Genomic DNA, 96,520 nt, shown 5'->3' on the forward strand with positions numbered 1-96,520 from the left:
AAATCTTCGAAAATCGTTTCACGCAATTTACGTTTCCATTCGCTTTGTGAGGCTATAAGTGCTTGGTGCACCATCATTTCAGTTGTTAACTGAACAAGCGGGGCCCATTCTGCAATATCATCTGGGTTACCAGTAATACCAATTACACCTACAAGCTCATTTTGAAAGAAGATGGGTAAGTTAATACCAGGCTTTGCATTTTGGAAAAGATGATTGTTTTCTTCCGTAATAATGAGCGGTTTTTCTGTTTCTGAAACAATTCTAGCCCCTCCATGTATACTTTCTACACGTAACCGATCTCCTGAAGCCAAAATTCTTCCATTTGTATGTACAACGTTTATATTGCGGTGCAAACGAAGCATGGTCTGTTCTACTATTTGGTTTGCTAACTGTTTTGATATCATAATTTTCCTCCGGAGTGTATAAAAACTAGTTGTTATAATACAGGGGATTTATACGTTAAGTATAATGTAAAAAAATGAATTTATCACTATAATAATTGTAAGCGCTTTAATTTAGGGGGGATTGTTTTGAAAATCGTTGTTAGTCCGGACTCTTTTAAGGGGTCACTTACGGCTAAAGAAGCCGCAAAAGAAATGATAGCTGCTATTCATGAGATAAATCCAAAAATTAAAACTGTACTATTACCTGTAGCAGATGGGGGTGAGGGGACACTAGAGCCACTAGTGGAAGCTACAAATGGTCAAATTGTTAGTGTGAGGGTACAAGATCCAATAGGTCGACTGATTGAAGCTGAATACGGCATTTTAGGTAATAGGGAGACGTGTGTCATTGAAATGGCAAAGGCGTCTGGTTTAACGCTTTTGTCGAATGACGAAAGAAATCCACTTATCGCTTCAACTTATGGAACTGGACAGTTAATACGTGAGGCATTAGATGCTGGGTTCCGAAAATTCATTATAGGTATTGGGGGAAGTGCTACGAACGATGGAGGTACTGGTATGCTCAATGCACTTGGTATGAAGTTTTTAAATACTGATGGAAAGGAATTAGAACTTGGTGCAGAAGCACTTAGTACTCTATATAAAATTGATGATTCGTTTTTCGATGAACGCATAAAGGTATCTGAGTTTGTTATCGCATGTGACGTTGATAATCCATTTGTTGGGACGAATGGGACGACTACTATTTTCGGCCCACAAAAAGGAGTAACACCAGAAATGGTGCAACGAATTGATCATAATTTAACGATATTAGCAGATGCAATTGAAGCTTTGACAGGTGTTGCATTGCATAATGAACCCGGTGCAGGCGCTGCAGGCGGACTAGGTGGAGCATTTTTAGCTTTTTTTCCAGTAGTATTAAAACCAGGGATAGAAGTCGTTATGAGAGCAATTGATTTTCATGGTCAAATTCATGGAGCATCATTGATTATTACAGGGGAGGGAAAATCAGATGCTCAAACACTTTCGGGGAAAGCACCCATCGGCATCGCAAATGCAGCAAAAAAATTGCAAATCCCAGTTGTCTTAATTTCAGGTTATGTAGATGGGGATAGTTACTCATCACTATCTGAACATTTCTTGGCAATCGCAAGCGTAGCAAATGAATCGGTTACACAGCAAGAATCAATTCAAAATGCAGCGATACATTTAAGAAGGAGGACATTTGAAACGGTACAAAAAATCATAAAAGAAGTATAGAGGCGTAATACAAATTATTTCTAGTGATATTCTTAGGCGTTCTCTTTATCTTACTAAATGGTATAGGTTGAGATTTGTAGTATGTTTGAATGTGCTAATGAAGTAATAATTAATAATGGTTCTTAAGTAAATGCCGATTTATTTTCAATAGGTATAGCTTAAGTGCTTTTTCTGTCTAATTAAAATTTTATTGTATCTAAATATTGGAATAATAAAGATTAATCATGAATAACGTCGCCAGTGAATATGTTAACTAAAGAGAACTATCACTAAAGGTGGTGTAGCTATGAATGAGAAAGAGGTAAAGAGTCTACTTTTAGAGTTACAAAGTGGCCAAAGGAGTTTGGCAAATGTAGCTGAGTATCATTTTGTCTTTTCTATGATGGAGCATATTGGATCAAATGATGCTGAACTTCGAGATGAATTGATTTATCAAGTATTTTGGAAACTTATTCACAATAGGCACCTATCAAATGAACTAATGATAGATATGCTAAATACGGCTCTTAGTGACATTTATTTATTTGATGAAATTGGTGAAAATGGCGTGGATAGCGTCTTCAAACGCTCTTATACAGCTTTATTAATTGCTTTACTATTAAATCAAGACTTACAGCATCCATTTTTGACTGAAGAAATGATTGGAAAAGTGAAGGACAAGTTAGTTACATATTTAGATTTGGAAGAAGATATAAGGGGCTATGTGACAAATAAGGGATGGGCTCATAGTGTTACAAATACTGCGTATGCAGTTGATGAACTAGTAAAGAACCCAAAATTAAAAGTAGCTGATTATGATGAAATCTTTCAGTCATTAGTGAATAAAATTTTCACTTCGAAAGCAGTGTATCTTTCGGATGAGGATGAGAGAGTAATCATGCCCATACTTACGATGCTTGAAAATGGATTATCTATTGATATAGCAAAAGGACTTTTCGAACGAATTCCGCCTTTTTTAGCCAAACAAAAAGAGAAAGCATCTACTAAGAAGTTTGTTATTCTACAAGCGAACTGCAAGATGTTTTTAAAAAGCTTCTATTATATAGCATCTACGGATAAAAAGTATGCTTTTATTGAAAGAAAAATTGAACGCTGTTTGACAGAAATTAGTTGAGTAATTTTTCATGGAGTGGTTTGTATCGCATTTTAAGTAGAATAAAAATGAAGAAATAGATTCAACAGGAAACTACTGCCTTGCATTAGCATTTTTCTTATTTGAGATAAAATGCCCATAAGTAAGCGAATTCTATCGAAATTAATATAATTAACCTAAAATGCCTACCTGTAATATGATACAATATTGAGAAGTATGTGTTCGGAAGGTAGGGAGTTATGGAGTTCAAAGTTTTACTAGCAGGCGGAATAATCGCTAGTACATTAGTGATTTCAGGCTGCTCATCTGGTGAGATAGCAGAGAATAAACAGCAAGATAAAAGTGACGTTGCAGTAAATCGAGACTTAATGAATATCGAAATAAAAGTCCCAGCTTCATTTTATGAAGGTGAAGATATAGATTCAATTATTGCAGATGCCAAGGAAAAAAAGAAATATATAAAAGTTGAAAAGAACAGTGATGGTTCTGTGACCTACATTATGTCACGTGAGCATCATGATACTCTGATGAAGGAAATGAAGGAGAGTACAGCTTCGAATGTAAATGAAATTGAAAGCGATTCAGAAATACCTTCAGTTCTTAAGGTTAGCTATAACAGTAATTTCTCTGAGTTTATAATGACAGTAGATAAAAAAGAGTTTGAAAATAGCTTCGATAGTTTTGTGGTATTCTCTTTAGGTATTGCAGGTATGTTCTATCAAGTCTTTGACGGAACAGCCGAGGAAGATTTGAAGGTTACTATCAAAATGAAAGATTCCAAGAATGGTAAAATATATAATGAAATAATTTATCCTGATGCATTGGATGATATGGGTGAAGAAAATTGAAACCCTTTATAGTAGGTCATTAGCAAAGAATCTTATGCTAATGATCTTTTTGTATTATTGGAATGGCAATGTCGACTTATTTTAAAGAATTCTTAATATATGTAGCTTGAAATATGCTAGGATAGTGATAATACATAAATTTTTATTGTGATGAGGGAGACGATTATTTTGACGATTCGAACGGTAATATTTGACTTAGATGATACTTTACTTTGGGATAAGAAAAGTATTGCGACTGCATTTGAACTTACTTGTAAAAAGGCAACAGAGCAGGTGACAGTAAACCCTTTTGAGCTTGAAGAAACAGTCAGAGAAGCAGCACGCAATTTCTATGCATCGTACCCTACATATGAATATACACAAATGATTGGCATTAACCCATTTGAAGGCCTTTGGGGGACATTTGATGATCCAACAGATGAATTTCAACAATTAAAAAGAGTAGTTCCAACTTATCGTAAAGATTCTTGGACAGTAGGTTTGGCTAAATTAGGAATAGATAATGAGGAACTTGGTGCAAAACTAGGGAATTATTTTATCGAGGCGCGTAAGCAAAGTCCTTTTGTTTATGAAGAAACATTTGAAGTACTGGATACATTAAAAGGGAACTTTAAATTAATTTTATTAACAAACGGTTCACCAAGTTTACAGCACACAAAATTGGAAATTACACCTGAAATCGCTCCTTACTTTGATCATATCGTTATTTCTGGTAATTTTGGTCGTGGTAAACCGGATGCTTCTATTTTCGAACACGTCTTAAAAGTTGCTGACATTCAAGCGGAAGAAGCTATTATGGTTGGCGATAATTTGATGACCGACATTTTAGGCTCATCGCGTGTTAACATGCGTTCAGCTTGGATTAATCGTGAAGAAAAAACACCAAATAAAGATGTTACACCAACCTATGAGATTAAATCATTACGTGAATTAATACCTCTACTTAAAACAATCTAATACTTTGAAAAGCTGTCTATATTTTATATTAGAAGATTTTTTGAAGTTTCTTTTAAATAAACGAGTTAAAACAACCCGATCCTTTAAAGGATCGGGTTGTTTTGTGAGATACATGTGAAGTGATTAAATAAGATATAGGCGCTAGCGGCTCGGGTCGTTTCAGTCGTGCGCTCAAAGTCAAAGAGCGACTTTGGCTTCCGCCTTCCAACGACCTCGCAGCTGGACGAGCGCCATCAGCATTAAGATAGATATCCAGCTTCATCGGCCAGCCCCTCGAGGTCACTTTAGTCTCTCGGTCAAAGGCGAAAAGCGCCTTTGATTCGAGCCTTCCAGTGTTTGTCGGGGCTGAGCGGGCCGCTTCAGCATTTATTATAAATCAATAGTTTTCGCATCAAAGATGTTGTCTTGTGCTTTTAGGAAGTCAACGTTTTCGATATGGTTATCTACTGATAACATCATGATGGCATCTCCGCCTTGGTTTGAACGGCCAACTTGCATTGTTGCGATGTTGATATCTTTCTCTGCTAATAGTGTTCCAACACGGCCGATTGCACCTGGTTTATCAGTATGTTTGATAAATAATAAGTGGCCTTCTGGTACAACATCGATTACATAGTCATCTACTTTAACGATACGAGCACCAAGACCGTTTAATAGAGTTCCCGTTACTTTATGCGTTTCAGTAGCTGTGACTAATTCAACAGCGATTGAGTTTAAGAAACCTTTTGCTGTAGTAGTTTTATGTTCGTTAATTTTAATTGTGTTACGTTCGGCTAAATAACGTGCATTTACGTTATTTACGTGGTTACCTAAATTACGTTTTAATAATCCTTTAACAGTGTTGTTTGTTAATGGACGAACATCGAAGTTAGCCAACTCACCAGCGAAGTATAGATTGATTTCTTCGACCGCCGCATCTGATAGGCGAGAGACAAAAGCACCTAATTTTTCACCAAGATCGAAGAAAGGTTCAATTTTTGCAATAATGTCTTTAGGGACAGATGGCATGTTTACTGGATTTCGAACCGTACCAATGTTGAAGTAGCTTAGGATATCATGGCTTACGTCAACAGCAACTGATTCTTGTGCTTCAATAGTAGAAGCACCTAAGTGTGGTGTCGCAATGACTTGAGGTAATTCTAATAGGTGGTTTCCTACAAATGGTTCTTCCTCCATTACGTCAAGAGCAGCACCAGCGACTTTACCTTCAACAATTGCATCATAGAGTGCTTCTTCATCAATGATTCCACCACGAGCACAGTTGATGATACGAACACCGTCTTTCATCAATGCAAAGATTTCTTTGTTGATCATATGTTTTGTTTCTTTTAATAGAGGTGTATGGACTGTGATAAAGTCAGCTACTTTAACTACATCTTCAACTGAACCGAAGTCTACGCCTAGTTTTCCAGCTTTTTCAGCAGTTAAGAATGGATCGTATGCAATAACGTCCATGCGATTACCTTTTGCACGGTGTGCCACTTCTTGTCCGATACGCCCGAAACCGATAACACCTAGTGTTTTATTTTTTAATTCAACACCGACGAATTTTTTACGATCCCAGCGCCCTTCTTGTAATGACATATGTGCATGTGGAATATGACGAGCAAGAGCCATAATCATTGCAGTTGTATGTTCAGCAGCAGAGTTAGTATTACCATCTGGTGCATTTACTACGATAATCCCTTTTTCAGTAGCGGCATCTAGGTCGATGTTATCAACACCAACACCAGCGCGACCGATTAATTTTAAATTATCGGCAGCTTCAATGATGTCACGAGTAACCTTTGTTTGGCTACGAACTAATAAAACATCAAAATCTTTAATTTTAGCCTTTAATTCATCTGGAGTTAAGCCTGTATCGATTACGATATTTAAATCTAATTTTTTTTCTTGGCGAAGAGGGTAAATACCATCTTCGCTTAATGGGTCACTGATTAAAATGTTAATTGCCATAATTAGTTGTTCGCTCCTTCAAGATAAATTTTTTGCGCTGCTGCTAAACCTCTGCCAAGTTCAATCTCTTTACCAATTTTGACAAGTGCAATTTCGATTGCTGCCAATGTTTGTAGCACATCAGTTGGAGCACAGTAGCCCATATGACCAACACGGAAGATTTGTCCTTTTAGGTGTTGTTGACCACCTGCTACAGATAGGTTGAAATCAGATTTTAGTACTTTACGGAATGCTTCAGCATCAAAATCAACTGGTTTTACAGCGGTTACTGTAGGAGAAGCATCCGCATCTGTTGTAAATAATGGGATATCTAGCGCTTTAAATGCTGCACGTGTCATATCACGCATTAATGCATGGCGTTTATATACTTCTTCAAACCCTTCAGCTTCCAGGTTTTTGAGTACTTGTTCAAGACCAAATAGTAAAGATAAAGCAGGTGTGAACGGCGTTGTATCTTTTTCTAAGTTGTCGCGGTATTTTGTTAAGTCTAAGTAAAAGCCTTTTTTAGGGTTAGTTTCGATGACTTTCCAAGCGCGATCACTCACACCGATAAAGTTTAAGCCTGCAGGAAGCATAAATGCTTTTTGAGAACCGGTTACTAGAACATCGATACCCCATTCGTCCATTTTTGTTTCAATGCCGCCCATGCAAGATACACCATCAACGATTACTAGTGCTTCAGATACTTCATGAACTGCTTTTGCTAATTCGCCAACTGGATTGATAACACCTGTTGATGTTTCGCAATAAGTAGAGAATACAGCAGTAATATCTTGGTGTTCTTTTAAGTAATCTTTTACCGCTGTTGGATTTAACGATGTACCCCATTCAACTGCAAATTCTTCAACGTCAATTTGATAAGCTTGGCAAATTTTTGTGAAACGTTGACCGAATACACCAGTTGCTACAACTAAGACTTTATCGCCAGGTTTTACAACATTAACGATTGCAGCTTCTAAACCAGATGTACCACTACCTGTAATCATAAGAACATCTTGTTCTGTACCGAACACTTTTTTCAAACCTGGTTTAATGTTTTGGATCATTTTAGTTGTTTCCGAACCTCGGTGACCAATCATTGGCTGTGCCATAGCGCGCTCTACGCTTGGTGGAATTGGAGTTGGACCTGGAATTCTTAATAATTGATAATCTTGTAACATGTTAAATCTCCTCTCTTATTTGAAAAACAATTTAAGTATTTGAAAATATAAAAAGCCTTCCGTCCCTTACATAAGATTATGTAAGGGGCGAAAGGCTAAATTAACAGACGCGGTACCACCCTTGGATTACTGTCCGCTCTAAAAGGACAGTCTTTGCTATATGCGTAACGTGCATGATTCGTATAGGCATACTTTGGAATGTTCAACCTATCTATTCGGGAGTGGAACTTGCCGCTGAAACCGCTAATTTTCACCAACCATTAGCTCTCTAAAGATTTCAAAATCGGGAAGCATGTCTCCGTCATCATATTTTTGCTGTGTTTTAAATTTAAATCAATATTAATGCTATATTCGGTTAATGTCAACATTGTTTTGGAAAATTAATATAAATTCGGTTTAAACGAGGTGTAAATCAACTTAAAACCGAATAAATTATTTATAAATCATGGATATAGTTCGTGTTATTGGAGAGGACAGATAGGGGTGGGGATTTGGGTTTTTGGAACTGGTTATAATGGGAAATGTATTTTAATATGGCGAAGATATTTTTTAATAAGTCCATACAGAATGCATATTCTAGAAGATTTATGATATTAGCATAATAAAGTGAAGCGTTTTCATAAAAAGACATGTCTTTTCAAATTATTGTTCTAAAATAGTAAACTTTAGTTTGAAATTTTATTGTTATAACAGTCAATCGTTCGGGATATAGGTGGAAAATAAAATTTTAAAATTTATTGATAGAATCAGCTTATTGATAAAAACACACAAATGGTTTTGAATTTCCAATTCATATAGAATGTAAAATAAGCAAGTTGTTAATAAAATACGGGAAAGTTTAGGGAGGGAAGTTGATGTATCCAATAGCAAAGTCAATTGGAATAATTATCAAGGACGATAAGATTCTATTAGAAGAACAAGATGGAAAACATTCAAAAGGAATAGGGCTGTATTATCGTCCGATTGGTGGAACTATTGAATTTGGTGAAAAATCTAGTGAAACTATCATTAGAGAATATAAAGAAGAAATAGCCGTGGATATCTTATTGAAAGGATATATTTCATGTTTAGAAAACATCTTTAGAATTGACGGGAGTATAGGTCATGAGGTAATTCAGATTTACTTAGTGGAATTTAAAAATGTAGCCCAATATCAAAAAGAAAGTTTTAAAGTTGTTGAGGGCAGTAAAATTACATATGCAAAATGGATTTCAAAAAAAGATATCATTGAGGGGAAAAAAATAATTTATCCTAATGGTTTACATGAATTATTACTGAAGAAAAAAGGCTTATTTTCTTGAGTAGCTACTTACAACTAATATAAAAGAAGTCATTCTGAATAAAAATCTGTTCAAAATGGCTTCTTTTTTCGTGGGAATTTAGGTATTCATTACTCATTTTTTAAAAAATCCAAATTTCTAATCTGCATTTATTGTAAATAGAGGTGTTTAAACATGGGGTGAAGAAATACTAGGGAACGAATTATTATTTACTTTATCAGTAGGGGAGGGTGAGAGTGATGGATTATGATGTAATAGTCATAGGAGCAGGATTGACTGGACTCGTAGCTACAGCAGAATTATCGGATCAGGGCAAGAAAGTATTATTACTTGATCAAGAGCCAGAAGCTTCTCTTGGCGGACAAGCTTGGTGGTCTTTTGGTGGATTATTTCTTGTTGATTCACCGGAACAAAGGCGTCTTGGTGTAAAGGATTCAAAAGACTTAGCCTGGAGAGATTGGCTAGGCTTTGCAAAGTTTGATAGAGAGAAAGACGAAGATTACTGGGCTATAAAATGGGCACAAGCGTATGTGGAGTTTGCATCAGGGGAGAAACGCGAATGGTTGCATAGTTTAGGTATTAGATTCTTTCCTGTTGTAGGGTGGGCAGAACGTCAAGGTAATTCAGTTCCTCGCTTTCATATAACATGGGGAACTGGCCCCGGATTAGTGAAGCCATTTGAAGTGAAATTATGGGCCGCTATTAAAACTGGGCTCGTAGACTATAAACCGCGTCATCAAGTAGATGAATTGATAACTTCCATAAATGCTATAACGGGAGTAAGGGGGAAAATTTTAGTGCCTAGTAGTGCTAAACGTGGAGAAGAAAGTGAACGCGATACCATAGGCGATTTTGAATACAAAGCGAAGGCAATTATTGTCACGAGTGGTGGAATAGGGGCTAATATCGAATTGGTGCGCAAAAATTGGCCACAAAGTTTAGGAAAGGCTCCAGAACGAATGATTTCTGGAGTACCTGCACATGTAGATGGGCGAATGCTAATCATTTCTGAACGTGTGGGAGGTCGTATCGTCAACAAAGATAGAATGTGGCATTATACAGAAGGGATTCAAAATTGGAATCCCGTTTGGCAAAATCATGGTATTCGCATTTTACCTGGACCCTCTTCACTTTGGTTAGATGCTGAAGGAAATCGTTTGAAAGCTCCTAATTTTCCTGGTTTTGATACCCTGGGTACGTTGGAGGCTATTCAAAAAACTGGTTATGATTATTCTTGGTTTATATTGACAGAGAAGATTATTGAAAAGGAATTCGCATTGTCAGGTTCAGAACAAAATCCAGATTTAACTGAGAAAAATGTTAGGAAAGTGCTCCAACGTATTTTACCTGGGCCGACAAAACCTGTTAAAGCATTTATGGAAAATGGAGCAGATTTTGTGGTGGCTAATAATTTAAGAGAATTAGTGAATGGTATGAACAAAATTGCAGGAAATGAACTAATTCATATTGAACATATTGAAGAACAAATGAAAGAACGAGACGACGAGATAAATAAGAAATTTACGATGGATTTGCAAGCAAAAGCAATTCACGGAGCTAGAAACTATATAGGGGATAAAGTCATTCGTGTTGCTAAACCACATAAACTATTAGATGCCAGTAAGGGGCCGTTGATTGCTGTTCGACTAAATATTCTAACACGTAAAACATTAGGTGGTTTACAGACAGATTTAGATGGCCGAGTGTTAGATGGATCGATGAAGCCGATTGAAGGATTGTATGCCGCTGGGGAAGTTGCTGGATTCGGAGGCGGAGGTGTTCATGGCTATAGAGCATTAGAAGGAACTTTTTTAGGAGGCTGTTTATTTAGCGGCAGGCAGGCAGGGCGTGGCGTTTTGACAGATATAAAAAATAATAATTTTTCTGAAAAAAAAGGTGTTCTGCAGAAAATAGAGAATATTAATATATGAATAACTGTTCATTTTTAAACAAAGGGGTGTTTTTAATGACATTTGAAACATTGAAACTAGAGAAGAATGGTAGATTGGCAACGTTGACTTTGAACAGGCCAGCTGCGATGAATTCTATGAATGAAGTGATGATGAGAGAATTAGCTGATTGCTTTGAAGCGTTAAATGATGATGGGGATATACAAGTACTCATTATTAAAGGGGAAGGGAAAGTATTTTCAGCTGGTGGAGATATTAAAGCGATGCTGAATGAGGACAGCCCGATGGATATTGACGAAGTAATGGTTGATATTACACGCTTTGTTAAGGCTATATATATGTTGCCAATGATAACAATTGCGGCAGTTCACGGGGCATCAGCAGGTTTAGGCTTTAGTTTAACGCTAGCTAGTGACATAATTATTGCTGAAGAAACTAGTAAACTAGCGATGAATTTCATTGGAATTGGTCTTATACCAGATGGTGCAGGTCATTTCTTCATGAAGGAACGTTTAGGCACACCGCTTGCAAAACAGATGATTTGGTCAGGTGACGTATTGCAGGGGCCTGAAGCAAAAAAACTAGGCTTGGTAGATGAAGTAGTACCTGAAGGGAAAGCTTCTGAACAGGCAGATTTATTAGCTCAAAAATTGTTACAATCACCAGTTGCTGCAATGATTGCTTCAAAGGAAATCTTGCATACTCAAAAGTGTGCAGAGCTATCGAATGTTCTCAAAATGGAAGCAGTTACGCAATCAAAAATGCGTAAATCGGTTGATCATTTAGAAGGTATTCAAGCATTCGTACAGAAACGTACACCGGTTTTCAACGGACAGTAAAAAAATGCCTTTCACAATGTAACTTTTGTGAAAGGCATTTTCATTATGAATGGAACAATATTAATTTGCCGGCAGAGTTTACTAAGCGATGTGTTTGATCCGCCAAACCTTTTTCTTCAACTTGTTGTTGCCCTTGAGTTTTGGCAGTTACATCATCAGCAAACTCCCAAGCTTCGTCAAAAAGTGTTTTACCTGATTTTTCGAACGCTGTAAATCGATACGTTTTCATATTCATCACCCTTTTTTATGAATGTTTATTCATTATACTAGAAAAGTCAGAAAAAACATACAAATCAGTAAGGGGATATTAATAGTAGTCTATTAGTTATGCTAGAGCTTTTGCTATAAATTACCGGAATTTTGTGATAAAATAAGAACAAATATTCGTATCTTTTAGAGGAGGAAATCATGTCTACTATTCGATTTTTTCATACTGCCGATTTACATCTAGATAGCCCATTTAAAGGGATGTCGTCACTCCCAAAGGAGCGTTTACAGGAACTTCGTAATAGCACATTTGCAGCATTTGACCGATTCATCCAATATGCAGTAAAAGAAAGGCCAGATTTTATTGTCATTGTTGGCGATATATATGATGGAGAAGATCGTAGTTTACGTGCACAAGCTAAATTCCAAAAAGGTATGGAGCAACTTTGTGACAAGAATATACCAGTCATTTTGAGTTATGGAAATCACGATCATCTGAATGGGAAATGGACTCGCTTCGAATTGCCTCCAAATGTCCATGTACTACCAAAGCAAACAAAGCAAGTGACCTTGCAAATACGCGAAATTGCTGTTCATATATATGGCTTTAGTTATCCTGATCGGCATGTGACGGAGCCTATGATAAATACATATCCAGTTGCTACAAATAAGGAAGCATTTCATATTGGTATGCTCCATGGAAGCTTAATGGGAAATACAACGCATGATGTCTATGCACCGTTTACAAAAGAAGCTTTACTTTCGAAACAATATGATTATTGGGCACTAGGGCATATTCACTTACGTCAAATAATAAATGAACATCCACCGATTGTTTATTCGGGTAATATTCAAAGTCGGCATCGAAAAGAGCAGGGTATAAAAGGGTTTTATGATGTAGAGATGGACCAGCATCGCACAAACTTGAATTTTGTACCGACATCAGTGATTGTTTACGATGAATTTGAAGTTAATTGTGATGGCCTTATTCACGCCAATGAAATTTTACAAGCATGTGAAAAGTCGTTGCAACAGTTTCGTGATATTAACGGTGCAGGTGTTGTAGAACTAAAATTTGTGCAATTAGAATCTAGCGCTAAGATGTTATTTGAAGAGAGTACTATAGAAGAATGGCTTGAATTGATTAGGGAGAGAGAGGAGTTGAAATCTCCTGCTATCTGGGTACAGTCTGTTCAGGTCAATTGGCAAGAATTCATAGAATATGATCCCACTGTTGCAACAGAAGCAGTACTTCATGTTATTGATAGTTGGGACGAAATGCAATGGAAGGAAAAGCTGAAAGATCTCTATCAGCATCCTAGAGGAGGTCGTTATTTAGAACCTCTATCTGGAGTAGATTTAGAGCAAATCTCAGCGCAAACTAAAGACTTATTTAAAAATTTAGTATCAAAGAAACTTTAACTTTGAAGTAAAGAAGGGAGTGAACATTATGTATATCCGCAAATTAGTTATTTTTGGATTCGGGCAACATGAGAATGTAACGATTAATTTAAAACAAGGTATCAATGTATTCTATGGGCTCAATGAAGCGGGGAAAACGACGATTCAGCAATTTATACTTCATATATTATTTGGTTTTCCTCAAAAAAATGCGCATCAGCTTCGCTACGAACCGAAAGCCGGCGGTAAATATGGAGGACAAGTGCATGTAATAGACGATGAATTCGGAAATTGTATCATTGAACGTGTGAAGGGGAAAGCAACAGGGGATGTTACGGTCTATTTTGAAGATGGTACAAGAGGGCACGAAGAGGCGTTAGCCAAAATAGTACATGGCTATAATCGCGAAGGATTTGAAGCCATTTTTTCATTTTCTGTTCACCAATTGCAACAGCTAGAGCATATGTCTGAGGATGAACTGAGTAAAGTATTATTAGCTTCAGGTACAACAGGTGTTGATCAGTTAACTAAACTTGAAAAGGATCTTGATAAGAAAATTGGAGAACTCTTTAAGAAATCTGGTAAAAACCCAACGATAAATAAGCAGATTGAAGAGCTTCGTGAAAGTGATCAGATTCTAAAAGAAGAGCGTAAAAAACTTGAGGAATATGATCCTACTATTTTAAGATTACAGCAAATTACAGCAGAATTAGATGATATTAAATCAACTGAATCTATGCAATTGCAAGAACAGCAGAAGTTACATATATTCCGTCAACTCTATCCGCTTTTACAAAAGAAGGAACAGATAGAACAAGAGCTCCGATCAATTCTACAAAGGGGATTTCCTACAAATGGAGTGCATCGTTATGAGCTGTACAAAGACAAAAAACTCGAAGTACAAGCTACATTAAACCAAGTTCAGCAAGAAAAAGAAGTAATCGAAAAACAGCTCCAAGCAGATTTTAATGATGAAAGATACCAACTATTAAAGAATCTCAATGACCAAGATAGTGAGTGGCGCGAATGGAACTCTAAGGTGAAAAGTTTAGAGAATGATATTGAATTACTACAACAAGAAAAAATCGCTCAATTTCGTTTGCTGGGCATTACAGATTATGAACAGCAACAAGCTTTAGAACAAACGGAAGTTTCTCTTGAACAGGAAGAATATTTTCGTCAATTAGTAAAGCAATTGGAAGAAAATGAAGAGCAATATCGATTTGGTCAACGTACTGTAGATCAGCTTCAACAGGAGTTAGCAACGGTCGAACAAAAACTAGACAATTTTTTTGAACAGCAACCGTCTGACTATGAGATAGAACGAGCCGCCAATTGGTCAGCAAAAATACAAAAAGTAGCTGAAGCGAAGGCGACCTTAAATCAAGATATTAAAGCATCTAAAAGTACAAAATCAGTAAAACTCTTAAGTATAACTATTGCGATAATAGCTATTCTAATTGGCATTAGTCAATCTAATGGGCTTGTAATCGCAATAGGTATTATTGTAGCTGCTGTTCTATGGTTTATTTTGGACAATGGTACAGGGCCAAATGAAAATAATTCTGTAAATGCAGAAGCTCTTCAACGTGAAATTCGCGATTTTGAATCACAGCAATCTGAAATGGAACAAATACTGACAAAAATTCGCCAATTTGAAGATCGTATTACTCTGTTACAAGAACAGTATGATGATAAAAAAGTACAAATGAAAGAAGCCCAACAAGCCGTATCTAAATTCAATATGTATATCGAACAAAGTGAAGAACAACTTCAACTTTTTTTAAAACGTTTTCAAATAAGCGGCTCATTACAACCCGAACTTCTAACAGAGCTATTCAGACAAGTACGTGAGCTGCAGCAAAAAAGCACAAGTATAATGATGAAAGAACATCAAATAGAGCGACTTACTGCGCTAGTAAATGAGCGTATAAAGGATGCCTCAGCAGCTTGCGAAATTATTTGTACGAGAGAAAATTTATCCGCTACCGTCCAATCTATCTTTTTCAAAATGACTGAGCAACAGCAAATTGTTGTAACGGCCAAAGAAAAACTACAACAATTAGAAAATATTATTGATGAGAAGACGAATTTGCATAAATCTTATACAACTGAAATCTTAAATTTATTTGAAGAAGCTGATGTTGAAATAGCCGAGGATTTCTATAAGGCTAACGAGCAATTTCAACTTTATAAAGACAATTTCCTATCATTAAAACAAGTAGAGGAACAGTTGGCAATGTTCGATGAGTCCTCTGTCAACGTTCAATTAAACGATATAGAATCCAAAAGTCTACTTGAGCAAATATCAGCCACTCTGCTATCTTTACAAGAGAAAAAAGATAAGTTAGTCAGTGAACATGCAGAGCTACAAGCGAAAACAATAGGTCTATTATCAGATGAGAAATATGGTGTTCAGATACAAAGGTTTGAAGAGCAAAAAGCCGCTTTAGCAGAGCAAGCACGTGAATGGGCTATTAATCAAGCAATTACAACAGCAATACAGGAAACTATGCGTAACTTGAAAGAAAAAAGACTGCCAGCAGTTTTGCAAGGTGCGGAGCGATATTTTAAACAGTTAACAGGTGGCCACTATGATACATTAGAGATAAACTCAGAAAGTATTTTCGAAGCAGTTACTGAGGATGGTATGCGCTATACAATAGCTGAATTGAGCCAAGCGACGAAAGAGCAAGCCTATATAGCATTACGATTTGCATTGGCGGATTCATTACAACAATCTGCACCATTTCCGATTATTATGGATGATCCTTTTGTCCATTTTGATCGTTTGCGCATTGGGAACATGGTACAATTAGTTAATAGTATTCAAACGAAACACCAGATACTCTATTTTACATGTCATGAAAATATGATAGATCAATGGTCAAAATCATTCGTCATTCATGTTTCAAATTTAAAAGGTGAAAGGAGATTGACTTCCATATGAATGGTATAGCATCACTTCAAGTCGGAGAGCCAGTCGATCATTATTTATTAATTAAGCAAGCTACAAAAGGCGTTACAACAATGGGGAAGCCATTTATGACGCTTATTTTACAAGACAAGAGCGGTAGTATTGAAGCGAAATTATGGGATACAGGCGAAGAGCATGAAAAACTATATCAATCTGAGGGCATTGTACGTGTAGGTGGAGAAATCCATGATTATCGTGGTAAAGCTCAACTACGTATAAAAGCAATCCGTCCAGTAGCGAATGATGAGGGAGTTTCCGTAGTGGATTTAGTACCATCTGCAGAAACGCCAAAAGAGGAATTATTTGAGCAATTGATGCAGTTCTTCTTCGAAATTAAAAACCCACAAATTTCTCGCATTACTAGACATATATTAAAAGAAAATCAAGATGAGGTTATGACGTTCCCAGCAGCGACAAAAAATCACCATGATTATGCATCTGGTTTACTCGATCACGTTGTATCGATGTTGAAATTAGGCCGGGCTATTGCTGATTTATATCCGACTTTAAATAAGGACTTATTATATGCAGGTATTATTTTACATGATATCGGTAAGGTAGTTGAATTATCTGGACCAGTTGCAACATCATATACCGTCACAGGTAATATGTTAGGGCATATTTCGATTATGGTGACAGAAATTGCGAAAGCCGCAGATACACTTCAAATCGAAGGTGAAGAAGTCATGTTATTGCAACATATGGTGTTATCTCATCACGGTAAGGAAGAATGGGGAAGCCCTAAAAAGCCAATGTTGCAAGAAGCGGAGATGCTTCACTACATCGATAATATCGATGCCAAAATGAATATGCTAAAACGTGCACTAGGTAAAACTGTTCCAGGAGAATTTACAGAAAGACTTTTCCCATTGGATAATCGTTCATTCTATAAGCCAACAATAGACTAATAAAATATAAAAGGGCCTTTCAGCGATGCTGAGAGGTCCTTTTTACGTACTAAAAGAGTATTACTGTTAACAGTTACGGAACAGTCCATGGAATGGTTTATGACATGGTCTATTCTTATTGCAGTGAACTGGGTTTCCTGGATCAACTACTACGTTTTCAGTTGATTGTGTGTAGTAATGACGCGGTACATTAACAATGTGCTTTCTGTTTACAGTAACTACTGGGTGAATAACTGGAACTTCTCTTTCAACATAGCAATCATTGAACTGATATTGTGTAGGGCATACGATCGGATGTTGACCGTGATGGCAATGACCGTGGCCGTGACCGCGGCCGTGACCGAAACCATGGCAGTGGTGATGGTTGTGACGTTTCAAAGGAATCACCTCCGTTCTAACTTGTTAACTCTATAACATGCGATAAAGTAAAACATTAAGAGGACAGAGGCCCGTAAAAATAAAAAAATACCTGATCCATCGAAATGGATCAAGCACTTTTATGAGGCTAATTATTTTTCAGTAGTAGTATCTTCTTTTAAAAATTGGCTTAGTGCGTCTTTTAGATCTTCGTCTTTAATCTTCACGTCAGCTTCTTTAATTAATTTAGTAGTTGTTTCAATGAATTTAGTTTGAGCTTTTTCAGTTGCAGCAACTTTTTGTTTAATTTCATCTTTGCTATCTTCTAATGAAGGAAGGTCTTTAACTTCACGCTTGTCCTCTAATTTAATGATGTGATAGCCGTGAGCAGATTTAACTGGCTCACTAATCTCACCCTTTTTAAGAGCGTATGAAGCGTCTGTAAATTCAGCAACCATTTTATCTGGGCCGAACCAACCTAGTTCACCGCCAGCTTCTTTAGAACCTGGATCTGTAGAGTACTTTTTAGCAAGTTTAGCGAAATCTTCACCTTTATCTAGTTTAGATTTTACTTCTTTAGCTGTTTCTTCATCAGCAACTAAGATATGGCTAGCTTTCACTTCTGTTTTCATACGTTCGTAGTATGCTTCGATATCTTTTTCAGAAATATCCATAGCTTTTTCTTGTAATAACAGAATACGGATGTAATCTTCTTTGAAATCTTTTTCCGTTAAACCTTGAGCAGCTAGAGTTTGTTCGAAGGTGTCACCCATTGCTTCTTTTTGCTTCTTGAATTCTGCATCTACTTCTTTATCAGTTATTTTGTATTTATCTTCTAAAACATTTTTGATAACTAATGTTTGAAGCGTTTGTGTACCAGCCACGTTCTTCATTTCTTGGTACATTTGTTCTTTTGTAATATTACCTGCTTTTGATTCTGCTACTACTTCGTCACTTGGATTATTTCCACATGCAGCAAGAGCAAGAACAGATGCTGCTAGTGTAAGTGATAATACTGTTTTCTTCATCTTTAAAATCTCTCCCAACTTTAGTCACTTCTAACTAATGTATTTGTAACTATAACACAAAACGAAATAAAAAGAAAAAGGTTGCATATTCATTTAGCCTAAAACCATCAAACATATTTGCATAAGATAGCAAAGAGAGGGGAGGTGCGGGTAATGAGTAATGGTGGTGGACATTCTAATAGTTCAGGCTTTGCTTTAATTGTTGTGTTATTTATTTTGTTAATTATTGTTGGCACAGCATTTATGTGCTGATTTTTAGGCAATAAGAAAGTCCACTTGCAGAGATGCGAATGGACTTTTTTATTTATTCTGTTCACTAATTTGAGGACGGAAGAACTAACTTAATGTTGATAGAACTTATCCAATAAGCTATTTTCAATGCTATAAAATGAATATTGTTTACACAGTAAACAGAATCTCCAAGTAAAAGGAGATTAACAAAATAGTAATCAATACATTTATAGTTCGGTATATTTTTGGTTGTTTTTCTTCAGGAATTTCTTTTTGCGCACAAAGTGCATACGTCATCCGGTTGATTTGAAATAAATAAAACACCGAGAATAGGACGACAATGGCAATCATCAAGTCTTTTCCTCCCCTCTATCTACATCATAAGCATAACAAACAAAGAACAGAAATGACAAGTTAATCATCATTGGTTGGATGATGGAACTAAAATTTCAAACCCCTTATCTGTTTCTTCAATCAATGCCGTTTTAGGCGAATGTCTAAGATGTTTGACATACAATAGATCAATTAAGCAAAGTCCACAGTGATAAGCCAACAAAATCGAAAAGTAATGTCTAAAGGGTGGAAACATTATCGCGCCAATTATTAAAACTAAGTTCAGTAGAATAAATGGTACGAGTAATGCAAAAACATAACGACTTTTTAATATAGGCTCATGAATACGCATCGACAATACAGGTAAAAAACTATATTGTTTCTCGATGGAAAAGCGCAAACTTTTACGATAATTAAATAATGGAATAAAATGTAGCAGCTTATGAGCAGGGTAAATCATAAAAAAGACCATTAAAAAGAGCGGGAATAAGTGATCAGATAACGGATCTTCTTTAAATATATTTAAAACTATATAAAAGATAGAAAATACGCTAATGACGATTATAGTAGACAATAAAAAAATACGATCGTGGCCGTATTGTTTCTGTACATTAATTGTTTTCCAGCAATGCAAGGTTTAGCATCTCCAATTTCAATATATGATAATCTTCGAAACCTAACATTAATGGTTTTCATAAGGAAAATCAAGTCATTTTATATTAAAAAAAAGATAGCGTTTTCATACCTGAGTATTGAACGATTGGAGCAATACTCAGGTTGAACTCGTTTTAAATATTATTCAATATTGCGTAAGGAACCTTCAAAAATATCCATGAAATCATCCCCGTAGATATTACGAATAATAGCCATAAGGTCTAATAATTCAGGGAATTTACCATACATTTCTTTTAAAGGAAGTGAGCCTTCAAGAACACTTTGTTTAGATCTCTTGTAATTTTCTGTCAATTCAACAAGTAATGACTTACCTTTTTCGGTGAGCTCAACATATGTATTTCGCTTATCGTCATTACGTTTAGAAAATGCAAGCAATCCACGCTCCTCTAAATTTTTAGAGAAATTAAATGCGGTCGATACGTGCATTACACCAAATTTTGCTATATCAGAAATCGATGCGCCTTGAAGATTAGAAGCAATCCATAATACATGGTGCTCATTGATATTCAAATCATATGGTTTAATCCATGCTTGCCAATCTTTTTCAGCAGCTTTCCAAAGGGCCTTCGATAGCTGGGCGATTCTTTGGCTGTAAAGCATAGCTTCACGAACCGTATACAAGTCTTCAGACATAGCTATCACCAACTTTCGCAATTTTCTAACATTATAACATTATTTGTAAATAATAAACAATCGTTTTCCAATATAAAATAGTACAAAAAATATATTTTTATATTAGTTTAATTATTTTTCTCAAAAAATATACTTTTATCGTATAATTTTATTCATTATTTTTTTGGTTTTTACGATTTTGGAATTCTGCTAGATGTTTTTCGATTTCTTCCACAGAGCTTTGTAAGGAAGCAATTTCTTGTTGTAGATTTTCTTGAATAGGCGCTGTCTCAGCTTGCCAAGAAGCAAAAGATTCTTTTGATTCTTCAATCACCTTAGGAATGGTTTGTTGAGCTTCATTTTTTATGTTCTCAATAGAACCTTTTATATCAGCAAGTCTATTTTGAAGATCCTCTTTAGTAGTTTGCAATGATGTTCTAAATTCTTTACCTGATTGTGGTGTAGATAAAAGAACAGCTACCATACCACCGATTGCTCCAGTTGTTAAGCCGAGTAAAAATGTAGATGTTTTCATTTTTTCGTTTCTCCTTCCTACTTTAAACTATGTATATCCTTCTTTTACTATAATAAAACATGATATTCAATAAAAGAAATTAAAACAAAAATTATTTATTATTTGTAGCTATTAAAAAGAAGGTCATTATCTATAGTATTGTAGATAGTGACCTTCAGAATTATATTATCTTTTTATTTTTAGTATTTAGGCATGTGTTAAAGATGTATTAAATTTCGAACGTTTAACCAAATTAATGATGATTGGGTAAATAATAATAAATGCTACGACGTTAATGGCAACAGCAGGTAGTACAACTGTTATAAATAATGCTGTAAATGGAATTTTCGCGCCAACAACTAGTATTGCAGAACCTAAGAAAACACTTCCTGAAATAATCGTACCTACACCGGCAAGAACAGCCGATACTGCAATTTTCTGAGCAAACTTTTGTAATAATACAACTGCTGCATAGAAAATAAATGCTGTTACTAATTTGTCGATAATATTCGGTACAAATCCAGCTGGGAATGTTGAAAATAAGCCTGAAATCACGCCTGTTGTTATCGCTAGTAAGAAAACTTCCTTAATACCAGGGAATAATAAGATTCCGATAAACATCATCGTTAGCATGAAGTCTGGCTTCATACCACCATTAATTCCTGGAATTACGACATATAATGCCGCACCTACACCAACTAAAAGTGCCATTAAAACTAAATTCTTCGTATTCATTTCTCATCTCTCCTAAAGCTACACTGAGCTCAACTTTTGTTATTTCCTTCCGTATCCTCGTGATCGGAAGCGAAACTTATACATGATAATACAGGTAAATTATCGGGAAATCAATACTATTATATAATAGTAATAAAAAGGGAGTTAGTCCTATTTATTTAGGTTGGTAATGATTTGTTCAGCTAAATTAGCTAAAATTACTGGCGTATATTCATCTGGTTTTGTAATCCAAGTAGGTTTAAATCCATCTGTTTCATCATATCTTGGTATGAAGTGTAAATGAAAGTGGAATACAGTTTGTCCTGCCGCTTCACCGTTATTATTTACTAAGTTCATGCCAGCTGGGTTGAAGGTATCTTTTATAGCATTAGCTATTTTAGGTGCAACGGCAAAGAGATTCGAAGCTACTTCAGAAGACATTTCAAAAATGTTTGCCACGTGCTCTTTAGGAATTAATAATGTATGACCTTTTGATAAGGGCCCAATATCCATAAAGGCATAGACAAATTCGTCTTCGTAAACTTTCATACTAGGAATTGAACCGTCGATAATTTTACAAAATAAACAATCGCTCATAGAAAAAAACACACCTTTCATCATTTTGCTTTTTATTTTACCATATTGGTAACTGCTAGATTGCGAAAATTTTGATAAACTGTAAGAAGAATAGGAGTGACGAGGAATGACAGTATTAGAATTACAATCCGTAACAGGTGGTTATACGAGAAAACCTGTTATTCATGATTTATCCTTTACAATTCAACCTGGAGAACTAGTCGGACTAATTGGACTGAATGGGGCAGGGAAAAGTACTACAATTAAACACATCATCGGATTAATGACTCAAAAAAGTGGAGACATTCTTCTAAATGGGATCACAATAAAGGAAAATATGGATCAATATCGTTCCTCATTTTCATATATTCCAGAAACACCTGTATTATATGATGAATTAACTTTGAAAGAACATTTAGAATTAACTGCAATGGCATATGGTTTGGATGAACAAACATTAAAAGAACGCTCTGAGCCATTATTAAAAGAATTCCGTATGGAAAAGCGTTTAAACTGGTTCCCGTCTCATTTCTCAAAAGGGATGCGTCAAAAAGTGATGATTATGTGTGCATTCTTAGTTAATCCATCATTATATATTATTGATGAGCCATTTTTAGGGCTAGATCCTCTAGGTATTCAATCATTATTAGATCATATGGATGAAAAGAAAAAAGACGGGGCATCTATATTGATGTCTACACATATATTATCGACGGCTGAAAAACATTGTGACCGTATTTTATTGTTACATAATGGCCGACTTCGCGCACAAGGGACGATGAATGACTTACGCCAAGCATTCAATATGCCTGGTGCAACTTTGGACGACTTATACATCGCAATGACGAAGGAGCAAGAACATGAATAGCTTGCATGATGTGTGGCGTACACGCTTCTTTCATTATATAAATGAAGTGCAAAAGTATATGAAGTATGTCTTTACTGGGCATATGGCAATCGTACTTGTATTCATCATCGGTGCTGGTGGTTATCAATACAGTGAGTGGCTGAAAACCAATCCAATCGATTTTCCTTCTATATTAGTAACTGCAATAGTATTAGGTTTTCTATTAGCATTTAGTAGTCCTACCACATTAATCCGTGAGCCAGACCAAGTTTACTTATTGCCACTTGAGACGAAGCTTCCAATTTATTTAAAGAAGGCTTTGAATTGGACTTTTTGGTCACAGATTCTTGTCGTTGTTATACCGTTTATCATAGCTCTACCTATGTTAAAGCAAATAGGACAAGTATCTACTGAAACAATCGGATTAGCATTTGTAGTTGTTGTGTTCATGAAATGGTGGAATGTACAAGTTGACTTTGCATTTCGTTGGGCTAATAGAGGACAAGCAGTATGGGGAGATCGCATTGTAAGAGTACTGATTTCCATTACTGTTCTAGCATCAGTGTTATTAATGAATGTATGGATGATGATTATTGTTGCTACTCCAGTAATCTATTATGGTTATACTTGGATGAAACAAAAGACTAGGCATCCCTTTCCCTATGAGCATTTCGTAAAGCTTGAGCAAAATCGTATGTTGCGTCTTTATCGCTTTGCTAATTATTTTACGGATGTACCGCACATACATGGTAGCATTAAAAGACGTCAGTGGTTGGATGCGCTATATAAAATGGTGCCGTTTAAAAAAGAAAATACACAAGCCTATTTGGTGTTCCGCACTTTCGTTCGTACAGATGACCATTTCTATTTATGGGTACGCTTAACGGCGATAGCGGGAATAGGCGCTTTTATCATTAATATGCCTGTTGCGGTTGGCGTCTTTTTAGCAGCGCTTGCATTTGCGACGACAATTCAGTTGAAGCAAGCATTAATTTCTTCAACAGACTTCAGTATGTATATGTTATATCCATTACCTGCAGTTTATCGTAAACTAGCAGTTCATAAAATTGTTCGAGTAGTAAATATTGTACAAGTGGTTATCGTATTAATTTGTGGCATAGGTAACCCATTATTTTATGTTGGACCTGTGATAATGTTAATCGTTGGCGAGCTTACATTACGAATGACAAAATAAAGAAAATCCTGGGACAGTGAAAATGTCTCAGGATTTTTTTGTTATATATTTTGATAATCAAGTACTGCTGCACCTAACGTTTTAGCAGCAATCAACATTGCTTCTTCACGGAAATCAAATTTTGAATGATGATGAGCATACGCAGTTCCTTCAGGCATTGCACCTGTAAAGAAGAATACACCAGGTACCTTTTCTAGATAGTACGAAAAATCTTCCCCAACCATAAGTGGAGCACATTCAACTACTTCAATTACGCCAGGAATATCCTTCGCGATGTCAAAAAGGAAAGCAGACTCTTTTTCATGATTGACAACAGCTGGATAGCCCCTAATGTATTCGAATGTGTAGGCACAATCAGCTGCAAGGCATGTACCTTTAATAATACGTTCAATTTCAGTTTCCACTAGATCACGGACTTCAGGTAAAAATGTTCGTACAGTACCTGACATTTTAGCTTCTCCTGCAATCACATTAAAAGTATCTCCAGCATGGAAGGAACCGATTGTTACTACTGCCGATTTAATAGGGTCTACTCGACGAGAAACAATTTGCTGTAAATTTGTAACAAGCTGAGCCCCAACTGTTACTGTATCAATCGTATCTTGTGGCATTGCGCCATGTCCACCGCGACCGTGTATAGAAATTTCGAAGCGATCTGCTGAAGCCATCATAGGGCCAGAACGATGTTCAATAGTGCCAAATGGTGTTTGTGACCATAAATGTGTACCAAATACAGCATCGACTCCATCCAAGCATCCCGCTTCTACCATAGGCTTTGCTCCACCAGGCGCTATTTCTTCAGCATGTTGATGAATGATGACATATTCACCAGCTAGTTGATCGCGCATTTCATGAAGTGCTTTTGCCAGTTGTAGTAATGTGGCTGTATGACCATCATGACCACAAGCATGCATAACACCAGCGACAGTTGATTTATAGGGAACATCGTTTAATTCTTGAATAGGAAGTGCATCAAAATCTGCTCGTAATGCAATCGTTTTACCAGGTTTTGCCCCTTTAATGCGAGCAACAACCCCGTTGCCACCAACATTCGCTTCATAAACAACGCCGAGCTGATCGTAAAATTTTTGTATATACTTAGCTGTTTCAGTCTCATTAAAAGAAACTTCAGGATACATATGTAAATGGCGGCGAATTTGCACCATGTCTTTATAAGAAGCATCTAGTTTATCAAAAAGCTGTAGTTTCATCTGCTATACCCCACTCATAATTAGTATTCTTGAATTGCTTTATTATATCAAAAAAGCCGAGCGCTTGACTCGACTTTAGAAATTAATCTTCAGTTTCTTCATTTTTTGCAGTGGTATAAGTTTGTACATACGCTTTACTTGTGAAAATGTTGCGATTTTCAATACCTGCTGCAGCAACTTGCTTTTCAAAAGCGTCTTTATATGCTTTTGATACTTTCCAAGCTTCAAAGGAAGTTGGACCTGACCATTCCGTTAAGACAATATAAGTTTCGGAATTGAGAGGTTTAAGTAGACGGTATGCTTTGAAACCAGGATCTGATTCAATTACATGCGAACGACTTAAAAAGCGATGTTCAAATAGAGGACGGCCTTCATCAGAAACAGGTAGATGATTCATTACAAAGAAACCTTTGTCTTCTAATTCATTAATTGAATCGATTACTTCGTAGCTTCTAGGGGTTTGGAATACAGATTTTCTCTCTGACTCATGTAGCAACATAGAGTTGCCAGTGCCATGTAATACAATCATTTTTTCATTAGAGTATTTTTTTCGTAAGTTCTCCATAAATTCTGGAGTTCCAGATGTTAAATAAATATTCAATAATAACGCCTCCTATTTAATTTGAGTGTTCTTAAATATAATCAGTTTCAGTGGCTAGTTGCTCGAGCCGGGTGCTTTTAGCATGCATTTGTATATAATATTTAGCCATAGTTTATATTAAGTAAACATTATAATGCGCACAATTAATAATTATATGTTTGATATATCGATAATAAGTAAAATATATTAAAAGAATTTGAGGGTTATGAGATTGTCAGACATCTTTGTCGAAAAGATGTCAACATTACAAACATTTTCATGACAATTCGGGCGGAAAACTATACAATAACATGGGAAACGACTATAGTGAAAACGGATACGAAAGTCGAAAAGAATAACTTTTATATATGAAGGGAATGAATCTATTCATGAGAAAGATTAATGATACGCTTTTACGCGCAGCACGTGGAGAGAGGACAGCCTATACTCCTGTTTGGTATATGCGTCAAGCAGGGCGTTCACAGCCTGAATACCGTAAGATTAAAGAAAAATACTCATTAGAGGAAATTACTCATCAACCAGAATTGTGTGCTTATGTGACACATTTACCGGTACAAAATTATAATGTTGATGCAGCTATTTTATATAAAGATATCGTAACGCCACTACCAGGTATGGGTGTTGATGTAAAGATTAAAGCAGGTATTGGTCCAGTAATTTCAAACCCAATTCGCTCTGTAAAGGATGTAGAAGCTTTACGCGAATTTAATCCTGAAGAACATGTACCATTCGTGCTTGATACAATAAAACTTTTAACTGAAGAACAATTAGATGTACCGTTAATCGGTTTTGCGGGCGCTCCATTTACACTTGCAAGCTATATGATTGAAGGCGGTCCTTCTAAAAGCTACAGCTTAACAAAATCATTCATGGTCTCTGAGCCACAAGCTTGGTTCATGTTAATGGACAAGTTAGCGGATATGATTATTGTGGATATTAAAGCGCAAGTTGGAGCAGGGGCTAAGGCATTCCAAATTTTCGATTCATGGGTTGGAGCACTAAGTAAAGAAGATTACCGTATCTTCATTAAACCAGTTATGACAAGAATATTTAGTGAGCTAAAAGAGTTAGATGTTCCGATGATCACATTCGGTGTAGGCGCAAGCCACTTAGCAATGGAGTGGCATGATTTACCGGTAGATGTTGTTGGCTTAGATTGGCGTTTGCCGATTAAAGAAGCGCGTGCTATGGGTATGACTAAACCAGTTCAAGGTAACTTAGATCCAACACTATTATTAGCTGATTGGTCTATTATTGAAGAACGCACAAAAGCAATTATTGACCAAGGCTTAGAAGTACCAGGTCATATTTTCAACCTAGGACACGGCGTGTTCCCTTCAGTAGATCCAGATGTTTTAAAACGTTTAACAACACTTATTCATGAGTACAGTGCAGAGCAAGTTAAAGTACGTTTTTAATAAGTAGTAAATAATTTTTTGAGGTGAAATTACGATGAAAAAAACAATGGGCTTATTAGTTATGGCTTATGGTACACCAAACAACGAAGATGAAATTGAAACATACTATACACATATTCGCCATGGTCGCAAACCTAGCGAAGAGTTAATCGAAGACTTACGTAGTCGTTATCAAGCTATCGGTGGTATTTCTCCGCTTGCTGAAACAACTCGTAAACAAGCAGCAGCATTATGTGCTCGTTTAAATGAAGTTCAAGATGAAGTAGAGTACAAATTATATATTGGTCTAAAACATATTGCGCCATTCGTAGAAGATGCAGTTGAAGCAATGCATAAAGACGGTATTACTGAAGCAGTTTCCATCGTACTTGCACCTCACTTCTCAACATTCTCTATTAAATCGTACAATGGCCGTGCGAAAGAAAAAGCTGAAGAATTAGGTGGTTTAACAATCACTTCAGTTGAGAGCTGGTACAAAGAGCCGAAATTCATCCAATATTGGACAGAAAAAATCAATGAAGCGTTTGCTGATATGTCAGAAGAAGAACGTAAAACAGCTTGCCTAATTGTTTCTAACCACTCATTACCTGAAAAGATTGTTAAATTAGGTGACCCGTATGCGGACCAACTTCATGAGACAGCTGAAATTCTTCAAAATGAAACAGGAGTAGAACATATGGAAGTAGGCTGGCAAAGTGCTGGTCAAACACCAGAGCCTTGGCTAGGGCCAGATGTTCAAGATTTAACTCGTGAACTATACAATGAAAAAGGCTTCCGTTCATTTGTTTATACACCAGTAGGCTTTACTGCGGAACATTTAGAAGTTTTGTATGACAATGACTATGAATGTCGTGTTGTTTGTGAAGAATTAGGCGCTAACTATCGTCGTCCAGCTATGCCAAACGATGATCCATTATTCATCGATGCTATGGTTGATGTTATTAATAAAACGTTATCTCAAGCCTAATAGAAAGTGATGATTGATGTGACTGAACAAAAGCAAAGAGTAGCTGTTATCGGTGGTGGGATTACAGGCTTAGCTGCTGCGTTCTATTTGCAAAAAGAGGCTAAAGAGAAAAAACTTCCATTAGAAATAGTACTGATTGAATCTTCTCATCGTTTAGGTGGCAAGATTCAAACTGTGCGCAAGGAAAATTTTATCATTGAACGCGGTCCAAACTCATTTATTGATAACAATAATAGTATGGCCAAATTAGTAAAAGACTTAGGTATCGAAGACCAGCTCATTCGAAGTGAAGCAGGTCAAAGGTACATTACTGTCAATGATAAACTATATCCAGTACCAGTAGGTTCGATTTTAGGGATTCCCACAAAGTTTTCTTCATTTTTAGCTTCTGATATTGTGTCATGGAGTGGTAAAATACGTGCTACATGTGACCTATGGTTTCCTCGTTCTCGAATACAAGAAGATCAGCCATTAGGAAAATTTATACGTAGAAGATTCGGTAAGGAAACAGTCGAGAATATTATAGAGCCACTTTTATTAGGTGTTTCTTCTGGAGATATAGAACAGCTTAGTTTACAAGCGACTTTTCCAGAACTAATTGAAATGGAAAAAGAATATAGAAGTTTAATGACAGGTATGAAAAAGGCACTTACTGTGATCTCTCATGACTCGAAGGGCATTGAAGATCGTCCATACCAAACTTTTATAAATGGTCTTGAAACGTTGATAGAGGCATTAGAGGGACGACTTATAGATACGACTATTTTAAAAAGTGTCAAAGTTGAATCGATTGCAAAAACAGCGCATCAAGTCACATTATCATTGAATAATAAGTCCTCAATTGCCGCAGATGCAGTAATTTTAGCTACACCACATCTTATAACTCAAAAAATGTTTGCCAAACAAGGTTTGTTACAAGGATTGCAAGATATTCCACTAACAACTATTGCTACCGTATCGATGGCATTTCCCATTGAAGCAATGGATGATAGTTTTACTGGCTCTGGATTCAATGTTGCGCGTAATAGTGATTTTTCAATTACATCTTGTTCGTGGGTACATCGAAAATGGCCGTCATCTGTTCCAGAGGGCTATGCTTTATTGGAAGTCTATATAGGACGCTCAGGCGATGAAGCGATTGTTGATTTATCGGATGGTGAAATTGAAAAGATTGTCTTACAAGATTTAAATAGAGTTACCCCGCTAAAAGGGAGTCCATTATTTACGGTTGTTTCAAGATGGAAAGAAGCTATGCCTCAGTATAAAGTTGGTCACGCTCAGCGTGTAAAATTAGCTAAACAAGAATTAAATGAACATTATCCTGCAATGAAGTTGGTAGGGAGTTCGTATGAAGGAACAAGCTTACCTAATTGTGTTGACCAGGCTCGAAACGCAGTGGATGAGTTATTAATAAAGTTATTTGAATAATGGAGTCGTTCTTTTCGTTGGTTTACATATAGCCTACAGAAGAGCGATTTTTTTGTAACTTTTTATATTAATCGTTCTATGTAATTCTTGTGGCCAACAGGATGTGGGTCACATAACCGTTGCGGCAGGACGCCGTGAATTTAGGTTATGTTCCTTTAGATGGGCGTCCTCAGCATTTCATAGTGTCCAGCTTCGGACGCCAGCTGCTCGGGTCACTTCGGTCTCTCGGACAAAAGCTGGAAAGATGCTTTTGTTTCAAGTCCTCCAGTGCCTGTCGCAGCTTGACTGGCGTCCTCAGCATTTCATTGTGTCCAGCTTCGGACGCCAGCTGCTCGGGTCACTTCGGTCTCTCGGACAAAAGCTGGAAAGATGCTTTTGTTTCAAGTCCTCCAGTGCTTGTCGCAGCTTGACTGGAGTCTTTAGCATTTCAATTTGTTCACAATTTGCTCTGCTTTCTTTCATTATTATTTCACATTTATACAGTATGATGAAAAGGGGAGGGGGATAGAGTTGAAAAAGCGTGTTACGGTCATCATATTATTTGTCTTATTACTCCTTGTTGGATGTGGAAAGGATGCGTACCCAGCGATTCCAGCAGATACTTCCTTTATCGCAGCAGTCAATATACAGCAGCCTTCAGTAACTTTTGTAAATAAAGATCTTAAGGTTTTTGCTACTTGGCAATTAGAGAAAGCGTACACAGGTGCTACTTTGATTGGCCAGCAATATTTACTGCTTTATGGTAATCAACTAGAGAGTGCGGACGTTTATAATTTAAGTACCGGTGAAGTGGCGTATTCCATTGCAACTGGTGCTGGAGTAACGAATGCCATCTATGCACCAAATAAGAAAATACTCTACATATCAAATGGCAAAACGAATCGTGTTACGTCTTATACTAGTCAAGGCGAGCAAATCGCTGAGCAGAAGGTAGGTAATTATCCGATGTCGATGGTTACCAACGGACAAAATTTATATGTAGTTAATTATAAAGACACAAAACTTTCTGTTCTTGATGCAGAGTCTCTTGAAGTGAAAGAAAAGTGGCAAATTCCAAAATCCTCTCACGGGATGATTATTTTAGAAAAAAGAAAAGAACTATGGCTAGGCGGACACGGTGCAGGTATGAAACCGAATACGACTGTCGATATTTTTGATATAAATAAGGGGCAGAAGAAGCGTGAACTTTCACTACCTATGATGCCAATCGGTTTTGCGAATGACGATGACCGAATATATGTTGTCAGCCATGGGCAAAGTCAATTATATGAAGTAAATGAGGAAGGTCATGTATTGAGTGCACAAGAAATTGGTGCTAATCCATTTGCGGTACAACTTTTTGAACAATATGTCGTAGTGGCAGGGTACGATGATGACACATTATACTTTATGAAAAAGAATAATGTTACAAAGAAAGTGAAAGTTGATAAAGGACCATTTCAACTGATTGTAAGGGAGATGAGCGAATGACATCCATTCTAATTGTAGATGATGAACAAGATATGAGGAATTTAATCCACATGATGTTAAAAAAGTCAGGATTTCAAACACTACAAGCTGAAAATGGCAACGTTGCTATAACAACCCTCGCTCAAGCGAAAGTAGATTTAATATTGCTCGATGTTATGATGCCAGGTATAAATGGCTTTCAAGTATGCGAAGAAATTCGTAAAACATCGAATGTACCAATCATTTTCCTAACTGCAAAGGACGCAAATGAGGACAAGGTAAAAGGTTTAACGATTGGTGCGGATGATTACATTGTAAAACCATTTACATCAACAGAACTTGTGGCTCGAATAATAGCCGTGTTACGTCGCACGGGAAATGCTCCAGTGGAGGTACAAGTAAAGCATTTATGTAAAGGGACAATTGATTTGGACGAGGTATCTAGAAAAGTATTTGTAGCAGGAAATGTAATTCCCCTAACGTTAAAAGAATTTGACTTATTACATTTATTTATGACAAATGAAAATACGGTTCATACACGTGAACAATTATTAGAGAAATTATGGGGTCTAGATTATGCAGGGGGAACCAGAACGGTAGATACGCATATAAAAACACTTCGATTAAAACTAGGGAAAGAAGCTGGTCAATTTATTCACACAGTATGGGGGCTAGGCTATCGTTTCGAGGTAAGAATATGAAAAAACTGTCCACGCGTATTTGGGCAATGATTTTAATCTTCTTAACACTAACTGTTCTTTTTATGTACATACTAACCGATTTTTTATATGAACGATTGTATGTTAAGGATACGGAACAGTCGATGATTGAAGTTGGGGAGAAATTGGCAACGATTTATGAAGGCGGTAAAGTAACCGATGATTTGATCGCGCAAATTGATAATTACACTAATTACTCAGATGTCTCCGTATTTGCAGTTAAGAATCCACGTGAACTAAGTGCTTGTGTACCATTTGATATTGATTACAAAACATTGATTGGTGCAGAAGAGCGGCAGCGACTTTTACAAGAACAAACTGTCACCAAAATGGGATATGAGGAGCGCTTCGATCGCCAAATTATTTCTGTTATTATTCCGCTAACAGATCAAAACCGTTTAGAAGGTATTATTTATATATATTTCCCGTTAGCAAAAATATCGGAATTGGCATCTAAAGAAGTTATTTTTTTATTAGGAAGTGCAGCAGTATTTTTAATAATTGTAGGTTTGGGTATTTATAAAGGAATAGGTCATATTATGAAACCTCTTAATGCATTACAAAATGCTGCAGAGAAAATGGCTGAAGGAAATTATGAAATGAGAGTCCAAGTTACATCAAAGGACGAAATAGGCCAGTTATCAAAAACCTTTAACAAAATGGCAACTGCTATTCAACAAAATGATGAGAAGCAAAAGAGTTTTTTAGCTACTGTATCACATGAATTACGAACTCCTATTAGTTATGTGAAAGGATACGGAGAAGCTATTCAAGAAGGGTTAATTCCCGAACAAGAACAGCATGAAACGATTTCCTTAATCGTCCGAGAAGCTAATCGTATGGAAAAACTGACAAATGAATTGTTACAATTATCACGAGCAACTAACTTATCTGAACCGATTGCGTTATTTCCTTTACCACTCGCAGAAACAATTCGTGAGGTAGTGTTATTAACAGAGCAACAAGCGCTTAAAAAGGACATGAAAGTGAATATAGATGTCAGTGAGGATATCATAGTTAATGCAGATGAAGAGAAATTAAAGCAAATTTTCATAAACTTAATAGAAAATGCAATACGTTATTCTAATGAAAAGACATCAATAGAAATAACTGCAAAAACAAATGGACAATTTGTAAGCATTCAAATAGAAGATCATGGTATCGGGATTCCAGCTGAGGATCTACCTCATGTAACAGAGAGATTTTATAGAGTAAATAAAGCGAGAAGTCGTAGTGATGGCGGAAGTGGATTAGGTCTTTCAATAGTTGATCAGCTTGTTAAATTGCATGAAGGTACTTGGCAAATTGATAGTGAGTTTGGAAAAGGAACAACAATTACAATACAAATACCAATGGTAGAGGAGTTTTAATAATGAAGAAATGGATGATGGGTTTATTAGTGATTGTAGGTTTACTTGCAGGATGTAATAATGATGAAAAGAAAGAAGAACATGTGTCAAATAATGAAGGAACAACTGTCGAAGTAAAAGTTGATATTTTAACTCCAGAAAAAGTGGAGGCAAATAAAGAGATTGAATTAGCTGCACATGTAACACAAGGTGGAGAAGATGTGAACGATGCAGATGACGTGAAATTTGAAGTATGGGAATCTGGTCTGCGTGAAGATGGGCAAATGATTGAAGGTAAACTGGATGAAAAGGGTCAGTACAAAGCGGCTATCACTTTTGATCATGATGGAGTTTACTACATGCATGCTCACACAAATGCAAGAGGTCTACATGTCATGCCCAAACAAAAAATAGTTGTGGGAAATCCAGATATGAATAAAGTGAAAGAAGAATCAAATAACAGTTCAAAAGGTATGGATCACATGAAAATGGATGATAATAAAGATGAAGAATCATCTGATCATTCATCAAAATAAAATAGCTTGTTACTATGTATGGAAAACACTTGCAACTTTCCATTGTTGCGTGTAGAATAAATGACCAGATGACTGAAACGGTTTTCTGGTCATTTTTATTCAAAACGAAAGTTGGTGAGAAACAAAATGGACCGCAGACAAGAAATACTTGAAGCGGCTTCGAAGTCATTTTCTCTTTTTGGATATAAAGCTACAACGATGGATCAAGTAGCGAAAATCGCGAACGTAGGGAAAGGAACAATTTATACTTTTTTTAGTAATAAAGAAATCCTTTTTCAAGAAATTGTCGTGAAAATGATCCAAGAAATGAAAACGGCAGCGGACGAAGTAATCTCAGCAGAGCAACCATTCCAGCAAAATGCACACGCGGTGTTAATGAAAATATTAGAGTTTCGAGAAGTACATCTTCTGTATGCAAAATTGATAGAAGAAGAAAAGGAACTTAGAACACCTGCTGTGAAACATGTGCTCATTCGAATTGAACAAGAAATTGTTGATTTTGTGGGTGACAAAATTAAAACAGCGATTAGCAAAGGTGAAATTCGGGAATGTGAACCAGATCTAGTTGCATACTTATTATTAAAAATGTATTTTGGTTTTGTTGCTGACTGGGGAGAAACGCATGATTTTGAACTGTCAGAAGAGAAAATAGCTTCAATGTTTCGAGATACCATTTTTCGAGGTCTCTTACCGTGAGACTCTTTTTTTGAATGAAAATGACTGATTGAGATATTTAGTCACATAGTTTTGTAGGAGGAATGAAGAATGATTAAGGCTGAGTTTGCGAAAATTCTCCGCACGAAAAAAATGCTGATTGCTATTATTGCAGTTCTTTTCGTTCCTGTACTATATGCAGGTATGTTCCTATGGGCTTTCTGGGATCCGTACTCACACTTACAGGATTTACCTGTTGCTCTTGTCAACAATGATAAAGGCGCTGAAATAGAAGGAATAGAAATGCAAATAGGTAAGGATTTAGCAGAAAATTTACGAGATAGTAAAGAATTTAAATTTGTTGAAGTATCTAAGGAAAAAGGGGAGGAAGGATTAAAGAATCGCGATTATTATATTTTAATTGAAATTCCCGAAAACTTCTCAGAAAATGCTGGTACTTTATTAGAAGATAATCCTGAACAAATGAAAATTATTTATCGACCAAATGAAGGATACAACTTCTTAGGTGGACAAATTGGTAATTCAGCAATGGAGCTTGTGCGTGCAGAAGTAAATAAAAATGTTTCTGCTACTTATGCTGAAACGCTATTTAAAACTATTGCAAAATTAGGAGACGGTTTCGGTGAGGCAGCAGATGGTGCTTCAAAACTTGAAAAGGGCTCTAACAAATTAAAAGACGGTGCTAGTCAATTAAAAGACGGTATTGGCAGTGCAGCAGATGGTGCTACTCAATTAAATGGTGGTGCTATAACAGCAGCAAAAGGATCAACAGATTTAAAAAATGGTATTAATTCAGCAGCAGATGGTGCAGGTGCGTTAAACCAAGGTGCTTTATCTTTAGCAAAAGGATCTGCAGATTTGAATGCAGGTATTCTATCTGCTAAAGACGGTTCAAGCCAATTACAATCTGGTTCAACAGAATTGAAAAAAGGTACCGAAACTTTAGTGCAAGGTTTAGAAGGAAATACAGCAAATATTAATGCACTAAACGACGGTGCACAAAAAGTAAATACAGGTGTTGGCACGTTAAGTACAGGATTAGGTCAATTAGCACCAGGTGCACAAAATGTTTCTGCAGGAGTTACGCAACTTGTAGACAGTCTAGGTGCTATGACTGCAAAAGTTCCAGCCTTGCAACAGGGCGTTAAGGATACAAATGATGGAGCTGCTGGTTTAAGTGCAGGATCACAAGGTTTAGCAGCGGATACAAAAGAGCTAGTTAAGCAAATTAAGGCTATGAATATTTCTGAAGAACAAAAAAGTGCTTTACTTCAATCAGCAGGAAAGATTGATGCAACTGCTACTAAAGTCAGTGCAACTGCTGCTGCGTTAAGTGAGGGAACAGCACAACTAAACAATCAAGTTTCAACTATGGAAATACCTACGTCTGATAAGGCAGTAGAATTAAAACAAGGTGCAGCAACAGTTGCAGCTGGTTTAGATAAAATGAATAAAACAGTGAGTGGAGAATTGACTCCTGGTACAAAACAATTAGCAGCAGGTACTGATCAATTGGCTTCTAATTGGAGTACATCAATTGCTGGCGCTAAAAAACTAGATGCTGGAGCAGGTCAATTACAAGTTGGCTTAACTGATCTATCTGGTGGTTTCAATAAATTGCAATCAGGTTCATCACAATTAGCTGATGGTTCATCACAACTTGCAAATGGTACACAATCCTTAACAAGTGGTATGGGTCAATTACAAGATGGTTCTAGTAAACTATCAACAGGTTTAGTTACATTAAGCGGTGGTACTACATCACTTATAACTGGCCTAGAAAAACTACAAGATGGTTCAAGTCAATTAAAAGACGGAACATCTGGACTAAAAGATGGTTCAAACACATTACAAGGAAAATTGAAAGAAGCGAATGAACAAGCCGCTGAAGTAAAAACAACGCAAAAAACTTATGACATGGTCGGTGAACCAGTAGCGGTTGAGAAACAAGAAATTAACGCAGTACCGAACTACGGTACAGGTTTTGCGCCATACTTCTTAGCACTTGGTCTATTTGTAGGTGCACTATTAATCACAATCGTCTTCCCATTAGTTGAACCAGCGATAAAACCGATTAACGGTATTTCATGGTTTACTAGTAAAGTAGCTGTTTTGGCAGTGGTTGGATTAATTCAATCATTGGCTGCAGTGGCGATAGTCGTTTGGGGTCTAAAACTTGAACCTGTTAATATGGGTGCTTTCATTTTAATGGCGATAGTTACAAGTTATACATTCCTATCATTAACTCAAATGTTAGTATCAATTTTCTCAGATCCAGGTCGTTTTGTAGCTATTCTAATCTTGATACTACAATTGACAACTAGTGCAGGTACATTCCCATTAGAATTAGTACCAAAACCATTACACATTTTTAATACGTTATTACCAATGACATACTCTGTCCAAGGATTTAAAGCTGCGATTTCTACTGGAGATATGAGCTTCTTCTGGACAAATGGAGGTATTCTATTAGGATTCATGGTTGTTTGTTTAGCCATTACTTTTGGATACTTTGCATTAATGTTTAAAAAACGTCATTCAAATACTGACGCAGTAACTGAATAATATTGAAAAAGGTTAAAGGGTGAAATATGCCCTTTAACCTTTTTTTGTGAAGCATTTTATGTAAAAAGAAAAAGCGAAGAGAGTGGTTCAGGCTCTCTTCGCTTTTTCAAAAGTAAGCGATTTAATATAGGTTCATCTCTAAGGTTCAATTAGTGATGAATGTGAGCTATCAATCGAATGGGGAATTCGGTTGATCAATAATTAACGATTAAAGAGAATTGCAATGTTCACAAGTGTTTGAATAGCACTCGCTTTGTTCTTCTATTTTTTCGCCGCATACAGTGCATTGTTTTGCGGGTAAATTTTTGAAAAATTCAACGACATTTTCTAACATTGTGTTTCGCCTCCTAAGTAATCTGTTATATTACTGTTTCGTTATTATGTATTGTATTATAACACAGACATTTATGTCAATACAAAAACCTAATTTTAAGTTAAAATAATTGTTGAGACACTAAAGAGGAGTGAAATGAATGTTTTTTATAGATAATAAAGGTATTACAGATCCACGCATTAACTTAGCAATTGAGGAGTATGCGTTAAAAACGATGGATGTAGAGAAAGATTCTTTTTTACTGTTCTATATCAATCAACCCTCAATCATTATTGGTCGAAATCAAAATACAATAGAAGAGATAAATACTGATTATGTTGCAGATAATGGTATCATCGTTGTACGTCGATTATCTGGTGGTGGTGCTGTGTATCATGATTTAGGAAATTTAAACTTCAGTTTCTTAACAAAAGATGATGGAGATAGCTTCCGAAACTTTAAAAAGTTCACACAACCGGTAGTGGATGCGTTACAAAAAATGGGTATTAACTCTGAATTATCAGGTCGTAATGATATTATGGCTGAAGGTCGTAAAATATCAGGTAACGCTCAATTCTCAACAAAAGGTCGTATGTTCAGCCATGGTACATTATTGTTTGATACAGAAATTGATGCCGTTGTATCAGCATTAAAAGTGAAAAAAGAGAAAATCCAATCAAAAGGAATCAAATCGATTCGATCGCGTGTAGCGAATATTACAGAATTTATGAATGAACCAATGACAGTAGAAGAATTCCGTTTGGAAATCTTAAAATCAATTTTCGATGGCGAAGAGAATATACAATATTATGAGCTAACTGATGAAGACTGGGTTAATATCTACAAATTATCTGAAGAACGTTATCAAAAATGGGATTGGAATTATGGACAATCTCCAAAATTTAACGTACAACGTTCTCAACGTTTCCCTTCAGGAAGTATTGATGTGCGTTTGGAAGTGAAAAAAGGTGTTATGGAGGAAGTACATATTTTCGGCGATTTCTTTGGCGTTGGTGATATGGCAGATGTAGAACAAGCATTAGTAGGGAAAAATTACGAACGCAATGTTATTGAGGAAGCACTAAATGCTATCGATGTACCAACATACTTTGGCGGTGTTACGAAAGAACAATTTATACAATTGATTTATTAATTAAATTTGACAGCATAATGTTTGAAATTGCGGTCAAGATGAAGGGGAGAGTGGAATGAATACTCATCGTATATTAATCGTAGAGGATGATTTGAAAATTGCTTCGTTACTTGCTGATACTTTGCGCAAATATCATTATGAAGTAAAAACTGTAGAATCTTTTGATAGTATCCTTGAAGAGTTTACGGCGTTCAATCCTCATCTTGTTTTGCTTGATATTAATTTACCTTCTTATGATGGATATTATTGGTGTCGTCAGCTTAGACAGTTAACGACTTGTCCAATTATTTTTATATCAGCTCGTTCAGGCGAAATGGATCAAATTTTTGCACTTGAAAATGGTGGAGATGATTTCATTACGAAACCGTTCCATTACGAAATCGTCCTAGCAAAAATAAAGAGTCATTTACGTCGGTCATTTGGAGAATATGCTACTAAGCAAGAAGAGAGAACTGTAAAACAAGGTCAGCTGCATTTGTTTTTGGAACGTATGGAATTGCATACTAAACAAGTTCAAATTCCGTTGCAAAAAAAAGAATGTGTAATATTAGAAATGTTGATGGGACAAGCTCCTAAAGTTGTTTCTCGAGAGCAATTACTAGAAGAGTTGTGGGACGATCAAGCATTTGTAGATGAGAATACGTTAAATGTGAACATGACTCGTGTACGAAAGAAGCTGTCAGATTATGAAGTTCAGTCGACGATTGAAACAGTTAGAGGCGCGGGTTATCGGTTTGTATTACACTCAGAGGAGTCTTAATAATGCCGAATGTCAGATTATTTCTGAAGGATAATATTACATTAGTCTTTTTTGAAGTGTTATTAGTGTTATTTATTTTAGTGTTATATTGGCTAGACGGTTTCCGAAATGTAGATACTGCAGTGTACTCCATAGTGATTACATTAATATTAACGTTCACATATTTAGCCACTCGTTATATTATGCGCCAATCTTTTTATAAAAAGATATCTGTTAAGCCTAGAGCAATGGAAGATGCATTACAAAAAAATGCAAAAACACCAGAGCATTTGCAAACAGAGGTGTTCATCCACACGCTTTATAAAATATATCAACTTGAAGTACAGGCTTTATATGCGAAGCAAAATCGACATTTACAATTCATGAATCAATGGGTACATCAAATGAAAACACCTCTTGCTGTATTAGAATTACTATTACAAGAAGAGGGTGAATTAGATAAGAAGAGTGTGCAAGAAGAAGTTGACCGTATGAAGTGTAGTCTTGAGACCGTATTGATGAATGCAAGAATCGATACATTTGAAGAGGACATGAAAATTGAACAAGTTGAACTTCGTCAAATGGTTGTTGAGGCAGTTAATGAGCATAAACGCTTATTTATTGCTCATCGTGTTTATCCTGATATTGCGATAGATGAAAGTCTTAGGGTTCCAACTGATTCAAAATGGATGAAATTTATTATTGGTCAATTTATTACAAATGCAATTAAATATACGTTTGAAGAGGGTAAAAAAATATATTTATCCACGGACATTATGGAAAACCATATTGAACTGACAATTAGAGATGAAGGTATAGGTATACCTTCATCAGATTTGAAGCGTGTAACACGTCCCTTTTTCACAGGTGAGAATGGACGTAAAACGGGTGAATCGACGGGGATGGGTTTATATTTAGCACAAGAGGTTTGTGATAAATTAGGGCACCAGTTATTAATTGAATCTGAGGTTGGGAAAGGGACGGAGATGAAGGTTTTGTTTAATCGTTCGTAGAGCGTCCTCAGTATTTCATAGTCTCCGGCTTCGGACGCCAGTTGCTCGAGTCACTTCGGTCTCTCGGATAAAAGATGAAGAGATGCTTTTGTTTCGAGCCTCGAGTGCTTGTAGAGGGCCACAGGATGTGGGTCATGTAACCGTTGTGTCAGGACGACACGAGTTTAGGATACGTTCCTTGAGAAGTGCGCCTTCCACATTTCATAGAAAGTGAGGTGGATTTGTGTCTATCTTGAAAATTGATGAAGTTACAAAAGTTTATGAAGGAAAAGTTACACATCGAGCGCTTAATCAGCTGAGTTTTGAAGTAGAGAAGGGCGAATTTTTGGCTGTCATGGGTCCTTCGGGTAGTGGCAAAACAACGTTATTAAATGTTGTCTCAACGATAGATACACCTACTTCTGGTGAAATCACCGTAGACGGCATTAAGCCTCATGAGTTGAAAAAGAACGAACTGGCTTATTTTCGACGTCGTCAACTTGGGTTCGTATTTCAAGATTTCAACTTATTGCAGATGCTAACGGTTGAGGAGAATATGGTATTACCTTTGACTTTGGATAATATGGATGTTGAGCTAATGGAAGAGCGGGTGCAGAATGTATCCAAGCAGCTAGGCATTCAGTCTATTTTAGAAAAACGTCCAAATGAAATCTCGGGTGGGCAAGCCCAAAAGACGGCAATTGGACGAGCTCTTATTCATAAACCATCTCTAATTTTAGCAGATGAACCAACTGGAAATTTAGATTCCAATTCCTCAAAAGATGTGTTAGAGCTGTTAGGACGCATTAATAAAAAAGAGGGTACGACAATCGTAATGGTGACGCATGATCCGATTGCGGCAAGCTATTGTGACCGTGTGTTATTTATCAAAGATGGTGAGTATTTCAATGAAATCTATAAAGATGATCACCGTCAGACATTTTTCCAAGGAATTTTGAATGTGCTCAGTCTTTTGGGAGGTCATGTCGGTGACTTTTCGACAGTTCGCCTACCGTAATGTTATAAGAAATTACCGAGTTTATGCAGCATTTTTTATGTCGAGCGTATCATCCGTGATGGTGTTTTTTATTTACTCGATGCTCATGTTTCATCCTAAGGTAGAAGATGAGTTTCTAAGGGAAATTGCGTTCCAAGGAATGTTTGTCGCAGAAGTCATATTAGTGTTATTTATGATGTTCTTCTTATTCTACTCCATGCGTGCGTTTCTTCAGGCCCGTTCCAAGGAATTTGGTTTGCTCATGCATCTTGGAATGGAAAAACGTCAGTTAAATAAGCTGGTATTACTAGAGACGATAATTATTGGAGTAACTTCAATTATTCTGGGGATTGTATTCGGTTATGCCTTTGCGAAATTCTTTTTTATGATTGTTCGTGAAATTTTACAAATTGATAGTTTACCTTTGTATTTTTCTTGGGAGCCATTTGCATTAACAATTGGGACATTTACAAGTTTATTTGTAATTATTTCATTTGTTAGTGTGATGTTCATACGAGATCGTGATGTTATTGATTTGTTAAAGGGTTACTGGCGCAATGAACAGACGGCCTCGTATTCGAAATGGCGAGCTATTTTAGGTGTGTTGATATTAATACTTTCTTATGTGCTAGCCTCATTTACGACACAAGAACGTTTAATGGTTTTATCTGCAATATTACCCCCTTTAGCAAGTTTTGGGACATATTTGTTTTTCACGGATACACTACAGTGGCTGATGTCTTTTGTACGTGCTCGAAAGAAAATGTATTGGCATAAGTATCGTTTAATAACTGTTTCGGAAGTGTCTATTATTATGCGAGAAAATGCGCGTATGTTTTTTATCTCTTGCATGATTTCCACCTTGGCTTTTTTAGCTATGGGTACACTTATCTCTATGTCGACATTTACTCATCAGTTTCATCGTCTAAATCCATTGGGCCTCGTCTATTCGAGTAAAATAGACAATCCTTATGAAGAAGCACATATTAATAGTTTGACGAAAGAATTAGAAGCAAAGGGACTGTCTTATCATTTAAATAAGTTTACGGTTAAACGTCAAACATCTTCTAATACTCAACAGCCGGTAAAAATTATTCGACAATCAGATATAAATCGACTTGCCCTAGTATTTGGGTATCCTGTTGTCAATTTGGATCAAGGGGAGGCCATTTTTTTAGCCTACTCCGAGAAGTCTTTGGAGGAATTAAGGAACAAGAAGGTCAGGACCGTTTTACAAGAAAATAGTATTCCACTTTACATCAATTCAGTTTATCCACGTGTTCTTTTTTCTCCTACTGAGCTTGGAACTAATGTCATTGTCATAAATGACGATGATTTCGATTTAATCGATGAGCCAATGGTTGGAGCAAATGCCGAACAGTCCACGAATCACTTGTATGTATTTCATGTACCACAGTGGACAGAAACTAAGAATATTGGAGTAGAGTTAGATGCGATGGTGACAGATGCTTATCTGAATAATCATCAAGGTGAATTGCCATTTTACTTTGAGAATTCCGGCTTAGATTATTCATTTATACGTTCGACTTTTGCATTGTTGCTATTTATTGGATTATTAGCAGCTTCTGTGTTTTTCTTAGCATCTGGTAGTTTTATTTACTTTAAATTATATACGGGTCTAGAGCGAGATAAGCAGCAATTTAATGCACTCAGGAGAATGGGGATTACTGAAAGGGAACTACGAAAAATTGTGAATAGACAGTTGATACCACAGTTCTTTTTACCTTGGGGTCTAGCAATGTTGCACAGTACATTTGCATTTATGTCATTACAGGCATTTTGGACAGGTATTGCAGAGCTTTCGATATTGAAGGAAATATTAATCGTTTTAGCAGCTATTACTTGTGTTCAATTTCTCTATTTCTATTTAATTCGCTGGCGTTATTTATCCCATATTAGCTAATGCTAATTACCTCTAATGTTATAGAATTAAGCAAGTCTATCAATTACCTCTGGTGATTGATAGGCTTTTTTGATGGAAAAAGCTCTAATTATTACTCTCTCCTAACAAATAAGTAATTGAGCTATGAAAATAATTAAGTAGTAGAACTAAACAAAATATAGTGGAACTACTTAACGCTATAAATAGCTGTCTGTTGTTTTATTTTGTAAATTTTTATATAATAAAGTCAGAAATGAATGAACATTCATTCTGTTTTGACAAAGGGGAGATGAATATATGAATTTAGTTTCGGCAGTTCATAAAACATCAATAGAGCAACCGGAAAAAATTGCATATCATTTTATGGGGAAAGATACGAATTATGGTGAATTTGAAGAATCGGTTGCACGCTTTGCTTCAGCTTTAAAGGGATTAGGGGTAGGAAATGGGGATCATGTTGCACTTTTACTTGGCAATACACCTCATTTTTTAATTTCTTTATATGCAACAATGCGCGTAGGAGCAACTGTAATTCCGATTAATCCAATTTACACAACAGATGAGATTACGTATATTGTACGTAATGGAGATGCTAAAGTAGTTATTGCATTAGATGCTTTATTACCATTAGTGAAAGTAGGAGTAACTGCCTTTCCGAATGTAGAAGCGTTCATTGTATGTGAAACAGCTCCTGAAACAGCAGCCAAGTTGGCAGAGTTAGAAAGTCCTGTGAAAGAAAAAGTAAGATCATTTTCAATGTTGCTAGCTTCATCTTCAGCGAATTTTGAACCAATAGAATTAGATTCAGAAGATACAGCTATTATTTTGTATACTTCGGGAACGACAGGACAACCCAAGGGTGCAATGTTAACGCATAAAAACCTTTTTTCAAATGCGCGTGATGTAGCGGAGTATTTGACTATTTCTCCTGAAGATCGTGTGGTAACGACTTTACCGGTCTTTCATGTGTTTGCCCTTACCGTAGTAGTAAATGCACCACTATTAAATGCGGCAACATTATTAATTGTACCTAGATTCAGTCCGAAAGATGTATTTGAAATTGCAAGAGAGCAAAAGGCTACAGTTTTTGCGGGAGTACCTACAATGTACAATTTCTTATATCAATTCCCTGATGGTAATCCAGAAGATTTCTCATCAATTCGTTTAGCTATTTCGGGTGGTTCTTCTTTACCCGTAGCATTGCTACATAATTTTGAAGACAAGTTTAACGTACGTATTTCCGAAGGCTATGGCTTATCTGAAGCTTCACCAGTAACAAGCTTTAACCCACTAGATCGTGAGCGAAAGCCTGGTTCAATTGGTACGAACATTGTTAATGTAGAAAATAAAGTATTCAACCAATCAGGAGAGGAATTACCTGTTGGTGAAGTAGGCGAACTTGTTGTTAAAGGTCCTAATGTGATGAAAGGCTATTATAAAATGCCTGAAGAAACAGCAGTAACTATTCGTGATGGTTGGTTATATACAGGAGACCTTGCGAAAATGGACGAGGAAGGTTACTTCTATATTGTTGATCGAAAGAAAGATATGATCATAGTAGGTGGCTATAATGTCTATCCGCGTGAGGTGGAAGAAGTACTGTATACACACCCAGGAATCGTAGAAGCTGCAGTAATAGGTTTACCGGATCTCAATTTTGGTGAAGAGGTCTTTGCATATGTGGTGTTGAAAGATCCGAATCTAACTACTGAAGAAATCTATGAATATTGTCAAGAAAAGCTAGTGAAATATAAAATACCTAAGCAAATTGAAATTATAGAAGAGCTACCTAAAAACACGACGGGGAAAATTTTGCGTCGTTCTTTGAAAGAACATGCTCTAAATAAATAATAAAAAGGAGATGCCTAAACGGCATCTCCTTTTTTTCACTTTTTATAAATTAACTGATACATAATATAGACAAATAAAATCCATATCGGACCGACAATAAGCGCGATTCGAGTATCTGGGAAGTATGCCATTAAAATCATGACGAGTGATAAAAAGGCAAGAGCTAAATATGGTCCGACTGGATACATAAATGCTTTATATTTTAGTTTAGATACTTGTGCTTTTGATAATGATTTCCGGAATTTTAATTGAGTAATTAAAATAATTGCCCATGTCCAGATTGCTCCGAAAGTAGATATACTAGTCACCCATACGAATACTTTTTCAGCGACAAAATAGTTCAGTGCCACACCGATTAGTAATACGAATGCAGATGCCATAATGGCTGTAGCTGGTACGCCGCCTTTACTAATTTTCGCAAATACTTTTGGTGCTTGTTTTTGTTCAGCTAAGTTAAATAGCATACGGCCGGTACTGAAAATACCACCATTACAGCTGGATAATGCGGCTGTTAAAACAACAAAATTAATAATCCCTGCAGCATAACGTAAACCAATTTTATCAAACATTAAAACGAACGGACTACCTGTAGAGCCTACTTCGTTCCAAGGATAAATCGACATGATTACAAGTAATGCACCTACGTAGAATAATAAAATACGCCAAAGTACAGTATCAATTGCTTTAGGAATAACTTTTTCAGGGTTTTTAGCTTCACCAGCAGTAATCCCGATCATTTCGATACCTAGATATGCGAACATTACTATTGGTAAGGACATGAAAACACCTTGTATACCATTCGGGAAAAATCCACCATGGCTCCATAAATTACTAAAGCCAACAGCAATACCGCCATTGCCAATACCAAATAAAATAACACCTAAGCCAAGTACAATCATCGAAATAATGGCAAGGATTTTAATAAGTGCGAACCAAAATTCAAATTCACCATAAGCTTTTACAGCAATTAAATTTACCATAACCATGACAATTAACGCTGCTAAAGCCCATAACCATTTCGGAGAATCTGGGAACCAAAGTTGCATATACACGCCAACTGCTGTAATTTCTGCCATACAAGTAACAATCCACAAGAACCAATAGTTCCAGCCTGTTATAAATCCAGCTAGAGGACCTAAATAATCTCTAGCATAGCGACTAAATGAACCGGCAACTGGATTGTTTACGGCCATTTCGCCAAGCGAACGCATAATAATGAAAATAACAGCGCCACCAAGTGCATAAGCAACTAAAATAGCTGGTCCAGCTAATTTTATTGCTCCTGCAGAACCTAAAAATAGACCGACTCCTATGGCGGCACCGAGCGACATCAACGTAATATGTCGTTGCTCCAACCCACGTTGGAGCTCTGGTTTCTTGTTCATAATGTAAGACTCCTTCGATGCTAATGATAACTCCACTATATTATCATAAAATTTAATGAATAAAAATCTACATGCCAGAGTAAAAAGAAAAAATATTTAAACTCTTTGTCTTTATAAGTAATTTATGGTTACAATACATATATATGTTTGATTAATGCAAATATATTGAAAATTAAAGAGATTTTCATATAAAGGGAAGGGGAGTTTTTTTTGTCAAAGCGTTTATTGAAAGCAGAGGATTTATATGAATTGCACTCTATCACAAATCCTCAATTATCTCCAAGTGGTGAAGAGGCAGTCTTTGTTCGTACAAGTATTGATGAAGAAAAAAACAAATATATAGCGCACTTATTTCATTTAGATATTAAAAGTGGAGCAGTAACGCAGTGGTCGTATGGGGAAGATCGTATTTCATCTCCAACTTGGTCAGTGGATGGGCGAAATGTTGCATTTTTATCGAATCGCAATGAAAAAAATCAAATTTACATTATTTCTAAATATGGTGGAGAGGCACGTCAGCTTACAACATTAGAAAATGGTGTTTCACAATTCAAATGGTCACCGTGTGGTCAGAGTATTTGGTTTAGTGGCCGACTTAAGGAAGGTAAAAACTTTTCGGATGTAGCTGAAAAAGAAGAAAAGAAAAGACCAACTGCTTACATAGTAGAAGGTATGAAATATAAAGCTGATAGTATAGGGTTATTACCTCAAGATAGTTATAATCATATTGGTAAAATTGAAGTAGCATCTACTGATATTGAATTGTTTTCAGAAGGCAATCATAATTACAGTTTAGAAGCAGTATCACATGATGGTAAAAAGTTAGTTTTATCAGTGAATCGTGCAGAAAATAAAGATTTTGATTTCAGTCGGCACCTGCTATTAGTTGATATTGAAACAAAGGAAGAGACGACCATTCTAAATGAAGAAGGTTCTTATGGGGATGCATATTTTTCATATGATGATCGTTACATAGCATTTTATGGTGGAAATCATTCATATAGAAACGCGACACACGGTGCAGTTTATATTTACGATACAGAAGAGCAAAATTACAGAAATCTAACCGAGGGTTTTGATGCACCAGTAGGAGATCTTGCTGTAGCAGATCATCAGCAAGGAGCTACTGCACCAACTGTTGTATGGACGAAAGCGAACGACTTGTATTTCCAAGTGTCTACAATGGGAGATATACGATTATATTATGCAACATTGGACGGGGCAATTTACCCAGCAAGTCCAGAAAATGAACATGTCTATGGCTACGATGTTGAGCGTAATGGTTTGTTCGCGCTGTTAGCGATTAGTAATCCTATAATGCCAGGTGAACTTTTTAAATACGATGTAACAACAGGTGAAAGACAACAAATGACTCATTTCAATGATGCCTTTGTAAACGAGGTTGAACTTGTTCAACCTGAAGCAATTACTTATAAAAGTTCAGATGGATTTGATGTGTATGGTTGGTTGATGAAGCCATCTCAGTATGAAGAAGGTAGAAAGTATCCACTAATCGTTGAAATTCATGGTGGACCGCATGCAATGTATGCAAATTCATTTTTCCATGAGATGCAGTTGATTGCAGCGCAAGGTTATGGTGTCCTTTATGTCAATCCAAGAGGAAGCCATGGATATAGCCAAGAATTTGTAGATGCAGTACGTGGTGATTATGGTGGTGGTGATTATGCAGACATCATGGCAGGATTAGATGCGGTGATTGCAGATCAGAATTGGATAGATACAGATCGACTTGGAGTGACTGGCGGGAGCTACGGTGGTTTTATGACAAACTGGATTGTAGGTCATACAAATCGCTTTAAGGCAGCTGTAACGCAACGCTCAATCTCTAACTGGATTAGTTTCTTTGGCGTATCAGATATTGGTTACTATTTCAGCGATTGGCAAATCGGTACGGATATGAAAGATGTAGAAAAGTTATGGCAACATTCACCTCTTAAATATGCAGAAAATGTGGAAACGCCATTATTAATCTTGCATAGTGAAAAGGATTTCCGCTGTCCAATAGAACAAGCGGAGCAACTGTATATTACGTTGAAATCGATGGGCAAGGAAACTCAATTTGTGAGATTCCCTGATGCAGATCATAACTTATCTCGAACAGGCTTACCAAATTTACGTATCGAAAGACTTAACCAAATTACAGGTTGGTTTGAGAAATATTTATAAGCTAAAAGTTCTAAGGTTTTATTCTATTTGGTGAAAAGTCTACATTGCAAGAATTGGGATGTAGTAAATTCTCTAAACTAAGTTGTTATGAGTACAATATTTAAAGTATATAAAAAACTCATAATAAATATAAAAAGTTCCGCATGATTAGCGGAACTTTTTATATTTCACAACGTTTATAGAAAGCGTACATATTTATAAATCCGTGACAGTATAGTGAGAAAACAGTATGATGAACAAGTGAAAAAAAAAGATTGCGAGTGAATTGAATGATTGAACTAATACAGAACTTATTTAGCTTTATAATGCATATTGATCAACATCTCGTTGAAATAATTCAACAATTTGGTGTTTGGTCATATGGTATTATCTTTTCCATTGTTTTTGTAGAAACGGGTATTGTTATATTCCCGTTCTTACCAGGTGATTCATTACTTTTTGCCAGTGGAGCATTTGCGGCACTTGGAGCATTTAATTTACCGATACTTCTTTTAGTATTTTTCATAGCAGCTGTGTTTGGAGATTCAGTAAACTATGAAATTGGACGAAAAGTTGGAACGGCTATTTCACCGAAGAGCTTTTTAGGACGTATTATTAATCAAGAGCGTATGCAAAAAGCACAGGACTTCTTTAATAAGCACGGTGGGAAAACGATAATCTTCGCCCGCTTTATGCCATTTATTCGAACGTTTATCCCATTTGTAGCCGGTGCTAGTAGAATGCATTATCGTCAATTTATAATGTATAACATTATAGGTGCATTCTTGTGGGTTTCTATTTGTACATTAACAGGGTACTTCTTTGGTAATATCCCAATAATTAAAGACAACTTCTCAAAAGTAATATTAATTATTATTTTCGTTTCAGTTTTGCCAGCAATCATTGGTTTTTTGAAATCGAGAGTAAAGAAATAAATATTAGCAGTACAACACTTTAGTTAATTGGCTAAAGTGTTTTTTTTATGAAAACCAATTATAATAGTAAGAATTGTTGGAATATTTAGTGAAAAACTATATAGAAAATGGTAATATTGATTTTATATAGAATACTAATAGTAAAAGGAGTTTGATATCATGGGGAAAATGAATGTTGAAAGCTTTAATTTAGACCATACAAAAGTCGTCGCACCATTTGTTCGATTAGCGGGTCTTAAAAAAGGTGTAAATGGTGATGAAGTTTATAAATATGATATTCGATTTAAACAACCTAACAAAGAGCATATGGAAATGCCTGCGTTACATTCAATAGAGCATTTAATGGCTGAGAACATTCGTAATCATTCGGACCATGTTGTCGACCTTAGTCCAATGGGATGCCAAACGGGTTTCTATTTATCAATGATTAATCATGATAACTTTGATGAGGTACTAGATATTTTAGATAAAACTTTTAATGATGTCTTGGCAGCAACAGAAGTACCAGCATGCAACGAAGTACAATGCGGTTGGGCTGCGAGTCATAGTTTAGAAGGTGCGAAGAAGCTTGCAAAAGAAATGCTAGCGAAACGTGATGAGTGGACACAAATTTTCATAGAAGAATAAATAGAAAGAGGCTGCGTATACTAGCAGCCTCTTTATTATTATTTTCCTGTAAAATTAGGTTTTCGTTTTTCAGAGAATGCATTGAGTGCTTCAATACGATCTTCAGTAGGAATGGTAATTTCATATGCTTTTCGCTCAATATGAAGACCAGTTTGTAAGTCAGTATTCATACCATGCTTGATAGCAAATTTTGCTTGTTGTAATGCAATTGGACCGTTAGCTAGCATTAACTCCGCGAAGGTGATTGTTTTTGCAAGAAGTTCTTCACGCTTTTCGACTTTAGTCAGAAGTCCGTATGCTAGAGCTTCTTTAGCCTGTAATCTTTTTGCAGTTAAAATCAGTTCTAATGCTTTTGCTTCTCCTATGAGTCTAGGCAGTCGTTGAGTTCCACCAGCCCCTGGGATTATACCAAGGCTCGTTTCTGTTAGGCCGAGTGAAACATCATCTGCGGCAAAACGGAAGTCACATGCTAATGCTAATTCGGTACCCCCACCGAAAGCATAGCCATTAATCATTGCTATTGTCGGTTGAGGTAAATTTTCAATAGCTGAAAAAACCTCACCTATCTTATAAAGGTTACGTTTTACGCGTTGTTCAGTTAAAGTTTTTCGTTCTTTCAAGTCAGCACCAACACTAAAAGCTTTATCACCCGCGCCTGTAAAGATGACTACACGAATATCGGGATTAATACGAATAGATTCAACAACTTGTCCTAATTCAGCTAGTAAATCATAATTGAACGCATTCATCGCTAGTGGTCTATTCAATGTTACAAATGCCAAATGCTCCTGTTGTTTATAAATAAGTGTTTCCAATACAATTTCCCCCTTATTGTAAAAAATTACTCCCAACTAAACGATAGCATGTCTCTGATTTTTCGTCATCTTTGAATAAATATTTCCAGTTATTAAGCTTTGATTATTATCTTTATATTTCTAATTAGAAGAATTATATTTTTGTGGAATGTGTATTTTATTGAAATTATAGGTAAAATGAAAGGTTTAAAGTAACAGAGTAAACTAAATACTTTAAGTAAAATTGCTGATATAATGAAATGGAAATAGATTTTAAAGGAGAAACCATATGGAAGTATTTATTGGTCGTCAACCTATATTTAATAAACAAAAGCAAGTTTTCGCATATGAATTATTATATAGAAACGGAGCTGTCATGAACGAGTTTCCAGCTATCGATTCGGATAAGGCAACTGTTGAAGTTTTGATCAATTCATTATTTTCAATTGGTTTTGATGAGCTTACAAATGGTAAACCATGCTTTATAAACTTTACTGAAAACCTTTTAATGAGTAACATATTTGATCATTTACAACCCGATCAAGTAGTAATTGAAATTTTAGAAGATGTCCCCATCACAGCAAAACTGGTTAAAAGAATTAAAAAATTAAAAAAACAAGGTTATAAAATTGCTCTTGATGATTTTGAGTTGCAAAAAGATGTGACACTTTATAATGAATTATTTACATATACAGATTTTATTAAAGTAGATTTTCTTCTTACTTCAGAAGAGGAACGAAAAGCGATTGAGAATCGTGTCAGAAAAGACTTTCCTAAAATTGTTTTGTTAGCTGAAAAGGTAGAGACGCGCTCACAATGTCACATAGCAAATGAAAATGGATATCAACTTTTTCAAGGTTATTTCTTCAAGCAACCTCAAATTATCCGAGGTAATGATATCCCAACCAATGTACTACAATATTATCGTGTAATTTCTTTATTACGAGGGAAAGATCCCGATATTGATGAAATTACTAAGCAAATTGAACATGACGTTGCGATGTCATTTAAATTGTTAAAATTGATCAATTCATCTTCGAAACGTAGAAAATCTAAAATTCGTTCAATTAAACAAGCTATATTATTATTGGGCTTAGCAGATTTACGTAAATGGATATATATTTTAGCGTATCGTGAATCGCAAAAGGATGCACAAGCTGATATGTATGATGAGCTGATGAAGGCATCCTTATGTAGAGCTAAAATTTGTGAAATGTTAGCACGTTATAAATATAAAGAAAATTCTTCCGAATACTTTTTAGTAGGAATGTTTTCATTAATCGATGCAATTTTACAGAGATCTATGAACAGTATATTATCACAACTTCCTTTATCAGATATTATTATAGAAACCATTTTAGAAGGAGAGACAGAGATGACGCCATATCTACAAATGGCTATTGCTTTAGATAAGTTAAATTGGGATAAAGTTGCAGAGTTAGCTGTTGAAATAGGGATTAATGGAAAAAATTTATATGCAATATACCAAGAAGCAAATAAATGGTCAGATAATATTATTTAATGTCTACTACTGATAGTGTGTTAAAAGAGGTTGCAATGGTAAAAAAGAAAACTAAAACAGTTGAATAAGCTTTTTATTCTGGGGAATGCTGAAATAGTGAAATTCACAAAGATGAAACAACTTGTTAGATATATTGATGTAAGTGTGTTTACAGAGCTTTTTAGTGGGTATACCTGTTAGTGGAAGGTTTTAAAAACGTTTATATACGGTATAATTATTCTGTAATCAATACAATGAATGAGGAGGTCTTCAAATGAAAAAAACTTTACTTGCTATGCTAATCGGTTCTGCTCTTATGCTTGGTGCATGTGGTGGTGGTAATAAAGCAAAAGAAGAAACTACAAAAGAAAAAACTGGTTCAGAAACAGCAACTGTTGACGCACAACAAATTATCCAACAAAATTGTATCACTTGTCACGGTGAAAATCTTGAAGGACAAGGTAACTTCCCTAACATTTCAAAAATTGGTGCCAAACTTTCCAAAAAAGAAATTTTAGATGTTATTAATAACGGTAAGAATGGAATGCCTGCTGGACTCATTTCTGGTGACGATGCCGAGGCAGTAGCTAAATGGTTATCTGAACAAAAATAAGCTCCTTATTAAAACTAGCTTTCTTTTCAGGAAAGCTGGTTTTTTGTAGGTAGATAATACAGCAAGGATAAGAGCAACCCATAGGGCATATGGATTGCTTTTTTCTATTTATAAATTTGATTTATAGAAGAGGCGTTTTCTTCAACTTTATATTCAAAGGTGAAAATAACCTATTCTACAATTCATACAGGGACAGTCGTAGCTGGACGAACGCGCTTAGCAATTAATTTTATGTTAAAATATATTCCAAGTGCTGTTATTTTGAAGGGTAGTTTTATGGGAGGAAGTGTTAGTTTTGGATCAAGTATGTACGAAAGATGTTATTAAAATGTTTGACTTGAAGGTTATCAGTGGTCATGAGGGAATTGGTCGACATATATTAACAAGTGATATTTCTAGACCAGGCCTTGAGATGGCAGGCTATTTTACCCATTATCCAGCTCAACGTATTCAGCTATTAGGAAAAACAGAGCTGTCATTTTTTGATATGTTGCCAAGGGATGTGCAGTTTGATCGAATGAACAAACTTTGTTCACAAGATACACCTGCTATTATTATTTCGCATGATATGGAAGTACCTGAAGCGTTATTTGTTGCTTCTAATGAGCACCATGTACCGATATTATCAACAAAAATGGCAACCACTCGTTTCTCTAGTATGTTAACGAATTATCTTGAAAGTCAATTAGCTCCTACGACAGCTGTTCATGGTGTATTGGCGGATATATATGGTATTGGAGTTTTGATTACTGGGAAAAGCGGTGTAGGTAAAAGTGAGACTGCACTTGAACTTGTGAAAAAAGGACACCGTCTTGTTGCCGATGACTGTGTAGAAATTCGTCAAGAAGGTGAAAATACATTAATAGGGAATGCACCTGCTTTAATCCAGCATTTACTTGAAATTCGTGGCATAGGTATTATTGATATTATGACATTATTTGGAGCTAGTGCTGTTAGAAGTCATAAACGCATTTCACTTGTTATTGACTTAGAAGTATGGGATTCTGATAAAACCTATGATCGACTAGGTTTAGAAGAAGAGACGATGAAAATTATTGATACGGAATTGACGAAGTTAACAATCCCAGTTAAACCAGGACGAAATTTATCTGTTATCATCGAAGTAGCAGCAATGAATTATCGATTGAAAAAACTTGGTGTCAACGCAGCAGAAGAGTTTTCTAAAAGACTTGATAGTGTGATTGAGTCTAAAGAAAATTGATGTAGGCAAACTTCGTAATTTGGAAGGAGAAAAGTATGGATTCAATATTATTACAAATTAACCCAGTAGCACTTGAGTTAGGGCCAATTTCAGTTAGATGGTACGGGGTTATTATTGCGATGGGTATTATTATTGCCTTTTTGATTGGGCAAAGAGAAATGGTGAAACGTGGATTCCATGAGGAATTTTTAACAGATTTATTGATTTGGGCAGTACCAATTTCTATTATTTGCGCCCGAATCTACTACGTAATATTTAAATGGGATTTCTATAGTGCAAATCCAGGTGAGATTATTCAGATTTGGCATGGTGGGATTGCTATACACGGTGCACTTATTGGTGCATTTATTACTACATATATTTTTACTAAAAAGCGTGGGGTTAGTTTTTGGAAGGTTGCAGATGTATTAGCGCCAAGCTTATTAGTAGGTCAAATTATTGGCCGATGGGGTAATTTTATGAACCAAGAGGCTTATGGTGGTGCTGTAACACGCGATTTCTTAGAAGGATTGCATTTGCCAAATTGGATCATTGAGCAGATGAATGTAAACGGTATTTACCATCATCCTACTTTCTTATATGAATCACTATGGAATGTTGTTGGTCTCGTATTGTTACTAGTTTTACGAAAAGTGAACTTACGACGTGGTGAAATATTCTTAACTTATATTATTTGGTATTCATTTGGTCGTTTCTTCGTAGAAGGATTACGTACTGATAGTTTATTAATAGGTGATTTGCGCATGGCACAAATTGTGTCATTAATCGGTTTAGTAATAGGTGTTGCACTTTTCATCTATAGAAGAATGAACGTAAAACCAGTTGTAAAGTATTTAGATAAGTAATATTGAAGAGTAGCGAAGGGAAAGCTAAAAGAGTGTTAATGACCAGGGTTAAATCAGCTTGGTCATTAATGCTTGTCATGCAGTTGACGAAGCTATATCCATTTTTGTGACGTTAGAACCCCTATAATGTCGTTATTTTTAATCGCATTACGACAGCGTTCTTTTTTTCCATAGTTGTAACAACACTTTGACGAAGAATTGAAGAAAAGAAAGAAAAAGGAGTCGTATTCGTATGACAAATAGAAAAATTAAAGCACTATTATTCGACTTTGACGGTACTTTATTAGATACAAATGAGCTTATCATACAAACTTTTTTACATGTATTAGAGACTAAATTCCCCGGGAAATATAGCAGAGAAGATGTTTTCCCGTTTTTAGGGCCTTCTTTAAAAGAAACATTTTCAACTGTCGATTTAGAGAGTGTAGATGAGCTAGTACAAGATTATCGAAAATGGAATATTGCACATCATGATGAGCTTGTAACAGAATTTGACGGTGTTTTAGAAACATTACTAGCACTGAAAGAAGCGGGAATTCGACTTGCGATTGTTTCAACAAAACGACAAGATATGCTAGCGAGAGGACTTCGTGTTTTAAAAGCAGAAGGATTATTTGAAGTCATCATTGGTTTAGATGATGTTAAAAATGTGAAGCCTGATCCAGAGCCAATTTTATTAGCACTTGAGAAGATGGGTCTTCAAAAAGATGAAGTTATAATGATAGGCGATAATTCTCACGATATTGAAGGTGGTAAAAACGCTGGAGTAAAAACAGCGGGCGTTGCATGGTCATTGAAAGGTGAAGCATTCTTAGCGCAATTCAAACCTGATTATATGTTACATCATTTGAGTGACTTACTAGAGATTGTTGGAGAAGTTACCTATGAGGAGAACTGAAAGATATCGTGTTGAAGGCGCAAGTTCTCTTTGGCAAATTTATGAAACAGTTTCCTTTTGGAAAGTAGCAAAAACATTTATCGTTATACAAGTGGCGCGTTATACGCCGTTTTTAACGATGAAAAACTGGTTGTATCGCACATTTTTGAAAATGAAAATAGGAGATAAGACGGCTTTTGCTTTGATGGTAATGCCCGATACGATGTTTCCTGAACGCATTCAAGTAGGAAGTAATACGATCATTGGCTATAATACGACGATTTTAGCGCATGAATATTTAATAGAAGAATATAGATTAGGCGATGTCATTATTGGAGATCGTGTAATGATTGGTGCAAATTCAACAATATTGCCTGGCGTGAGCATTGGAGATGATGCAATTGTCTCTGCTGCAACATTAGTGAATAGAGATGTTCCAGCTGGCGCTTTTGTTGGAGGAAATCCTATGCAAATCATTTACACGAAGGAACAAATGGATATTAAAAAGTCAGTCAATTCTAAAAACTCTTAAAGTTTGTATGCTTTATGAGTTTTTTTTATTGACGGTATGTAAGAATTGAGATAAAATACTTTCATGAATCATCACTCTACCACTCTAGCGAACTAAAGTTTATAGATTAGGAAGTGTCACTATGTCATCAATTCGAAAGTTTGAAAAACCACTTGGAATGCGCGATACATTTCCAAAGATTTTTGAAAAAAAAGAAGTTGTCAGACAGACCGGTCGAGACTTTCTACAACTGAGAGGTTTTGACTTTATAAAAACACCAACGCTTGAATATTACGATACAGTTGGTAAAGCCTCTGCAATCGTTGAGTCTTCTTTATTTAAGCTAGTAGATAGTCAAGGTAATACATTAGTGCTTCGTCCAGATATGACAACACCAATTGCACGTGTTGCATCATCGAAGTTATTAAAAGAAAAGATTCCATTACGTTTAGCTTATTTTGCAAATGTATTCCGCGCTCAAGAAACAGAAGGTGGACGCCCAGCAGAATTTGAACAAATGGGTGTTGAAATTATTGGAGATCCTTCTGTATATGCTGACGCTGAAGTTTTATTGACTGTGATTGAACTACTAAAAGCATTAGAAGTAAAACAATTTAAGTTAACAATCGGAAATGTAGGTATTCTAAATGCTATTCTAACTCAAAATGTCAGAACAGAAGTGCAATTCAAAGAATTACATAAACTACTTGTAGAAAAGAATATTGTAGGTTTTGAAGAAGCGGTTAAGCTTTTTGAGTTGCCTCAGAAAAACAAACAAACATTATTAACTTTTATAGAAGAAGCGACAGATCTAAATAACATTAACCAAATTGATAAATATTTAATAGAAAAAGATGATTTTATATATATGGAAAGATTGCAAAAGATTTTAGCTATTTCCGAAGTGGAAAAGTACATTTATTTTGATTTCACATTAGCGAGTCATATGAATTACTACAGTGGCATGCTATTTGAAGTATTTGCTACTGGAGCAGGTTTTCCGTTAGGAAATGGTGGCCGCTACGATGGATTACTTGATGAATTTGGATCACAGGTTGGAGCAATTGGTTTTGGGTTACGTGTCGATCAACTGTTGGAAGTCATGCCTTCATTTCAAAAGGATCAAGAAGAGGTGCTCGTATTATTTGCACAGAATGAGTTTCCAAGAGCAGTAGCAAAGGCAGCTACTCTTCGTAAAGAAGGTAAACGCACCACATTGCAATCGATTGAAGGTATAGAGAATATAGCAGTTTTTGAGCAACTCTTTTCAAAAGTTGTACGTATTGGGTAAGGAGGAATCGAACATGACTGAATTGACAATCGCAATGCCTAAAGGGCGCATTTTCGAAGAAGCATATGAAATGCTCATTCAAGCAGGTTTTGACTTGCCAGAAGATGTTGAAATATCACGTAAATTAGTGATTGAAATTCCATCTGAAAAAATTCGCTTCATACTAGCAAAGCCAATGGACGTACCTACATATGTTGAACATGGTGTAGCTGATATTGGTATAGCAGGAAAAGATGTTTTGCTAGAACAAGGAAGAGCGGTACATGAATTACTCGATTTGAAAATTAGTAAATGTTATATCGCTTCTGCGGGATTACCAAATACAAAGTTAAATGATATTGCGCCACGTATAGCGACGAAATATCCAACAGTTGCCTCCCACTATTACCGTGAAAAAGGAGAACAAGTTGAAATTATTGGACTAAACGGTTCGATTGAATTAGCTCCAATGATAGGACTTGCTGACCGCATTGTGGATATTGTTTCAACTGGTCAAACATTAAAAGAAAATGGGCTAGTTGAATATGAACACATTACAGATGTGTCCTCTCGATTGATCGCCAATCCTGTGAGCTATCGCATGAAGAATGAGCGTATTCAAGATCTCGTCAAACGTTTAAAAAAATGTGTGAAATGAGAGAAGGTTTAAACGATGAAGATTCAAGACTTAACAAAAAATATATCCTTACAACGCCCATTGGCGAGCGGCAACGAGGAGCAATTACAAACAGTTAGGGAAGTACTTGCCAATGTTCGTCAAAATGGTGATGCTGCTGTCAAAGGATATGGTGCTAAATGGGACGGTGTTTTTCTTAATGAATTGCGTGTGTCACCAGAGGAAATGGCAGAAGCAGTTAGCAGTATGGATGCACAATTAATAAAAGATTTAAAAGAAGCTTCATTGAATATACGCGCATACCATGACAAACAAAAGCGCCAAGGTTATCGACTAAATCTAGAAAATGATTCTTGGTTAGGGCAACGTATTACAGCGTTATCGGCTGTTGGTCTTTATGTGCCAGGAGGCTCAGCTGCTTACCCATCATCTGTTTTAATGAATGTTATTCCAGCACAAGTAGCTGGTGTTGAGCGCATCGTTTTAGTGTCACCTCCAGGAAAAGACGGTAAGCTACCAGCAGCTGTTTTAACTGCTGCATCCATATTAGGGATTACAGAGATTTATAAAATGGGTGGTGCACAGGCAATTGGTGCTCTAGCTTATGGTACAGAATCGATTCAAGCAGTTGATAAAATTACAGGACCAGGTAATATTTTTGTTGCATTAGCAAAACGTGAAGTGTTTGGTGAAGTAGCCATTGATATGATTGCTGGACCAAGCGAAATTGCTATTATTGCAGATGAGAATGCATATGCTGATGAGATTGCAGCAGACTTATTATCTCAAGCCGAACATGACCCTTTGGCATGTGCGATTTTAGTTACAACGAGTGAAAGACTAGCTGAAGAAGTAGCGGAGGAAGTTGAAAATCAACTAACATCATTACCACGAGAAGCAATTGCACGTAAGGCGATCGAAAACTTTGGCAGTATTTATATAGCTGAAACGCTCGCTGAAGCAGTGCAAGCGATCAATCGATTAGCACCAGAGCATTTAGAAATTGTTACTGACAATGCAGAAGTTGTTGCTGAACAAATTCGTAATGCGGGTGCTATATTTATCGGACGCTATAGTTCAGAGCCAGTAGGAGATTATTTTGCAGGCACAAATCACGTGTTACCAACAAATAGTACAGCTCGTTTTGCTAGTGGCTTGAATGTTGATGACTTTATTAAAAAAACAAGCGTTGTTTATTATACAAAAGAAACTTGGGCACAAAATTCACCGAAAATAGCTAGACTTGCCAGATTAGAAGGATTAGAAGCACATGCTAGAGCCGTGGAGTCTAGAGGGTGGGATAAAGGAGTCGAATCAAGTGGAAGCAACTAAAAAGCGTTATGCCATTATCGAACGAAAAACAAATGAAACTCAGATTGCAGTAGAAATTAATTTAGATGGTGAAGGGAAGTCTACTATTTCAACGGGTGTTCCTTTTATGGACCATATGCTAGACCTATTTATGAAACATGGTTTATTTGACGGTTCTATTACTGCAAAAGGTGATACATATATTGATGATCACCATACTACAGAGGATTTAGGGATTGTGTTAGGTCAAGCAATTAAAGAAGCGTTAGGTGATAAAAAAGGTATTAAGCGCTATGGTAACGCATTTGTGCCAATGGATGATGCATTAGCACAAGTCGTTATTGATTGTTCAAATCGTCCACACTTAGAATTCAGAGTAGATATCCCAACAGACAAAGTTGGTACATTTGATACGGAGCTAGTGCATGAATTTTTATGGAAATTTGCATTAGAGGCTCGTATGAATGTTCATGTCATTGTTCCTTATGGTCACAATGCTCATCATATTATCGAAGCAATCTTTAAAGCATTGGCTAGAGCGATTGATGATGCGGTATCGATTGATCCACGTGTGAAAGGTATACCTTCAACTAAGGGGCTGCTAACATGAAAATAGGCATAATCGATTATGGTATGGGGAATTTATTTAGCGTTGAACAGGCTATTAAACGTCTAGGCTATGAAGTCTTAGTATCTGCTGATAAAGAAGAGCTATTAGCAACAGATGCCCTTATTTTACCTGGGGTCGGTGCTTTTAAAGATGCTATGAAACGACTACAAGAAACGAATTTAGATTCATTAATAAATGAGGTAGAAAAAAGCAATAAACCCTTACTAGGTATTTGCTTAGGTATGCAGTTATTATTTCAAGAAAGCGCAGAGAATGGCAGTGGCAAAGGACTAGGTATTTTCAAAGGGAAAATTGAGCGCTTTGCTGGGATTCATGATGATGGTAGTACCTATCGAGTACCACATATGGGATGGAACGAACTGCAATTTTCTCAACGTCCAGAATGGTTACAAGAAAATGAAATGACTGGTGATCATTTCGTTTATTTTGTTCATTCATACTTCGCAACTAATATGAAGCAAGCAGAATTAGTTGCTTTTGCTCATTATGGCAATAAACAAGTGCCAGGTATTGTACAAAGAGGTTCTATTACAGGTATGCAATTTCACCCTGAAAAATCAAGTGATTTCGGTGTTCTTCTATTGAGACAGTGGTTAGATGGTGTAAAAAAAGGAGTTGTCGTGTAGTGAGTTCATTTCAAGTTTTCCCAGCAATCGATATGAGAGGTGGCAAATGTGTACGCTTATTTAAAGGTGATTACGCACAAGAAACAGTGTACGCAGACTCTCCTTTTGAGATGGCAAAAAGCTTTGCAGAAGCAGGTGCAAGCTTTATACATATGGTCGATTTAGATGGTGCTAAAGACGGTGAACGTACACATGCAGCTGAAGTTATACGCGTTGCAAAAGAATTAACGGTAAAAGTGCAAATAGGTGGCGGTATTCGTTCTGAGGAGGATGTACGCTTCTACCTTGAAAATGGGGTTCATCGTGTGATTATTGGCAGTCTAGCCATTCGTGAACCAAAGCTTGTTGCGAGCTTTATAGAGGAATTTGGTGCAGAACGCATAGTAATTGGACTAGATGCAAAGGATGGCATGGTAGCGACACATGGTTGGCTTGAGACGTCTAATAAGTCCGCTATTGAAGTAGGGAAATATTTTGCTAAGTCAGGCGCAAAATATTTTGTTTTCACTGATATTGCAACTGATGGTACTTTAGCTGGTCCGAATATTCCAGCAAACGTGAAATTAGCTGAAGCAACAAATACCGAGATTATCGTATCTGGTGGTATCAGCTCACTTGTAGATATTCAACGAGTAAAAGCAGCTGCACAAAACTCATCAATTGCAGGTGTGATTATTGGGAAAGCTCTTTACGCAGGTCGATTTACATTGCCAGAGGCACTTGAGGAGGCAGAATAATGCTTACGAAACGAATTATTCCATGTCTTGATGTGAAGGAAGGACGCGTTGTAAAAGGTGTTCAATTCGTCTCATTACGAGATGCTGGTGATCCTGTAGAGCTTGCTAAGTTCTATAATGAACAAGGCGCAGATGAGCTTGTTTTTTTAGATATTTCTGCTTCGCATGAAGGCCGTGAAACAATGGTTGATGTCGTACGAAAAACAGCTTCTACTTTAGCGATTCCTTTTACTGTTGGGGGAGGCATTCGAACACTAGAGGATATGAAACGATTACTCCGTGCTGGTGCAGATAAAGTATCAGTCAATTCTTCTGCTTTGCAACGGCCAGAACTTATTAAAGAAGGTTCTGATTACTTCGGAGCACAATGTATCGTTGTGGCGATCGATGCTAAGTGGAGTGAAGAAGACGGTACGTGGATGATATATACGCACGGTGGTCGCAACAAAACGAATTGGCAAGCAGTGGCTTGGGCGAAAGAAGCAGTGAGACTTGGAGCTGGTGAATTATTAGTCACAAGTATGGATCAAGACGGAGAGAAAAGTGGCTTTGATTTACCTTTAACAAAAGCAATCCGTAAAGCTGTCAACGTACCAATTATTGCTAGTGGTGGGGCTGGAAACGCGGATCACTTTTATGATGTTTTACAACATGTAGATGCTGATGCTGCACTAGCGGCTTCTATATTTCACTATAAAGAAACAAGTGTCGCAGAAGTGAAAAATGAATTGCGACAAAAGGGAGTGTTCGTGAGATGATAGAAAATCTTCAATTTGACGAAAAAGGTTTGATTACTACAGTGGTACAAGATGCACAAACGAAAGAAGTATTAACTGTTGCATTCATGAACAAGGATTCTTTAGACAAAACATTAGCAACAGGTGAAACGTGGTTTTATAGCCGTTCTCGTCAAGAACTTTGGCATAAAGGGGCCACAAGTGGTAATACACAAAAAGTGATAGCTATTCGTGCTGACTGTGACAAAGATGCACTAATTGTAGAAGTTTTACCAGCAGGACCTGCGTGTCATAGTGGTACGACAAGTTGCTTTACTGAAACCATAAAAGAAAAATCAGAAATTGTGGGTTCTGTAGATATTATTACGGAGCTTCGTAGTGTTATTCAAAACCGCGAAAAGGAAATGCCAGAGGGTGCATATACAACTTATCTATTTAACGAAGGTATCGATAAAATTTGTAAAAAAGTCGGTGAGGAAGCAACAGAGGTTGTTATAGCTTCAAAAAACCGCGATGCTGATGAATTGAAATGGGAAACAGCAGATTTAATTTATCACGTATTGGTACTATTACAAGAACAAAAGTTGGATGTATTTGATGTTTTAGCAGTGCTTCAAAAGCGCCATGAGCAACATTAAATATGTTATAATGAAGGATACTAGAGTATAAGGGACGTTTCTATACGTTCCTTATTTTTTTCGGAGGAATTTTTTTGGAGAAAAAACGTAAACTAAAACCGCGAGAAAATGTCGTATCTTTTATTCCGAATGGGGATTTTTATTATAATAAAGCATTACAAGCGTTAGATCGAGAGCAGTTTGATAAGGCGCATAAATACTTACAAAGAGCAGTAGAACTTAGCCCTGAAGATTCACTTATACTTATGCAATATGGTGTTATTAAAATGGAGCTTGAACAGCATGATCATGCTTTAGAGCTGTTAAGAAAAGCGCATTCAATTGACCCTGATGAACCAGAAATAGTATTGTTTTTAGCTGAAGTCTCTGCTCATCTTGGCATGTCAGATGAAGCAGGAAAATACGCAAAGCTTTATCTAGAGTTAGATCAACAAGGTGTTTATGCGGAAGAAGCGCTTGAAATTATTGATTTTTCTGAGCAAATGAAAGAGCAACCAACATCCGATGAACCGCAAGATTCAGAAGCTGTGTATTTACAAGAAAAAGCTCGCCGTATGATGGAAGAAGGAAATTTTAAAGAAGCCATTGAGCAATTTGAAGAAATTATTCAAGATAATCCAGATTTTTGGGCAGCCTATAATAATCTATCTCTTGCTTATTTTTATCTAGGAGAAGCTGAACAAGCAAGAGCGTTGTTGCATCAAGTGTTAAAAGGGAATTTTGGTAATTTACATGCCCTTTGTAATTTAACGGTCATGGCTTACTATGAAAAAAACAAAGAAGAGTTGGACGAGCTACTTGAGTTATTAGTGAAAATCCAACCATATTCATTTGACCATCGTTATAAATTAGGAGCTACATTAGCTCTCGTTGGCCGTTATGAAGAAGCTTATAAATGGTTACGTAGTTTGCAAAAACGTGGGTTTGAAGGCGATCCTGGATTTTACTTTTGGCTATCCCATGCAGCTTATTTCTCAGGTAGAAAAGTTGTTGGGAAAAGTGCTTGGAAAAAATTACTGGAAATCGATCCCGATAAGGAAGGCTTTGAGCCATGGGCACACGAGAGTCGTGTGACAAATCCAAATGCTATCGAGCAAAATCGCGAATTTATCGTTGAAAAGCTTGAAAGTAAATACCGTAGTGATCGATTATTTGGTTTGTACTTATTAGGTAAAACAATTCACAAACAGGAAATTATTGCACATCCAAGTTGGATAGATGTCGATGAATATTCTTCGATGGAAAAGCTATTTTTAGCATATGCACTTGAGCATGAATTTGATGCGCAGGATAAAAGTATTTTACCGTTTTTAAGGGCAATGGAAGCTTCAGATATTTTATACATGCAATCGATGCCTATTTCAATGCCTACCACATTTCTATTTCAAATGTGGTTCGTATTGTGTGAAAGAGCATTAGATGAAAATTATCAATTCAAGAATCCAAAGGCTCTTGTAGCAGCAGCAGATTATATGTATAAATCCTCACGTATGAAAAGTATTACTAAAAAATCAATTGCTGAAGCATATGGGGTTACAACAACTACTTTAACGAAATATGTGAACGATTTAATACATTTTTTACCCGGATTCGACGCTTAAATGTTGAAATGGTAAGCAGAAATATTGAACGTACACCAGTTATCCTCTACCATGGATATTGAATATAATGAAATGTTTTATACAGATCTAGGAGGAACAGATATGTCAGAAGAGAAAATTTATGATGTAGTTATTATCGGTGCAGGTCCGGCAGGGATGACAGCTGCCGTTTATACTTCACGTGCCAATCTATCAACATTAATGTTAGAACGCGGTATTCCAGGTGGACAAATGGCTAATACAGAAGAGGTTGAAAACTATCCAGGTTTCGATTCTATTTTAGGACCTGAATTATCTACTAAAATGTTTGACCACGCGAAAAAATTTGGTGCTGAATATGCTTATGGCGATGTTACTGAAATTATCGATGGCGAAGAATATAAAACAATTAAAGCAGGTTCAAAAGAATTTAAAACGCGTGCAATCATCATTACTACAGGTGCAGAATACAAAAAAATGGGCGTACCTGGTGAAAAAGAACTTGGTGGCCGTGGTGTAAGTTATTGTGCAGTATGTGATGGGGCATTCTTCAAAAATAAAAACTTAGTTGTTGTTGGCGGAGGAGACTCTGCTGTTGAAGAAGGTATTTACTTAACTCGCTTTGCTGAAAAAGTAACAATTGTTCACCGTCGTGATAAATTACGTGCCCAAAAAATCATTCAAGATCGTGCATTTGCTAACGATAAAATTGATTTTATTTGGAACAACACTGTTAAACAAGTGAATGAAGAAAATGGCAAAGTAGGAAGTGTAACGCTCGTTTCTACTGAGGATGGTACTGAGCAAGAATTTACTGCTGATGGTGTATTCGTTTATATTGGCATGTTACCATTAACAAAACCATTTGAGGGTCTAGGAATCTTAAATGAAGCTGGATATATCCCAACAAATGAAGAGATGGAAACAGCGATTCCTGGTATCTTCGCTGCTGGTGACGTACGTGAAAAAACATTACGTCAAATCGTAACTGCAACTGGTGATGGTAGTATCGCAGCTCAAGCAGTTCAACATTATGTTGAAATGTTAAAAGAAAAAATTAGTAATTAATTGCTGATTTTAACGTCTTCTTAACATAGCTGTAACTCATTTGCAATATAATAAGGGTATAGTTGTAAGTGCAATAACCCCCTATTAAGATAGATATATTGGTAAGGCTGTTTCGCGGTAATTTGCCGTTAGAAGCAGCCTCTTTTTTATATGGAGGTTACATAGTTTTTGATAATGGACTAGATTGGTGAAAACATATGAAATTACTGTCCTTGCGAACATATTTTTGTACGCTAATGGTGTAACAATGTATAATAATGAATATAAGTTTACAATGATTTGGAGTGTCGTGCGTGCAAAGAATAGCAAATTTGATTGTTAGAAAAGATAACAAAGTTCTTTTACTGAAAAAACCACGACGAGGCTGGTATGTTGCGCCGGGTGGTAAAATTGAGAGTGGGGAGTCTGTTTTTACAGCTGCTAACCGAGAATTCCGGGAAGAAACGGGGACAATCCCTTTAAACCAGCACTTAAAAGGGATATATACAATGGTGATAAAAAATGATCAAGATATTGTAAATGAGTGGATGCTCTTTACATTTGTTGCAGATGGCTTAGAAGGTACTCCGTATGAAGATACAATTGAGGGTGTCCTGGAATGGCATCCAATTGAAAGCTTGCACCATTTACCAATGGCTGAAGGAGATCGTACTAATTTATTGTTTGCCGTAAACGAAAAAGGCATGCAATACGGTACATTTACTTATACAGAAGATTTTGAACTATTAAATGAAGCAATTCAAATTTCAACTGAAGGAGATGGCATCAATGCCTAGCACTCAACCGGTTAACGAATTGATCATTATTACGGGGATGTCTGGAGCAGGGAAAACGGTGGTAATCCAAAGTTTTGAAGACTTAGGTTTTTACTGCATCGATAATTTACCACCTGCATTACTACCAACTTTCTTAACTCTAATGAAAGAGTCGAAAAAAGAATTTTCTCGTATCGCAGCTGTGATGGATTTACGAGGTGGTGATTTCTTTTCATCACTAATTGATGCATTAGAACAAATCGAGAAACAAGATTTAGTTGCAACAAAAATTTTGTTCTTAGATGCAGATAATGAAACATTAGTGAGACGTTATAAAGAAACACGCCGTTCACACCCACTTGCTCCTGCTGGTGGATTGCCATTAGAAGGGATCCATCATGAAAGAGAATTACTTGCTGAAGTGAAACAAAAAGCACAATTTATATATAATACATCAAGTATGAAACCTCGAGAGTTACGAGAACGAATTATTGCGCAATTTTCAGGTGTAAATTCTCGAAGATTTACAGTCAATGTTATGTCATTCGGCTTTAAGCATGGTCTTCCAATTGACGCAGACTTAGTATTTGATGTGCGTTTTTTACCGAATCCTTATTATGTGGAGAGTTTACGCCCTAAAACAGGATTAGAGAAGGACGTATCATCATATGTTCTAAAATATGATGAAGCACAGACATTAATAAAAAAACTAACGGATTTATTTGAATTTATGGTGCCTCTTTATAAAAAAGAGGGTAAAACACAACTCGTTATTGCATTTGGTTGTACGGGGGGCCAGCATCGCTCTGTTACATTAGCCGAATATTTTGGTGATTATTTGAATAAAGATGTGCCAACGGTTATTACACATCGCGATATTGCGAAAAGAAAGGGCTAATTCTATGGGGAAACGAAATACTCGTATCGTCATTCTCGGTGGAGGAACTGGATTATCAACTCTTTTACGAGGATTGAAAAAGTTCCCGATTGATATAACTGCCATTGTGACGGTAGCGGATGATGGGGGAAGCTCGGGTAGATTAAGGGATGACTACGAAATACCGCCACCAGGCGATGTGCGAAATGTCATCGCTGCACTATCTGAAGTCGAACCTCTGGTAGAAGAAATGTTCCAATATCGATTTTTAGCATCTGAAGATTTAAGGGGTCATTCACTAGGCAACTTGATGTTAACCGCATTAACTGAAATTACTGGCGATTTTTCGCATGCTATTCGAGAAATGAGTCGTGTCTTAAATGTGCACGGTAAAGTATTACCAGCAGCAAATCAAAGAATTACCCTTTTTGCTGAGCTAATTGATGGTACAATTGTTAAAGGCGAATCTAAAATTCCAACATTCAATACAGGTATTAAAAGGATTTTTTTATCGCCTGAGGATGTGAAACCGCTACCGGAATCTGTAAGCGCAATCAAAAAAGCGGATATTATTATTATAGGACCTGGAAGTTTATATACAAGTATTTTACCGAATCTGTTAGTGGATGATATTCAAGAGGCCATTATTAGTGCTAAAGGAAAGAAAGTGTATATATGTAATCTCATGACGCAAGCAGGAGAAACACAAAACTTTGCAGCATCAGACCATGTCAAAGCATTAAACGATCATTTAGGGCAACCTTTTATCGAAACGATATTAATTAATAAAGAAGAGGTACCAGCATCTGTAAGAGCGGCTTATAAAGAAGAGGAAGCAGAGCCAGTTTTTTTTGATGTTGGAGCATTAGAAAAAATGGGTATCCAAGTAGTGAAAAAAGAAATTGCTACAACTCATGATGGCGTTGTACGACATGAAGCCTCAAAGGTTGCTGAATGGTTAGTAGAGTATGCTCATTCTTTTAACAGTGACATAAAAATGATATAAAATCCGTTGTTTTATATAAATCATGATAGAGAGGGGGGTTATTATGTCATTTGCTTCAGAAACAAAAAAAGAATTAACGCAAGTTGAAGCAGGCGATACAAGCTTAAAAGCAGAATTATCTGCCCTCATCAGAATGAATGGCTCTCTGTCATTTGCAAACCGTCAACTTAGTCTTGATATTCAAACTGAAAATGCAGCAATCGCAAGAAGAATTTATACAGTAATGAAGAGGTTCTATAGTTATAGAGTGGAGCTTCTTGTGCGAAAGAAAATGCGTTTAAAGAAGAATAATGTTTATATCTGCCGTGTGAGAGAAGGGGCAAAAGAAATTTTGGAGGATTTAGAAATTGTCTCTGGAAACTTTTTGTTCAATCATACAATTGCAGAAGATTTAGTCGATACAACTAGTAGTAAGCGTTCATATTTAAGAGGCGCATTTTTAGCTGGTGGCTCTGTCAATAATCCGGAAACTTCCGCGTATCATTTAGAAGTGTATTCGTTATATAAAGAGCATGGTGAGGCACTGGCCGATTTAATGAATAAATTCGATTTAAATGCAAAAACAATCGAAAGAAAAAAAGGATTTGTCACATACTTAAAAGAAGCTGAGAAAATTTCAGACTTTTTAAGTTTAGTAGGTGCACATCAAGCCATGATGAAATTTGAAGATGTGCGAATTGTACGTGATATGAGAAATAGTGTGAATCGACTTGTGAACTGTGAGACGGCTAATTTAAACAAAACGATTGGAGCAGCTGTTCGCCAAGTAGAAAATATCCGATATATCGATCATAGTATTGGGATTGATCAACTACCTGAGAAGCTTAGAGAGATTGCTCGATTACGTGTGGAATATCAAGAAGTGACATTAAAAGAACTTGGTGAAATGGTATCAGCAGGTACTGTTAGTAAATCAGGTGTCAATCATCGCCTACGTAAAATTGATGATATTGCTGAATCATTGCGTAGAGGCGATGCGGTTAAACTTTAATGGAATGATGACACACGATAATGAATATATAAGTAATTATAGGAGGAGTAAAACGAATGGCAGAACAACAAGTAGAAGTAAAACTTAAATCAGGACTACAAGCAAGACAGGCTGCTTTGTTCGTACAAGAAGCAAATCGCTACTCTGCGGATGTATTTTTGACGAAAGAAAATAAAAAAGTAAATGCTAAAAGTATTATGGGTATTATGAGTTTGGCTGTTGCAAAAGGATCTAACGTTATTTTAACTGCAGATGGTGCCGATGAAGCACTTGCATTAAAAGGTCTAGTAAAACTAATTCAATCTGAGGATTAAATGAATACAATATAAAAACCGCTATTCTCATCTTACGAGAATAGCGGTTTTTTAGGTGTTTATTTAATTTCGTTACGTTCAAAAATTTGATCGATTAAACCATATTCTTTCGCACGCTCAGCTGTCATGAAGTTATCACGATCTGTGTCTTTTGCTATAACTTCGATTGGTTGACCTGTACGTTCAGATAAAATACTGTTTAGTTTTTCACGAAGGAATAAAATGCGTTTTGCAGCAATTTCAATTTCAGTCGCTTGACCTTGCGCACCACCTAGTGGTTGGTGAATCATAACTTCAGCATTTGGTAATGCAAAGCGTTTCCCTTTTTCACCAGCAGCAAGTAAGAATGCACCCATAGATGCAGCCATACCGATACAAATTGTTTGTACATTTGGTTTGATGAATTGCATAGTATCGTAGATTGCCATACCAGCTGTAATGCTACCACCAGGGCTGTTAATGTATATAGAGATATCTTTCTCTGGATCTTCAGCTTCTAGGAATAAAAGTTGAGCAACAATAGCGTTTGCAACGTTGTCATCGATAGCGCTACCTAACATAATAATACGGTCTTTCAATAAGCGTGAGTAAATGTCATAAGCACGTTCACCGCGGTTTGTCTGTTCAATAACTGTAGGGATTAAGTTCATAAGAATATCCTCCTCAAAAGGTAAATTCAATTTTCCTGTATAAAAGCAATTTGCTTCTATTGTATCTTAATCATACACATTATGGTCAAGGAAGGTCAAATGATTCGAATCCAATATTTATATGGTTGAATTGTTTTGGTTTCCTTTGTATAATAGAAAAGTCGCAATTGATGAATGGCCCTCGTAGTGTAATGGATAACACATAAGATTCCGGTTCTTAGGCTGGGGGTTCGATTCCCTCCGAGGGCGTATATAACTGCACTTTAAACATCTATGTCGTTATTTAAATAGCGACATAGATGTTTTTGTATGATGGGCTCCAATAATGATAATATGCCCAAATCAATAGAATAATAAACTGTCATATAGAAATTAAAAGTCGCTTTAATATTGAAAAGCGACTTTTTGTGTCCAACTAATTACTATTTAATATGTCTAGGTTGTTATTTTGTTTTATAAATAGCCATATAAGATTTGCAATTTCTTGGGCTTCTGCAGCATGTTTAGTACCTTTAAAGCTAGTGTTAAAGGGTAATACAATTGCTTCAATTATATAGTAGGGGATGGTTTCTTCTTGTAATGATTTTATAAGGCAGGCTGTATATTCTTTACCAGCTTGTAAGTCATCTTCAATAAGACCTTCTGAAAATCCAGTTAGCTGTTCTGTTAAATACTCTTTTGTTACATATTTATGTTTGAAATTCTCATGTAAGTACTTTGCTAGATCACAGCCTAAGAAATGTTCACCTCTCTCAATTTGAGCTGGTAAAACGGCATCTAGCTGTTGAATTACGTATTTCACAATCTGTACTGGGTCTAGAGCATCTTCACGTGTAATTTTCCAAATATGCAACATATGTTGCATCATACCGAAAGTTAGGATGGCAGCATCGTAACAGTGTGGCTTTGATTCTTCTCCGTAAATATCGACAATTCGTTTTGCGAGCCAATTTAACTCGTTTAGATGAAATCGCATTACTACTTCTTTAAGTTCTGGGTCACCCGAATGGAAAATCGATTCAAAGATAGGGATTAAATTTTGATCACGGTTTATTTGCATCAATACAGCGATTTGCTTAGCTAGTATGTCTTTATCTTTTGGATCCTGTCCTATAAGCATCTCATGCTTGCGAACATCGGCTTCCTCACGACCTTTAGCTATTATTGCGATTAAACATTCGTTTTTTGAAGCAAAATAATTATAAAAAGTGCCTTTAGAAATATGCGATTCATCTAGAATATCTTGGATGGAAGTATTTTGAAAACCTTTTTCGACGAACAGCTTTTGAGAGGCAACGATAACTTGACGTTTACGATTGTTCATAACTTCACCTATATTTCCAATTAGTGTACTATCATTCTAACTTGGAAACGCTTTAATATCAATGTTTATGAAATACCAAAATTTTTTAGTTGAAAAAGTTGTACCGTGAGTATAAAATGAATCAAGTAAACTTCTATATACGAAATATAATGAAAGTAGAGAGGATATAAAATGAATAGTAACGCATTACAGAAAAAGCCACCTTACGCAATGATAGTAATCTTGTTTATAGGTGCTTTTGTTTCTTTTCTTAACAACACATTATTAAATGTGGCATTACCAACGATAATGAAGGAGTTTGATGTAGCGGCTTCTCAAGTTCAATGGCTATCAACGGGTTATATGCTTGTCGGAGGTATATTAGTTCCAGCAAGTGCCTTCTTTATCACTCGATTTAAAAACCGTCATTTATTTATTACATCAATGACTTTATTTTCTATAGGTACAGCATTAGCTATATTGGCTCCAGAGTTCTGGGTGCTTATTGCAGCTCGTATGATCCAAGCAGCAGGTGCAGCAGTATTAGGACCGTTATTAATGAATGTTATGTTAACAAGTTTCCCAATTGAAAAACGTGGATCTGTTATGGGTATCTTCGGTCTAGTAATGATTTCTGCTCCAGCTATCGGTCCAACATTATCAGGCTGGATTATAGAGCACTATGATTGGCGTATGTTATTTGAAATCATCTTGCCTTTCGCAATTCTTGTATTATTACTAGCAATCTTTAAACTAGGCAATGTAATGGAAACAAGAAAAGTAAGTCTAGATGTCTTTTCATTAATCTTGTCTACAATTGGATTTGGTTCTTTACTTTATGGCTTCAGTTCAGCAGGAGATAAAGGTTGGGATAGTCCAATCGTTTACGGTACAATTATTGTCGGTGTTTTAGGTATTGCTGCATTTGTTATTAGACAACTGTTCTTGGAACAACCTTTGCTAGATGTTAGAATCTACAAACATCCGATGTTTGCGCTATCTTCAGCGATTTCAATCGCCGTTTCTATGGCAATGTTCTCAGGTATGATTATTACACCAATTTATGTTCAAACAGTTCGTGGTATTTCGCCTTTTGATGCCGGATTATTAATGCTACCAGGTGCGCTTGTGATGGGGATTATGTCACCAATTACAGGTAAGTTATTTGATAAATTTGGACCTAAAGCATTGGCTCTTACTGGGTTAACAATTACTACGATTGCAACATTTGAGTTAACAAAATTAACTGCTGATACGAGTTATGGTTACTTAATGTTTGCATATACAATTCGTATGTTTGGTATGTCTATGGTTTCGATGCCGATTATGACAAATGGTTTAAACCAATTACCAATGAAGTTGAATCCACATGGTACTGCCATGAATAATACGCTACAACAAGTTTCTGGTGCGATTGGTTCAGCTGTATTAATCACAATTATGACAAAGCATACAGCAACTCGTGCACAAGAGATAGGTTTAGAAATGAAAGAAAAAATGGCTTCAGCTGTGCAATCTGGTAATGTACCAAGTGCAACAGAAATTGCTCAAATGAAAGCTCAAGTTGGTCAACAAGCGTTGATTGATGGCATTAACTTCTCATTCTTTGTAGCTATGGGTATTACGATAGTTGCTCTTATCTTAGCGCTATTCGTTAAACGTGTTCCGGTTAATGGAAATTCAATGAAACCAACTGAAAACACTCAAACTCAAGAGCAAAAAGAAGAAGTTACAGCGTAACAAAAGAAAACGCTCAGTCATGACGTAAAGTCATAACTGGGCGTTTTTGTTATTGTAGACGGGAATTTGGAGCGGGGGCAAAAGCATTTAATAACTCTTGCATATCTTTTCCGTCTAATTGTGGGACTTGGTAATACTTATGTTTGTTTTGATACAGGGATAATTCGTAAGCCATTTCGATACAGTTCGGTACTGAATCGGCTAGCACACGTCTTGTGACGGGGTTAGTTGTTTCGAGGGCAGTTGTTACCTTACATGAAGCGAGTTGTTTATGACCACCTAGTAAGTAACCTGAAATCATTTCGTCATTCAGCTCAGAAGCATTGGACATTGGTTTTTTTGGTTGGGATGGTTCTAGGCCGTAGATGAAATCATGGTTAAGTTTCATCTTATAGCTACCTGTCGGATGTGATGGGTCACGTCCTGTTCTAAATGACTCAACTGTAATATTGTACTCATCTAAGCTGAAACTGTACTGGCGGTCTAAAATATCCAGTAATACGGGGTCTTGTACGTGTGGACGCAAAAGTACAGCGTGATTAAGCATAGCAACTGTTTCAGATAATGTTTCGTGCATATCTAAAACTTCATGGCCACCATGGTTCATCATCGCAGATTGTGGTTTATACATATTACCGGATTCAGTTTGTCCAAATTGGTTATTAGTCAATTGTTTGGCCTCCTTAATGAAATAGCGTTTTACCGCAATTGTAGTATGTATTTAATGCAAAACATTATACGATGAAAATGAAACTTCCAAATGTTTGAAGCATATAATGAGTCATATGTTTTTCCATAAGGAAGTGATGGGAGAATAATTAAAAAATGAGGAGGCCATTCATCTGAAAAAGTTGGTCACACCCTTAATAATAATAGCCGTAATAATTGGTGTTATTGCGATGCTGATTGTGCCACGCTATAACAAGTTAGTGACTGCAGATGAACAAGTGGATTCGAAGTATGCTCAAATTGAAAATCAATTACAAAGACGTTTAGATTTAATACCTAATTTAGTGAATACAGTTAAAGGATATGCAAATCATGAAAAGGAGATTATGACGGACATCGCTGAATCTAGATCGAAATTGGCTGGGGCGAATACACCACAAGATCAAGCTATCGCAAATGATGAGTTAACAGGTGCATTAAATCGATTATTGGTTGTTGTAGAAAAGTATCCTGATTTAAAAGCAGACACGAATTTCCGCCAACTGATGGATGAACTCTCTGGAACTGAAAATCGTATTGCTGTCGCTCGTGAAGATTATAATGAAGAAGTAAATAGTTATAATAAATTAAGAAGAGCATTTCCAGGGAATCTTATTGCTGGAATGTTCAATTTTGAGAAAAAAGAATATTTTAAAGCTAATCCTAATGCCAATGATGCTCCCGCAGTAGATTTTGGCGGAAATGATTCAAAATGAAAATAATCAATCTTGTACTAGGTGTATTATTTACTGGGGTGTTATTTTTTATAACTTCTGCAACGACACAAGCCGCAACCTTACCCAAGCCTGAGCAAGATGGTTATGTGCAGGATTTCGCAAATGTTGTATCAAAAGACACAAAAGAAGAATTGAATGAGCTATCCAAAAATTTAGAGATTGCAACCGGTGCACAAATTTATATTTTAACAGTAGATACTTTAGGTGGTTTGGATGCCGCTTCTTACGGTACAAAAATTGTGCGTGCATGGGGAATTGGGAGCAAAGAAAAGAATAATGGTGTACTTATTTTAGCAAGCTTTGGTGAGGCAGAAGGCGACCGGGATTTACATATTACTGTTGGTCAAGGTCTGGAAGGCGCATTACCTGATGCTAAAATTGGAAGGATTTTAGATGAATATATGGTACCGAATTTAAAGGCTGGAAATTATGACGCCGCCTTTAGTTCTGCATATAAGTTAATATATAATATCGTTGCAGAGGAATATAACTGGAATGGGCAAGTAGCTAATCCTGTAAAACCTGAAGAAGAAGGGGTATCACCACTAGCGATTATCATCATCGTTATTCTTTTTTTAATCGTATATAGTATATTTTCAAAAGGCGGAGGTGGATCTGGTGGTTCACGAGGTCGCCGAAGAGGTTTATATGATTATGGTGGTGGCTGGGGGAGTTTTAATTCTGGTGGCAGTGGTAAATCTAGTGGCGGAAGTTTCGGTGGATTCAACGGCGGTGGAGGATCATCAGCTGGTGGAGGAGCAGGTCGTAAATGGTAGATGAGGTGGTTTCGCAAAATTGCGGAACCATTTTTTTTATATGTGTTTCCGATTGGCATGCTCATCGCATAAACTTTATAATTGATGTGGGGGTGTGAAAAATGTCATTTCGCATTGAGCAATCGCAAACACAAATTCAAAAACTAGCGCTAACGCAGGAAATGCGGCAATCATTAGATTTATTGCAATATTCCTCTGAAGAACTGCATGCTTTTCTACAAGAAAAACAAGTGGAAAATCCCTTTTTAAAAATAAAAGTAAAAACATCAAAGAATCAACCAACTAAAGATTGGGTAGAATGGACTGCATCAGAACAATCGGATTCAATTCAAAGCTCTATTATGGATCAGTTATTAAACCAATCCTTATCTCCTGAATGTAAAAAGGCTATCAATTGGTTAATTAATGATTTTGATGACTTTGGCTTCTTAACAAGTACGGATGAAGAATATTCTAAATGGGTAGGTCTGAATATTTCAACTATAAAACAAGCTAGACAATACATATTACAATGTGAACCAACCGGCATTGGCGCTAGCTCGATGTCACAATGTTTGTTATTACAAGCAGAAAAAAGGCAAATGGATGAAGTTGTTTGCAATATTTTATCTAGTTACTACACGTTATTTATTGAGAAAAGGTGGCAGGAGTTAGGGCGTATTTCAAACTATTCTTTAAAACAAATTCAACAAGCAGCTGATGCAATTGGTACGTTGAATCCATCACCTATTGATTATTTAAGAACACCTAAAACAGAATATATAATTTCGGAAGCAGACGTTTTTTTTGAAAATGGTAAATTGTTAATTCGATACGCAAAGGAAGCATTCCCTTCTGTCGAGTTAGATGAAGAGTATGTTAAGCAAATCCACGGAGATCAAGAATCTCTTGCTTATATTAATGGAATGAAGGAACAGGTACGTATTATAGATAAGCAATTATTGCAAAGAAAAGAAACTCTGCGCCAAGTCATTCAAGAAATCGTTAAAAAGCAATCTGCATTTTTTTCAAAAGGTTACGATGCCATTGTTCCTTATACAATGACAGAATTAGCTACAAAGTTAGCGTTACATGAGTCGACGATAAGCAGGACAATTAAAGAAAAATATATTCATACTGCATTGGGTACATTACCATTACGTAGATTCTTTTCACAGCGGTCAACGATGGTCAAGGACGAAGATATTTCTGTAGATCGTGTCAAAACACAGTTACAACAATTAATACAAGCTGAAGATAAAACAAAGCCATTATCTGATCAAGCAATAAAAGGTTTGCTCGAGCAGCAAGGTTTGGTATTATCAAGGCGTGTCATAGCGAAGTATCGGGAGCAATTAGGTATACTTGCTTCGGCGAAACGAAAAAGGTTTGAGTAATGAGGTGAGTAGATGAACATTAAATATTATAGTCGTCCGGGTTGCGGGCTTTGTGAAGAAGGGATAGAACTATTAAAGTTAGTACAAGAAGATGTCTCATTTACAATAGAAGAAATTAATATTGAAACAGATGATTCATTGCATGAGCAATTCATGTTAATGATTCCGGTTGTTGAAAAGAACGGAGAAATCGTTCAATATGGAGCACTTGATTATGTAACTTTATTAGAGGGATTAGCTATTGAAGAGGGGTAGTTATCCTCTTTTTTTAGTTAAAAAAAGTTGATTTTTAATTCACTTTTTAGTTGCGAATTTTGAAAGGCAATTGTATACTATGTGCAGGAAAGAAATTTTTTTACCCCATGTGGGACAAAATTTTAACCAGTGGGATAGAAATTAACCCGCAGCTGATGGAGGACGTAAAAATATGTATACATTATCGGAGGCACAATTAAAATTACTACCCGAAATGTCAGACATCCTTCAAATCAGATATCGACTTCTTCAAACGATTCAGATGATGGGTCCGATTGGCCGTAGAGCATTAGCTGAGCAGCTATCAGTTACTGAGCGTGAAGTGCGTAAGGAAACTGATTTGTTAAATGAGCAAGGATTGATATATACAAGCCGTTTAGGTATGAGTATTTCGGATAGTGGGCAACATGTACTCAGTAAACTAAAATCTCTCGTACATGAATGGTCAGGAATATCATCATTAGAAACTATACTCACAAGACAATTCAAAATTCAAAAAGTAATCATTGTACCGGGCAATAATGATATTGAGCCTTCTGTCAAAACATTAATGGGTACGGAAGCTGCGAATGAGCTAGAACGTCTAGCGAATGGTAAAAAAACTGTAGCTGTCACTGGTGGAAGTACTGTTAGTGCAATTGCTGAAAGTTTAACTCCATCGAATAAATTTTCACAATTACAGTTTATAGCAGCTAGAGGCGGTATTGGTGAAGAAATGCAGTTACAAGCAAACACCATTGCATCCGTATTTGCTAGTAAAACAGGTGGTACTTATCGTACGTTGTATTTACCGGAATATTTAAGTGAAAATGCTTATTCTACAATGATGCAAGAACCTATTGTGAGAGAAATGATGGGTCTATATGAACAGACTGATATTGTCATACATGGTATCGGTTCTGCAGAGGAAATGGCTGTTCGCAGAAATTCATCACCTGAAGATTTACACGCGCTACAAAGTTTTGGAGCAGTCGGTGAAGCTTTTGGTTATTATTTTGATGAAACGGGTAAAGCAGTACATAGAATTCGTACTGTTGGTATCCAGTTGGAACAAGTTCATAAATGCCCGTCTATTTTAGCTGTAGCGGGAGGAACTTCAAAGGCTAAAGCAATTCTTTCGTATATTAAAAACCCTGCTGCGCAAACTATTCTTATTACTGATTTAGGAGCAGCGGAAGAATTGATTAAATTACTTAAGTAATTACAAAAATGGAGGAATAGAACATGACTTTAAAATTAGCGATTAACGGATTTGGACGTATTGGACGATTAGTATTTCGAAATGCAGTACAGCATGAGAATATTGAGGTAGTAGCAGTAAACGATTTAACAGACGCAGCAATGTTAGCTCATTTGTTAAAATATGATTCCGTACACGGTGTTTTAGATGCAGAAGTATCTTCTGAAGGTGAATACCTAATTGTTAATGGTAAGAGAGTACGTGTTTATGCTGAAAAAGATCCAGCAGTTTTACCTTGGAAAGAACTTGGAGTCGATATTGTAATCGAGTCTACAGGACATTTTGTTAAAACAGAATTAGCAGGCAAACATCTTGAAGCAGGTGCTAAAAAAGTTATCGTTTCTGCACCGGGTAAAGGTAATATGCCAACATTTGTTATGGGTGTAAATCATAAAGAATACAATGCTTCAGAGCATAATGTAGTTTCAAATGCATCTTGTACTACAAACTGCTTAGCACCATTAGCAAAAGTAATAGATGAGAAATTTGGTATTAAACGTGGAATGATGACTACAATCCACTCATATACAAATGACCAACGCATCTTAGACTTACCACATTCTGATTATCGTCGTGCACGTGCAGCTGGTGAATCAATGATTCCAACAACAACAGGTGCTGCAGTGGCAGTTGCAAAAGTTTTACCGAATTTAAAAGGCAAACTAGACGGTATGGCAGTACGCGTACCAACTCCTAATGTATCTTTAGTAGACTTAGTAGCTGAATTAGACAAATCGGTATCAGTAGAAGAAATCAATGCTGCACTAAAAGAAGCTTCAGAAAACGAACTAAAAGGTATTTTAAATTTCACAGATTTACCACTTGTTTCAATTGATTATAATGGTAATAAAGCATCATCAACAATTGATAGCTTATCAACAATGGTCCTTGAAGATAACCTAGTAAAAGTACTATCTTGGTACGACAATGAGTCAGGATATTCTGCTCGTTGTATCGACTTAGCGCTTTACATGTACGATCAAGGTTTGTAATAGAAAAACCGTAGCCTTTATGAACCCGAGAGTTTATAATGTATTAGGGTAAAAGGAGAAGGGGTTACTCTTCTCCTTCTTTTATTCCTAAAAAGAGTAAGCGTTTGCTTACTAGTAATATTGGAATGAATTTTTCAAATGGCCTGTTGTATTATCAAAAAATTATAAATAAGATGCTTGTTTCACATAGTTGGAAAAGCAATTTAAACAATTGGAGGAGGCTCTCTTCATGTATCAGAAGAAGACGATGAATGATGTAGAAGTAAACGGAAAACGTGTATTTGTGCGCGTAGATTTTAATGTGCCTATGGAAGATGGTAAAATCACCGACGACACTCGTATTAGAGCAGCACTTCCTACAATTTCTAACCTAGTTGAAAAAGGTGCTAAAGTAATTTTAGCTAGTCATCTTGGACGTCCAAAAGGTGAAGTGAAAGAAGAGTTACGTTTAACTGCAGTTGGAAATCATCTAGCTGAATTGCTAGGAAAACCTGTTACAAAATTAGATGAATCAATTGGTGAAACGGTAGAAAAAGCGGTAGCAGACATGAAAAATGGAGACATTGTATTACTTGAAAACGTTCGTTTCCATGCTGGAGAAGAAAAAAATGATGCTGACCTTGCAGCAAACTTTGCTAAATTAGCAGATATTTATGTTAACGATGCATTTGGAGCAGCTCACCGTGCACATGCTACGACTGCGGGTATCGCTGAATACATCCCAGCTGTTTCGGGCTTATTAATGGAGAAAGAGCTTGATGTATTAGGTAAAGCTTTATCTACTCCAGAACGTCCATTTACAGCAATTATTGGCGGAGCGAAAGTAAAAGACAAGATTGGTGTAATTGAAAATCTTTTAGAGAAAGTAGATCACTTAATCATTGGTGGCGGTCTGTCATACACATTCTCTAAAGCACAAGGTTATAATATCGGACAATCTTTATTAGAAGAAGATAAAATTGAGTTAGCGAAATCTTTCATCGAAAAAGCGCAAGCTAAAGGTGTGAAATTGCATATGCCTGTTGATGTTATTGTGGCAGATACTTTTTCTAAAGATGCTAATACTAAAGTTGTTGATATCGATCAAATTCCTTCTGATTGGATGGGGCTTGATATTGGACCTAAAACAACTGCAGAGTATGCAGATGTTATTAAAAACTCAAAATTAGTCATTTGGAATGGACCAATGGGTGTATTTGAAATGGATGCTTTTGCTAACGGAACAAAAGGTGTTGCACAGGCAATGGCAGAAACTGATGCCTACACTATCATTGGCGGAGGCGATTCAGCCGCTGCAGTCGAAAAATTCCATGTAGCAGATAAGATGGACCACATCTCAACAGGTGGCGGTGCATCACTAGAATTTATGGAAGGCAAAGCTTTACCAGGCGTTGTCGCATTAAACGATAAATAATGGAGGGTATTCACATGCGTAAACCAATTATTGCAGGTAACTGGAAAATGTTTAAACACTTAAGCGATGCTGTAGAATTTGTAGAGGCAGTAAAATCATCAATTCCAAACAAAGAAAAAGTGGACTCAATTATTTGCGCTCCAGCCTTATTCTTGCCAACACTTGTCGAACAAGCTAAAGGCTCTAATTTAGCGATTGGTGCTCAAACAATGCACTTTGAAAAAGAAGGTGCCTTTACAGGTGAAGTAAGTCCTTCTCAACTATCAGACATTGCTGTTTCTTATGTGGTTTTAGGCCACTCTGAGCGCCGTGAGTATTATAACGAAACGGATGCAGCAGTTAACAAAAAAACTCAGGCAGCATTTGAATATAACTTAACTCCAATTGTATGTGTTGGTGAAACACTAGAAGAGCGTGAAGCTGGAAACACAGTTGCAAAAGTAGCTGGTCAAGTACGTGCAGCTCTTGAAGGTTTATCAACAGAGCAAGTAAAACAAACTGTTATTGCATACGAGCCAATTTGGGCAATCGGTACAGGTGAAACGGCAACTGCAGAAGATGCAAATGAAGTTTGTGGAGCGGTTCGTGCCACTGTTCAAGAAATTGCTGGTCCAGATGCTGCAGCAGCAATTCGCATTCAATATGGTGGAAGTGTGAAACCTGAAAATATTGTTGAATTGCTATCAATGGAGCACATTGACGGGGCTCTTGTAGGTGGAGCAAGCCTACAATCAGATTCTTATTTGAGACTTTTGGAGGCGGGCGCAAATGCCTAAAAAACCTGTAGCACTTATTATTTTAGACGGTTTAGGTTTACGTAGTGAAGTGTTCGGAAATGCCGTAGCACAAGCGAAAAAGCCAACATTTGATCGTTTATGGAATACGTATCCTCATTCAACACTTCTCGCTTCAGGTGAAGCAGTTGGCCTACCAGATGGACAAATGGGTAACTCAGAGGTAGGTCACTTGAATATTGGTGCCGGACGTATTGTGTATCAAAGTTTAACGAGAATTCAAAAGTCTATTAAAGATGGTGACTTCTTCGAAAACGATGCATTAGTGCAAGCAGTAAAATATGCAAAAGAGAATAATACAAAATTACATTTAATGGGCTTACTTTCTGATGGCGGTGTACATAGTCATTATGAGCACTTATTTGCACTACTAAAGCTAGCTAAGAATCATGGTTTAGATGAAGTTTACATTCATGGTTTCTTAGATGGTCGTGACGTAGCACCAACATCAGCAGTTTCTTATATTGAAGAAACTGAACGTCAAATAGCTGAGATCGGTGTAGGGAAAATCGCATCAATTAGTGGTCGTTACTATGCAATGGATCGAGACAATCGTTGGGATCGTATAGAAAAAGTGTATCAAGTACTCGTCGATGCTAAAGGTGAAGAAGCAAGTTCTGCAAAATCAGGTGTGCAAAATTCATATGCAAAAGAAATTACAGATGAATTTGTTGTACCTTTTGTCGTGAAAGAAAACGGCAAACCTGTTGCAACGATTGAATCAAATGATTCTGTCATTTTCTTCAACTTCCGTCCTGACCGAGCAATTGAACTTTCAAAAGCATTTACGAATCCTTCATTTAATGGTTTTGAATTAAGCGAAAAACATCCTAAAGATATCTTATATGTCACGTTCAAGCATTATAGCGATGAGGTAAATGCTAAAGTTGCGTTTGAAAATGATAACTTGGTCAATACTATTGGCGAAGTCATAGCAAATGAAGGTTTAACTCAACTGCGTATTGCTGAAACTGAGAAATATCCTCATGTCACATTCTTTATGAGTGGCGGGCGTGAAGAGAAATTCGCTGGTGAAGAGCGCATTTTGATTAACTCACCTAAAGTAGCAACATACGATTTACAACCTGAAATGAGCGCTTATGAAGTGACAGATGCTTTGTTAGCAGCGATAGAATCTGATGCTTTTGATGGCATTATTCTCAACTTTGCTAATCCTGATATGGTTGGACATAGCGGTATGCTAGAACCAACGATTAAGGCAATTGAAGTTGTTGATGAGTGTTTGGGTAAAATTGTAGATGCTATCGTTGCAAAAGGCGGAGCAGCAATTGTAACTGCTGATCACGGGAATTCTGACGAGGTTACTACTTTGGAAGGTCAACCGATGACAGCTCATACAACGAACCCTGTTCCAGTAATCGTCACAAAAGAAAATATCGTTTTACGAGATGGTGGAATTTTAGCCGATTTGGCTCCAACCATGTTAAAATTACTTGGAGTGGAACAACCACTTGAAATGACAGGAAAACCATTATTTTAAAACTGAGGAGAGTTAAAACAATGCCAATTATTACAGACGTACAAGCTCGTGAAGTATTAGATTCACGCGGTAACCCAACAATAGAAGTAGAAGTATTCACAGAAAGCGGTGCATTTGGTCGTGCAATCGTACCATCTGGTGCATCTACAGGGGAATATGAAGCAGTAGAATTGCGCGATGGCGATAAAGGTCGCTACCTTGGAAAAGGTGTTTTAAAAGCAGTTGATAATGTAAATAACGTCATTGCACCTGAATTAATCGGTAACTATGCTGTACTTGATCAAGTATCAATTGATAACAGCATGATCGAATTAGATGGTACTGAAAACAAAGGTAAACTTGGAGCAAATGCTATTCTTGGAGTATCTTTAGCAGTTGCACATGCAGCAGCAGACTATTTAGGAGTTCCTCTCTATCAATATATCGGTGGAGTGAATGCAAAACAATTGCCAGTACCGATGATGAACATCTTAAATGGTGGCGAACACGCTGATAACAACGTAGATATTCAAGAATTTATGGTAATGCCTGTAGGCGCTGAATCTTTCCGCCACGCATTACGTATGGGTACTGAAATCTTCCACAACTTAAAAGCTGTATTAAAAGAATCTGGACATAATACTGCAGTAGGTGATGAAGGAGGCTTCGCGCCAAACCTTTCTTCTAATGAGGAGGCACTTGCTACAATTATGACAGCAATCGAACGTGCTGGTTACAAACCAGGCGAAGAAGTATTCTTAGCAATGGATGTTGCATCTTCTGAACTTTATAGTAAAGAAGACGGTAAATATCACTTAGATGGTGAAGGCGTTGTTAAAACTTCTGAAGAGATGGTTGCATGGTACGAGGAAATGACTAATAAATATCCAATCATCTCAATTGAAGACGGCTTAGATGAAAATGACTGGGCTGGTCATAAATTATTAACAGAACGTATTGGCGAGAAAGTACAACTTGTTGGTGATGACTTATTCGTAACAAATACGAAAAAATTATCACGTGGTATCGAAGAAGGCGTTGGTAACTCAATCCTAATTAAAGTTAACCAAATCGGTACTTTAACAGAAACTTTAGATGCTATTGAAATGGCTAAACAAGCAGGCTACACAGCTGTTATCTCTCACCGCTCAGGTGAATCTGAAGATGCAACTATTGCTGACATCGCAGTAGCTGTAAATGCTGGCCAAATCAAAACAGGTGCACCTTCACGTACTGACCGCGTTGCGAAATATAACCAATTACTTCGCATCGAAGATCAACTACACTCAACAGCAAGATATAATGGCTTAAAATCTTTCTACAACTTAAAAAAATAAGTTAGAAATTTACTTAAGCTCTAAATAACATAGAGCTATTTCACTGTCGCAATTAGCACAGTAGAAATAGCTCTATTTTTTCATTTGGTAGTCGTCAAAATTGTATGGAAATGTTAGAATATAACTTAAGCGCTAGTCTATATACAGGCTACATAGCATGATTGAATTAGAACAACGTTGTCATTACGTACAGTTTTTGGTAAGATAAGACTGTTGTGATGTTTCGAATCAGGAGGTGGAACATATGCATACTGTGATTATGACACTATTAATCATTGTTTCTCTTGCATTAGTTGTCTTAGTATTATTACAATCAAGTAAAAGTGCAGGTCTTTCGGGAGCCATCTCTGGTGGAGCTGAGCAACTTTTTGGTAAGCAAAAAGCTCGAGGCATGGACCTTATTTTGCACCGCATTACGGTAGTATTATCAATTTTATTTTTTGTACTAGCTTTAGCTATTGCGAAAATTTAATGAGCGATATTTGAACCGCCTGACCACCTTATGGTTAGGCGTTTTCTTTTATAAAAGCATATAATTAATAATAGAACACTTACATACATGAATTGTATTATTAATGGAGGTTTGCTTCATGGAAGTTTTAATGTCACAGCCTTTCTTTTTTAAAGCAGGTCCACGTGCGGTGTTACTGTTGCATGGATTTACTGGGAACTCTTCCGATGTGCGAATGTTAGGAAGATTTTTGGAGAAAAAGGGCTATACTACGTTTGCTCCTCATTATAAAGGCCACGGTGTACCACCAGAGGAACTAATCCATACAAGACCATCAGATTGGTGGGAAGACGTTCTACATGGATATAATACTTTAAAAGAAGCTGGTTATGAAGAAATTGCAGTTGCTGGTTTATCTTTAGGTGGTGTATTTTCACTGCGTTTAGGGTATACACTACCTATTAAGGGGATTGCGACAATGTGTGCACCAATGTCAATGCACACTACGGATTTAATGTTCGAAGGTGTGTTGAAATATGCACGTGACTTTAAAAAGTTTATTGGAAAAAAACCAGATGAAATCGAGCAAGAGATATCTGAACTGAAGCAACAAGGGATGCCTTCACTTTCAGAATTACGAGAACTTGTTTATCAGGTTCGTAATCAGATTGATCTAATCTATGCTCCAATATTCGTTGCCCAAGGATTATTAGATGACGTGATTGATAAAAATTCAGCACAAATCATTTATGATCAGGTGGAGTCCAATGATAAAGCTATAAAATGGTATAAAGAGTCTGGGCACGTTATTACTCTTGACAAAGAGAAAAAACAATTACATGAAGATATATATGCTTTTTTAGAAAAACTCGATTGGCAAGAGTAAAAATGGCATTCTTCGCAAACGCTATTAGAAGGAGGGAAGAAAGATGAACAATCAAGAATTATCATTACAAGAACGATTAGTAAGTTTCATGAAGGAAGAACAATATAAGCCGCTCACTGTTGCCGAATTGGAACAACAATTTGGTTTTAAAGATGCGGATGAATTTAAAGAACTAGTGAAAACACTAGTAAGAATGGAACAGCAAGGGCAGGTAGTACGTTCTAATACGAATCGTTATGGTACGCCAGATCGTATGAATTTGTTAAAAGGACGCTTCATCGGTCATGCAAAGGGTTTTGGCTTTGTTGCACCTGAAGAAGCAGGAATGGATGATGTGTTCATACCGCCAGATGCCCTTAATGGTGCATTAAATGGTGATACAGTATTAATCCGTGTATCGAAAACAACTTCTGGAGATCGACGAGAAGGTAAAATCATTCAGATCTTAGAAAGAGGAACAACGAAGGTTGTCGGCGTCTTTCAAGCAAATCGTGGTTTTGGCTTTGTCGTACCAGATGATAAGAAATTATCAATCGATTTCTTTATCGCAAAAGGGGATACACTTGGCGCGATGGATGGTCATAAAGTAGTCATTGAAATTACGGGATGGCCTGATGATAATCGCTCAGCAACAGGAATTGTAACGCAAATTTTAGGTCACAAAAATGACCCAGGTGTCGATATCTTATCGATTATTCATAAACATGGTATCGCTATCGACTTCCCAAAAGAAGCGATTGATGCTGCATCAGCTATTCCTGATGAAGTAACACAAGCAGATTTAGAAGGTCGTATTGATTTACGTGATCAAATGATTGTCACGATTGATGGCGAAACGGCAAAAGATTTAGATGATGCTGTTACGGTGACAAAAAATGATGATGGTACGTATAAGCTAGGCGTCCATATCGCTGACGTAAGCTACTATGTAACAGAAGGTTCAGATCTTGATGAAGAAGCGTATGATCGTGCTACTAGTGTGTATTTAACAGACCGCGTTATTCCGATGATTCCACATCGTCTATCAAACGGTATTTGTTCATTAAATCCACAAGTTGACCGACTAACGTTATCTTGTGAGATGACGATTAATGGTAGTGGTGAAGTAATAGGACACGAAATTTTCCAAAGTGTCATTAATACGACTGAACGTATGACTTATACAGACGTTTATAAGATTTTAGAAGAAGATGATGAAGAGTTAAAAGAACGTTATGCAGCTCTTGTTCCTATGTTTAAGGATATGGGCGAACTAGCACAAATTCTACGCAATAAGCGTATGGACCGCGGTGCTGTGGACTTTGACTTTAAAGAATCTCAAGTACTTGTAGATGAAAATGGATGGCCTACAGATGTTGTATTACGTGAACGTACAGTCGCAGAGCGTCTGATTGAAGAGTTTATGTTAGCAGCCAATGAGACAGTTGCAGAACATTTCAAATGGATGGATGTACCTTTCATTTATCGTATTCACGAAGATCCTAAGCCAGAAAAACTTCAACGATTCTTTGAATTTGTAACAAACTTTGGGTTAGTTATTAAAGGTACTGGTAACACAGTCCACCCACGTGCATTACAAGAGATTTTAGAATCAGTTGATGGATTACCTGAAGAACCTGTTATTTCGACTATGATGCTTCGTTCTATGCAACAAGCAAAATATAGTGCGGAATGTTTAGGACACTTTGGTTTATCTACAGAGTTTTACACACACTTTACATCTCCAATCCGTCGTTATCCGGACTTAATTGTGCACAGATTGATCCGTACGTACTTAATCAACGGTGACGTTTCATCTGCTACAATTGCACACTGGAATGCTATAATGGATGAAATTGCACAGCATACATCTGAGCGCGAACGTCGTGCAGTCGATGCAGAGCGTGATACAGATGCACTGAAAAAAGCACAATATATGGCTGATAAAATTGGTGATGAATTTGAAGGTATCATTAGTTCAATTACAAACTTTGGTATGTTCATCGAATTAGAAAACACGATTGAAGGTCTTGTTCATATTAGTAATATGACAGATGATTACTACCGTTTTGACGACCGTCAAATGGTGATGATTGGCGAACGTACCGGTCGTATTTTCCGTATTGGTGATGGTGTAGAAATTCGAGTTAAAGCTGTCAACGTTGAAGAATCAGCTGTTGATTTTGAAATCGTCGGTATGAAACGCGAATTCGGCCGTACTCGTAAAGAAGCACCACGTGTCATTCACGCGAAGAAAAAAGAGGGCACTAGAGGTGGCAGAGGAAAAGGCAGAAGCGAAAGCGGAAGCGGAACTCGAAAACCAAGTGGTGCAAAAGTGAATGGTAAAACTCGCAAGGAAGAGCGTAAAGCTTCCGGTAAAAGCGGTAGCCAAAAGAAAAAGTTCTACGAAGGTATTGCTAAAAAGAAAAAAGGTAGCAATGGTAAAAAGAAAAATAAAGAGAAGCGCTAGTCGCTTCTCCTCTATTTAATGAGGTGAATGATAATGGCTAAAGGGTCAGGAAAAGTTCTGGCACAAAATAAAAAGGCAGGACATGATTTCTTTATAGAGGAAACGATCGAAGCAGGAATGGTATTACAAGGAACAGAGATTAAGTCGATTCGTAACGGTAGAGTGCAATTGAGAGACTCATACGTCCGCGTCAGTGGTAATGAAGCTTGGATTTCAAACATGCACGTTAGTCCATATGAACAAGGAAATCGTTTTAATCATGATCCATTACGTTCACGTAAATTATTGCTTCATAAAAGACAAATTGCTGAGCTAATTGGTAGAGTTAAACGTGACGGTTATACTATCGTACCGCTGAAAATGTACATAAAAGACGGTTATGCGAAATTATTAATCGGTGTCGGTAAAGGTAAGAAAAACTACGATAAACGTGATGACCTACGTAAAAAAGAAGCAAAACGTGATATGGAACGTTCATTCAAGGCAAAAAACCAAGTCTAATTGAGATGCTCAAACTTGAAGTTTAAGCAATCTTGCCTTATAATTTATAAAGTAAACAAGCCAGTATAAATACTTTTTATAAAAGTATTTCCGAACGACCTTAAGACATTTATTGTCATAAGGTTCCCTAAGGCATTTAACTACAAGTAGTAGAAATACCTTGTAGAGATTTAGCCGCTATTAAGGGGACGTTACGGATTCGACAGGGATGGTCTGAGCTTGAGTTGCGCGTCGGAGGTCTCGGCTTCGTCATCAACGGAAGTTATATAATAACTGGCAAACAACAAAACAACTTAGCTTTCGCAGCGTAAGCTGATGAAACTGCCTGTCTATTCTATCGCCCATGTAGCATAGTTCAGGCTCACTTATAGTGGGATACGGTTACTAGTGCCACTTGAGCTAGTAACAAGAGTTTCCCAAGTTAGCGCTCACGATGCCTGCTTGCTGGCTAATGATGCGTGAATCCTAAATAGGCAAGATACACGCGTAGAAGCTTGAGTATTGGAGTTTCTGGACGCGGGTTCGACTCCCGCCGTCTCCATATTACGATTTCATTGAGTTTTAATGAACGTCAAAACCCTTGTATATCAAGGGTTTTTGTTTTGCCTTTTTTCAATCAGTTTCATTGAGTTTCATTTAACCATGGTCAATTCCATGGTCAAAAACATAGTCAATTTTTTTAGTCATGAAGTTTTCTAATTTAGAGATTGCCTCATCCTTGGCCTTCTCAGAAACGTGTGCATAGATATTTAAAGTTGTTTGTACATCACTATGACCTAATCTATCCTGTACTTCTTTAATACTTACACCAGCTTCAAATAATAATGAACAATGCGTATGTCTAAAACCATGCGTTATTATTTTCGGTAGTTTATATTTATTTAAAATATATTCTAACCATTTACGTGTTTTAGTCGGCTGTAAGAACTCATTTACTTCATTACTAAACACTAATTGTTGAGGCTGTAATGTATTAAAATTCATTTTCAGATACTCAGCTCTTTGTTGTTTTTTTCATACTTTTTTACTATAATTTATATTCTCGTCATCCGAAAATTGATACATATCCATAGAAAAAAGACCGTGTCCAAAAATTTCATTGTCCATAATTCTTTTAAATATACTTTTTGCAAAAAACTTTATATCCTCCACGTACTTTGAACTAAAAATACATCCAGGATTTGTTGATGCTTGTAACGAAGTCTTTGATGAAATATCTACGCAAATAATACCTTATCATGTAGAACCCGAACAGTTTATTAGCGCTGAAGAAGTTATTATAGTAAAGCAATTGATTGAGTTATTTAAACAACAAAAGAATGATAATATACAAACAGAATTAATATTTAATCCTGAACCAGCACCCATGAGGCCCTCAGTAATTGTTAAAGAATTTAATGGGCGATTACAAGGAACAACTTTGCAACTGTATGCAGAAGTTTGGAGAGAATTAGATGATTTCGTAAAAAAATATCAACTAAGTAAAAAAGCTGTAGTTAATCAGGCAATTTGGGAGTATCTTGAGAAGTGGATAAGATAATTGAATAACTAAAAGAATTGGAATTTAAGTTCAGAAGGTTGCTACTAAGGTAGAAGACCTTTTTATTTTTATACAAATATAGGATAATAGATGTAATATTGAGAATTGAGGTTTAAAATGTAATTAATAATATTTATCGGGAGGTTAGTATATGTGGGCGGATGATGCTTCTAAAATTGATATGCTTGCTTATAGACCATACGCTGATTTGATTACGGAGATTGCTATTAACGATAGAATGAATCCTTTAACGATTGGTTTATTTGGGAACTGGGGCAGTGGTAAATCGACCCTATTGCACTTAATCGAAGAACAGGTAACTAATTATGATGATAAAAAGATTGCAGTGGTAAAAGTGAATGCTTGGATGTTTGAAGGTTATGAAGATGCCAAAACAGCAATTATTCAGGCCATTTTGCAAGGAATGGAAGACAATACAACTTTCTTTGAAGAAAAAAAGGGGAAGATTAAGGAATTATTAAGTAGAGTGAATTGGTTAAATGTTGGTAAAAGCGCATTGAAAAATGGAGTTCCATTAGCGATTAGTGGATTTACTGGGATACCTCCAATTTTTATGTTACCTGATAAATCAAACTTTGATACAACTGAAGAATTACAAACAATTTTAGATAAACCTAAACAGTTAATGCAAGATTACCTCAAAGAATCCTCAGATAATAATATAGTTGAAAATGTGCGTAGTTTTAGAAATGATTTTTCTTCATTAATAAAAGAGTCCTCAGTTGATAATCTTGTGATTTTAATAGATGACTTGGACAGATGCAATCCAGATAGAATAATCGAGACACTTGAGGCTATTAAATTATTCTTATCAGTAGATAAAACTACATTTGTTATAGCCATGGATGAGAATATAATTTCTTATTCAATAAAAAGGAAATACCCTCAATTAGATTCAAATGGTATAGATGTTTCAGTTGATTACATAGAAAAGATTGTACAGTTACCAATTAGAATCGCTGAATTGGCCGAAAGTGATGTTAAAAACTATATGCTTCTATTAATCACTGAAATGTATTTAAAAGACGAAGTTATTAACCAGCTGATCACTAAATTAAAGGATAAAGGGATTTTTATCAAAGGCGAAATATTGACTGGTGCTGAAATAATAGAAATTGTAAACAATGACATACAAGGAGTAAGTGATAAGTTTAAAATAGAAACTGGTCAATCAGAATTCGAACAACAAATTCAAATTTTTAATGTAATAGGTAATATTGTTGCCTCCTCTTTAAAAGGAAATCCAAGGCAAACTAAAAGATTTTTAAATACGTTTTATATTAGAAAACGACTTGCTGAAATTCAAGGCTTAGAATTGAATCTATCAATCTTAGCCAAGTTAATGGTATTAGAATACTTCGATAGTGATTTATTTAAAGAATTATTCCAATGGCAATTTGAGCACAGTGGAGTCCCAGAGCAAATTAAGGAATTAGAAAGCAAAATCCTCGATGAACAATCAGAGGCCACATCTACTGAGCAGAATATCAATTCATTATGGAGTAGTGATAAGCTAAGAAGATGGATAGGAACGGAACCAAGATTATCTGGAGTGGATTTATCAACTTATTTTTATTTAGCAAGAGATACTATTTCAGATAGAAGGATTTTTTCTAAGAATTTAAATCAAGATGAACGTAAATTTATTAATCAAATATGCAACTTAGAGTCTAATAAAGCTATTCGCAGAAAGAAAATTGAACAGTTATTAAACATGGACGAAGTTACAAGAAGTGAAATCTTAAAAGGTGTGATTGAAAAATTTCATCAAGATAAAAATCAATTAGAAACTTTAATTGATATTTATTTGAAAATCCCTCAATACAAAACCAAGCTATTCAATGAATTTAAGAACTTATCTAAGGATTCTTTAGAGATTTCAGAAGTGTTGTTATTCCAACAATTGAACGCAGAAGAATATGCTGAGTTAAAGACATATTATGTTGATATAAAGGGTGTAGAAAATAGAATTTGGGAGATATAGGGGTGAAATTATGGGAACATCAAAAGGTTACTTACCACCGACAGGGTATTTATGGTCAGATGTAAAGAGAGATGTAACTAAAATGGTTAAAGATAACTTTACGGATTCATCTGTGGAAAAGACTGTATCTAATTTTGCTAAAGTATTAAATAGTTCAAGAAGTTCGGGAGGAAATGCAGGCCAAGCAATTCAGTCAGGAAAAAAAGTTTTAGGATTTATTGATGCAGTTAGACAATATGGTTTTGATGGTGCATTAGAGCAGGCGGGATTAGCTCATCTTAAAGGACGACCTACTGAAAATATAAAAGAAGGTTTATTAAAGTATTTTAATGACGGTGGGAACGAATTTTATAATAGCATTTCTAATCAAACTATGAATGAGCTATTAAGAGAAATACTAAAAGGAGTTAAAGATTCTACCGAGTATGAAGATGTTTTAAAAAGTATTGATGCATCTGAATTTATAATGGAGTTCATTATAAAGTTCATTCAAAACTGTTTTTTTGCAAATTTCACTGAAAAATTACTCACTTTATTTGAAAGCTTAGGCAAGTATGACATAGCTGAAAGAAGTGTCAAAACATTTATTAGAAATTCCATTGAAGCAAAATATTCTAAACAACAAATACAGTCCATAGATTGGAATGGTGTAGAAGGAAATAGAATAATAAATGAGATGTATAATAAATCCTTAAATATCTTGTCTAAGTGGGGTGAAATAAATGGTTAATGTATGGATTAATAAAAATGAAGAAGACTTTAATCGAGGAAATTTGCCAAACGAGAAATTCTATTTTTTCAACCTTCTAAGCGAAAAAAATAAGTCTAATGTTAAGACGGACATTGAACAATTATGGAGAAGATTTGGTGCAAAAAATTTATCAGGGATTAACGAAGATTTCCTTATAATTGCTACAAGTATTTTTTGTGCAGATAAGAAAATTTCAAGAAAACTATCGACTGATAACTGGACAAGAGATATTAAACTATACATTCCAGTATTAGAAATTGAGAAATGGAATTTAGTTAAGGAACGCCTTGAGACAACTATTGGATTTTTAAGTGGAGATAAATGGAGTTTTGAATTTCGCCCAACTACTTCAAGATTTAGAGCCGATAAAGAAGTGAAAAATAACGTACTAACTCCAAATAAATATGATTCTGTAAGCTTGTTTTCTGGTGGTTTAGATTCATTCTGTGGTGCCCTTAGTCTCTCGAAAAATAATAATAGTACATTATTTATTGGGTTTAGAGAATATACTTTATTAACTAAAAGACAAAAGGATTTATTTAATGCTATCGATAATTCAAACAGTGAAGTAGAAAATGAATTAATTTTATTTAATGTTAATCCATATGCACCAACTTTCAGTAATGAAGCTATGCAAAAACTCGAAGGAGAAAGTACAAGTAGAAGTAGGTCACTATTATTTATTGCAGGTGCTATTTCAGTTGCTTCAATAATTGGAAAAGATGTACCAGTTTACATCCCTGAGAATGGCTTCATAGGAGTCAATGTTCCCTTAACTGATAGTAGAGCAGGTAGTTGTAGCACGAGAACTACACACCCCATCTTTTTAAATAATTTAAATGAAATCTTTAAAGAAGTTGGAATAAAAAATAGTATATCTAATTTCTATTGGGACAAAACAAAGGGAGAGATTCTTGAAGAACATAAGGATAACCCAATGTTTAATTTGAAAGCTAAGGAAACATTGTCTTGTTCTCATCCATGTTTATCTCGTTATGACAGAAAAAAAAGCGATCGAATTGTTACTCCATGTAATTGTGGATATTGTTTCCCATGCTTAATTAGACGTGCTTCATTCATTAAAATAGGTGTAGATGAAACTGAGTATAATCATTTATATGAGTTAGGTAGTGAGTTTATATATGATTATAACAATTTACAGGGGAGAGCAAGTGATTTGAAGGCCCTATTGTTTAGTATTAAAAGATATATAGAGAATAGAGATGATAGCGATTATATTAGAGCGTTACTTTTAAGGCAGGGGAACTTAGAGAATGTGGAGTTAGACGGCTACGAAAGAGTCTATAGAGCATCTATGGAAGAATTAATAACTATGATACATCAAATTGATAATGGACTTCTAGATTATGTAGGTATTAAAGGGGCAGAAGTTAGTGGCTAATTTGTCTGATATGCATGTTCATATCGATTATATTGAGGATTATTTACGCTTCTTTAAAACTTTTGAAGATAATAGGATTTATGCATTATTCGTCACTAACTTGCCAGAGATTTTTCAAAAATGTAATCAAACCTTTCCAAATAGTAAATACGTGAAATTAGGTTTGGGGTTTAATCCGCAGTTTGCAGGTAAATATAAGTTTAATAAAGGTTTATTTGATAATCTATTACCTAAAACAAAATATATAGGTGAAGTAGGTTTAGATTACTCTAATGAATTTAAAGCCAATAGAGAGAGCCAGAGAGAAGCTTTTGAACATATTAGCCATCAAGCTGGACAGTTGAATAAAATAATGTCTATCCATTCAAGGAAGGCCGAGGAAGATGTATTAAACATTTTGATGAATAATAATGTAAAAACAGCGGTTTTTCACTGGTATACTGGAAAAAAAGAGACTTTATTTAAAATATTAGACCAGGGCTACTATTTTTCTGTAAATTATTCAATGTTAAATACCAAAAGTGGATTAGAAATCATTAATTTAATACCATTAGATAGAGTATTGATTGAAACAGATGCACCTTTTGGAAAAACGTTTATATCTGGAGAGAAGTATAATTTAACTGAAATATACAGACGCTTTTCAAACAAGTTAGGCATAGAAAGTTTAGAAGACCAAATTTATAAAAATTTATCTGATTTGTTATTAACAAATAGCAAATTGTAGATAATGAGTGATGAGTATTTCTCGGGAGTTTCGAGGAATACTTTTTTTAGTTGCGTAGAATTATATATTTTTATCAATGATAGTAATTGATTTTAGTATGAATTGTTATGAAAAAGTTCATACCTTTTGCTAAACAAGTAGTTAAAAGTATTTTAATAAGTGTGAATTAGGACACATTGAAGTTAAGTCCTTATCCTAGAAATTAAGAGAGGACGTGTCCGTTATGAAACAAAAACGTTACAACCAAGAATTCAAAGAAACAATCGTAGAACTTTATCGTACTGGTACACCCGCCAATCAACTTGCCAGCGAATATGGTGTGACTGAAGTAACTATCTATAAATGGATTAAAGTACATTCCCCAATTGAAGGTGAAGAATCACTTACACCAGCTGATATATCTGCCATACAGAAAGAAAACTTACGCTTAAAACAAGAGGTGGAAATTTTTAAAAAGGCTATGACCATATTCGCGAAAAAGTGATGGATCAAGAAATTATCGAACATATTAATGAAGAGAATGCACACTATCCTGTTCAATTGATGTGTCGCGTTTTAAAGTTACCTAAAAGTACGTATTACCAGGCTGCTCATAAAAAACCTTCGGTATATCATCTGGAAAATCAACTCATTACAGAACGTATTCGTGAAATACATCAAGCAAGTGACCGTCGTTATGGGGCACCTAAAATTCACTATTTATTGTGTAGAGAAGGTTTTCAAGTGAGTATCAAAAGAGTACAACGTCTAATGAAACGTGCTGGAATCCGTTCAACTATCGTAAAAAAGTATCGACTGACGCCAACTCAAGTTTTAGTAGAAGAACGCGAAAATCGTTTAAATCAAGACTTTCAAACAACATCAATCAATGAAAAGTGGGTGGCCGATATCACATATATTCACACACTTAAGGATGGTTGGTGTTATTTGGCTTCAGTGTTAGATCTTCATTCAAAGAAAATTGTAGGATACAAGTTTTCTCGTCAAATGACAGTTGATTTAGTCACGGCAAGCTTTAGAATACGCAATTCAGAGTCAAGAGCCCCTTGAAGGGCTCATTGTGCATACAGATTTGGGAACGCAATATACAAGTGAAGCCTTCCAAAAGCAATTAAAGAACCACGGTATGATTGCGTCTTTTAGCAGAAAAGGATGTCCATATGACAACGCCTGTATTGAATCCTTTCACGCTACATTGAAAAAA

95 protein-coding genes, 1 tRNA gene, 1 other RNA gene, 1 pseudogene and 1 other annotated feature (1 of these 99 running past the window's edge) are annotated in these 96,520 nt (G+C 36.2%); of the genes and pseudogenes, 77 read left to right on the forward strand and 21 right to left on the reverse strand.

All coding sequences use genetic code 11. The features are described from left to right. Nucleotides 1-404: the 5' end (the start) of a CdaR family transcriptional regulator gene (locus tag ACQKM9_RS13440; protein ID WP_427734845.1), read on the reverse strand. It extends 682 nt beyond the left edge of the window; only the first 404 of its 1,086 coding nucleotides appear in the window; its start codon is at nucleotides 402-404; its stop codon lies off the left edge, out of view. Nucleotides 405-530: 126 nt separating this feature from the next. Here ACQKM9_RS13440 and ACQKM9_RS13445 point away from each other — a divergent pair, with 126 nt between their 5' ends. From ACQKM9_RS13445 to ACQKM9_RS13460, 4 genes are all read left to right on the forward strand, one after another. Continuing rightward, nucleotides 531-1,664, forward strand: coding sequence for a glycerate kinase (locus ACQKM9_RS13445; RefSeq protein WP_427734846.1), 1,134 nt, complete (start codon nucleotides 531-533; stop codon nucleotides 1,662-1,664). 286 nt (nucleotides 1,665-1,950) lie between these two features. Further along, nucleotides 1,951-2,778 carry a DUF2785 domain-containing protein gene (locus ACQKM9_RS13450; protein WP_427734847.1) on the forward strand — a complete coding sequence of 276 codons (828 nt, stop codon included), beginning with the start codon at nucleotides 1,951-1,953 and terminating at the stop codon, nucleotides 2,776-2,778. A gap of 218 nt (nucleotides 2,779-2,996) precedes the next feature. Beyond that, the gene (locus tag ACQKM9_RS13455; protein WP_427734848.1) at nucleotides 2,997-3,605 is read left to right on the forward strand and encodes a hypothetical protein; all 609 of its coding nucleotides are present in this window, start codon (nucleotides 2,997-2,999) and stop codon (nucleotides 3,603-3,605) included. 168 nt (nucleotides 3,606-3,773) lie between these two features. Beyond that, nucleotides 3,774-4,562 (forward strand): HAD family hydrolase, encoded by a 789-nt coding sequence (locus tag ACQKM9_RS13460; protein WP_427734849.1) that lies wholly within the window; start codon nucleotides 3,774-3,776, stop codon nucleotides 4,560-4,562. A gap of 369 nt (nucleotides 4,563-4,931) precedes the next feature. Here the strand turns inward: ACQKM9_RS13460 and serA are convergent, their stop codons facing one another. Both serA and ACQKM9_RS13470 read right to left on the reverse strand, forming a co-directional pair. Continuing rightward, complete coding sequence (serA, locus tag ACQKM9_RS13465) at nucleotides 4,932-6,518, reverse strand: phosphoglycerate dehydrogenase (protein ID WP_427734850.1); 1,587 nt, start codon at nucleotides 6,516-6,518, stop codon at nucleotides 4,932-4,934. 2 nt (nucleotides 6,519-6,520) lie between these two features. After that, a complete protein-coding gene (locus ACQKM9_RS13470; RefSeq protein WP_427734851.1) occupies nucleotides 6,521-7,678 on the reverse strand; it encodes a pyridoxal-phosphate-dependent aminotransferase family protein in 1,158 nt (385 codons plus the stop codon). Between the two features lie 80 nt (nucleotides 7,679-7,758). Continuing rightward, nucleotides 7,759-7,992: a binding site (T-box leader), on the reverse strand. Nucleotides 7,993-8,532: 540 nt separating this feature from the next. Between ACQKM9_RS13470 and ACQKM9_RS13475 the strand changes: the two genes are divergently transcribed. The 3 genes from ACQKM9_RS13475 to ACQKM9_RS13485 all read left to right on the forward strand — a co-directional run bounded on the left by ACQKM9_RS13475 (nucleotide 8,533) and on the right by ACQKM9_RS13485 (nucleotide 11,707). Continuing rightward, entirely contained in the window at nucleotides 8,533-8,979 is a 447-nt protein-coding gene (locus tag ACQKM9_RS13475) for an NUDIX hydrolase (protein ID WP_427734852.1), read from the forward strand. Nucleotides 8,980-9,197: 218 nt separating this feature from the next. Further along, entirely contained in the window at nucleotides 9,198-10,889 is a 1,692-nt protein-coding gene (locus tag ACQKM9_RS13480) for an FAD-binding dehydrogenase (protein ID WP_427734853.1), read from the forward strand. Between the two features lie 35 nt (nucleotides 10,890-10,924). Continuing rightward, the gene (locus tag ACQKM9_RS13485; RefSeq protein ID WP_427734854.1) at nucleotides 10,925-11,707 is read left to right on the forward strand and encodes an enoyl-CoA hydratase; all 783 of its coding nucleotides are present in this window, start codon (nucleotides 10,925-10,927) and stop codon (nucleotides 11,705-11,707) included. 43 nt (nucleotides 11,708-11,750) lie between these two features. Here the strand turns inward: ACQKM9_RS13485 and ACQKM9_RS13490 are convergent, their stop codons facing one another. Then, nucleotides 11,751-11,936 carry a YhzD family protein gene (locus tag ACQKM9_RS13490; RefSeq protein ID WP_427734855.1) on the reverse strand — a complete coding sequence of 62 codons (186 nt, stop codon included), beginning with the start codon at nucleotides 11,934-11,936 and terminating at the stop codon, nucleotides 11,751-11,753. Between the two features lie 179 nt (nucleotides 11,937-12,115). On the opposite strand from ACQKM9_RS13490, the gene ACQKM9_RS13495 reads away from it, so the two are divergent. The 3 genes from ACQKM9_RS13495 to yhaM are packed head-to-tail and all read left to right on the forward strand — an operon-like array spanning nucleotide 12,116 to nucleotide 17,200. Further along, the gene (locus ACQKM9_RS13495; RefSeq protein ID WP_427734856.1) at nucleotides 12,116-13,336 is read left to right on the forward strand and encodes a metallophosphoesterase family protein; all 1,221 of its coding nucleotides are present in this window, start codon (nucleotides 12,116-12,118) and stop codon (nucleotides 13,334-13,336) included. Nucleotides 13,337-13,364: 28 nt separating this feature from the next. Then, the gene (locus ACQKM9_RS13500) at nucleotides 13,365-16,265 is read left to right on the forward strand and encodes an AAA family ATPase (protein ID WP_427734857.1); all 2,901 of its coding nucleotides are present in this window, start codon (nucleotides 13,365-13,367) and stop codon (nucleotides 16,263-16,265) included. Continuing rightward, the gene (gene yhaM / locus ACQKM9_RS13505; RefSeq protein WP_427734859.1) at nucleotides 16,262-17,200 is read left to right on the forward strand and encodes a 3'-5' exoribonuclease YhaM; all 939 of its coding nucleotides are present in this window, start codon (nucleotides 16,262-16,264) and stop codon (nucleotides 17,198-17,200) included. Before ACQKM9_RS13500 ends, yhaM begins: the two co-directional genes overlap by 4 nt. Before the next feature lie 66 nt (nucleotides 17,201-17,266). Here yhaM and ACQKM9_RS13510 read toward each other — a convergent pair whose 3' ends face one another. Both ACQKM9_RS13510 and ACQKM9_RS13515 read right to left on the reverse strand, forming a co-directional pair. After that, a complete protein-coding gene (locus tag ACQKM9_RS13510) occupies nucleotides 17,267-17,578 on the reverse strand; it encodes a hypothetical protein (RefSeq protein WP_427734860.1) in 312 nt (103 codons plus the stop codon). A 131-nt stretch (nucleotides 17,579-17,709) separates the two neighbouring features. Then, nucleotides 17,710-18,585: a peptidylprolyl isomerase gene (locus ACQKM9_RS13515; RefSeq protein WP_427734861.1), complete on the reverse strand. Its 876-nt coding sequence runs from the start codon at nucleotides 18,583-18,585 to the stop codon at nucleotides 17,710-17,712. Nucleotides 18,586-18,729: 144 nt separating this feature from the next. On the opposite strand from ACQKM9_RS13515, the gene ACQKM9_RS13520 reads away from it, so the two are divergent. Continuing rightward, nucleotides 18,730-18,837: a YjcZ family sporulation protein gene (locus ACQKM9_RS13520; protein ID WP_427734862.1), complete on the forward strand. Its 108-nt coding sequence runs from the start codon at nucleotides 18,730-18,732 to the stop codon at nucleotides 18,835-18,837. Nucleotides 18,838-18,984: 147 nt separating this feature from the next. On the opposite strand, the gene ACQKM9_RS13525 is transcribed toward ACQKM9_RS13520, so the two are convergent. The 6 genes from ACQKM9_RS13525 to ACQKM9_RS13550 form a co-directional block, all read right to left on the reverse strand. Beyond that, nucleotides 18,985-19,167, reverse strand: coding sequence for a hypothetical protein (locus ACQKM9_RS13525; protein WP_370588357.1), 183 nt, complete (start codon nucleotides 19,165-19,167; stop codon nucleotides 18,985-18,987). A 70-nt stretch (nucleotides 19,168-19,237) separates the two neighbouring features. Beyond that, on the reverse strand, nucleotides 19,238-19,783 hold the full coding sequence (locus ACQKM9_RS13530; protein ID WP_427734863.1) for a DUF3267 domain-containing protein: 546 nt from the start codon (nucleotides 19,781-19,783) through the stop codon (nucleotides 19,238-19,240). A gap of 161 nt (nucleotides 19,784-19,944) precedes the next feature. Then, complete coding sequence (locus tag ACQKM9_RS13535) at nucleotides 19,945-20,463, reverse strand: HTH-type transcriptional regulator Hpr (protein ID WP_427734937.1); 519 nt, start codon at nucleotides 20,461-20,463, stop codon at nucleotides 19,945-19,947. A 142-nt stretch (nucleotides 20,464-20,605) separates the two neighbouring features. After that, a complete protein-coding gene (locus ACQKM9_RS13540; protein WP_427734864.1) occupies nucleotides 20,606-20,971 on the reverse strand; it encodes a YtxH domain-containing protein in 366 nt (121 codons plus the stop codon). A gap of 186 nt (nucleotides 20,972-21,157) precedes the next feature. Beyond that, nucleotides 21,158-21,685: a tryptophan transporter gene (locus ACQKM9_RS13545; protein WP_053418746.1), complete on the reverse strand. Its 528-nt coding sequence runs from the start codon at nucleotides 21,683-21,685 to the stop codon at nucleotides 21,158-21,160. 150 nt (nucleotides 21,686-21,835) lie between these two features. Then, nucleotides 21,836-22,261: an HIT family protein gene (locus ACQKM9_RS13550; RefSeq protein ID WP_427734865.1), complete on the reverse strand. Its 426-nt coding sequence runs from the start codon at nucleotides 22,259-22,261 to the stop codon at nucleotides 21,836-21,838. Between the two features lie 106 nt (nucleotides 22,262-22,367). Between ACQKM9_RS13550 and ACQKM9_RS13555 the strand changes: the two genes are divergently transcribed. Further along, complete coding sequence (locus ACQKM9_RS13555; protein WP_053418744.1) at nucleotides 22,368-23,108, forward strand: ABC transporter ATP-binding protein; 741 nt, start codon at nucleotides 22,368-22,370, stop codon at nucleotides 23,106-23,108. After that, nucleotides 23,101-24,282, forward strand: a complete 1,182-nt coding sequence (locus ACQKM9_RS13560) for an ABC transporter permease (RefSeq protein WP_427734866.1) — start codon at nucleotides 23,101-23,103, stop codon at nucleotides 24,280-24,282. Before ACQKM9_RS13555 ends, ACQKM9_RS13560 begins: the two co-directional genes overlap by 8 nt. Before the next feature lie 41 nt (nucleotides 24,283-24,323). On the opposite strand, the gene ACQKM9_RS13565 is transcribed toward ACQKM9_RS13560, so the two are convergent. Continuing rightward, nucleotides 24,324-25,493 carry a M20 family metallopeptidase gene (locus ACQKM9_RS13565; protein WP_427734867.1) on the reverse strand — a complete coding sequence of 390 codons (1,170 nt, stop codon included), beginning with the start codon at nucleotides 25,491-25,493 and terminating at the stop codon, nucleotides 24,324-24,326. 82 nt (nucleotides 25,494-25,575) lie between these two features. Further along, nucleotides 25,576-26,094, reverse strand: a complete 519-nt coding sequence (locus tag ACQKM9_RS13570) for an antibiotic biosynthesis monooxygenase family protein (RefSeq protein WP_427734868.1) — start codon at nucleotides 26,092-26,094, stop codon at nucleotides 25,576-25,578. Between the two features lie 368 nt (nucleotides 26,095-26,462). On the opposite strand from ACQKM9_RS13570, the gene hemE reads away from it, so the two are divergent. The 9 genes from hemE (at nucleotide 26,463) to ACQKM9_RS13615 (ending at nucleotide 37,200) form a co-directional block, all read left to right on the forward strand. Continuing rightward, nucleotides 26,463-27,512 carry a uroporphyrinogen decarboxylase gene (hemE, locus tag ACQKM9_RS13575; RefSeq protein ID WP_427734869.1) on the forward strand — a complete coding sequence of 350 codons (1,050 nt, stop codon included), beginning with the start codon at nucleotides 26,463-26,465 and terminating at the stop codon, nucleotides 27,510-27,512. A 34-nt stretch (nucleotides 27,513-27,546) separates the two neighbouring features. Then, the gene (hemH, locus tag ACQKM9_RS13580; RefSeq protein WP_427734870.1) at nucleotides 27,547-28,479 is read left to right on the forward strand and encodes a ferrochelatase; all 933 of its coding nucleotides are present in this window, start codon (nucleotides 27,547-27,549) and stop codon (nucleotides 28,477-28,479) included. Nucleotides 28,480-28,488: 9 nt separating this feature from the next. Then, nucleotides 28,489-29,907, forward strand: coding sequence for a protoporphyrinogen oxidase (gene hemY, locus ACQKM9_RS13585; protein ID WP_427734938.1), 1,419 nt, complete (start codon nucleotides 28,489-28,491; stop codon nucleotides 29,905-29,907). Between the two features lie 510 nt (nucleotides 29,908-30,417). Further along, nucleotides 30,418-31,377, forward strand: a complete 960-nt coding sequence (locus ACQKM9_RS13590; RefSeq protein WP_427734871.1) for a YncE family protein — start codon at nucleotides 30,418-30,420, stop codon at nucleotides 31,375-31,377. Continuing rightward, complete coding sequence (locus tag ACQKM9_RS13595; RefSeq protein WP_427734872.1) at nucleotides 31,374-32,057, forward strand: response regulator transcription factor; 684 nt, start codon at nucleotides 31,374-31,376, stop codon at nucleotides 32,055-32,057. Before ACQKM9_RS13590 ends, ACQKM9_RS13595 begins: the two co-directional genes overlap by 4 nt. Then, complete coding sequence (locus tag ACQKM9_RS13600; protein WP_427734873.1) at nucleotides 32,054-33,445, forward strand: sensor histidine kinase; 1,392 nt, start codon at nucleotides 32,054-32,056, stop codon at nucleotides 33,443-33,445. Before ACQKM9_RS13595 ends, ACQKM9_RS13600 begins: the two co-directional genes overlap by 4 nt. A gap of 2 nt (nucleotides 33,446-33,447) precedes the next feature. Continuing rightward, nucleotides 33,448-33,960 (forward strand): FixH family protein, encoded by a 513-nt coding sequence (locus ACQKM9_RS13605; RefSeq protein WP_427734874.1) that lies wholly within the window; start codon nucleotides 33,448-33,450, stop codon nucleotides 33,958-33,960. Between the two features lie 126 nt (nucleotides 33,961-34,086). Beyond that, nucleotides 34,087-34,656, forward strand: coding sequence for a TetR/AcrR family transcriptional regulator (locus ACQKM9_RS13610; protein WP_427734875.1), 570 nt, complete (start codon nucleotides 34,087-34,089; stop codon nucleotides 34,654-34,656). A gap of 69 nt (nucleotides 34,657-34,725) precedes the next feature. Next, nucleotides 34,726-37,200: a YhgE/Pip family protein gene (locus ACQKM9_RS13615; protein WP_427734876.1), complete on the forward strand. Its 2,475-nt coding sequence runs from the start codon at nucleotides 34,726-34,728 to the stop codon at nucleotides 37,198-37,200. A gap of 208 nt (nucleotides 37,201-37,408) precedes the next feature. On the opposite strand, the gene yhfH is transcribed toward ACQKM9_RS13615, so the two are convergent. Further along, on the reverse strand, nucleotides 37,409-37,534 hold the full coding sequence (yhfH, locus tag ACQKM9_RS13620; RefSeq protein ID WP_076034471.1) for a protein YhfH: 126 nt from the start codon (nucleotides 37,532-37,534) through the stop codon (nucleotides 37,409-37,411). 139 nt (nucleotides 37,535-37,673) lie between these two features. Between yhfH and ACQKM9_RS13625 the strand changes: the two genes are divergently transcribed. The 6 genes from ACQKM9_RS13625 (at nucleotide 37,674) to ACQKM9_RS13650 (ending at nucleotide 45,148) form a co-directional block, all read left to right on the forward strand. Next, a complete protein-coding gene (locus tag ACQKM9_RS13625; RefSeq protein WP_427734877.1) occupies nucleotides 37,674-38,666 on the forward strand; it encodes a lipoate--protein ligase in 993 nt (330 codons plus the stop codon). 55 nt (nucleotides 38,667-38,721) lie between these two features. Then, nucleotides 38,722-39,426: a winged helix-turn-helix domain-containing protein gene (locus ACQKM9_RS13630; protein ID WP_427734878.1), complete on the forward strand. Its 705-nt coding sequence runs from the start codon at nucleotides 38,722-38,724 to the stop codon at nucleotides 39,424-39,426. A 2-nt stretch (nucleotides 39,427-39,428) separates the two neighbouring features. Continuing rightward, nucleotides 39,429-40,418, forward strand: a complete 990-nt coding sequence (locus ACQKM9_RS13635) for a sensor histidine kinase (RefSeq protein ID WP_427734879.1) — start codon at nucleotides 39,429-39,431, stop codon at nucleotides 40,416-40,418. A gap of 223 nt (nucleotides 40,419-40,641) precedes the next feature. Then, nucleotides 40,642-41,415 (forward strand): ABC transporter ATP-binding protein, encoded by a 774-nt coding sequence (locus tag ACQKM9_RS13640; RefSeq protein WP_427734880.1) that lies wholly within the window; start codon nucleotides 40,642-40,644, stop codon nucleotides 41,413-41,415. Then, complete coding sequence (locus ACQKM9_RS13645) at nucleotides 41,387-43,318, forward strand: ABC transporter permease (RefSeq protein WP_427734881.1); 1,932 nt, start codon at nucleotides 41,387-41,389, stop codon at nucleotides 43,316-43,318. The genes ACQKM9_RS13640 and ACQKM9_RS13645 overlap by 29 nt, the downstream gene beginning before the upstream one ends. A 276-nt stretch (nucleotides 43,319-43,594) precedes the next feature. Continuing rightward, nucleotides 43,595-45,148 (forward strand): fatty acid--CoA ligase family protein, encoded by a 1,554-nt coding sequence (locus ACQKM9_RS13650; RefSeq protein ID WP_427734882.1) that lies wholly within the window; start codon nucleotides 43,595-43,597, stop codon nucleotides 45,146-45,148. 35 nt (nucleotides 45,149-45,183) lie between these two features. Here the strand turns inward: ACQKM9_RS13650 and ACQKM9_RS13655 are convergent, their stop codons facing one another. Then, nucleotides 45,184-46,536, reverse strand: coding sequence for an amino acid permease (locus ACQKM9_RS13655; protein ID WP_427734939.1), 1,353 nt, complete (start codon nucleotides 46,534-46,536; stop codon nucleotides 45,184-45,186). Between the two features lie 207 nt (nucleotides 46,537-46,743). Here ACQKM9_RS13655 and ACQKM9_RS13660 point away from each other — a divergent pair, with 207 nt between their 5' ends. From ACQKM9_RS13660 to ACQKM9_RS13670, 3 genes are all read left to right on the forward strand, one after another. Continuing rightward, nucleotides 46,744-48,720 carry a prolyl oligopeptidase family serine peptidase gene (locus ACQKM9_RS13660; RefSeq protein ID WP_427734883.1) on the forward strand — a complete coding sequence of 659 codons (1,977 nt, stop codon included), beginning with the start codon at nucleotides 46,744-46,746 and terminating at the stop codon, nucleotides 48,718-48,720. 272 nt (nucleotides 48,721-48,992) lie between these two features. Next, nucleotides 48,993-49,634 carry a DedA family protein gene (locus ACQKM9_RS13665; protein ID WP_427734940.1) on the forward strand — a complete coding sequence of 214 codons (642 nt, stop codon included), beginning with the start codon at nucleotides 48,993-48,995 and terminating at the stop codon, nucleotides 49,632-49,634. A gap of 159 nt (nucleotides 49,635-49,793) precedes the next feature. Then, a complete protein-coding gene (locus ACQKM9_RS13670; protein WP_427734884.1) occupies nucleotides 49,794-50,261 on the forward strand; it encodes an S-ribosylhomocysteine lyase in 468 nt (155 codons plus the stop codon). Nucleotides 50,262-50,299: 38 nt separating this feature from the next. On the opposite strand, the gene ACQKM9_RS13675 is transcribed toward ACQKM9_RS13670, so the two are convergent. Further along, a complete protein-coding gene (locus tag ACQKM9_RS13675) occupies nucleotides 50,300-51,076 on the reverse strand; it encodes an enoyl-CoA hydratase-related protein (RefSeq protein ID WP_427734885.1) in 777 nt (258 codons plus the stop codon). A gap of 268 nt (nucleotides 51,077-51,344) precedes the next feature. Here ACQKM9_RS13675 and ACQKM9_RS13680 point away from each other — a divergent pair, with 268 nt between their 5' ends. From ACQKM9_RS13680 to ACQKM9_RS13780, 21 genes are all read left to right on the forward strand, one after another. Beyond that, nucleotides 51,345-52,577: an EAL and HDOD domain-containing protein gene (locus ACQKM9_RS13680; protein WP_427734886.1), complete on the forward strand. Its 1,233-nt coding sequence runs from the start codon at nucleotides 51,345-51,347 to the stop codon at nucleotides 52,575-52,577. 253 nt (nucleotides 52,578-52,830) lie between these two features. Further along, the gene (cccB, locus tag ACQKM9_RS13685) at nucleotides 52,831-53,169 is read left to right on the forward strand and encodes a cytochrome c551 (RefSeq protein ID WP_427734887.1); all 339 of its coding nucleotides are present in this window, start codon (nucleotides 52,831-52,833) and stop codon (nucleotides 53,167-53,169) included. A gap of 295 nt (nucleotides 53,170-53,464) precedes the next feature. After that, complete coding sequence (gene hprK, locus ACQKM9_RS13690; RefSeq protein ID WP_427734888.1) at nucleotides 53,465-54,391, forward strand: HPr(Ser) kinase/phosphatase; 927 nt, start codon at nucleotides 53,465-53,467, stop codon at nucleotides 54,389-54,391. A 35-nt stretch (nucleotides 54,392-54,426) separates the two neighbouring features. Then, nucleotides 54,427-55,236, forward strand: coding sequence for a prolipoprotein diacylglyceryl transferase (gene lgt / locus ACQKM9_RS13695; RefSeq protein ID WP_427734889.1), 810 nt, complete (start codon nucleotides 54,427-54,429; stop codon nucleotides 55,234-55,236). Between the two features lie 232 nt (nucleotides 55,237-55,468). Next, the gene (gene ppaX, locus ACQKM9_RS13700) at nucleotides 55,469-56,134 is read left to right on the forward strand and encodes a pyrophosphatase PpaX (protein ID WP_427734890.1); all 666 of its coding nucleotides are present in this window, start codon (nucleotides 55,469-55,471) and stop codon (nucleotides 56,132-56,134) included. Further along, complete coding sequence (locus tag ACQKM9_RS13705; protein ID WP_427734891.1) at nucleotides 56,121-56,645, forward strand: acyltransferase; 525 nt, start codon at nucleotides 56,121-56,123, stop codon at nucleotides 56,643-56,645. The genes ppaX and ACQKM9_RS13705 overlap by 14 nt, the downstream gene beginning before the upstream one ends. A 121-nt stretch (nucleotides 56,646-56,766) precedes the next feature. After that, on the forward strand, nucleotides 56,767-57,915 hold the full coding sequence (locus tag ACQKM9_RS13710) for an ATP phosphoribosyltransferase regulatory subunit (protein WP_427734892.1): 1,149 nt from the start codon (nucleotides 56,767-56,769) through the stop codon (nucleotides 57,913-57,915). 13 nt (nucleotides 57,916-57,928) lie between these two features. Next, entirely contained in the window at nucleotides 57,929-58,552 is a 624-nt protein-coding gene (gene hisG / locus ACQKM9_RS13715) for an ATP phosphoribosyltransferase (protein WP_427734893.1), read from the forward strand. A 15-nt stretch (nucleotides 58,553-58,567) separates the two neighbouring features. Next, entirely contained in the window at nucleotides 58,568-59,863 is a 1,296-nt protein-coding gene (hisD, locus tag ACQKM9_RS13720; RefSeq protein ID WP_427734894.1) for a histidinol dehydrogenase, read from the forward strand. Beyond that, nucleotides 59,802-60,452, forward strand: coding sequence for an imidazoleglycerol-phosphate dehydratase HisB (gene hisB / locus ACQKM9_RS13725; protein ID WP_427734895.1), 651 nt, complete (start codon nucleotides 59,802-59,804; stop codon nucleotides 60,450-60,452). The genes hisD and hisB overlap by 62 nt, the downstream gene beginning before the upstream one ends. Further along, nucleotides 60,449-61,099: an imidazole glycerol phosphate synthase subunit HisH gene (gene hisH, locus ACQKM9_RS13730; protein ID WP_427734896.1), complete on the forward strand. Its 651-nt coding sequence runs from the start codon at nucleotides 60,449-60,451 to the stop codon at nucleotides 61,097-61,099. The genes hisB and hisH overlap by 4 nt, the downstream gene beginning before the upstream one ends. Further along, nucleotides 61,099-61,836, forward strand: a complete 738-nt coding sequence (hisA, locus tag ACQKM9_RS13735; RefSeq protein ID WP_427734897.1) for a 1-(5-phosphoribosyl)-5-[(5-phosphoribosylamino)methylideneamino]imidazole-4-carboxamide isomerase — start codon at nucleotides 61,099-61,101, stop codon at nucleotides 61,834-61,836. Before hisH ends, hisA begins: the two co-directional genes overlap by 1 nt. Further along, nucleotides 61,836-62,594 carry an imidazole glycerol phosphate synthase subunit HisF gene (gene hisF, locus ACQKM9_RS13740; protein WP_427734898.1) on the forward strand — a complete coding sequence of 253 codons (759 nt, stop codon included), beginning with the start codon at nucleotides 61,836-61,838 and terminating at the stop codon, nucleotides 62,592-62,594. The genes hisA and hisF overlap by 1 nt, the downstream gene beginning before the upstream one ends. Further along, a complete protein-coding gene (gene hisIE, locus ACQKM9_RS13745; protein ID WP_427734899.1) occupies nucleotides 62,591-63,211 on the forward strand; it encodes a bifunctional phosphoribosyl-AMP cyclohydrolase/phosphoribosyl-ATP diphosphatase HisIE in 621 nt (206 codons plus the stop codon). The genes hisF and hisIE overlap by 4 nt, the downstream gene beginning before the upstream one ends. Nucleotides 63,212-63,285: 74 nt before the next feature. After that, complete coding sequence (locus tag ACQKM9_RS13750) at nucleotides 63,286-64,812, forward strand: tetratricopeptide repeat protein (protein ID WP_427734900.1); 1,527 nt, start codon at nucleotides 63,286-63,288, stop codon at nucleotides 64,810-64,812. Between the two features lie 102 nt (nucleotides 64,813-64,914). Beyond that, entirely contained in the window at nucleotides 64,915-65,859 is a 945-nt protein-coding gene (gene trxB, locus ACQKM9_RS13755; protein WP_427734901.1) for a thioredoxin-disulfide reductase, read from the forward strand. 293 nt (nucleotides 65,860-66,152) lie between these two features. Beyond that, on the forward strand, nucleotides 66,153-66,635 hold the full coding sequence (locus tag ACQKM9_RS13760) for an NUDIX hydrolase (protein WP_427734902.1): 483 nt from the start codon (nucleotides 66,153-66,155) through the stop codon (nucleotides 66,633-66,635). Continuing rightward, the gene (gene rapZ / locus ACQKM9_RS13765) at nucleotides 66,628-67,512 is read left to right on the forward strand and encodes an RNase adapter RapZ (protein WP_427734903.1); all 885 of its coding nucleotides are present in this window, start codon (nucleotides 66,628-66,630) and stop codon (nucleotides 67,510-67,512) included. The genes ACQKM9_RS13760 and rapZ overlap by 8 nt, the downstream gene beginning before the upstream one ends. A gap of 4 nt (nucleotides 67,513-67,516) precedes the next feature. Beyond that, nucleotides 67,517-68,497: a gluconeogenesis factor YvcK family protein gene (locus ACQKM9_RS13770; protein WP_427734904.1), complete on the forward strand. Its 981-nt coding sequence runs from the start codon at nucleotides 67,517-67,519 to the stop codon at nucleotides 68,495-68,497. A 43-nt stretch (nucleotides 68,498-68,540) separates the two neighbouring features. Then, a complete protein-coding gene (whiA, locus tag ACQKM9_RS13775; protein WP_427734905.1) occupies nucleotides 68,541-69,488 on the forward strand; it encodes a DNA-binding protein WhiA in 948 nt (315 codons plus the stop codon). A 56-nt stretch (nucleotides 69,489-69,544) separates the two neighbouring features. Continuing rightward, on the forward strand, nucleotides 69,545-69,802 hold the full coding sequence (locus ACQKM9_RS13780) for an HPr family phosphocarrier protein (protein ID WP_427734906.1): 258 nt from the start codon (nucleotides 69,545-69,547) through the stop codon (nucleotides 69,800-69,802). 59 nt (nucleotides 69,803-69,861) lie between these two features. Here ACQKM9_RS13780 and clpP read toward each other — a convergent pair whose 3' ends face one another. Beyond that, a complete protein-coding gene (gene clpP / locus ACQKM9_RS13785; RefSeq protein WP_038188848.1) occupies nucleotides 69,862-70,452 on the reverse strand; it encodes an ATP-dependent Clp endopeptidase proteolytic subunit ClpP in 591 nt (196 codons plus the stop codon). A gap of 177 nt (nucleotides 70,453-70,629) precedes the next feature. On the opposite strand from clpP, the gene ACQKM9_RS13790 reads away from it, so the two are divergent. After that, nucleotides 70,630-70,701, forward strand: a tRNA-Arg gene (locus tag ACQKM9_RS13790). Nucleotides 70,702-70,867: 166 nt separating this feature from the next. On the opposite strand, the gene ACQKM9_RS13795 is transcribed toward ACQKM9_RS13790, so the two are convergent. After that, the gene (locus ACQKM9_RS13795) at nucleotides 70,868-71,776 is read right to left on the reverse strand and encodes a TetR/AcrR family transcriptional regulator (protein WP_427734907.1); all 909 of its coding nucleotides are present in this window, start codon (nucleotides 71,774-71,776) and stop codon (nucleotides 70,868-70,870) included. 171 nt (nucleotides 71,777-71,947) lie between these two features. On the opposite strand from ACQKM9_RS13795, the gene ACQKM9_RS13800 reads away from it, so the two are divergent. Continuing rightward, nucleotides 71,948-73,495 (forward strand): DHA2 family efflux MFS transporter permease subunit, encoded by a 1,548-nt coding sequence (locus tag ACQKM9_RS13800; protein ID WP_427734908.1) that lies wholly within the window; start codon nucleotides 71,948-71,950, stop codon nucleotides 73,493-73,495. Nucleotides 73,496-73,544: 49 nt separating this feature from the next. Here ACQKM9_RS13800 and ACQKM9_RS13805 read toward each other — a convergent pair whose 3' ends face one another. Continuing rightward, nucleotides 73,545-74,165, reverse strand: coding sequence for a spore coat protein (locus ACQKM9_RS13805; RefSeq protein WP_427734909.1), 621 nt, complete (start codon nucleotides 74,163-74,165; stop codon nucleotides 73,545-73,547). Nucleotides 74,166-74,337: 172 nt separating this feature from the next. Between ACQKM9_RS13805 and ACQKM9_RS13810 the strand changes: the two genes are divergently transcribed. The 15 genes from ACQKM9_RS13810 (at nucleotide 74,338) to ssrA (ending at nucleotide 89,435) form a co-directional block, all read left to right on the forward strand. Beyond that, the gene (locus ACQKM9_RS13810; RefSeq protein ID WP_427734941.1) at nucleotides 74,338-74,919 is read left to right on the forward strand and encodes a LemA family protein; all 582 of its coding nucleotides are present in this window, start codon (nucleotides 74,338-74,340) and stop codon (nucleotides 74,917-74,919) included. Then, nucleotides 74,916-75,716 (forward strand): TPM domain-containing protein, encoded by an 801-nt coding sequence (locus tag ACQKM9_RS13815; RefSeq protein WP_427734910.1) that lies wholly within the window; start codon nucleotides 74,916-74,918, stop codon nucleotides 75,714-75,716. Before ACQKM9_RS13810 ends, ACQKM9_RS13815 begins: the two co-directional genes overlap by 4 nt. A gap of 101 nt (nucleotides 75,717-75,817) precedes the next feature. Continuing rightward, nucleotides 75,818-77,092 (forward strand): RNA polymerase factor sigma-54, encoded by a 1,275-nt coding sequence (gene rpoN, locus ACQKM9_RS13820; protein WP_427734911.1) that lies wholly within the window; start codon nucleotides 75,818-75,820, stop codon nucleotides 77,090-77,092. A gap of 12 nt (nucleotides 77,093-77,104) precedes the next feature. Further along, a complete protein-coding gene (locus ACQKM9_RS13825; RefSeq protein ID WP_427734912.1) occupies nucleotides 77,105-77,347 on the forward strand; it encodes a glutaredoxin family protein in 243 nt (80 codons plus the stop codon). 172 nt (nucleotides 77,348-77,519) lie between these two features. Next, nucleotides 77,520-78,548, forward strand: coding sequence for a sugar-binding transcriptional regulator (locus ACQKM9_RS13830; protein ID WP_427734914.1), 1,029 nt, complete (start codon nucleotides 77,520-77,522; stop codon nucleotides 78,546-78,548). A gap of 23 nt (nucleotides 78,549-78,571) precedes the next feature. Next, nucleotides 78,572-79,579 (forward strand): type I glyceraldehyde-3-phosphate dehydrogenase, encoded by a 1,008-nt coding sequence (gene gap, locus ACQKM9_RS13835; protein ID WP_427734915.1) that lies wholly within the window; start codon nucleotides 78,572-78,574, stop codon nucleotides 79,577-79,579. Between the two features lie 229 nt (nucleotides 79,580-79,808). Next, nucleotides 79,809-80,993 (forward strand): phosphoglycerate kinase, encoded by a 1,185-nt coding sequence (locus ACQKM9_RS13840; protein ID WP_427734916.1) that lies wholly within the window; start codon nucleotides 79,809-79,811, stop codon nucleotides 80,991-80,993. A 14-nt stretch (nucleotides 80,994-81,007) separates the two neighbouring features. Beyond that, on the forward strand, nucleotides 81,008-81,769 hold the full coding sequence (gene tpiA, locus ACQKM9_RS13845; protein WP_427734917.1) for a triose-phosphate isomerase: 762 nt from the start codon (nucleotides 81,008-81,010) through the stop codon (nucleotides 81,767-81,769). After that, nucleotides 81,762-83,288, forward strand: coding sequence for a 2,3-bisphosphoglycerate-independent phosphoglycerate mutase (gene gpmI, locus ACQKM9_RS13850; protein WP_427734918.1), 1,527 nt, complete (start codon nucleotides 81,762-81,764; stop codon nucleotides 83,286-83,288). The genes tpiA and gpmI overlap by 8 nt, the downstream gene beginning before the upstream one ends. Before the next feature lie 20 nt (nucleotides 83,289-83,308). Beyond that, the gene (gene eno / locus ACQKM9_RS13855) at nucleotides 83,309-84,604 is read left to right on the forward strand and encodes a phosphopyruvate hydratase (protein WP_038188806.1); all 1,296 of its coding nucleotides are present in this window, start codon (nucleotides 83,309-83,311) and stop codon (nucleotides 84,602-84,604) included. A 244-nt stretch (nucleotides 84,605-84,848) separates the two neighbouring features. Beyond that, on the forward strand, nucleotides 84,849-85,076 hold the full coding sequence (secG, locus tag ACQKM9_RS13860) for a preprotein translocase subunit SecG (protein WP_038188803.1): 228 nt from the start codon (nucleotides 84,849-84,851) through the stop codon (nucleotides 85,074-85,076). Between the two features lie 118 nt (nucleotides 85,077-85,194). Continuing rightward, a complete protein-coding gene (locus ACQKM9_RS13865) occupies nucleotides 85,195-85,941 on the forward strand; it encodes an alpha/beta hydrolase (RefSeq protein WP_427734919.1) in 747 nt (248 codons plus the stop codon). A gap of 43 nt (nucleotides 85,942-85,984) precedes the next feature. Next, the gene (rnr, locus tag ACQKM9_RS13870; RefSeq protein ID WP_427734920.1) at nucleotides 85,985-88,390 is read left to right on the forward strand and encodes a ribonuclease R; all 2,406 of its coding nucleotides are present in this window, start codon (nucleotides 85,985-85,987) and stop codon (nucleotides 88,388-88,390) included. Between the two features lie 33 nt (nucleotides 88,391-88,423). Then, complete coding sequence (gene smpB, locus ACQKM9_RS13875; protein WP_427734921.1) at nucleotides 88,424-88,891, forward strand: SsrA-binding protein SmpB; 468 nt, start codon at nucleotides 88,424-88,426, stop codon at nucleotides 88,889-88,891. Nucleotides 88,892-89,075: 184 nt separating this feature from the next. Next, nucleotides 89,076-89,435: a transfer-messenger RNA gene (ssrA, locus tag ACQKM9_RS13880) on the forward strand. Nucleotides 89,436-89,527: 92 nt separating this feature from the next. Here the strand turns inward: ssrA and ACQKM9_RS13885 are convergent. Continuing rightward, complete coding sequence (locus tag ACQKM9_RS13885; protein ID WP_427734922.1) at nucleotides 89,528-89,875, reverse strand: site-specific integrase; 348 nt, start codon at nucleotides 89,873-89,875, stop codon at nucleotides 89,528-89,530. 115 nt (nucleotides 89,876-89,990) lie between these two features. Here ACQKM9_RS13885 and ACQKM9_RS13890 point away from each other — a divergent pair, with 115 nt between their 5' ends. The 8 genes and pseudogenes from ACQKM9_RS13890 to ACQKM9_RS13925 all read left to right on the forward strand — a co-directional run. Continuing rightward, nucleotides 89,991-90,431: a hypothetical protein gene (locus ACQKM9_RS13890; protein ID WP_427734924.1), complete on the forward strand. Its 441-nt coding sequence runs from the start codon at nucleotides 89,991-89,993 to the stop codon at nucleotides 90,429-90,431. Nucleotides 90,432-90,582: 151 nt separating this feature from the next. Beyond that, entirely contained in the window at nucleotides 90,583-92,436 is a 1,854-nt protein-coding gene (locus tag ACQKM9_RS13895; RefSeq protein WP_427734925.1) for a KAP family P-loop NTPase fold protein, read from the forward strand. Between the two features lie 10 nt (nucleotides 92,437-92,446). Further along, the gene (locus ACQKM9_RS13900; RefSeq protein WP_427734926.1) at nucleotides 92,447-93,166 is read left to right on the forward strand and encodes a hypothetical protein; all 720 of its coding nucleotides are present in this window, start codon (nucleotides 92,447-92,449) and stop codon (nucleotides 93,164-93,166) included. Beyond that, nucleotides 93,159-94,589: a Qat anti-phage system QueC-like protein QatC gene (gene qatC, locus ACQKM9_RS13905; RefSeq protein ID WP_427734927.1), complete on the forward strand. Its 1,431-nt coding sequence runs from the start codon at nucleotides 93,159-93,161 to the stop codon at nucleotides 94,587-94,589. Before ACQKM9_RS13900 ends, qatC begins: the two co-directional genes overlap by 8 nt. Then, nucleotides 94,582-95,316: a TatD family hydrolase gene (locus ACQKM9_RS13910; protein WP_427734928.1), complete on the forward strand. Its 735-nt coding sequence runs from the start codon at nucleotides 94,582-94,584 to the stop codon at nucleotides 95,314-95,316. The genes qatC and ACQKM9_RS13910 overlap by 8 nt, the downstream gene beginning before the upstream one ends. A 223-nt stretch (nucleotides 95,317-95,539) precedes the next feature. Continuing rightward, on the forward strand, nucleotides 95,540-95,800 hold the full coding sequence (locus ACQKM9_RS13915) for a transposase (protein WP_427734929.1): 261 nt from the start codon (nucleotides 95,540-95,542) through the stop codon (nucleotides 95,798-95,800). Then, a complete protein-coding gene (locus ACQKM9_RS13920) occupies nucleotides 95,800-96,366 on the forward strand; it encodes an IS3 family transposase (RefSeq protein WP_427734942.1) in 567 nt (188 codons plus the stop codon). Before ACQKM9_RS13915 ends, ACQKM9_RS13920 begins: the two co-directional genes overlap by 1 nt. A gap of 10 nt (nucleotides 96,367-96,376) precedes the next feature. Next, nucleotides 96,377-96,520, forward strand: a pseudogene (locus ACQKM9_RS13925) (IS3-like element ISBce13 family transposase); the annotation flags it as partial.

The organism is Viridibacillus sp. NPDC093762, from assembly GCF_050279675.1.
Taxonomy (GTDB): Bacteria; Bacillota; Bacilli; order Bacillales_A; family Planococcaceae; genus Viridibacillus.

Bases quoted from the DNA above. Each gene is read 5' to 3' on its own strand.
- ACQKM9_RS13450 (WP_427734847.1), top strand. From the start codon at position 1,951: ATGAATGAGAAAGAGGTAAAGAGTCTACTTTTAGAGTTACAAAGTGGC.
- ACQKM9_RS13455 (WP_427734848.1), top strand. From the start codon at position 2,997: ATGGAGTTCAAAGTTTTACTAGCAGGCGGAATAATCGCTAGTACATTA.
- serA (WP_427734850.1), bottom strand. From the start codon at position 6,518: ATGGCAATTAACATTTTAATCAGTGACCCATTAAGCGAAGATGGTATT.
- ACQKM9_RS13470 (WP_427734851.1), bottom strand. From the start codon at position 7,678: ATGTTACAAGATTATCAATTATTAAGAATTCCAGGTCCAACTCCAATT.
- ACQKM9_RS13475 (WP_427734852.1), top strand. From the start codon at position 8,533: ATGTATCCAATAGCAAAGTCAATTGGAATAATTATCAAGGACGATAAG.
- ACQKM9_RS13480 (WP_427734853.1), top strand. From the start codon at position 9,198: ATGGATTATGATGTAATAGTCATAGGAGCAGGATTGACTGGACTCGTA.
- ACQKM9_RS13485 (WP_427734854.1), top strand. From the start codon at position 10,925: ATGACATTTGAAACATTGAAACTAGAGAAGAATGGTAGATTGGCAACG.
- ACQKM9_RS13490 (WP_427734855.1), bottom strand. From the start codon at position 11,936: ATGAAAACGTATCGATTTACAGCGTTCGAAAAATCAGGTAAAACACTT.
- ACQKM9_RS13495 (WP_427734856.1), top strand. From the start codon at position 12,116: ATGTCTACTATTCGATTTTTTCATACTGCCGATTTACATCTAGATAGC.
- ACQKM9_RS13500 (WP_427734857.1), top strand. From the start codon at position 13,365: ATGTATATCCGCAAATTAGTTATTTTTGGATTCGGGCAACATGAGAAT.
- yhaM (WP_427734859.1), top strand. From the start codon at position 16,262: ATGAATGGTATAGCATCACTTCAAGTCGGAGAGCCAGTCGATCATTAT.
- ACQKM9_RS13515 (WP_427734861.1), bottom strand. From the start codon at position 18,585: ATGAAGAAAACAGTATTATCACTTACACTAGCAGCATCTGTTCTTGCT.
- ACQKM9_RS13525 (WP_370588357.1), bottom strand. From the start codon at position 19,167: ATGATTGCCATTGTCGTCCTATTCTCGGTGTTTTATTTATTTCAAATC.
- ACQKM9_RS13540 (WP_427734864.1), bottom strand. From the start codon at position 20,971: ATGAAAACATCTACATTTTTACTCGGCTTAACAACTGGAGCAATCGGT.
- ACQKM9_RS13545 (WP_053418746.1), bottom strand. From the start codon at position 21,685: ATGAATACGAAGAATTTAGTTTTAATGGCACTTTTAGTTGGTGTAGGT.
- ACQKM9_RS13550 (WP_427734865.1), bottom strand. From the start codon at position 22,261: ATGAGCGATTGTTTATTTTGTAAAATTATCGACGGTTCAATTCCTAGT.
- ACQKM9_RS13555 (WP_053418744.1), top strand. From the start codon at position 22,368: ATGACAGTATTAGAATTACAATCCGTAACAGGTGGTTATACGAGAAAA.
- ACQKM9_RS13560 (WP_427734866.1), top strand. From the start codon at position 23,101: ATGAATAGCTTGCATGATGTGTGGCGTACACGCTTCTTTCATTATATA.
- ACQKM9_RS13565 (WP_427734867.1), bottom strand. From the start codon at position 25,493: ATGAAACTACAGCTTTTTGATAAACTAGATGCTTCTTATAAAGACATG.
- hemE (WP_427734869.1), top strand. From the start codon at position 26,463: ATGAGAAAGATTAATGATACGCTTTTACGCGCAGCACGTGGAGAGAGG.
- hemH (WP_427734870.1), top strand. From the start codon at position 27,547: ATGAAAAAAACAATGGGCTTATTAGTTATGGCTTATGGTACACCAAAC.
- hemY (WP_427734938.1), top strand. From the start codon at position 28,489: ATGATTGATGTGACTGAACAAAAGCAAAGAGTAGCTGTTATCGGTGGT.
- ACQKM9_RS13595 (WP_427734872.1), top strand. From the start codon at position 31,374: ATGACATCCATTCTAATTGTAGATGATGAACAAGATATGAGGAATTTA.
- ACQKM9_RS13600 (WP_427734873.1), top strand. From the start codon at position 32,054: ATGAAAAAACTGTCCACGCGTATTTGGGCAATGATTTTAATCTTCTTA.
- ACQKM9_RS13605 (WP_427734874.1), top strand. From the start codon at position 33,448: ATGAAGAAATGGATGATGGGTTTATTAGTGATTGTAGGTTTACTTGCA.
- ACQKM9_RS13610 (WP_427734875.1), top strand. From the start codon at position 34,087: ATGGACCGCAGACAAGAAATACTTGAAGCGGCTTCGAAGTCATTTTCT.
- ACQKM9_RS13615 (WP_427734876.1), top strand. From the start codon at position 34,726: ATGATTAAGGCTGAGTTTGCGAAAATTCTCCGCACGAAAAAAATGCTG.
- yhfH (WP_076034471.1), bottom strand. From the start codon at position 37,534: ATGTTAGAAAATGTCGTTGAATTTTTCAAAAATTTACCCGCAAAACAA.
- ACQKM9_RS13625 (WP_427734877.1), top strand. From the start codon at position 37,674: ATGTTTTTTATAGATAATAAAGGTATTACAGATCCACGCATTAACTTA.
- ACQKM9_RS13630 (WP_427734878.1), top strand. From the start codon at position 38,722: ATGAATACTCATCGTATATTAATCGTAGAGGATGATTTGAAAATTGCT.
- ACQKM9_RS13635 (WP_427734879.1), top strand. From the start codon at position 39,429: ATGCCGAATGTCAGATTATTTCTGAAGGATAATATTACATTAGTCTTT.
- ACQKM9_RS13650 (WP_427734882.1), top strand. From the start codon at position 43,595: ATGAATTTAGTTTCGGCAGTTCATAAAACATCAATAGAGCAACCGGAA.
- ACQKM9_RS13670 (WP_427734884.1), top strand. From the start codon at position 49,794: ATGGGGAAAATGAATGTTGAAAGCTTTAATTTAGACCATACAAAAGTC.
- ACQKM9_RS13680 (WP_427734886.1), top strand. From the start codon at position 51,345: ATGGAAGTATTTATTGGTCGTCAACCTATATTTAATAAACAAAAGCAA.
- cccB (WP_427734887.1), top strand. From the start codon at position 52,831: ATGAAAAAAACTTTACTTGCTATGCTAATCGGTTCTGCTCTTATGCTT.
- lgt (WP_427734889.1), top strand. From the start codon at position 54,427: ATGGATTCAATATTATTACAAATTAACCCAGTAGCACTTGAGTTAGGG.
- ppaX (WP_427734890.1), top strand. From the start codon at position 55,469: ATGACAAATAGAAAAATTAAAGCACTATTATTCGACTTTGACGGTACT.
- ACQKM9_RS13705 (WP_427734891.1), top strand. From the start codon at position 56,121: ATGAGGAGAACTGAAAGATATCGTGTTGAAGGCGCAAGTTCTCTTTGG.
- ACQKM9_RS13710 (WP_427734892.1), top strand. From the start codon at position 56,767: ATGTCATCAATTCGAAAGTTTGAAAAACCACTTGGAATGCGCGATACA.
- hisG (WP_427734893.1), top strand. From the start codon at position 57,929: ATGACTGAATTGACAATCGCAATGCCTAAAGGGCGCATTTTCGAAGAA.
- hisD (WP_427734894.1), top strand. From the start codon at position 58,568: ATGAAGATTCAAGACTTAACAAAAAATATATCCTTACAACGCCCATTG.
- hisB (WP_427734895.1), top strand. From the start codon at position 59,802: ATGCTAGAGCCGTGGAGTCTAGAGGGTGGGATAAAGGAGTCGAATCAA.
- hisH (WP_427734896.1), top strand. From the start codon at position 60,449: ATGAAAATAGGCATAATCGATTATGGTATGGGGAATTTATTTAGCGTT.
- hisF (WP_427734898.1), top strand. From the start codon at position 61,836: ATGCTTACGAAACGAATTATTCCATGTCTTGATGTGAAGGAAGGACGC.
- hisIE (WP_427734899.1), top strand. From the start codon at position 62,591: ATGATAGAAAATCTTCAATTTGACGAAAAAGGTTTGATTACTACAGTG.
- trxB (WP_427734901.1), top strand. From the start codon at position 64,915: ATGTCAGAAGAGAAAATTTATGATGTAGTTATTATCGGTGCAGGTCCG.
- rapZ (WP_427734903.1), top strand. From the start codon at position 66,628: ATGCCTAGCACTCAACCGGTTAACGAATTGATCATTATTACGGGGATG.
- ACQKM9_RS13770 (WP_427734904.1), top strand. From the start codon at position 67,517: ATGGGGAAACGAAATACTCGTATCGTCATTCTCGGTGGAGGAACTGGA.
- whiA (WP_427734905.1), top strand. From the start codon at position 68,541: ATGTCATTTGCTTCAGAAACAAAAAAAGAATTAACGCAAGTTGAAGCA.
- ACQKM9_RS13780 (WP_427734906.1), top strand. From the start codon at position 69,545: ATGGCAGAACAACAAGTAGAAGTAAAACTTAAATCAGGACTACAAGCA.
- clpP (WP_038188848.1), bottom strand. From the start codon at position 70,452: ATGAACTTAATCCCTACAGTTATTGAACAGACAAACCGCGGTGAACGT.
- ACQKM9_RS13795 (WP_427734907.1), bottom strand. From the start codon at position 71,776: ATGAACAATCGTAAACGTCAAGTTATCGTTGCCTCTCAAAAGCTGTTC.
- ACQKM9_RS13800 (WP_427734908.1), top strand. From the start codon at position 71,948: ATGAATAGTAACGCATTACAGAAAAAGCCACCTTACGCAATGATAGTA.
- ACQKM9_RS13815 (WP_427734910.1), top strand. From the start codon at position 74,916: ATGAAAATAATCAATCTTGTACTAGGTGTATTATTTACTGGGGTGTTA.
- rpoN (WP_427734911.1), top strand. From the start codon at position 75,818: ATGTCATTTCGCATTGAGCAATCGCAAACACAAATTCAAAAACTAGCG.
- ACQKM9_RS13825 (WP_427734912.1), top strand. From the start codon at position 77,105: ATGAACATTAAATATTATAGTCGTCCGGGTTGCGGGCTTTGTGAAGAA.
- ACQKM9_RS13830 (WP_427734914.1), top strand. From the start codon at position 77,520: ATGTATACATTATCGGAGGCACAATTAAAATTACTACCCGAAATGTCA.
- gap (WP_427734915.1), top strand. From the start codon at position 78,572: ATGACTTTAAAATTAGCGATTAACGGATTTGGACGTATTGGACGATTA.
- ACQKM9_RS13840 (WP_427734916.1), top strand. From the start codon at position 79,809: ATGTATCAGAAGAAGACGATGAATGATGTAGAAGTAAACGGAAAACGT.
- tpiA (WP_427734917.1), top strand. From the start codon at position 81,008: ATGCGTAAACCAATTATTGCAGGTAACTGGAAAATGTTTAAACACTTA.
- gpmI (WP_427734918.1), top strand. From the start codon at position 81,762: ATGCCTAAAAAACCTGTAGCACTTATTATTTTAGACGGTTTAGGTTTA.
- eno (WP_038188806.1), top strand. From the start codon at position 83,309: ATGCCAATTATTACAGACGTACAAGCTCGTGAAGTATTAGATTCACGC.
- secG (WP_038188803.1), top strand. From the start codon at position 84,849: ATGCATACTGTGATTATGACACTATTAATCATTGTTTCTCTTGCATTA.
- ACQKM9_RS13865 (WP_427734919.1), top strand. From the start codon at position 85,195: ATGGAAGTTTTAATGTCACAGCCTTTCTTTTTTAAAGCAGGTCCACGT.
- rnr (WP_427734920.1), top strand. From the start codon at position 85,985: ATGAACAATCAAGAATTATCATTACAAGAACGATTAGTAAGTTTCATG.
- smpB (WP_427734921.1), top strand. From the start codon at position 88,424: ATGGCTAAAGGGTCAGGAAAAGTTCTGGCACAAAATAAAAAGGCAGGA.
- ACQKM9_RS13885 (WP_427734922.1), bottom strand. From the start codon at position 89,875: ATGAATTTTAATACATTACAGCCTCAACAATTAGTGTTTAGTAATGAA.
- ACQKM9_RS13895 (WP_427734925.1), top strand. From the start codon at position 90,583: ATGTGGGCGGATGATGCTTCTAAAATTGATATGCTTGCTTATAGACCA.
- ACQKM9_RS13900 (WP_427734926.1), top strand. From the start codon at position 92,447: ATGGGAACATCAAAAGGTTACTTACCACCGACAGGGTATTTATGGTCA.
- qatC (WP_427734927.1), top strand. From the start codon at position 93,159: ATGGTTAATGTATGGATTAATAAAAATGAAGAAGACTTTAATCGAGGA.
- ACQKM9_RS13915 (WP_427734929.1), top strand. From the start codon at position 95,540: ATGAAACAAAAACGTTACAACCAAGAATTCAAAGAAACAATCGTAGAA.
- ACQKM9_RS13920 (WP_427734942.1), top strand. From the start codon at position 95,800: ATGGATCAAGAAATTATCGAACATATTAATGAAGAGAATGCACACTAT.